101 protein-coding genes and 2 pseudogenes (1 of these 103 only partly in view) are annotated in these 114,059 nt (G+C 73.4%); 53 read left to right on the forward strand and 50 right to left on the reverse strand.

What is annotated here, in order from left to right; translation table 11 throughout:
• The first annotated feature begins 151 nt into the window (after window positions 1–151).
• Both ACLQ2W_RS07165 and ACLQ2W_RS07170 read left to right on the forward strand, forming a co-directional pair.
• Window positions 152–1,432 carry a thymidine phosphorylase gene (locus ACLQ2W_RS07165; protein WP_425785717.1) on the forward strand — a complete coding sequence of 427 codons (1,281 nt, stop codon included), beginning with the start codon at window positions 152–154 and terminating at the stop codon, window positions 1,430–1,432.
• Window positions 1,433–1,530: 98 nt separating this feature from the next.
• Window positions 1,531–2,211 carry a DUF4272 domain-containing protein gene (locus tag ACLQ2W_RS07170; protein WP_107157173.1) on the forward strand — a complete coding sequence of 227 codons (681 nt, stop codon included), beginning with the start codon at window positions 1,531–1,533 and terminating at the stop codon, window positions 2,209–2,211.
• A 6-nt stretch (window positions 2,212–2,217) separates the two neighbouring features.
• On the opposite strand, the gene ACLQ2W_RS07175 is transcribed toward ACLQ2W_RS07170, so the two are convergent.
• On the reverse strand, window positions 2,218–3,069 hold the full coding sequence (locus ACLQ2W_RS07175; protein ID WP_425786024.1) for a putative RNA methyltransferase: 852 nt from the start codon (window positions 3,067–3,069) through the stop codon (window positions 2,218–2,220).
• 63 nt (window positions 3,070–3,132) lie between these two features.
• On the opposite strand from ACLQ2W_RS07175, the gene ACLQ2W_RS07180 reads away from it, so the two are divergent.
• Together ACLQ2W_RS07180 and ACLQ2W_RS07185 are read left to right on the forward strand one after the other, a co-directional pair.
• The gene (locus ACLQ2W_RS07180; protein WP_425785718.1) at window positions 3,133–3,552 is read left to right on the forward strand and encodes a PPOX class F420-dependent oxidoreductase; all 420 of its coding nucleotides are present in this window, start codon (window positions 3,133–3,135) and stop codon (window positions 3,550–3,552) included.
• A 46-nt stretch (window positions 3,553–3,598) separates the two neighbouring features.
• Entirely contained in the window at window positions 3,599–4,675 is a 1,077-nt protein-coding gene (locus ACLQ2W_RS07185; RefSeq protein WP_281942960.1) for an adenosine deaminase, read from the forward strand.
• Here ACLQ2W_RS07185 and ACLQ2W_RS07190 read toward each other — a convergent pair whose 3' ends face one another.
• Window positions 4,676–5,014, reverse strand: coding sequence for a hypothetical protein (locus ACLQ2W_RS07190; protein WP_425785719.1), 339 nt, complete (start codon window positions 5,012–5,014; stop codon window positions 4,676–4,678).
• A gap of 459 nt (window positions 5,015–5,473) precedes the next feature.
• Here ACLQ2W_RS07190 and ACLQ2W_RS07195 point away from each other — a divergent pair, with 459 nt between their 5' ends.
• The 4 genes from ACLQ2W_RS07195 (at window position 5,474) to ACLQ2W_RS07210 (ending at window position 10,715) form a co-directional block, all read left to right on the forward strand.
• Complete coding sequence (locus tag ACLQ2W_RS07195) at window positions 5,474–9,241, forward strand: nitrate- and nitrite sensing domain-containing protein (RefSeq protein ID WP_425785720.1); 3,768 nt, start codon at window positions 5,474–5,476, stop codon at window positions 9,239–9,241.
• Window positions 9,238–9,642 carry a roadblock/LC7 domain-containing protein gene (locus ACLQ2W_RS07200; protein WP_013731521.1) on the forward strand — a complete coding sequence of 135 codons (405 nt, stop codon included), beginning with the start codon at window positions 9,238–9,240 and terminating at the stop codon, window positions 9,640–9,642. The genes ACLQ2W_RS07195 and ACLQ2W_RS07200 overlap by 4 nt, the downstream gene beginning before the upstream one ends.
• 100 nt (window positions 9,643–9,742) lie before the next feature.
• Entirely contained in the window at window positions 9,743–10,120 is a 378-nt protein-coding gene (locus tag ACLQ2W_RS07205; protein WP_343447888.1) for a DUF742 domain-containing protein, read from the forward strand.
• A 1-nt stretch (window position 10,121) separates the two neighbouring features.
• Window positions 10,122–10,715, forward strand: a complete 594-nt coding sequence (locus ACLQ2W_RS07210) for a GTP-binding protein (RefSeq protein WP_107157178.1) — start codon at window positions 10,122–10,124, stop codon at window positions 10,713–10,715.
• Between the two features lie 121 nt (window positions 10,716–10,836).
• Here ACLQ2W_RS07210 and ACLQ2W_RS07215 read toward each other — a convergent pair whose 3' ends face one another.
• From ACLQ2W_RS07215 to ACLQ2W_RS07225, 3 genes are all read right to left on the reverse strand, one after another.
• On the reverse strand, window positions 10,837–12,057 hold the full coding sequence (locus ACLQ2W_RS07215) for an ABC transporter substrate-binding protein (protein ID WP_425785721.1): 1,221 nt from the start codon (window positions 12,055–12,057) through the stop codon (window positions 10,837–10,839).
• Between the two features lie 124 nt (window positions 12,058–12,181).
• Complete coding sequence (locus ACLQ2W_RS07220) at window positions 12,182–14,608, reverse strand: transposase (RefSeq protein ID WP_425785722.1); 2,427 nt, start codon at window positions 14,606–14,608, stop codon at window positions 12,182–12,184.
• A gap of 40 nt (window positions 14,609–14,648) precedes the next feature.
• Window positions 14,649–15,650 (reverse strand): DNA primase, encoded by a 1,002-nt coding sequence (locus tag ACLQ2W_RS07225; protein WP_425785723.1) that lies wholly within the window; start codon window positions 15,648–15,650, stop codon window positions 14,649–14,651.
• A gap of 116 nt (window positions 15,651–15,766) precedes the next feature.
• On the opposite strand from ACLQ2W_RS07225, the gene ACLQ2W_RS07230 reads away from it, so the two are divergent.
• Complete coding sequence (locus ACLQ2W_RS07230; RefSeq protein ID WP_281942948.1) at window positions 15,767–16,108, forward strand: PadR family transcriptional regulator; 342 nt, start codon at window positions 15,767–15,769, stop codon at window positions 16,106–16,108.
• Between the two features lie 68 nt (window positions 16,109–16,176).
• On the opposite strand, the gene ACLQ2W_RS07235 is transcribed toward ACLQ2W_RS07230, so the two are convergent.
• The 10 genes from ACLQ2W_RS07235 to deoC form a co-directional block, all read right to left on the reverse strand.
• Entirely contained in the window at window positions 16,177–16,860 is a 684-nt protein-coding gene (locus ACLQ2W_RS07235; protein WP_425785724.1) for a permease prefix domain 1-containing protein, read from the reverse strand.
• Between the two features lie 59 nt (window positions 16,861–16,919).
• Window positions 16,920–18,761, reverse strand: coding sequence for a thiol reductant ABC exporter subunit CydC (cydC, locus tag ACLQ2W_RS07240; protein WP_425785725.1), 1,842 nt, complete (start codon window positions 18,759–18,761; stop codon window positions 16,920–16,922).
• Window positions 18,758–20,437, reverse strand: a complete 1,680-nt coding sequence (gene cydD / locus ACLQ2W_RS07245; protein WP_425785726.1) for a thiol reductant ABC exporter subunit CydD — start codon at window positions 20,435–20,437, stop codon at window positions 18,758–18,760. The genes cydC and cydD overlap by 4 nt, the downstream gene beginning before the upstream one ends.
• A complete protein-coding gene (locus ACLQ2W_RS07250) occupies window positions 20,434–21,441 on the reverse strand; it encodes a cytochrome d ubiquinol oxidase subunit II (protein ID WP_425785727.1) in 1,008 nt (335 codons plus the stop codon). Before ACLQ2W_RS07250 ends, cydD begins: the two co-directional genes overlap by 4 nt.
• Window positions 21,442–21,452: 11 nt before the next feature.
• The gene (locus tag ACLQ2W_RS07255) at window positions 21,453–22,700 is read right to left on the reverse strand and encodes a cytochrome ubiquinol oxidase subunit I (RefSeq protein ID WP_425785728.1); all 1,248 of its coding nucleotides are present in this window, start codon (window positions 22,698–22,700) and stop codon (window positions 21,453–21,455) included.
• Between the two features lie 103 nt (window positions 22,701–22,803).
• Window positions 22,804–23,709: a M56 family metallopeptidase gene (locus ACLQ2W_RS07260; protein WP_425785729.1), complete on the reverse strand. Its 906-nt coding sequence runs from the start codon at window positions 23,707–23,709 to the stop codon at window positions 22,804–22,806.
• A gap of 9 nt (window positions 23,710–23,718) precedes the next feature.
• Entirely contained in the window at window positions 23,719–24,135 is a 417-nt protein-coding gene (locus ACLQ2W_RS07265; RefSeq protein WP_107157189.1) for a BlaI/MecI/CopY family transcriptional regulator, read from the reverse strand.
• A gap of 176 nt (window positions 24,136–24,311) precedes the next feature.
• Window positions 24,312–25,136 carry an aldehyde dehydrogenase family protein gene (locus tag ACLQ2W_RS07270; RefSeq protein ID WP_425785730.1) on the reverse strand — a complete coding sequence of 275 codons (825 nt, stop codon included), beginning with the start codon at window positions 25,134–25,136 and terminating at the stop codon, window positions 24,312–24,314.
• Window positions 25,129–26,559 carry an aldehyde dehydrogenase family protein gene (locus tag ACLQ2W_RS07275; RefSeq protein ID WP_425785731.1) on the reverse strand — a complete coding sequence of 477 codons (1,431 nt, stop codon included), beginning with the start codon at window positions 26,557–26,559 and terminating at the stop codon, window positions 25,129–25,131. The genes ACLQ2W_RS07270 and ACLQ2W_RS07275 overlap by 8 nt, the downstream gene beginning before the upstream one ends.
• 5 nt (window positions 26,560–26,564) lie before the next feature.
• Window positions 26,565–27,593: a deoxyribose-phosphate aldolase gene (deoC, locus tag ACLQ2W_RS07280; protein ID WP_425785732.1), complete on the reverse strand. Its 1,029-nt coding sequence runs from the start codon at window positions 27,591–27,593 to the stop codon at window positions 26,565–26,567.
• Window positions 27,594–27,729: 136 nt separating this feature from the next.
• Between deoC and upp the strand changes: the two genes are divergently transcribed.
• Both upp and ACLQ2W_RS07290 read left to right on the forward strand, forming a co-directional pair.
• Window positions 27,730–28,362: a uracil phosphoribosyltransferase gene (gene upp / locus ACLQ2W_RS07285; protein ID WP_425785733.1), complete on the forward strand. Its 633-nt coding sequence runs from the start codon at window positions 27,730–27,732 to the stop codon at window positions 28,360–28,362.
• Between the two features lie 140 nt (window positions 28,363–28,502).
• Window positions 28,503–29,186, forward strand: coding sequence for a GOLPH3/VPS74 family protein (locus tag ACLQ2W_RS07290; protein WP_425785734.1), 684 nt, complete (start codon window positions 28,503–28,505; stop codon window positions 29,184–29,186).
• 87 nt (window positions 29,187–29,273) lie between these two features.
• Here ACLQ2W_RS07290 and ACLQ2W_RS07295 read toward each other — a convergent pair whose 3' ends face one another.
• Together ACLQ2W_RS07295 and ACLQ2W_RS07300 are read right to left on the reverse strand one after the other, a co-directional pair.
• Window positions 29,274–30,938 (reverse strand): phospho-sugar mutase, encoded by a 1,665-nt coding sequence (locus tag ACLQ2W_RS07295; protein WP_425785735.1) that lies wholly within the window; start codon window positions 30,936–30,938, stop codon window positions 29,274–29,276.
• A 49-nt stretch (window positions 30,939–30,987) separates the two neighbouring features.
• Entirely contained in the window at window positions 30,988–33,006 is a 2,019-nt protein-coding gene (locus ACLQ2W_RS07300; RefSeq protein ID WP_425785736.1) for a serine/threonine-protein kinase, read from the reverse strand.
• A gap of 202 nt (window positions 33,007–33,208) precedes the next feature.
• Here ACLQ2W_RS07300 and ACLQ2W_RS07305 point away from each other — a divergent pair, with 202 nt between their 5' ends.
• Window positions 33,209–34,792 carry an acyl-CoA mutase large subunit family protein gene (locus ACLQ2W_RS07305; RefSeq protein WP_425785737.1) on the forward strand — a complete coding sequence of 528 codons (1,584 nt, stop codon included), beginning with the start codon at window positions 33,209–33,211 and terminating at the stop codon, window positions 34,790–34,792.
• A gap of 486 nt (window positions 34,793–35,278) precedes the next feature.
• A complete protein-coding gene (locus tag ACLQ2W_RS07310) occupies window positions 35,279–36,538 on the forward strand; it encodes an amidohydrolase (RefSeq protein ID WP_281942918.1) in 1,260 nt (419 codons plus the stop codon).
• On the opposite strand, the gene ACLQ2W_RS07315 is transcribed toward ACLQ2W_RS07310, so the two are convergent.
• The gene (locus ACLQ2W_RS07315) at window positions 36,495–37,466 is read right to left on the reverse strand and encodes a DUF4349 domain-containing protein (RefSeq protein WP_425785738.1); all 972 of its coding nucleotides are present in this window, start codon (window positions 37,464–37,466) and stop codon (window positions 36,495–36,497) included. The genes ACLQ2W_RS07310 and ACLQ2W_RS07315 overlap by 44 nt on opposite strands.
• A 122-nt stretch (window positions 37,467–37,588) precedes the next feature.
• On the opposite strand from ACLQ2W_RS07315, the gene ACLQ2W_RS07320 reads away from it, so the two are divergent.
• The 4 genes from ACLQ2W_RS07320 to ACLQ2W_RS07335 are packed head-to-tail and all read left to right on the forward strand — an operon-like array spanning window position 37,589 to window position 40,986.
• Complete coding sequence (locus ACLQ2W_RS07320; protein ID WP_425785739.1) at window positions 37,589–38,221, forward strand: MBL fold metallo-hydrolase; 633 nt, start codon at window positions 37,589–37,591, stop codon at window positions 38,219–38,221.
• Window positions 38,214–39,194: a hypothetical protein gene (locus tag ACLQ2W_RS07325; protein WP_425785740.1), complete on the forward strand. Its 981-nt coding sequence runs from the start codon at window positions 38,214–38,216 to the stop codon at window positions 39,192–39,194. Before ACLQ2W_RS07320 ends, ACLQ2W_RS07325 begins: the two co-directional genes overlap by 8 nt.
• Before the next feature lie 40 nt (window positions 39,195–39,234).
• Window positions 39,235–39,981, forward strand: coding sequence for an SCO6745 family protein (locus ACLQ2W_RS07330; protein ID WP_425785741.1), 747 nt, complete (start codon window positions 39,235–39,237; stop codon window positions 39,979–39,981).
• Between the two features lie 42 nt (window positions 39,982–40,023).
• Window positions 40,024–40,986, forward strand: coding sequence for a GNAT family N-acetyltransferase (locus ACLQ2W_RS07335; protein WP_425785742.1), 963 nt, complete (start codon window positions 40,024–40,026; stop codon window positions 40,984–40,986).
• 75 nt (window positions 40,987–41,061) lie between these two features.
• Here the strand turns inward: ACLQ2W_RS07335 and ACLQ2W_RS07340 are convergent, their stop codons facing one another.
• Window positions 41,062–41,517: a gamma-glutamylcyclotransferase gene (locus ACLQ2W_RS07340; protein WP_281942908.1), complete on the reverse strand. Its 456-nt coding sequence runs from the start codon at window positions 41,515–41,517 to the stop codon at window positions 41,062–41,064.
• Window positions 41,518–41,623: 106 nt separating this feature from the next.
• Here ACLQ2W_RS07340 and ACLQ2W_RS07345 point away from each other — a divergent pair, with 106 nt between their 5' ends.
• Complete coding sequence (locus tag ACLQ2W_RS07345; protein WP_405092381.1) at window positions 41,624–43,027, forward strand: NAD(P)H-quinone dehydrogenase; 1,404 nt, start codon at window positions 41,624–41,626, stop codon at window positions 43,025–43,027.
• Between the two features lie 4 nt (window positions 43,028–43,031).
• Here ACLQ2W_RS07345 and ACLQ2W_RS07350 read toward each other — a convergent pair whose 3' ends face one another.
• Window positions 43,032–43,949 carry a PhzF family phenazine biosynthesis protein gene (locus tag ACLQ2W_RS07350; protein WP_425785743.1) on the reverse strand — a complete coding sequence of 306 codons (918 nt, stop codon included), beginning with the start codon at window positions 43,947–43,949 and terminating at the stop codon, window positions 43,032–43,034.
• Between the two features lie 101 nt (window positions 43,950–44,050).
• On the reverse strand, window positions 44,051–44,887 hold the full coding sequence (locus ACLQ2W_RS07355) for a DedA family protein (protein WP_425785744.1): 837 nt from the start codon (window positions 44,885–44,887) through the stop codon (window positions 44,051–44,053).
• Between the two features lie 247 nt (window positions 44,888–45,134).
• On the opposite strand from ACLQ2W_RS07355, the gene ACLQ2W_RS07360 reads away from it, so the two are divergent.
• Both ACLQ2W_RS07360 and thrS read left to right on the forward strand, forming a co-directional pair.
• A complete protein-coding gene (locus ACLQ2W_RS07360; protein ID WP_425785745.1) occupies window positions 45,135–45,413 on the forward strand; it encodes an excalibur calcium-binding domain-containing protein in 279 nt (92 codons plus the stop codon).
• A gap of 204 nt (window positions 45,414–45,617) precedes the next feature.
• On the forward strand, window positions 45,618–46,850 hold the full coding sequence (thrS, locus tag ACLQ2W_RS07365; RefSeq protein ID WP_425786025.1) for a threonine--tRNA ligase: 1,233 nt from the start codon (window positions 45,618–45,620) through the stop codon (window positions 46,848–46,850).
• A gap of 74 nt (window positions 46,851–46,924) precedes the next feature.
• Here thrS and ACLQ2W_RS07370 read toward each other — a convergent pair whose 3' ends face one another.
• The 4 genes from ACLQ2W_RS07370 to ACLQ2W_RS07385 form a co-directional block, all read right to left on the reverse strand.
• Window positions 46,925–49,015, reverse strand: a complete 2,091-nt coding sequence (locus ACLQ2W_RS07370; protein ID WP_425786026.1) for an ABC transporter ATP-binding protein — start codon at window positions 49,013–49,015, stop codon at window positions 46,925–46,927.
• A gap of 53 nt (window positions 49,016–49,068) precedes the next feature.
• Window positions 49,069–50,802, reverse strand: coding sequence for an ABC transporter ATP-binding protein (locus ACLQ2W_RS07375; protein ID WP_425785746.1), 1,734 nt, complete (start codon window positions 50,800–50,802; stop codon window positions 49,069–49,071).
• Window positions 50,796–51,329 carry a MarR family winged helix-turn-helix transcriptional regulator gene (locus ACLQ2W_RS07380; RefSeq protein WP_425786027.1) on the reverse strand — a complete coding sequence of 178 codons (534 nt, stop codon included), beginning with the start codon at window positions 51,327–51,329 and terminating at the stop codon, window positions 50,796–50,798. Before ACLQ2W_RS07380 ends, ACLQ2W_RS07375 begins: the two co-directional genes overlap by 7 nt.
• A gap of 62 nt (window positions 51,330–51,391) precedes the next feature.
• On the reverse strand, window positions 51,392–51,928 hold the full coding sequence (locus ACLQ2W_RS07385) for a MarR family winged helix-turn-helix transcriptional regulator (RefSeq protein ID WP_425785747.1): 537 nt from the start codon (window positions 51,926–51,928) through the stop codon (window positions 51,392–51,394).
• Window positions 51,929–51,985: 57 nt separating this feature from the next.
• Here ACLQ2W_RS07385 and ACLQ2W_RS07390 point away from each other — a divergent pair, with 57 nt between their 5' ends.
• Window positions 51,986–53,608 (forward strand): MFS transporter, encoded by a 1,623-nt coding sequence (locus ACLQ2W_RS07390; RefSeq protein ID WP_425785748.1) that lies wholly within the window; start codon window positions 51,986–51,988, stop codon window positions 53,606–53,608.
• Between the two features lie 229 nt (window positions 53,609–53,837).
• A pseudogene (locus ACLQ2W_RS07395) lies at window positions 53,838–53,966 on the forward strand (TetR family transcriptional regulator); the annotation flags it as partial.
• A 4-nt stretch (window positions 53,967–53,970) separates the two neighbouring features.
• Here the strand turns inward: ACLQ2W_RS07395 and ACLQ2W_RS07400 are convergent.
• Window positions 53,971–55,410 (reverse strand): GuaB1 family IMP dehydrogenase-related protein, encoded by a 1,440-nt coding sequence (locus tag ACLQ2W_RS07400; protein ID WP_425785749.1) that lies wholly within the window; start codon window positions 55,408–55,410, stop codon window positions 53,971–53,973.
• A gap of 119 nt (window positions 55,411–55,529) precedes the next feature.
• Window positions 55,530–57,284, reverse strand: a complete 1,755-nt coding sequence (locus ACLQ2W_RS07405; RefSeq protein WP_425785750.1) for an acetyl/propionyl/methylcrotonyl-CoA carboxylase subunit alpha — start codon at window positions 57,282–57,284, stop codon at window positions 55,530–55,532.
• Window positions 57,285–57,417: 133 nt separating this feature from the next.
• Here ACLQ2W_RS07405 and ACLQ2W_RS07410 point away from each other — a divergent pair, with 133 nt between their 5' ends.
• The 4 genes from ACLQ2W_RS07410 (at window position 57,418) to ACLQ2W_RS07425 (ending at window position 61,342) form a co-directional block, all read left to right on the forward strand.
• Window positions 57,418–58,011 carry a PadR family transcriptional regulator gene (locus ACLQ2W_RS07410; protein ID WP_425786028.1) on the forward strand — a complete coding sequence of 198 codons (594 nt, stop codon included), beginning with the start codon at window positions 57,418–57,420 and terminating at the stop codon, window positions 58,009–58,011.
• 94 nt (window positions 58,012–58,105) lie between these two features.
• Complete coding sequence (locus ACLQ2W_RS07415) at window positions 58,106–59,065, forward strand: ATP-binding cassette domain-containing protein (protein WP_396773009.1); 960 nt, start codon at window positions 58,106–58,108, stop codon at window positions 59,063–59,065.
• 18 nt (window positions 59,066–59,083) lie between these two features.
• Window positions 59,084–59,839: an ABC transporter permease gene (locus ACLQ2W_RS07420; RefSeq protein ID WP_107157220.1), complete on the forward strand. Its 756-nt coding sequence runs from the start codon at window positions 59,084–59,086 to the stop codon at window positions 59,837–59,839.
• 117 nt (window positions 59,840–59,956) lie between these two features.
• On the forward strand, window positions 59,957–61,342 hold the full coding sequence (locus tag ACLQ2W_RS07425; RefSeq protein ID WP_425785751.1) for an MFS transporter: 1,386 nt from the start codon (window positions 59,957–59,959) through the stop codon (window positions 61,340–61,342).
• Here the strand turns inward: ACLQ2W_RS07425 and ACLQ2W_RS07430 are convergent.
• From ACLQ2W_RS07430 to mycP, 3 genes and pseudogenes are all read right to left on the reverse strand, one after another.
• A pseudogene (locus ACLQ2W_RS07430) lies at window positions 61,320–61,819 on the reverse strand (O-methyltransferase). The gene ACLQ2W_RS07425 and the pseudogene ACLQ2W_RS07430 sit on opposite strands and share 23 nt — an antisense overlap.
• Before the next feature lie 9 nt (window positions 61,820–61,828).
• Window positions 61,829–62,485: a Maf family protein gene (locus tag ACLQ2W_RS07435; protein ID WP_425785752.1), complete on the reverse strand. Its 657-nt coding sequence runs from the start codon at window positions 62,483–62,485 to the stop codon at window positions 61,829–61,831.
• Between the two features lie 10 nt (window positions 62,486–62,495).
• Window positions 62,496–63,608 (reverse strand): type VII secretion-associated serine protease mycosin, encoded by a 1,113-nt coding sequence (mycP, locus tag ACLQ2W_RS07440; RefSeq protein ID WP_425785753.1) that lies wholly within the window; start codon window positions 63,606–63,608, stop codon window positions 62,496–62,498.
• An 806-nt stretch (window positions 63,609–64,414) separates the two neighbouring features.
• Between mycP and ACLQ2W_RS07445 the strand changes: the two genes are divergently transcribed.
• Window positions 64,415–64,996, forward strand: coding sequence for a hypothetical protein (locus tag ACLQ2W_RS07445; RefSeq protein WP_425785754.1), 582 nt, complete (start codon window positions 64,415–64,417; stop codon window positions 64,994–64,996).
• Here the strand turns inward: ACLQ2W_RS07445 and ACLQ2W_RS07450 are convergent.
• Window positions 64,972–65,427 (reverse strand): hypothetical protein, encoded by a 456-nt coding sequence (locus tag ACLQ2W_RS07450; RefSeq protein ID WP_425785755.1) that lies wholly within the window; start codon window positions 65,425–65,427, stop codon window positions 64,972–64,974. The genes ACLQ2W_RS07445 and ACLQ2W_RS07450 overlap by 25 nt on opposite strands.
• 101 nt (window positions 65,428–65,528) lie before the next feature.
• Window positions 65,529–65,741: an acyl-CoA carboxylase subunit epsilon gene (locus ACLQ2W_RS07455; RefSeq protein WP_425785756.1), complete on the reverse strand. Its 213-nt coding sequence runs from the start codon at window positions 65,739–65,741 to the stop codon at window positions 65,529–65,531.
• 91 nt (window positions 65,742–65,832) lie between these two features.
• Here ACLQ2W_RS07455 and ACLQ2W_RS07460 point away from each other — a divergent pair, with 91 nt between their 5' ends.
• Window positions 65,833–67,827 (forward strand): protein kinase domain-containing protein, encoded by a 1,995-nt coding sequence (locus ACLQ2W_RS07460; protein ID WP_425785757.1) that lies wholly within the window; start codon window positions 65,833–65,835, stop codon window positions 67,825–67,827.
• 84 nt (window positions 67,828–67,911) lie between these two features.
• On the forward strand, window positions 67,912–68,127 hold the full coding sequence (locus ACLQ2W_RS07465; protein WP_425785758.1) for a hypothetical protein: 216 nt from the start codon (window positions 67,912–67,914) through the stop codon (window positions 68,125–68,127).
• Between the two features lie 71 nt (window positions 68,128–68,198).
• Here the strand turns inward: ACLQ2W_RS07465 and ACLQ2W_RS07470 are convergent, their stop codons facing one another.
• Both ACLQ2W_RS07470 and ACLQ2W_RS07475 read right to left on the reverse strand, forming a co-directional pair.
• Window positions 68,199–68,951, reverse strand: coding sequence for a GH25 family lysozyme (locus ACLQ2W_RS07470; protein WP_425785759.1), 753 nt, complete (start codon window positions 68,949–68,951; stop codon window positions 68,199–68,201).
• Window positions 68,952–69,079: 128 nt separating this feature from the next.
• Entirely contained in the window at window positions 69,080–69,640 is a 561-nt protein-coding gene (locus tag ACLQ2W_RS07475) for a Uma2 family endonuclease (RefSeq protein WP_425785760.1), read from the reverse strand.
• Window positions 69,641–69,739: 99 nt separating this feature from the next.
• Here ACLQ2W_RS07475 and ACLQ2W_RS07480 point away from each other — a divergent pair, with 99 nt between their 5' ends.
• The 4 genes from ACLQ2W_RS07480 to ACLQ2W_RS07495 all read left to right on the forward strand — a co-directional run bounded on the left by ACLQ2W_RS07480 (window position 69,740) and on the right by ACLQ2W_RS07495 (window position 73,053).
• Window positions 69,740–70,483 (forward strand): M50 family metallopeptidase, encoded by a 744-nt coding sequence (locus ACLQ2W_RS07480; protein ID WP_425785761.1) that lies wholly within the window; start codon window positions 69,740–69,742, stop codon window positions 70,481–70,483.
• Between the two features lie 154 nt (window positions 70,484–70,637).
• On the forward strand, window positions 70,638–71,621 hold the full coding sequence (locus ACLQ2W_RS07485) for a ketopantoate reductase family protein (protein ID WP_425785762.1): 984 nt from the start codon (window positions 70,638–70,640) through the stop codon (window positions 71,619–71,621).
• 57 nt (window positions 71,622–71,678) lie between these two features.
• Window positions 71,679–72,182, forward strand: a complete 504-nt coding sequence (locus ACLQ2W_RS07490) for a SigE family RNA polymerase sigma factor (protein ID WP_425785763.1) — start codon at window positions 71,679–71,681, stop codon at window positions 72,180–72,182.
• The gene (locus tag ACLQ2W_RS07495) at window positions 72,175–73,053 is read left to right on the forward strand and encodes a hypothetical protein (RefSeq protein WP_425785764.1); all 879 of its coding nucleotides are present in this window, start codon (window positions 72,175–72,177) and stop codon (window positions 73,051–73,053) included. Before ACLQ2W_RS07490 ends, ACLQ2W_RS07495 begins: the two co-directional genes overlap by 8 nt.
• A 67-nt stretch (window positions 73,054–73,120) precedes the next feature.
• Here ACLQ2W_RS07495 and ACLQ2W_RS07500 read toward each other — a convergent pair whose 3' ends face one another.
• Entirely contained in the window at window positions 73,121–74,704 is a 1,584-nt protein-coding gene (locus tag ACLQ2W_RS07500; protein WP_425785765.1) for an acyl-CoA carboxylase subunit beta, read from the reverse strand.
• A gap of 97 nt (window positions 74,705–74,801) precedes the next feature.
• Between ACLQ2W_RS07500 and ACLQ2W_RS07505 the strand changes: the two genes are divergently transcribed.
• Window positions 74,802–75,674, forward strand: coding sequence for a biotin--[acetyl-CoA-carboxylase] ligase (locus ACLQ2W_RS07505; RefSeq protein WP_425785766.1), 873 nt, complete (start codon window positions 74,802–74,804; stop codon window positions 75,672–75,674).
• Window positions 75,675–75,821: 147 nt separating this feature from the next.
• Window positions 75,822–76,391 carry a PH domain-containing protein gene (locus ACLQ2W_RS07510; protein WP_405092409.1) on the forward strand — a complete coding sequence of 190 codons (570 nt, stop codon included), beginning with the start codon at window positions 75,822–75,824 and terminating at the stop codon, window positions 76,389–76,391.
• A 25-nt stretch (window positions 76,392–76,416) separates the two neighbouring features.
• Here the strand turns inward: ACLQ2W_RS07510 and ACLQ2W_RS07515 are convergent, their stop codons facing one another.
• Together ACLQ2W_RS07515 and ACLQ2W_RS07520 are read right to left on the reverse strand one after the other, a co-directional pair.
• A complete protein-coding gene (locus tag ACLQ2W_RS07515; RefSeq protein ID WP_425785767.1) occupies window positions 76,417–77,115 on the reverse strand; it encodes a GtrA family protein in 699 nt (232 codons plus the stop codon).
• Window positions 77,116–77,178: 63 nt separating this feature from the next.
• A complete protein-coding gene (locus ACLQ2W_RS07520) occupies window positions 77,179–78,021 on the reverse strand; it encodes a GtrA family protein (RefSeq protein WP_425785768.1) in 843 nt (280 codons plus the stop codon).
• A 135-nt stretch (window positions 78,022–78,156) separates the two neighbouring features.
• On the opposite strand from ACLQ2W_RS07520, the gene ACLQ2W_RS07525 reads away from it, so the two are divergent.
• The 4 genes from ACLQ2W_RS07525 to ACLQ2W_RS07540 all read left to right on the forward strand — a co-directional run bounded on the left by ACLQ2W_RS07525 (window position 78,157) and on the right by ACLQ2W_RS07540 (window position 83,192).
• Window positions 78,157–79,998 carry a phosphoenolpyruvate carboxykinase (GTP) gene (locus ACLQ2W_RS07525; RefSeq protein ID WP_425785769.1) on the forward strand — a complete coding sequence of 614 codons (1,842 nt, stop codon included), beginning with the start codon at window positions 78,157–78,159 and terminating at the stop codon, window positions 79,996–79,998.
• Window positions 79,999–80,038: 40 nt separating this feature from the next.
• Entirely contained in the window at window positions 80,039–80,878 is an 840-nt protein-coding gene (locus tag ACLQ2W_RS07530) for a hypothetical protein (protein ID WP_425785770.1), read from the forward strand.
• A 172-nt stretch (window positions 80,879–81,050) separates the two neighbouring features.
• Window positions 81,051–82,199, forward strand: coding sequence for a geranylgeranyl reductase family protein (locus ACLQ2W_RS07535; RefSeq protein WP_425785771.1), 1,149 nt, complete (start codon window positions 81,051–81,053; stop codon window positions 82,197–82,199).
• A gap of 222 nt (window positions 82,200–82,421) precedes the next feature.
• A complete protein-coding gene (locus tag ACLQ2W_RS07540) occupies window positions 82,422–83,192 on the forward strand; it encodes an isoprenyl transferase (RefSeq protein ID WP_281942819.1) in 771 nt (256 codons plus the stop codon).
• Between the two features lie 152 nt (window positions 83,193–83,344).
• Here the strand turns inward: ACLQ2W_RS07540 and otsB are convergent, their stop codons facing one another.
• The 3 genes from otsB to ACLQ2W_RS07555 form a co-directional block, all read right to left on the reverse strand.
• Window positions 83,345–84,172, reverse strand: a complete 828-nt coding sequence (gene otsB, locus ACLQ2W_RS07545) for a trehalose-phosphatase (RefSeq protein WP_425785772.1) — start codon at window positions 84,170–84,172, stop codon at window positions 83,345–83,347.
• A gap of 70 nt (window positions 84,173–84,242) precedes the next feature.
• Window positions 84,243–84,596, reverse strand: a complete 354-nt coding sequence (locus tag ACLQ2W_RS07550) for a hypothetical protein (RefSeq protein WP_107162326.1) — start codon at window positions 84,594–84,596, stop codon at window positions 84,243–84,245.
• A 162-nt stretch (window positions 84,597–84,758) separates the two neighbouring features.
• Window positions 84,759–85,199 (reverse strand): XRE family transcriptional regulator, encoded by a 441-nt coding sequence (locus ACLQ2W_RS07555; protein WP_107162327.1) that lies wholly within the window; start codon window positions 85,197–85,199, stop codon window positions 84,759–84,761.
• Window positions 85,200–85,463: 264 nt separating this feature from the next.
• On the opposite strand from ACLQ2W_RS07555, the gene ACLQ2W_RS07560 reads away from it, so the two are divergent.
• The 6 genes from ACLQ2W_RS07560 (at window position 85,464) to ACLQ2W_RS07585 (ending at window position 90,845) form a co-directional block, all read left to right on the forward strand.
• The gene (locus ACLQ2W_RS07560) at window positions 85,464–85,805 is read left to right on the forward strand and encodes a hypothetical protein (protein WP_107162328.1); all 342 of its coding nucleotides are present in this window, start codon (window positions 85,464–85,466) and stop codon (window positions 85,803–85,805) included.
• Between the two features lie 22 nt (window positions 85,806–85,827).
• Window positions 85,828–86,274: a hypothetical protein gene (locus ACLQ2W_RS07565; protein ID WP_425785773.1), complete on the forward strand. Its 447-nt coding sequence runs from the start codon at window positions 85,828–85,830 to the stop codon at window positions 86,272–86,274.
• A gap of 315 nt (window positions 86,275–86,589) precedes the next feature.
• Window positions 86,590–88,005 carry a PhoH family protein gene (locus ACLQ2W_RS07570; protein WP_396773058.1) on the forward strand — a complete coding sequence of 472 codons (1,416 nt, stop codon included), beginning with the start codon at window positions 86,590–86,592 and terminating at the stop codon, window positions 88,003–88,005.
• A gap of 299 nt (window positions 88,006–88,304) precedes the next feature.
• Window positions 88,305–89,012, forward strand: coding sequence for a transglycosylase SLT domain-containing protein (locus tag ACLQ2W_RS07575; RefSeq protein ID WP_425785774.1), 708 nt, complete (start codon window positions 88,305–88,307; stop codon window positions 89,010–89,012).
• A 103-nt stretch (window positions 89,013–89,115) separates the two neighbouring features.
• Window positions 89,116–89,775, forward strand: coding sequence for a rhomboid family intramembrane serine protease (locus ACLQ2W_RS07580; protein WP_425785775.1), 660 nt, complete (start codon window positions 89,116–89,118; stop codon window positions 89,773–89,775).
• Between the two features lie 101 nt (window positions 89,776–89,876).
• On the forward strand, window positions 89,877–90,845 hold the full coding sequence (locus ACLQ2W_RS07585; protein ID WP_425785776.1) for an NAD(P)/FAD-dependent oxidoreductase: 969 nt from the start codon (window positions 89,877–89,879) through the stop codon (window positions 90,843–90,845).
• A 65-nt stretch (window positions 90,846–90,910) separates the two neighbouring features.
• On the opposite strand, the gene ACLQ2W_RS07590 is transcribed toward ACLQ2W_RS07585, so the two are convergent.
• The gene (locus ACLQ2W_RS07590; protein WP_425785777.1) at window positions 90,911–91,597 is read right to left on the reverse strand and encodes a TetR/AcrR family transcriptional regulator; all 687 of its coding nucleotides are present in this window, start codon (window positions 91,595–91,597) and stop codon (window positions 90,911–90,913) included.
• Between the two features lie 140 nt (window positions 91,598–91,737).
• Here ACLQ2W_RS07590 and ACLQ2W_RS07595 point away from each other — a divergent pair, with 140 nt between their 5' ends.
• Complete coding sequence (locus ACLQ2W_RS07595) at window positions 91,738–92,667, forward strand: NAD-dependent epimerase/dehydratase family protein (protein ID WP_425785778.1); 930 nt, start codon at window positions 91,738–91,740, stop codon at window positions 92,665–92,667.
• A 24-nt stretch (window positions 92,668–92,691) separates the two neighbouring features.
• Here ACLQ2W_RS07595 and ACLQ2W_RS07600 read toward each other — a convergent pair whose 3' ends face one another.
• Complete coding sequence (locus ACLQ2W_RS07600) at window positions 92,692–93,693, reverse strand: DMT family transporter (RefSeq protein ID WP_425785779.1); 1,002 nt, start codon at window positions 93,691–93,693, stop codon at window positions 92,692–92,694.
• A complete protein-coding gene (gene glpX / locus ACLQ2W_RS07605) occupies window positions 93,690–94,721 on the reverse strand; it encodes a class II fructose-bisphosphatase (protein WP_107162337.1) in 1,032 nt (343 codons plus the stop codon). Before glpX ends, ACLQ2W_RS07600 begins: the two co-directional genes overlap by 4 nt.
• A 148-nt stretch (window positions 94,722–94,869) precedes the next feature.
• Between glpX and ACLQ2W_RS07610 the strand changes: the two genes are divergently transcribed.
• Complete coding sequence (locus ACLQ2W_RS07610) at window positions 94,870–95,559, forward strand: DUF4245 family protein (RefSeq protein WP_425785780.1); 690 nt, start codon at window positions 94,870–94,872, stop codon at window positions 95,557–95,559.
• 90 nt (window positions 95,560–95,649) lie between these two features.
• The gene (locus tag ACLQ2W_RS07615) at window positions 95,650–96,492 is read left to right on the forward strand and encodes a hypothetical protein (RefSeq protein WP_281942792.1); all 843 of its coding nucleotides are present in this window, start codon (window positions 95,650–95,652) and stop codon (window positions 96,490–96,492) included.
• A 75-nt stretch (window positions 96,493–96,567) separates the two neighbouring features.
• On the opposite strand, the gene ACLQ2W_RS07620 is transcribed toward ACLQ2W_RS07615, so the two are convergent.
• A complete protein-coding gene (locus ACLQ2W_RS07620; RefSeq protein ID WP_425785781.1) occupies window positions 96,568–96,780 on the reverse strand; it encodes an exodeoxyribonuclease VII small subunit in 213 nt (70 codons plus the stop codon).
• A gap of 13 nt (window positions 96,781–96,793) precedes the next feature.
• Window positions 96,794–98,050, reverse strand: a complete 1,257-nt coding sequence (gene xseA / locus ACLQ2W_RS07625) for an exodeoxyribonuclease VII large subunit (RefSeq protein WP_425785782.1) — start codon at window positions 98,048–98,050, stop codon at window positions 96,794–96,796.
• Window positions 98,051–98,119: 69 nt separating this feature from the next.
• Between xseA and ACLQ2W_RS07630 the strand changes: the two genes are divergently transcribed.
• On the forward strand, window positions 98,120–99,106 hold the full coding sequence (locus ACLQ2W_RS07630; protein ID WP_405092425.1) for a 4-hydroxy-3-methylbut-2-enyl diphosphate reductase: 987 nt from the start codon (window positions 98,120–98,122) through the stop codon (window positions 99,104–99,106).
• Window positions 99,107–99,143: 37 nt separating this feature from the next.
• Window positions 99,144–99,554 (forward strand): hypothetical protein, encoded by a 411-nt coding sequence (locus ACLQ2W_RS07635; protein ID WP_425785783.1) that lies wholly within the window; start codon window positions 99,144–99,146, stop codon window positions 99,552–99,554.
• 96 nt (window positions 99,555–99,650) lie between these two features.
• Here ACLQ2W_RS07635 and ACLQ2W_RS07640 read toward each other — a convergent pair whose 3' ends face one another.
• On the reverse strand, window positions 99,651–102,944 hold the full coding sequence (locus ACLQ2W_RS07640; protein ID WP_425785784.1) for a S8 family serine peptidase: 3,294 nt from the start codon (window positions 102,942–102,944) through the stop codon (window positions 99,651–99,653).
• Between the two features lie 148 nt (window positions 102,945–103,092).
• Window positions 103,093–104,271 carry a DNA recombination protein RmuC gene (locus tag ACLQ2W_RS07645; protein WP_425785785.1) on the reverse strand — a complete coding sequence of 393 codons (1,179 nt, stop codon included), beginning with the start codon at window positions 104,269–104,271 and terminating at the stop codon, window positions 103,093–103,095.
• Between the two features lie 55 nt (window positions 104,272–104,326).
• Here ACLQ2W_RS07645 and ACLQ2W_RS07650 point away from each other — a divergent pair, with 55 nt between their 5' ends.
• Window positions 104,327–105,139: a hypothetical protein gene (locus ACLQ2W_RS07650; protein ID WP_425785786.1), complete on the forward strand. Its 813-nt coding sequence runs from the start codon at window positions 104,327–104,329 to the stop codon at window positions 105,137–105,139.
• A 72-nt stretch (window positions 105,140–105,211) separates the two neighbouring features.
• Here ACLQ2W_RS07650 and ppc read toward each other — a convergent pair whose 3' ends face one another.
• The gene (gene ppc / locus ACLQ2W_RS07655) at window positions 105,212–107,998 is read right to left on the reverse strand and encodes a phosphoenolpyruvate carboxylase (protein WP_425785787.1); all 2,787 of its coding nucleotides are present in this window, start codon (window positions 107,996–107,998) and stop codon (window positions 105,212–105,214) included.
• 124 nt (window positions 107,999–108,122) lie between these two features.
• Window positions 108,123–109,157 (reverse strand): hypothetical protein, encoded by a 1,035-nt coding sequence (locus ACLQ2W_RS07660; protein WP_425785788.1) that lies wholly within the window; start codon window positions 109,155–109,157, stop codon window positions 108,123–108,125.
• Between the two features lie 85 nt (window positions 109,158–109,242).
• Between ACLQ2W_RS07660 and ACLQ2W_RS07665 the strand changes: the two genes are divergently transcribed.
• Window positions 109,243–110,283: a S66 family peptidase gene (locus tag ACLQ2W_RS07665; RefSeq protein ID WP_425785789.1), complete on the forward strand. Its 1,041-nt coding sequence runs from the start codon at window positions 109,243–109,245 to the stop codon at window positions 110,281–110,283.
• 426 nt (window positions 110,284–110,709) lie between these two features.
• Here the strand turns inward: ACLQ2W_RS07665 and ACLQ2W_RS07670 are convergent, their stop codons facing one another.
• On the reverse strand, window positions 110,710–111,618 hold the full coding sequence (locus tag ACLQ2W_RS07670; protein ID WP_425785790.1) for a cyclase family protein: 909 nt from the start codon (window positions 111,616–111,618) through the stop codon (window positions 110,710–110,712).
• A 209-nt stretch (window positions 111,619–111,827) separates the two neighbouring features.
• Here ACLQ2W_RS07670 and mfd point away from each other — a divergent pair, with 209 nt between their 5' ends.
• Window positions 111,828–114,059: the 5' portion of a transcription-repair coupling factor gene (gene mfd, locus ACLQ2W_RS07675; RefSeq protein ID WP_425785791.1), read on the forward strand. The gene runs 1,404 nt beyond the window's last position; 2,232 of the gene's 3,636 nt are visible here — the first part of the coding sequence; its start codon is at window positions 111,828–111,830; its stop codon lies beyond the right edge, outside the window.

The raw sequence follows: 114,059 nt of genomic DNA on the forward strand, positions 1-114,059 counted from the left end.
GGGTTTGGGGGGGGGGGGGGGCCGCCGGGGCCGGGGGGGGGGGGGTTCTGTTTTCCCCCGGGCGGGGGGGCCCCCCCCCCCCCCCCCGACGTGGTCGCCGTCCGTACGTGCGTCGGGCGCGACATCGCACATTACTGATGGGAACTCAAAGGTGAGTGCTTTTACGGCGGTGGACGTCATCCGGGCGAAGCGGGACGGAGGCGTGCTCAGCGACGGCCAGATCGACTGGGTGGTGGACGCGTACACCAAGGGGTTGGTGGCCGACGAGCAGATGTCGGCGCTGGCGATGGCGATCCTGCTGCGCGGCATGACCGGCCCGGAGATCGCCCGGTGGACCGCCGCCATGATCGCCAGCGGCGAGCGGCTGGACCTGTCGCCGGTGGCCCGGCCGACGGTGGACAAGCACTCCACCGGCGGCGTCGGTGACAAGATCACCCTGCCGCTGACCCCGCTGGTCGCGGCGTGCGGCGCGGCGGTGCCGCAGCTCTCCGGCCGGGGCCTCGGCCACACCGGCGGCACGCTCGACAAGCTGGAGTCGATCCCGGGCTGGCGGGCGGCGCTGAGCAACGACGAGTTCATCGCCCAGCTCCGGGAGGTCGGGGCGGTCATCTGCGCGGCCGGCGACGGGCTCGCCCCGGCCGACCGCAAGCTGTACGCGCTGCGCGACGTCACCGGCACGGTCGAGGCGATCCCGCTGATCGCCAGCTCGATCATGAGCAAGAAGATCGCCGAGGGCACCGGCGCGCTGGTGCTCGACGTCAAGGTCGGCTCCGGCGCCTTCATGAAGAACGCCGACGACGCCCGCGAGCTGGCCCGCACCATGGTCGAGCTGGGCGGCGCGCACGGGGTGCGCACGGTCGCCCTGCTCACCGACATGTCCACCCCGCTCGGCCTGGCCGTCGGCAACGCGGTCGAGGTGACCGAGTCGGTGGAGGTGCTGGCCGGCGGTGGCCCGGCCGACGTGGTGGAGCTGACGCTGGCGCTGGCCCGGGAGATGCTCGACGCGGCCGGCCTGCCGGACGCCGACCCGGCCGCGGCGCTGCGCGACGGGCGGGCCATGGACGCGTGGCGCGCCATGATCCGGGCGCAGGGCGGCGACCCGGACGCCCCGATGCCGACCGCCAACGAGGTCGAGCTGGTCACGGCGGACGAGGACGGCTGGGTGGCGGAGGTGGACGCGTACGCGATCGGGGTGGCCGCCTGGCGGCTCGGCGCCGGCCGGGCCCGCAAGGAGGACCCGGTCAGCGTCCCGGCCGGGGTGATGCTGCACAAGCGTCCCGGCGATCCGGTACGCGTCGGTGACCCGCTGTTCGAGCTGCGCGCCGAGCACGCCGAGCGGATCCCGGCCGCGCTGGCGCAGGCGCGCGGGGCGTTCCGGGTGGCGCCGGCGGCCCCGACCACGACGCCGCTGGTCATCGAGCGCATCGGGTGACCGGCCGCCATGGTGCCGACCCGGTCGGAGCCGCTATCCTCCCAGGCCAGGGGGACCGGCCGGCGACGAGCCGGGGCGAGCAGACAGGGACTGAGGCGTTGCGCGTATCCGCTCCCGACCCCCGGGCCGTCCGTGAGGCGAGCCTCGACGAGCTGTCCCGGCTGGGTCTTCCGCTGCCCCCACCGCAGTTCCCGCTGGTCTGGGAGCCGGGTGACGAGATCGAGTTGCGGCCCACGCCGGAGATCGAGGCGCGCATCGCGGTGCTGCACCTGATCCTGGCCCGCTGCTTCGGGATGCCCCCGCAGGCCGCGATGAGCTGGCTGCTGGAGTCGCACCTGGTGGAGATGCTGACGCCACCGGAGTGGCAGTTCGTGATGGGCGGGCGGGGCGACCACCGGTCGTTCGTGCTGCACCACGACGCGCTCTTCTCGCTGGCCTGGGTGCTCGGCCTGAGCAAGCAGCTCGACCCGACCGTGCCGGTGGACGAGCGGCTGGTCGAGCGGATGCCGAACCTGGTCACCGGCGAGACGTTCGCGCAGTGGCGGGCCCGGATCCTGGCCGCCCCGCAGCACCCCGCCGACGCCGCCGCCCTGCTCGATCTGCACTACTGCCTGGACTGGGCGTACCTGGAGACCGAGCAGGCCGGCGGCGCGTTGCCGGGGCTGGTGGACGCGAACGCGATCGGCCAGCGCCGGTGGGCGCTGGAGTGGGCGGTGGTGCTGCGCGGGCCGTACCACGACGAGCCCCCCGGTTGGGAAGAGGTCGACCTCTCCACCTGAGCCGGCTCAGCGCGGCCGGTGCGTGCCGAGCCGGACGGCGAGCGTGACCGGCACCGGCTCGGGCAGCGCGGCGATCCGCGCGGCGAGCCGTTCCGGGTCGGCGTGCCACGCGCTGGGCCCCATCCCGACGAGCGTGGTGACCTCGGCGCGGGTCAGCGCCAGCCGGGCCCGGTGCTCGCCGGCGGACTCCTCGACGAAGTGCGCGCCCAGGCTGCCGGCGACCCGGTCGGCCTTGGCCGGGTCCACCCGCAGCAGGTCGAGCGCGTCGACCAGCTCGGCGAGGTGGTCGGTGGCGGGGGTGACCACCAGCAGCGCGCCGGCCGGGTCGAGCACCCGGTGGAACTCCGGGCCGTTGCGCGGCGCGAACACGTTCAGCAGCACGGTCACGGACCGGTCCGCGAGCGGCAGCCGCTGCCAGGTGTCGGCCAGCGCGGCGGCGGCGCGCGGATGCGCCCGGGCGGCGCGGCGCAGCGCCGGCTTGGAGACGTCCAGGGCCAGGCCGGCGGCGTCCGGCAGCGCCGCCAGCACCGCCGCGAGGTAGTGCCCGGTCCCCGCGCCGGGCTCCACCACCAGGGGGTACGGGTCGTCGGGCGCGACCCGCGTCGCGGCGGCGGCCAGCGCGGCGGCGACGGTGTCGTAGTGGCCGGCGGCGAGGAAGTCGGCCCGGGCGGCGACCATCCCGGCGCTGTCCCCGCTGTGCGGGGCGCGGCCGGCGAGCAGGTTGACGTACCCCTGGCGGGCGGTGTCGAAGCTGTGCCCGTGCGGGCAGCGCAGCGCGCGGGTGGTGCCGGCGGTGGCCTCGGCCAGCGGCTCGCCGCAGACCGGGCAGCGCAGCCGGGTCAGCACCGACGGGAGCAGAGCGGGACCGGCCACGCCGAAGATCCTATTCCGGCGGCCGAACCGCGGCTCTAGATTGGTGCCATGTCAACGAGCGCGCGGTTGTGGGAGCTGTTCGGTGGGCACGGGCGCGGTGTGCTTGTCACGCTGCGCCGGGACGGCCGTCCGCAGCTGTCCAACCTCGACTACCTGGCCGAGCCGGGGCTCCTCCGCTGCTCCACCACGGGCGACCGGGCCAAGGTGCGCAACCTGCGCCGGGACCCGCGGGCCAGCTTCCACGTGACCACCGCCGACGGCGGGGCGTACGCGGTGGCCGAGGGCACGGTGACGCTCACCCCGCCGGCCGCCGCGACCGACGACGCGACGGTCGAGGAGCTGGTCGACGTCTACCGGGGCATCCGTGGCGAGCACCCGGACTGGGCCGACTACCGGGCCGCGATGGTGGCCGACGGTCGGCTGGTCCTGCGCCTGGCGGTGGACCGGGTCTACGGCTGGCGTCCCTGAGCCGGTCCGGTGCCGGGTCGGCACCGTCGGTGACTAGGGTCTGAGCATGGTCGCAATCTCGTACGAGGACATCATCAAGGCCCCGAAGGCGCTGCTGCACGATCACCTCGACGGCGGCCTGCGGCCCGCGACGATCGTGGAGCTGGCCGCCGAGGCCGACCACGAACTGCCCACCACCGACCCGGACGCGCTGGGCCGCTGGTTCGCCGAGTCGGCGAACTCCGGCTCGCTGGAGCGTTACCTGGAGACGTTCGCGCACACCGTGGCCGTGATGCAGACCGCGTCCGCGTTGCGTCGCGTCGCCCGGGAGTGCGCGCTCGACCTGGCCGCCGACGGCGTGGTCTACGCCGAGGTCCGGTTCGCGCCCGAGCAGCACCTGGAGCGGAACCTCACGCTGGACGAGGTGGTCGACGCGGTGGTCACCGGCTTCCGGGAGGGCAGCGCGCTGGCCGGCGAGGCGGGCACCCCGATCCGGGTCGGCACGCTGCTCACCGCGATGCGGCACGCCGCCCGCTCGCAGGAGATCGCCGAGCTGGCGGTGCGGCACCGGGACACCGGCGTGGTCGGCTTCGACATCGCCGGCGCGGAGGCCGGTTTCCCGCCCACCCGGCACCTGGACGCGTTCGAGTACCTCCAGCGGGAGAACTTCCACTTCACCATCCACGCCGGTGAGGCGTTCGGGCTGCCGTCGATCTGGCAGGCGATCCAGTGGTGTGGTGCGGACCGGCTCGGCCACGGCGTCCGCATCGTCGACGACATCACCCCGGGCAACCCGGCGGTGCTGGGCCGGCTGGCCGCGTACGTGCGGGACAAGCGCATCCCGCTGGAGCTGTGCCCGTCGTCGAACGTGCAGACCGGGGCGGCGGCGTCGATCGCCGACCACCCGATCGGGCTGCTGCGCGACCTGCGCTTCCGGGTGACGGTGAACACCGACAACCGGCTGATGAGCGGCACCTCGATGTCCCGGGAGATGGCGCTGCTGGTGGAGGCCTTCGGCTACGGCTGGAAGGAACTCCAGTGGTTCACCATCAACGCGATGAAGAGCGCGTTCATCCCGTTCGACGAACGGCTGCGGATCATCGACGAGGTGATCAAGCCGGCGTACGCCGAGCTGATCGGCTGATCACGGGCGGCGCGGGTGGCCGGCGAGCAGGGCGGCCACCCCGCGCAGCACCTCCCGGGCCCGGGCGGCCTCGGCGCCCAGCCCGGTCTGCCGGCGCAGCACGGCCGGCTCGGCCCGCAGCAACGCGATCCCGCGCCGGACCAGCACCCGCGGCGCCTTGCGCTGTTCGGCCAGGTCACGGGCGAGCCGGCGGAGGAAGGTCGCGCCCCGCGGGCGGCGCAGCGCGTACGCCCCGGCGAGCAGCCCCCGGCGCCGGCACTCGGCAACGATCTCGGCGGCGAAGATCCCTTCGGCGACGAAGAATGGCGATCCGTCGACGTCGAATGGCCGGGTGGCCACCCGCTGGTCCGCGCCGATCGCATAAACCGGCACTTCGGCCTTGCCCTCCCGGGCCAATCGGGCAATTGTTTCCACCGCCGCGTCCGCATCCCAGGACAGTGGGGACTCCCAGTCGACCTGTCCGTTTCGGCGTGGACACGTAGGGTCATCGCCGTCCTTGTAGAAGTCATCCAGACAGAGCACGGGAAGTCCGGTTCGATGCGCTATATACGACTTTCCAGAGCCGGATGGTCCGGCGAGGAGAATGACGCGGTGCGGGTGATCCATTACCTTCAGTAACTCCGGCCAGACGGATTGCTATCAAATTGCCTCAACATCTCATCACACCTCCGGTGAGGGACAACCTGGGCTTTCTCTTTGCGGGGCGGCGTGATGGAATCTCGGAGGTCCGACCCGCCGGGTCGGACGCTCGGCGTTGCCCGCAGGTGACGCCGGACGCGGTTTTGCGAGGGCGGTGACGTGAGCAAACGGCCAACGACGGCGGGCTCCTTCCTGTCGCGCCTGCGCCGGCCGGCGAGCCGGCTGCGCGACATGCCGATCTGGTCCAAGCTCGGTCTGATCATGATCGTGCCGACCATCGCCACGGTCGTGGTGGGCACCAGCGGTCTGGTCGACCACCTGGAGACGCTCAACAGCGCCAACCGGGCCGGCGACCTGGCCAGCCTGATCGGCTACTCGGGTGAACTGGCCGACACCATGCAGGACGAGCGGGTCGGCTCGGTGCTCTTCCTCGGTGCGAAGGAAGTCCAGACCCGGGCGCAGTACCAGGAGGCCTACAACCGGGCCAACCAGCGGGTGGACCAGGCCAAGGGCCCCTACCTGCGGCAGCGCGGCGAGATCGACGACCTGCCCCGCAACTTCGAGGTCCGGCTGAACGAGATCGACGACCAGCTCAAGGACCTGCCCGCGACCCGTAGCCAGGTGCTGAACGGCAAGCTCAAGATCGACGAGGCGGAGAAGGCGTACGAGCGCCTGATCAACGACCTGCTGTCGATCCGCGACTCGGGCACCCAGCTCGCCGGTGACAACGACCTCAGCGACCGGATGCGCGCCGCGGGCGCGGTGGCCCGGCAGAAGGAATACCTCGCCCAGCGCCGGGTGGTCGTGCACCAGGCACTCACCCAGGGGCAGTACAGTCCCGCGCTGCGCGAGCAGTTCATCGCCAGCGGCACCGCCCAGGCGCAGGCGCTCGCCACCTTCCGCTCCGTCGCCACCCCGGCCGACTCCGAGTTCTTCGACCAGACCGTCGAGGGTCCCGACCTGCGCAAGGCGGACAACCTCACCGGCTTCATGTCGGCGAACAACAGCGGCTCGATGAAGAACGCGCCGTTCGGGCCGGACCAGTGGGACCAGGCCATGGTCGGCAACGCCAAGCTGCTCCGGACCGTCGAGTCCCGCCTCGACAGCAACGTGGTCGAGCAGGCCGACGAGCTGCGCTCGGACACCCAGCGTCAGGTGTTCCTGGAGACCGGCCTGCTGCTCACCATGCTGCTGCTGGCCATCCTCTTCGCTTACCTGGTCGCCCGCTCGATGGCCCGCTCGCTGCGCGACCTGCGCCAAGGCGCCCTCTCGGTGGCCCAGTACGGCCTGCCGCAGGCGGTGGCCCGGCTGCGCGACCCGCAGGTGACCGGCCAGCTCTCCCCGGTGCAGCTGGCCAACCAGATCGCCGAGCCGCTACCGGTCCGCAGCAAGGACGAGTTCGGCCAGGTGACCGAGGCGTTCAACGCGGTCCACCTGGAGGCGGTCCGGACCGCGGCCGAGCAGGCCGCCCTGCGCGCGTCCGTCGCCACCATGTTCGTCAACCTGGCCCGCCGCTCGCAGATCCTGGTCGACCGGCTGATCGGCCACCTCGACCGGCTGGAGCGCGGCGAGGAGGACCCGGACCGGCTGGCCGAGCTGTTCCAGCTCGACCACCTGGCCACCCGGATGCGCCGCAACGACGAGAACCTGCTGGTGCTCGCCGGCGCGGACTCCACCCGTGTGCAGCGCGAGCCGGCCGCCCTGATCGACGTGCTCCGCGCCGCCCAGTCCGAGGTCGAGCACTACACCCGCATCGAGTTCGGCGTGATCGACCGGGACATCGAGGTCGCCGCGCACGCGGTCAACGACCTGGTGCACCTGGTCGCCGAGCTGTTCGACAACGCCACCGCGTTCTCGCCACCGGATTCGCACGTGATGGTGGAGGCCCGCCGGGTCGGCGACCGCGCCTCCCTCTACGTCGAGGACCGGGGCATCGGCATCAGCGCCGACCAGCTCCACGACCTGAACGAGCGGCTGGCCACGCCCCCGCAGGTGGACGTGGCCGTCTCCCGGATGATGGGCCTGGTCGTGGTGGCCCGGCTGGCCGCCCGGCACGGCGTCAAGGTCGAGCTGCGGCCCGCCAGCGACCGGGGCACCGTCGCCGACGTCACGCTGCCTACCACCGTCCTGGTGCCGCGCGCCCTCGCCGGCCGGGCCGGGCCGGCAGCCGCCCTTCCCGCCGCCGGTCCGCAGCAGCCCGGCCCGGCACCCGCCTTCGGCCAGTTCGGTCAGCCGAGCGGCCCGACGCCGGCCTTCGGGCAGTCGGGTGGTCCGGCGCCGGCCTTCGGCGCGCTGGCCGCGCTCGGCAACGGCCCGCACACCCCGCCGCCCGCGCCGCACCCCGGCACCTCCGGCAACCAGGTCACGCTCGGTGGACGGTCCTTCGACCCGGCGCACCGCAACGGCGCCGGCACGCCGGCCAACGGCGGCCGTGCCATGCCGGCCTGGTCCGACCTGACCGGCGCCAACGCGAACGCCGGCGACGGTTACCCGCCCCGGTCGTCCAACGGCCAGCCGATCGACCCGCTGCCCCAGCGCCGCAACCCGGGCGAGGGCGACCCGGCCACCAGCGGCCAGCAGCCGGTGATCCCACGGCAGTTGCCCAGCAGCCCCGAGGCGCGGCCGTACTCGCCGCCGCCGGTGTCCGCGCCGCCGGTCCCGCCGGTGTCCGCCCCGCCGCTGCCGCCGGTCTCCGGCGCCCCGGTGTCGGGCCACCCCTTCCCGGGCCGTCCGGTCTCGGCCGCGCCGGTCTCCGGCCACCCGGTCTCCGGTGACCCGTACTCGGGGCGTCCGGTGTCGGGTGACCCGTACTCGGGGCGTCCGGTGTCGGGTGACCCGTACTCGGGGCGTCCGGTGTCGGGTGACCCGTACTCCGGTCGCCCGGTGTCGGCGACGCCGGTCTCCGGCCAACCGCTCCCGACCCGGCCGGTGTCGGCCGTTCCGGTCTCCGGCCAGCCGGTCGGCGGAAACCCGGTCCCCGCGTCGCCGGGCGACCAGGTGCCGGCGCGTCCGGCGCCCGCGTCGCACGTGGGCGCGCCGCCGGTCTGGCCGCCGGTCGCCCCGGCCACGCCCGCGCCGGCCCCCGCGGTGCCGGAACGGCTCTCCGCCGGGCTCGACATGACCACCGAGCTGCCGCGGGTGCCGCGCTCGGAGACACCGTCGGCCGCCGCCCAGCAGCCGGCCACCCAGCGTCCGGCCGCCCAGCCGTCGGCGCCCGCGCCGCGGCCGGCCACGCCGCAGCCGCAGCAGGCCGGCAACCGTCAGCGGTACGCGGACGAGACGATGGAGCTGCCGATCTTCCGGGAGCTGGAGTCCGCGTGGTTCCGCACCCGCCGGCCGGGGTCGAGCGACGAGGCACCGGCCCAGGCCGCGCCGGCGAACGGCGCCACAACCCAGCAGTTCGCCAAGGTGGACACCGCCGGGCGGCCGGTGCCGCAGCCGTCATCCGCAACGACAGGTAACACACCGATGGCACCGACCCCGACAGCCGGCGGAGCGCCCCGTGACGACCGGCCGGCGAACGGCAACGGCCGTCCCGCGTACGCCGGTGGGTTGCCCAGCCGGCAGCCGGCGGCGCCGCAGCCGTCGTCGCCCTGGCAGACCGCGGCCGACGACGGCTGGCGTGCCGCCTCGGCGGCCACCGAGGTGCCGGTGGCGGAGACCACCCGGAAGGGTCTGCCCAAGCGGACGCCGATGGCGCAGCTCGTGCCGGGCAGCATCGACAAGCCGGCGCCGGCGGCCCAGCGGCGGACGCCGGAGGCGGTCCGGGGTCTCCTCTCGGCCTACCATCGGGGCGTGCAGCGGGGGCGTAACCACCCGACCGACAGCAACACGACCGGCCCGGAGGGCACTCCGGGACGGCAGCAGTCCTCGCAGTCTGGCTCAGGCCCGGTGGCCGGGAGCGGGCAGAAGGAGCAACAAGGATGACTAGTACGCAGGATCTCGGATGGCTGCTCGCCAACTTCGCCGACCGGGTGCCCGGCGTGGCGCACGCGGTCGCGGTCTCGGCCGACGGCCTGCTTCTCGCCTCGTCCCGTGACCTCCCGCGGGACCGCGCCGACCAGCTCGCGGCGATCGCCTCCGGCCTGGTCAGCCTGACCCAGGGCGCGGCGCGATGCTTCGAGGGCGGGGCGGTGCTGCAGACAGTGGTCGAGATGGACAACGGCTTCCTGTTCCTGATGTCCATCTCCGACGGCTCGTCGTTCGCGGTGCTCGCCGCGCGCAGCTGCGACGTGGGCCAGGTCGGGTACGAGATGGCCCTGCTCGTCGACCGGGTGGGTGACGCCCTGACCCCACAGCCGCGTACGGCTGTGGGGATGATGGGCTGAATGACGCGCTGGCCGGTGGGTCAGGGGCGGAAAGAACAAGGAAAGCGACGGATGCCACCGGGGCGAGCCGGTGCCGGGTGCGAGGGAGGTGAGCGGCGACATGGCGGATCGTGACGAGCCGACCGGAGCGTTGGTCCGGCCGTACGCCGTAACCCGTGGTCGTACCCGTCCCCGGCTCGACATCGCCCTGGAGGCACTCGTCGAGACGACGGTGCGCGGCCGAGCGATGGCCACCGGCAACGGGGGCCAAGGCCGTGAACACCAGTACATAGCCGCGTTGTGTGACGGACGTGTGCAGTCGCTTGCCGAGATCGCGGCGCGGATGCAGCTTCCGCTCGGCGTGGCCCGGGTGCTCATCGCCGACATGGCGACGGATGGCCTGGTCGCAGTCCACGAGCCGACCGTTCTGGACGACTCCGACGACGCGGTGGGCACTGAATTGCTGGAGAGGGTGCTGAGTGGACTTCGCAGGCTCTGACATGTCGCACCGGCCGCCGGCCCCGAGCGGGCGCGTGACGTCGGCGAAGATCGTTATCGCCGGTGGTTTCGGCGTCGGCAAGACGACGCTGGTCGGCTCGGTCTCGGAGATCACGCCGCTGACCACGGAGGCGATCATGACCTCCGCCGGCGTGGGCGTCGACGACACCCGGCAGGTGCCGGGCAAGACGACGACCACGGTGGCGATGGACTTCGGTCGTATCTCGATCGACCGTGACCTGATCCTGTACCTCTTCGGTACGCCGGGTCAGACGCGGTTCTGGTTCATGTGGGACGAGTTGGTCCGGGGAGCGATCGGCGCGGTGGTGATGGTCGACACCCGTCGGCTCGCCGACTGCTTCGCCGCCATCGACTTCTTCGAGCACCGGCGGCTGCCGTACCTGGTGGCCATCAACTGCTTCGACGGCATGCAGTACCACGACCCGCAGGACGTACGGGACGCGCTGGCGATCTCCCGGGACGTGCCGGTGGTGCCCTGCGACGCCCGTAACCGGGAGTCGACGAAGCACGTGCTGATCTCGCTCGTCGAGTACGTGCTCACCATGCGGCGCTCCCGGGCAGTCGCGCCCGCCTGAGGCGATACGCGGAAGCGCCCGATGGCCCTGGGCCACCGGGCGCTTCCTGCCGTCCGGGGTCGAACGCGGTACGCGGTCGTCCGGTGACCGGGCCGTCCCGACGGCCACCGGACGACGACGGTCAGGCGTACCGGGTCCAGCTGCCCTGGGACACCCGGTAGACGCCGAGCGAGTCGACCTCCATGCCGCCGTGCCGGTCCGCGCTGAACGCGTACCCGCCGGCGATGCCCTCGGTCATCTGGGTCTGGAGGAACGCCCGCAGCCGGCCCCGGTCGAGGCTGGTCGCCTTCCGGGCCGCCGCCGCGAGAAGCTGGAGCGCGTCCGCGGCGTACGGGGCGAAGCCGACCGAGGTGCCGTGCCGCTGGGTGTAGCGGTAGTCGAAGTCGCGCCGGGCCACCTGGGCGCCGCTGGTGGCGGTCAACGCGGAACCGCCCAGGCAGGCCGGGTGCACGGCGTACGCCCCCTCGACCGCCTTCGCGTTGGCCCCGCGCAGCGTGTCGTCCACCACCGCGCCGGCGTCGAAGAAGATCGCGCCGCGGTGACCGGCCCGCCGCAGCTCCCGGGCCGCGTCACCGGAATCGGGCGCGGTGCCCCAGACGATGACGGCGTCCGGGTCGCCGGCGGTGGCGCGCTCGGCGACCGCCCGGAAGCTCCGCCCGGTCTCCGGCAGCCGCAGCGTGCGCGCCAGTTCCACGCCGCTGTTGCCGAGCGCCTCCCGCACCGCCCGTACGCCCGAGTCGCCGTGCGGCCCGTCCGCGGCCAGTAGGGCCACCCGCCGGACCCGCTGCGATTCGAGCAGGTCCACCATCCGCCGGGCCACGTCGATGCCGTCCGGGGTGAGCTTGAAGCTGAACGTGCGCTCGGCGAGCGGCAGCACGATGCGGTCCCCCTGGCCGAGCGCCAGGAACGGCGTCTTGAGCTGCTGGGCGGCCGTCGCGAGCGCCGTCGCGGTCTCGCCGAGGACACCGCCGATCAGCGCGTGCGCCCCGGCACGGGTCAGGTCGGCGGCGTGCCGCGCGGCGACCTGCGGGTCGCTGCCGTTGTCCCGGATCTCCAAGCGGACCGACCGGAGCAGGTTCCCGACCGGGATCCCGGACCGGTTCAGCGACTCCGCGGTGATCTCCAGCGCCCGGCGCTGCACCACGCCGAGCGCCGCGCCGCGACCGCTCAGCTCCAGGCTGACGCCGACGACCAGGTTCTGGTCACCGGGCGCGCTGCTGCTCCCGCCCTCGTCCGGCCGTTGCCCCTGCGGCCCGCAACCGGCGAGCAGCAGGCTGCCGGCCGCGACCGCGAGGACGCCCCGACGGGTGAGCACGGTGGAGTCGAATGCCGGTGTCGCCAATGGAGTCGCCTTCCCACCCCGGCGAACAGGCGCCGCCGCTGGTCCGCCGGGTATGTTCCCGGCCGGCCGGACCCGACGTCAAATCATCCGGGTGTGGGTAGGAACACGCCGTCGGCGGCCCGGCTCAGGACCGGTAGCCCGCGGAACGGAACTCGTACTCCCGCTCGTCGTCGCGGTCGCCGGTGTCCCGGCTGAAGTCCCAGCCGCCGGCCGCCTCCCGGCCGGGGCGACCACCGACCGCGAAGCCGCCGATCTCCTGGCCGCGCCGCCACCCGCGGAAGTAGCCGGTGGTGTTCTCGGCGAGGCTGGCCGCGTTCCGGACGATCCGCAGTGGACGCTCCTCGCGCAGCGGGGAACCCGGCACCAGGTTGGCCTGCGGGACCCGCTTGGGCAGGCCGGCCTTGGTCTCCGCGCCGATCGACGGGCGGGCCGCCTGCTCGGCGGCCTGCCAGCCGGTGTCGGCGGTGGACGCCCACTCCAGGTCGGCCTCGTCGCCGTGCCCGACGAACCAGGCGGATTTGGCCTGCGCGAAGATCAGCAGGTCGCCGTCACCCTCGTCGGACACCGGCGGCGGCCGGTGCTCCTTCGGCGCGGGACGCCGCTCCAGCGGGGCGGGCAGCTCGGCGCGGGGCGCCGGTCGACCGGCGTTGCCCCGGTCCACCAGCCGCAGCGGCGGCGTGTCCAACCCCGGGTCGGCCGGCCGCTCCGACTCGCCGCGCAGTGCCCGGTCGGCCAGCGGCGGTGGCTCCACCAGCCGCAGCATCGGCGGCTCCGGCGGCAGGTCGTCGGCGAGCCACGGCGGGGTGACGCGTCCCGGATCGCTCGGCGCGTCCACGCTCCGCCCGTACGGGTAGGCGGGGGCCTCCCGCTCCCGGTCGGCCTGGTCGTCGCCGTTGTTGACGAGCGGCCAGTTGGCGCGGGAACCCGGCGGGGCGGGCGCCGGCGCCGGCGGACGCGGAGGCGGCACCGGAATGCTCAGGTCGGTGGCGCTGAACCCACCGGTCGGCGGCTCCGGGGCGGTGGTCTTGGGGCGCGGCGGGATGACGGTGCGCTGCCGCTCGGCCCGGGCCTTGTTGATCGCGGCGGTGGTCAGCGTCGGCCGGAACGGCTCGCCGGCCTCGGCCGGGGGCACCGAGCCACGCGAGGACGGGGGGATCGGCGTGATCCCGGGCGGCGGCGGGGGCGGCGCGGAGACCGGCCGGTTGGTCGGCCCGTCCACCCGCGACGGCAGGGGCGCGCCGGTGGGCTCGGGACGGCTCGGCGGCGCGGACGTCGGGCGGCCCAGCGACGCGGCCGGGGCGACGGGGGTGACCGGGGCGGGCGCGACCGGCGGCGGGGCGACCGGTGCGGGCGCCACCGGCGGCGGTCCGAGCGGGCGGGGCACGGTCGGACCGGTCGGCCCGGAGACCGGTTCCGGGCGGCTGCGCCGGCCACCGGGGACCGGCTCGGGGCGGCTGCGGCGGCCCGCCGGCTCGGGGGCGTCGAGGTCCGGCTCGGGGCGGCTGCGCCGGCCGGCCTGCTCGGCGAGCGGCTCGGGCTGCGCCGGGCGGACCGGGCGCAGCCCCGCGGGCTGCGTCACGGCGAGTTCGTCGACCTGCTCGCCGCGGCGGGCGGCGGCCCGACGACCGGTGGCCGGGGTCGGCATGGTGCGCTCGGCCAGCGCGCCGACCAGCGCGTCGCAGCCGGCGTCGCAGGCGCGGACGGAGGCGACGGCCTGCCGCACCGTCTCGGCGACGGCGGCGGTGAGCGCCCGGTTGACGGTGGCCCGGCGGGGCGTCTCGGAGATGGCGACCCGGAGCGCGGTCACCGCCTCGGTGACGGTGTCGGCGTCGGCCAGGCCGTCGGCGGCCAGTTGCGCGGCGACCGCGTCGGCGGCGGCGCCGAGGTCACGGCCCCGGGCCGAGGTGCCGGTCAGCATGCTCGGCTCGGGCAGCGCGTCGAGGACCGCCAGCGCGACCGGCTCGGCGGGGTCGGGGTACGCGCGCAGCGCGGCCGGGTAGAGCTCGCGGAGCACCTCGCGCAGCGTCACCGCGGCCGAGTGTCGCCCGCTGGCCAGTGCCGCGTGGGCGGAGAGGACCTGCTTGTACCCGGCCAGGTCACGGGGCGCCGGGAGCGTCACCGCGGAGAGCGCGCCGGCCTGGAGCGCCCGGGCCAGCCCGACCGCCCGGCGCTCGGCCGGCGGGGACTGCATCTCCTCCAGCGAGTCGTCGTCGGCGAACCGCTCGGCGAAGTCGTCGACCGAGTCGTCGTCGGCGATCGCCAACGGCCGACCGGCGGCGCTGAGCAGCGAGGTGACGGTGTGGTCGTCGCTGTCCGCGGCGATGGCCACGCCGCTCGGCCCACCGGACCGCTCCACCAGCAGCGTGACCAGCCGGGCGTAGCCGGCGGGCTCGTCACCGATCTCACAGACGTGCAGCAGACGGCCTGCGTCGTCGACCACAGCGGACGTCAGCGTCGTTCCGGCCGAAGCCGTTCGGTCGGCCGGATCTGCCGAGGCCAGACCGCAGTACACGCGCACGAGCGCCACAGCGTCGTCCTCCTCCCGGGACACAGGTCTTGCTCTGCCAGAGACTGATGCTCCCCGCTCCGGGTCAGTCGCGCCAGTCCACGACGGCAGAGATCTTGCCGACAATGGTGCGCCAACCCAAACTTGCGGTTTGTGCCCCGATTTTCTTCAGCCGGCGACGACCCAGGAAACCACCGATCCCGCCGTTGACGGAAGCACGCAGCGCCTCGTCCAGATCGTCCAGGCTGGAGCCGGCGGAGAGCATGTCCAGAACGGCCGGTAGCCGCAGGGCGTACGCCAGGTCACGGGCGACCTCGCCGGCCTCGATCAGCAGCGCGGGATCCCACGCGTCGTGCCCGCCGCGCAGGTTCTCCACCACCAGGTCGAGCTCGTAGGTGTCCTCGTCCAGCGGGGCCACGTCGGCCGGTTCGAGCCGTTCGGACAGTTCATTCCAGCTGTCCAGTTGAGAGAGGTCGTTGGGCGCACCGGAACGGATGAAAGTGACAAGCGACTCCGGCGTCTTGAAGAGCAGCAGCCGCCCCTTGTGGGTGAGGAAGGCCGGCACCTCCTCGTCGCCCGCGGCGTCGTCGTCCTCGTCCGCCTCGTCGTCGGCGTCGGCCTCGTCGTCGCCGGGGACCGCCTCGTCGTCGGCGTCGTCGGCGTCCGCGTCGGCCTTGCCGCGGCGGCGCTTCCCGTCGGACTTCTCGTCCTCGTCGTCCTCCTCGGCGGAGAGGGCGGCGAACTCCTCGTCGAGGATCACCACCTCCTCGTCGTCCTCCTCGGCCTCGACGACCTGGCGGCGGGCCAGGAAGGGGTCGTCCTGGTCGCGCTCGGCGACGTCGGTCGGGGTCAGCTCGCGCGCCGGCCGGTAGGCCCGCAGCGTGAAGCCGGTGCCGGCGGGCAGGGCGATCTCCACCGGGTCGATCCGCACCTCGTCCCAGAGTGCGCGGTCCGCCGCCGGGCGGTCGACCTCGACCTCGTCTGCTGCGGCCGAGGTGTCGGTGTCGTCGAGCTCGGGCTCGTCGGCGTCGGGCCGTTGGGGCGACTGGCGGGCCACGCTGACCTCCGTGTGCGTCTGGGTGCCCACCCGGCGGCGTCGCGCCGCCGAGTGACTCTGCGCACATACCCTAGTGGGCAACCCGTTCCGACCGGGAGCCGCACCCCGGTGGCGTCCCGAACGCCCGACAAGTAGGCTTTCTACGCATGAGGGCGCAGGCGCTGCACGGACACCTGGACGCACTGCTGCTCGCCGTGCTGGAACAGGGCGCGCAGCACGGCTACGCGATCATCGAGGCGTTGCGGGCCCGCAGCGGCGGCACGCTGGACCTGCCCACCGGCACCATCTATCCGGCGTTGCGGCGGCTGGAACGGGCCGGCCTGGTGGCCAGCACCTGGAGCACCGTCAACGGCCGGGAACGGCGCACCTACCAGCTCACCGACGCCGGCAGCCGGGCACTGGCCGGAGAACGGGCCGGCTGGCGCGAGTTCAGCGCCACCGTGGGCCGCTTCCTCGGCCCGGCCGAGCCGCCCGCGACACCCGCCTGAGCCGCCCGCGACGCCCCGCCTGCGACACCGGTCCGCGACACCCGTCTGCGCCGCCCGCCTGGGTCGCCTCACCGACGGGCGAACCGTGGGCCGCGCGCGCTGAGCAGCCACCAGCGGGCCGACCGGGCCAGCGAGAACCAGGCCGCCGACGCCACCACCGCTCCGATGATCATGGGCGGCCAGGTCAGCGCCGCGTCCCACAGCCGCACCGACCAGCCGAACAGGGCGCCGCCGGCGAGCGCGCCGACCAGCAGCCCACCGGTCAGCCCGAAGCCGACCGCGCGGGCCGACCGGACGAGCCCCGGCGAGTCCCGCCGGGCGGCGAGCGCGCCGAGCGCCAGCCCGGCCAGCGCCAGCCCGGCGATCGTCCCCCAGATGCCGTGTATCGACGAGGCGAGCAGCAGGTAGCCCGCCGGCGGTCGCGGGCCGGCGCTCCAGCTCGACCCGTGCCAGGTGAGGTCCCCGGCGGCGATCAGCACCGCGGCGACCGCGAGCGTGCGCAGCGCCAGCCCGCGCAGCGCGCCGGCGGCCAGCTCGGCCTGGAAGCCCGGCGCGAGCTGGCCGACGGTGCCGAACTCGGCCACCGCACGCCGCTCCGCCTCCGCCCGCGACAGACCGCCCTCCCGGTACGCCTCGACGGCGTCCTCCAGCGCGTGCCGCGCCTCGGTCAGCAGGTCGGCCTTGAGCCGGGTCGGCCCGTGCAGCCGCCCGGACAGCTCACGCAGCCGGCCCTCGACCGGTAGCTCCCACATGGTCACCAGCCTGCCACCCGGGGCACGCCGGCGCGTCCGGGAATTCCCCCATTGCGGGCTCAGGGGGCGAGCGCCAGATACCCGCGCTCGGCCGCCGCCTGGCGCAGCCACTGGTCGCGGTACCAGCCGGGGCGCGCCACCAGTTCCTCGTGCCGGCCGCGCTGCACCACGCCGCCGTCCTCCAGCACCACGATCTCGTCCAGCCCGGCCAGGCCGCTGAGCCGGTGGCTGATCAGCAGCACCGAGTGCCCGGCCGGAGTGGCGGCCAGGGTGGCGGCGAGCACCGCGTCCGCCGTCGCCGGGTCGAGACCCTCGGTCGGCTCGTCCAGCACCAGCACCGGCGGGGCGGCCAGCAACGCCCGGGCCAGCGCCAACCGTTGCCGCTGCCCGCCGGAGAGCTGCCCGCCCTGCTCACCGACCACGGTGTCCCAGCCCTCGGGTTGGTCGCGTACCCAGTCCAGCAGCCCGGCCGCCCGGGTGGCCCCGGCCAGGTCCGCGTCGCCGGCGTCCGGGCGGCCCAGCAGCAGGTTCTCCCGCACCGTGGCGTGGAAGACGTACGCCTCGGCGAGCAGGCCGCCGACCAGCCGGGGGAGCTGACCGGCCGGGTGCTCCGCCACCGGTACGCCGCCGACGGTGACCCGGCCGGCGTCGGGGTGGACCGCGCCGGTGAGCACCGCGGCCAGCGTGCTCTTGCCGGCCCCGCTCGGGCCGACCACGGCCACCCGACGGCCGGCCGGCAGGTCGAGGTCGAACCCGGCCAGCGCGGGCGCGGCACCGGCCCGGTAGCGGACCGTCACGCCCTCGAACCGCACGTCGTGGCCGCTCGGCGCCCGCCCCGGGACGCCGGCCGGGGCCGGTGCCGCGGGCTCGGTGAGCAGGTCGGCGACCCGGGCCAGGCCGGCCCGGAGCTGGGTCCGTTGCCGGGCGGCGGCGACCAGGGCGAGCGCCACCTCGACGGCGGCCAGCGTGCCCACGGCGAGCACGCCGACGAGCACCCCACGCACGTCGGCGCGCAACGCCACGAGCACCACGGCGGCGGCGGTGAGGCCACCCACCAGCACGCCCGTCGCGTCCACCGCGAAGCCGACCGCGGCGAGGCGGCGTTCCAGCCGGGCCAGCCGGTCGGCCCGCCCGTTCGCGGCGGCCAGCGCGGCGCCGGTCGCCCCGAACGCGGCCAGGTCGGCGGCGCCGTGGGTGAGGTCGACCGCGTCCACCGCGAGCGCGCCCCGCAGCGGGGCCACCTCGTCGGCGGCCCGACGGGTGAGCCGGGTGGCCAGCGCGGGCAGCGCCACCCCGGCCACCAGCAGGCCGACCGCGAGCACGCCGGCGGCCGGCGGTGAGATCAGCGCGGCGCCACCGACGGCGAGCAGGCTGACCAGCGCCGCCGCCGCACCCGGCACCAGCACCCGCAGGAGCAGGTCCTGGGCCGCCTCGACGTCGGAGACCAGCCGGCTGAGCGCGTCCCCGGTGCGCCGGTCGGCGGCGTCGCGCCGGGCCGCGAGCGTGGCGAAGACCCGGGCCCGGACGTCGGTGATCATGCGGAGCACGGCGTCGTGCCCGGCGAGCCGTTCGGTGTAGCGGAACACGCCCCGGCCGACCGCGAGCGCCCGGACCGCGACGATGGCCACGGTGAGCCGGTCCAGTGGCGGCCGGCCGGCGGCGCTCATCAGCAGCCAGGTGGCGGTGGCCATCAGGGCCAACCCGGCGAACTCGGTGGCCGCGGCGAGCAGCCCGGCACCCAGCAGCCGGCCCAGGTACGGCCGGGCCAGGCGCAGCACGACCCGCTCGGCGTCACGACGGGCCGGCGCCGGCGGTTCCGGCGCGCCGGACGGCTCCACCGGGACCCCGGTCGGCCCGGCGGGCACCCGGCCCACCGGCGTGACGCCGTCGCCGGCGGTCACCGGGCCACCGCCGGGCCGGTGGTCGTGGGGCGCAGTTCGGTGACCCGGCCGTCCTCGACGCGCAGGATCCGGTCGGCGTCGGCCAGCAGCGCGGGCCGGTGCGCGACGAGCAGCGCGGTCCGGCCGGCGACCAGCCGGCGGGTGGCGTCCAGCACCACCGCCTCACTGGCGCTGTCCAGCCGGGCGGTCGGCTCGTCGAGCAGCACCAGCGGGGCGTCCCGCAGGAACGCGCGGGCCAGCGCGACGCGCTGCCGCTGCCCGCTGGACAGGCCGTGGCCGCGCTCGCCGAGCCGGGTGCCGAGCCCGTCGGGCAGCGCGGTGACCACCTCGTCCAGCGCGGCGTCGGCGACGGCGGCGGCCAGCGCGTCGTCCGGGGTGTCCGGCGCACCGAGGCGGATGTTGTCGGCCAGGGAACCGGCGAACAGGTGCGCCCGCTGCGGCACCCAGGCCACCTCGCGGCGCCAGGCGTCCGGGTCGGCCCCGGCCAGGTCGGTCCCGTCGACGGTGACCCGGCCGGCGGTCGGCGCGACGAAGCCGAGCAGCAGGTTGAGCAGCGTGCTCTTGCCCGCGCCGCTGGGACCGATGATCGCCACCCGGTCACCGGGCCGGATGGTCAGCGTGACGTCGCGCAGCGCGGTCGTCCGGTCGTACGCGACGGTCACGCCCTCGAAGCGGATCTCGCCGCGGCCGTCCGGCGCCGCGCCCCCGGCGGCCGGGGCGGTCGGCGCGTCGGTCGCGGACAGCGTGAACGCCTCGTCCAGCGCGGCGAGCCCCTCCATGCTGGCGTGGAACCGGCTGCCGGCGGCCCGCAGCGGAAGGTACGCCTCCGGGGTGAGCAGCAGCACCAGCAGCGCGGTGGAGAGCGTGATCCCGCCGCCGAGCAGCCGGATGCCGACCGGTACCGCGACCAGCGCGACGGAGAGCGTGGCGACCAGCTCCAGCACCAGCGCGGAGAGGAACGCGATCCGCAGCGTCCGCATGGTGGCCTCGCGGTGGCCGTCGGCCATCCGGCGCACCACGTCGACCTGGGCCCGGGCCCGGCCGAACGCGCGCAGCGTGGGCAGCCCGGCGACCATGTCGAGGAAGTGGCCGCCGAGCAGCGACAGCCGTCGCCACTGCCGTTCGGTGGCGGCCTGCGCCTGCCAGCCGAGCAGCGCGCCGAAGATCGGGATGAGCGGGATGGTGAGCGCGATGATCAGCGCCGAACTCCAGTCGGCGAACACGATCCGGGCCAGCACCGCCGCCGGCACGGTCACGCTGAGCACAAGCTGGGGGAGGTACCCGGTGAAGTAGGGGTCGAGTGCGTCCAGCCCGCGCCCGGCCAGCGTGGCGAGCTGCCCGGCCCGCCGGCCGGCGACCCAGGTGGGACCGTGCCGGCCGACCGCGCGGAGCAGGTCGGCCCGGAGCGCCGCCTTGACCGTCGCGGCGGCCCGTGCCGCCACCGTGCCCTGCGCCCAGCTCACCAGCGCCCGGGCCGCGACCGCGGCCAGGAAACCGGCGAGCGCCGGCCGGTGCAGCCGCCCGTCGATCGCGGTGGCCAGCAGCGTGGCCAGCGCGGTGGCCTGGGCGACCACCAGCAGCGCGGTCAGGCCGCCCAGCGCCGCGAGCACGGCGAGGTCGCGCCGGGCCGCGGGGACCCGGCGCAGCAGACGCGGATCGAACGGGCGGCGGTTCACCAGTACACCGGTGCCCTGCCGTCGATCCGTCCTCGGAACACCCACCAGCACATCGCCTGAAAGCCTAGTAGGGCCGGCAGGAGCGGCAGCACGAGCCAGCCCAGCAGCGCCAGCGTCGGGCGGCTGGCGGCGGCCCCGGTGACCGTCAGCGAGGCCGCCGGGTCACCGGTGGCCACCAGGATCCGGGGCCAGAGCGCGGCCCCGACCAGCGGCGCCGGCAGCGCCAGCGCCGTCGCGGTCGCCGCGAACGCCACAGCGGCCCGCCCCCGGCGCAGCGCCGCGCGGGCCACCAGCAGCGCCGCCACCAGCGCCAACGGCAGGAGTACGGCGAGCGTCGGTCGCGCCACGGCGGCGCGTACCCGGTCGGAGAGCAGGCCCAGGGCGGTGGTCGCGGCGACCGCGGTGAGCGCGGCGGGCACCAGGCCGCGGGCCAGCCGGGCGAGGGCCGGGGCGTCGGCGGGTGGCAGCCGGAGCGTGAGGAACGTCGCACCGTGCACCGCGACCAGCGTGAGCAGCGTCAACCCGGTGGCGGCCACGAACGGGGTCACCACGTGGCCGACGCCGGCCACGTGCCCGTCGGCGGTCAGCGGCACGCCCTGGAGCAGCCCGCCGAGCAGCGCGCCCCAGCCCAGCGCGGCCAGCACGCCGCCGACCACCACGATCCGGTCCCAGCCGGCCCGGGTCGCCTCGCCGCCGGCCCGGCCGCGCAACTGCACGCCGGCGGTGACCAGCACCACCCCGGCCAGCGCGCCCAGCACCACCGGGTAGAAGCCGGCGAGCAGCTCACCCTCCAGCGTGGGGAACGCGCCGAACAGAATGCCGACGGTGGCCACCAGCCAGACCTCGTTGCCGAGGAAGAACGGCCCGACCGCGGTGAGCGCGGCCCGACCGGTGCCCGCTCCGGCGCGTCGGGCCAGCAGCAGGCCGACGCCGTAGTCGTAGCCGCCGAGCACCAGGTAGGCGGCGAAGAAGAGGCCGAGCAGGGCGTACCAGGCGAGTTCCACGGCGGGCTCCCTCAGGCGAACACGGGCTGGTGGTGGGCGTCGGTGTCGGGCGCGGGCGGGCGGCCCAGCGCGGGGTCGAGCGCGCCCCGGGCGGCGTGCCGGGCCAGCAGCGTCCAGTTGGTGACCGCGAGCGCGCCGAGCAGCAGGCCGAAGCCGATCAGCGAGGCGAGCATCAGCGCGGGCGACACCGGCGAGACGGCCCGCTCGGTGGGCAGCAGCCCGTACGCCACCCAGGGCTGGCGGCCCACCTCGCGGGCGATCCAGCCGAGCAGCACGGCCACGAACGGCAGCGGCAGGCCGAGCAGGAGCAGCCAGAGCGGGAACCGCAGCCGGATGATCCAGTCGCGCCAGAGCAGCGGCAGCAGCAGCCAGACGCAGCCCAGCGCGAAGCCGATCAGGATCATGAAGCCGAGCCCGACGCTGGACAGCACCGGCGGCTCCCAGTCGCCCGGGCCGAACCGGGCGGTCCAGTCGGCGACCATCGCGTCCCGGTCCGGGCCGCCGCCGAACTTGGTGGGCTGGAGCTGACCGACCGGGCCGAACTGGGCGAAGCCGAAGCCCTGCAACGCGCTCACCGCGAGCGCCGCGGTGACCAGGCCGAGTCGCAGCGAGGTGCGGAACAGCAGGAAGTCCGGGGTACGCCGGAGCAGGTGCCACGCGCTGACCGCGGCCATCAGCAGCCCACCGGTGACCAGGCTCGCGGACACCACGTGGCCGAACGCGAAGCCGAACGTGGGGTTGGTGACCAGCGCGCCGAAGTCGGTGAGGTGGGCCACGCCGTCGCGTACCTCGTAGCCGACCGGGTGCTGGAGCCACGCGTTCGCCACCATGATCCAGAACGCCGAGGCGTACGCGGTCAGCGCGACGCCCCAGAGCAGCGCCAGGTGCACGCCGCGCCGCAGCCGGTGCCACCCGAAGATCCACATCCCGAGGAACGTGGACTCCAGGAAGAACGCGACGAGCGTCTCGATGGCCAGCGGCGCGCCGAACACGTTGCCCACGTAGCGCGACAGGCCGCTCCAGTTCAGCCCGAACTGGAACTCCATCACGATCCCGGTGGCGATGCCGAGCACGTAGTTGATCACGTAGAGCTGGCCCCAGAACCGGGTCAGCCGCTCGTAGACCGGCTTGCCGGTGAGGTAGCCGGCGGTCTGGAGCCCGACCAGCAGCGTGACCAGGCCGAGCGTGACCACCACGAACAGGAAGTGGATCGAGGTGGTGGTGGCGAACTGGAGGCGGGCGAGGAGCAGGGGGTCCATGGCGCGTTCTCCCACGGGTTGGCTCGCTTGTCATAGGCACCCTACACGTAGACTTTCTACCTATGCGGACCCGTGAACCCGGAGCAGCCCCGTAGGGGGCGGCTCAGCTCAGGAACAGGGAGACCGGCAGCGCGACGAGCGTGCCGGCGACGGCCAGCGCGGTGGCGCCGAGCACCCGGGGCGGGCGGTCCGCGACCAGCAGGCGCTGCACCCGTACGTCGAGGTCCCGGTCGCCGATGCCGAGCGTGCCGGCCGGCGTCACCCGGTGCCCGGCGGCGGCGAACCGACGCAGCGCGCCGGCCAGCGGCTCGTCCGCGTGCAGCTCCCGGGCCTTGTCGTCGGCGCGCATCTCGACCAGCAACGCCACCCGGGCGTGCGCGTCGCGCACCCAGCGGAACCAGGGCAGCGCCCGGCACAACGCGGTGAACGGCAGCAGCACCAGGTCGTGCCGCTCCTGCGCGTGCGCCCGCTCGTGGGTGAGCACCGCCGCCAGCTCGGCCGGGTCCAACAGGTCGACGGTGCCGGCGCTCACCACCACCCGGGGGCGCACCCCGGGCAGGCAGTACGCCGCCGCACTCGGATGGTCGAGCACCAGCGCGCCGGGCACCGTCGGGTCGCGCCGCGCCACCAGGCTCAGCAGCTCCCGGTGCCGGCGCTGGGCGCGGACCGCGCCGTGCACGGCGCGCACCGTGGTGGTGACCAGCACCGCGCCGATGCCGAAACCGACCCCGACCAGGCTGAGGTGCACCGCGCCCACGCCGGCCGGCAGCGTGCCGTGGACCAGGTCGTCACCGAGCGCCAGCATCGCGCTCCCGGTCGGCCGGTCGTAGGCGGCGAGCCCGACCGCCATCGGCAGCCCCATGGCGGACAGCCCCAGCGCCAGCCCGACCGCCTGCCAGCAGATGATCGCCACCCGCGGCGCGCGCCACGTCCACCGCGCGGCGGCGAGGACCTGCGCGGTCAGCCAGCAGGCCAGGACGGTGGCGGCGAAGTGCACGGCGTACGCCACGGCAGCCGCCTACCGGTCCGTCGCCTCGTCGAGCGCCGGCCCGCCCGGTCGCGGGTCGGCCAGCCCGGCCTCGGCGCCGAGTGCGGCGCGGAGCACGTCCGCCTCCGTGCCGGTGACCGAGCGGGCGAAGCGCACCAACGCGGCGTCCCGGCTGCCGCCGAGATCGAGCGCGTCGAGCATGAGCTGGGCGATGTGCGCCTCGCGGGTGGCCGCCGGCCGGTACCGCCAGGCCCGTCCCTCCCGCTCGCGCTGGACCATGCCCTTGCCGGCGAGCCGGTCCAGCACCGTCATCACGGTGGTGTAGGCCAGCTCACGCCCGTCGAGGGCGTCGGCGACCTCGCGCACGGTCACCCCGTCCGACGTGGCGGGCACCGAGTCCCACAGCACGTCCATCACCGCACGCTCAAGGTCCCCCAGCCGAGTCACCCGCCAATCCTACCCCCCGTAGTAGACCCCACCCACCCCGCCGCCGCCCGCGTCCCACCCCCACCCCACCCCGCTCCCTCCCCTGATTCACGGAAAGAGTGGCCATCCAGGCGCGGATGGCCACTCTTTCCGTGAAAGTGCGGGGATCTTGTGAGGGGGTGAGGGGGTGAGGCGGGTCAGACGCCCTTGGGGTGCCAGACGGTCTTGGTCTCCAGGAGCGTGGTCATCCGGGTCAGGCCCGGGTCGGTGTGCCAGTCGTGGTCGGCCGGGGCCGGTCGGAGCACCCGCTTGAGGTTCTCCGCGGCCTTGACCTCCAACTCCACCGCCAGCTCGGCGTCCGCCACACCGGTCAGGTCGATCGCGCTGACGTCCATGTGCGCGGCAAGCGTCGGCGCCGTCTCGGTGATCCGGCCGGTGAGGATGTTCACCACGCCCCCCGGCAGGTCGGAGGTGGCCAGCACTTCGGCCAGCGTGACCGCCGCCAGCGGCGCGGCCGGGGAGGCGGCCACCACCACCGTGTTGCCGGTGACGATCGCCGGGGCGATCACGCTCACCAGGCCGAGCAGCGCCGGGGACTCCGGGGCCACCACGGCGACCACGCCGGTCGGCTCCGGCGCGGACAGGTTGAAGTACGGGCCGGCCACCGGGTTCGCCCCGCCGTAGACCTGGGGGAGCTTGTCGGACCAGCCGGCGTACCAGACCCAGCGGTCGATCGCGGCGTCCACCTCGTCGGCCGGGACGCCGAGCGCCACGAACTGCTTGCGCCGGCCCTCCAGCATCTCGGCGACCCGGTAGAGGATCTGACCCCGGTTGTACGCGGTCGCCCCGGCCCAGCCCTTCACCGCGGCCCGGGCGGCGACCACCGCGTCCCGCGCGTCCTTGCGGGAGGCCAGCGACACGTTGGAGTCCTGCACGAGATACGACCGTCCCGACTCGCTGCGCGGGAACTTCCCGCCGATGAAGAGCTTGTACGTCTTGCGTACCGCGACCCGCTCAGACATTGAGGTACGCCTCCAGCCCCTGCCGGCCGCCCTCGCGACCGTAGCCCGACTCCTTGTAGCCGCCGAACGGTGAGGTCGGGTCGAACTTGTTGAACGTGTTGGCCCACACCACGCCGGCGCGCAGCCGGTCGGCCACCCACAGGATCCGGGAACCCTTGTCGGTCCAGATCCCGGCCGACAGCCCGTACGGCGTGTTGTTGGCCTTCTCCACCGCCTCCGCCGGGGTGCGGAACGTCAGCACGGACAGCACCGGGCCGAAGATCTCCTCGCGGGCGATCCGGTGCGCCTGGGTGACCCCGGTGAAGATGGTCGGCGCGAACCAGAACCCGCGGTCCGGCAGCTCGCACGGCGGCGACCAGCGCTCGGCCCCCTCGGCGGCGCCGACGTCGGACAGCTCGCGGATGCGCGCCAACTGCTCGGCCGAGTTGATCGCGCCGACGTCGGTGTTCTTGTCCAGCGGGTCACCGACCCGCAGCCGGGCCATCCGGCGCTTGAGCGACTCCAGCACCTGCTCGGCGACCGACTCCTGGACCAGCAGCCGGGACCCGGCGCAGCAGACGTGCCCCTGGTTGAAGAAGATGCCGTTGACGATCCCCTCGACCGCCTGGTCGACCGGGGCGTCGTCGAAGACGATGTTGGCGGCCTTGCCGCCCAGCTCCAGGGTGAGCTTCTTGCGGGTGCCGGCGACCGCACGGGCGATGGCCTTGCCGACCTCGGTGGAGCCGGTGAACGCGACCTTGTCCACGCCCGGGTGCTCGACCAGCGCGCGGCCGGTGTCGCCGGCCCCGGTGACGATGTTGACCACACCGGCCGGCAGGTCGGCCTGCTGGCAGATCTCGGCGAACAGCAGCGCGGTCAGCGGCGTGGTCTCGGCCGGCTTCAGCACCACCGTGTTGCCGGCGGCGAGCGCCGGGGCGATCTTCCAGGCCAGCATGAGCAGCGGGAAGTTCCACGGGATGACCTGTGCGGCCACGCCCAGCGGCTTCGGGTCGGAGCCGAAGCCGGCGTGCTCCAGCTTGTCCGCCCAGCCGGCGTAGTAGAAGAAGTGCGCGGCGACCAGTGGCAGGTCGACGTCGCGCGACTCCTTGATCGGCTTGCCGTTGTCGAGCGACTCCAGCACGGCCAGCTCGCGCGAGCGCTCCTGGATGATCCGGGCGATCCGGAACAGGTACTTCGCCCGGTCCCGGCCCGGCATCGGACCCCAGACCTTCTCGTACGCCGTCCGGGCGGCCCGGACCGCGCGGTCCACGTCCGCGCTGCCGGCCTCGGCGATCTCGGCCAGGACCTCCTCGGAGGCCGGGTTGATCGACTTGAAGCTGCCACCGTCGGCCGGGTCGACGAACTTTCCGTCGACGAAGAGCCCGTACGAGGGCCTGAGGTCGACCACCGAGCGCGACTCGGGGGCGGGTGCGTATTCGAACATCGCGGTCAGTCCAGGGTGAAGTAGTCGGGGCCGGCGTAGACGCCGGTCGTCAGCTTGGTGCGTTGCATCAACAGGTCGTTGAGCAGGCTGGACGCGCCGAACCGGAACCAGTCCGGGTCGAGCCAGTCGGCGCCGACCGTCTCGTTGACCATGACCAGGTACTTGATCGCGTCCTTGGTGTTCTTGATGCCGCCGGCCGGCTTCACGCCGACCTGCCGCCCGGTGGCGGCGCGGAAGTCGCGGACCGCCTCCAGCATCACCAGCGTCACCGGCAGCGTGGCCGCGACCGGGACCTTGCCGGTGGAGGTCTTGATGAAGTCACCGCCGGCCAGCATGGCGAGCCAGGACGCCCGCCGCACGTTGTCGTAGGTGGCCAGCTCGCCGGTCTCCAGGATCACCTTGAGGTGGGCGTCCCCGCAGGCCTCCTTGGTGGCCACGATCTCGTCGTGGACCTCCTGGTAGCGGCCGGCCAGGAACGCACCCCGGTTGATCACCATGTCGATCTCGTCCGCGCCGGCCTCGACGGCCACCCGGACGTCGGCGAGCTTGATCTCCAGCGGGGCCTGCCCGGACGGGAACGAGGTCGCCACGCTGGCCAGGTGCACAGTGCCGACTCCGGCCGGCGCGGCACCGTCCGCCTGTGCCGGTCCGCCGGATGGCCGCCCGGAGCCGGCACCGCTGCCGCGCAGCACCTCGGCCACGTACGGGACCATCGCCGGGTAGACGCAGACCGCGCCGACGTGTGGGCAGGACGGGTCGGCCGGGTCGGGGCGTAGCGCCTTGGCCGCCAGCGCCCGCACCTTGCCCGGGGTGTCGGCCCCTTCGAGGGTGGTCAGGTCGACCATCCGGATGGCCAGGTCGATCGCCTCGGCCTTGGCCGTGGTCTTGATGGAGCGGGTGCCGAGCTGGGCCGCCCGCTGCTCCGCGCCGACCTGGTCCACGCCCGGCAGGCCGTGCAGGAAGGTCCGCAGAGCGGTCTCGGATCGTCCCAGCTCGGAGAGGTCCGACCGGGCCGACGTCGCTGTCGCCGTCATGCCCCGAATAGTACGCACCCGCGAGTCGAGTGATCTTGGTCATGGTCGAGGGGTTGCATCCGGCACACGTGAGCGGTGTCGCTGGTCGGGCCGCACCCGACGTGCCACCGGCCGGGGACCGGTAGGTTGAGCGATCGTGGACGTACACGTCATTGACCATCCGCTCGCCCAGACGCGGCTGACCGCCATGCGGGACGCCCGGACCGACTCCTCGTCGTTCCGGGCGGCGCTGCGCGAACTCACCACCATGCTGGTGTACGAGGCCGCACGCTCCTTCCCCGTCGAGAACTACTCGATCCAGACCCCGGTCACCGCCACCGAGGGCACCCGGCTGGCCAACCCGCCGCTGCTCGTACCGGTGCTGCGGGCCGGGCTCGGCATGGCCGACGCCGCGCTCGCCCTGGTGCCCGAGTCGACGATGGGCTTCGTGGGCCTGGCCCGCGACGAGGAGACGTACGAGCCGCGCGCCTACATGGAGTCGCTGCCCCGGGACCTCAGCGGCCGGCCGGTGCTGGTGCTCGACCCGATGCTGGCCACCGGCGGCTCGCTGGAGCACTGCTGCCGGCTGCTCGCCGACCGGGGCTGCACCGACATCACCGTGCTCTGCGTGCTGGCCGCCCCGGTCGGCATCGAGCGGCTGGAGCGGAGCGGCCTCCCGCTGCGCCTGGTCACCGCGTCCATCGACGAGGGCCTCAACGACAAGATGTTCATCGTCCCCGGCCTCGGCGACGCCGGCGACCGCCAGTTCGGCGGCATGCCCCGCTTCTGACGCCCCTGTTGCCGCTGATTCACGGAAAGAGGGCGCATTTACCCTCGAAAAGGCCCGCTTTCCGTGAATCAGGCGACCCGGGGGACGTGACCCCGGAGAGTTGGTGCGCGGGGTGCGGGGAGGCGCTAGCGTTCCGGGCCATGACTGGTGTTGCGCTCGCCGAGGAGTTGCTCCTCCTCGCGTATGACGACGAATCCGGCAAGGCCGCCATGCCCCGGATCAGCCTGGACCTGGGCATGGCCGCGGCGGTGCTGGTCGAGCTGGCCCTCGCCGGCCGGATCGCGTACGCGGAGGGGAACCTCGCGGTGGTCGACCCGGCACCGACCGGCGAGCCGATCGCGGACGCGGTGCTCGCCAAGATGGCCGCGGACACCCCGCACACGCCGTCGTCCTGGGTGCAGCGCCTGCGGCACGGGCTGCGCGACAAGATCCTCGGCGACCTCTGCGAACGCGGCGTGGTCCGCGACGTCGACGAGACCGAGCTGGGCTTCATCCACGTGCACCGCTACCCGGTGGCGGACGCCTCGGTCGAGGCGGACATCCGACGGCGGCTGGCCGACGCGCTGACCAGCGGGCAGCTCCCGGACGAGCGGACCGCCGCGCTCGCCACGCTGGTCGCGGTGCTGCGGATGGAACCGGCGCTCGGGCTCACCGGCGCCGCCGCGGACGACGCCGGCAAGCGGCTGGAGGAGATCGCGGCCGGCGCCGGCTTCTCCGGCACGGTGAGCCTGGACGACAGCGTGGTACGCCCCTCGGTCAGCCTGGTGATCGTCGCGCTGGGCCAGGCGGTCGACGCCGCCCTCGGCAAGCGGCCCAGCGTGTAAGGCGGGGCCCCCTGTTAACGCATCCGGTATAGATGGGGCCCCTTCTCACACTCAGGTGTTAAGAAGGGGCCCCTCCTTGCATCTCGGTCAGAGGCCGAGCGCGGCGGCGATCTCGGTGCGCAGCTCGGTGACGGCCGCCCGGGCGCGGCTGCGGGCCGCCGGCACGTCGCCGTCGGTCACCGGCGCTACCACCTCCAGGTACGCCTTCAGCTTCGGCTCGGTGCCGGAGGGCCGGATGACCACCCGGGCGGCGTCGGTACGCAGGATCACCACGTCCGCCTCGGGGAGCAGGTCGGACGCCTCGGCGACCGGCTGCCCGAGCAGCGACGTCGGGGTGGCCGCCCGGATCCGCGCCATCGAGTCCGCGATCACCCGCAGGTCCTCCACCCGCACCGAGAGCTGGTCGGTGTGGTGCACGCCGAACTCGGCCGCCAGCTCGTCCAGCCGGTCGGTGAGCGTCCGACCCTGGGCCTTGAGGCCGGCGGCCAGCTCGGCGACGGTCAGCGCGGCGGTGATGCCGTCCTTGTCCCGCACGTGCCCCGGCGCGACGCAGTAGCCCAACGCCTCCTCGTAGCCGTAGACCAGCGGCTCCCGGCCGCCGCCGGCCCGGACGATCCACTTGAACCCGGTCAACGTCTCGTCGTAGGGCAGCCCGCGCGCCTCGGCCATCGCCCGCAGCAGCGTCGACGAGACGATGGTGGTGGCGTACAGGCCGGTCACGCCGCGCCGCATCAGGTGGTCGGCGAGCAGCGCGCCCACCTCGTCGCCGCGCAGCATCCGCCAGGACCCGGCATCGCGTACGGCCACCGCGCACCGGTCCGCGTCCGGGTCGTTGGCGATCGCCAGGTCCGCGCCGGTGCGGTCGGCGAGCGCGACCAGCAGGTCCACCGCGCCCGGCTCCTCCGGGTTGGGGAAGTTGACGGTCGGGAACGCCGGATCCGGTTCCGCCTGCTCGGGCACCACCCCGGGCACGCCGAAGCCGGCCCGCGCGAACGCGGCGGTCAGCACCGCCGCGCCCACCCCGTGCAGCGGCGTGTACGCCACCCTCAGGTCGCGTGGGCCGGCCGGGTCCACCACCGCGGCGGCCCGGTCCACGTACGCGGCGACCAGGTCGTCGCCGAGCACCTGACCGGCCGGGCCGAGCGGCACCCGGGCGAGCGGGCCGACCGCCCGGATCGCGGCCTCGATGCCGGCGTCGGCCGGCGGCACGATCTGCGCCCCCGCGCCCAGCTCACCGCCGAGCTGCGCGCCCAGGTACACCTTGTAGCCGTTGTCCTGCGGCGGGTTGTGGCTGGCGGTGACCATCACGCCGGCGACGGCGCCGAGCTGCCGGACCGCGAACGCCAGCACCGGCGTGGGCAGCGGGCGGGGCAGCAGCAGCGCCGCCCGGCCCGCGCCGGTGGCCACCTGCGCGGTGCGCTCGGCGAACGCGCGGGAGCCGCGCCGGGCGTCGTACCCGATCACCAGCGGGCCCTCGCCGCCCTGGGCGGCAAGCCAGCCGACCAGCCCGGCGGCGGCCTGGGTGACCACGGCGAGGTTCATCCCGTTGGGCCCGGCGCGCAGCGGACCGCGCAGGCCGGCGGTGCCGAACGTCAGCGGGCCGGCGAACCGGTCGGCCAGCTCGGCGGCCGTGCCGGGCAGCCCGTCGAGGACGGCGCGCAGCTCGTCCCGGTCGGCCGGGTCGGGGTCGTCGGCGAGCCAGCGCTCGGCTGAAACGCGAAGGTCGTCAAGGTCAGTGGTGTCCGCCGCCATGGCCTCTTGATAGCACGGCGACGGATCACCACCGGTCGTCGGCCTCGACTCAGTTGTCGGCCGTGAGCCGGAACGAACCGGCCATCGCCTCGAAGATCGGCTTACTCTCGGCGAATCGTGCGTCGGTGGAGGAGAGGTAGAACGAGTAGACCTTGCCGTCCTTGACCAGACCCCGCCAGATGCCGTGCCGCATGGCGTCACCCTCGCCGCAGGTGTATTCGACCTGGCCCGCGCTCTGGCCGGCGAGCGGCTGCTCGGAGACCGACACCTCGGTGTAGGGGGCCGGGCAGTTCTTGCTCTTGGCGCTGTTCTTCTTCAGGTTGCGCGAGGCGAACTCGGCCCAGCTGATCGAGGTGCCGCCCCACTCCTCAGCGATGACCCGCACCTTCCGACCCTCGTCGTTCGGGTCGACGTAGTCGACGTAGAGGCCGCCGGTCTGCCGCTGCCAGCCCTTCGGCACCTGGATGGTGATGCCCTTGACGGTCTGCTCCTGCATCTCCGGCGCGGCGGCGGCCGAGTTCGACGGCAGCGTGCCCACGATCGGCGGCGGCGCGTCGTCACCGCCGCCGCTGGTCAGCGCGATCACGCTCACCAGCAGCACCACGGCCAGGCCGCCGGCGGCGGCGAGCTGGACCTTGCGGGGCCACGCCTTGACCTTGCCGAGCAGCCCCTTCGCCCCGCCGGGCGAGCCGGTGCCGGGCGCGGTGGCCGGCGTGGTCCACGGCTGGCCGGTGCCCGGCACCGACCACTGCGCGCCGCCGCCGTACACCGGCTGGGTGGCGTCGGCGTTGCCGCCGTAGGTGGTCGGCGTGGCGGTGGGGACGTGCTGGGTGGCGTCCGTGCCCGCGCCCTGGTCGAACCGGACGGTGGCGTCCGGCGAGATGCGCTGGGTGGCCTCGGGCGCGTCCGGCCCGGACATCGCTCCGGTCGGCGTGTGCAGCGGGCCGGCGAGCGCGTCGGCGCTGGTCTCGTCGAGCGCCGCGGCGCCGGTCGCCGGCTTCGCGGCGGGACGCTCCCCGCGCCGCAGCGCGGCGAGGCGGTCGGTGAGCGACTCGCTCGGGCCGATCATCGCCCGGCCGCCGATCTGCCCGCTGGGCTTCGGCTCCGGCGCGGCCGGCGGCGGCGTGGTCGGGCGCGGCACCGGCACCACCGCGTACGGGTCGGTGACCGAGTTGACCGCGGTGGCGGTGCTGGTCAGCGGGCCGGCGAGCAGCTCGCGCAGCATGGCCCGGGCCCGGTGCACGTCGAGGCGGCGGGCCGGGTCCTTCTCCAGCAGGCCCATCAGCACGCCGGTGAGCGGGCCGCTGCGCTGCGGTGTGGCGGGCGGGTCCTCGACCACGGCGTGCATGGTCTCGATCGGGTCGCCCTTGTCGAACGGGGGCCGGCCCTCGACCGCGGTGTAGAGCGTCACGCCGAGCGAGAACAGGTCGCTGGGCGGGCCGAACTCCTGGCCCATGGCCCGCTCGGGGGAGATGAAGTGCGGCGAGCCGAGCACCATGCCGGGCGTGGTGAGCTGCACGTCGGTGGGCATCCGGGCGACGCCGAAGTCGGTCAGCACGCAGCGCCCGTCGGAGCAGATCAGCACGTTCGCCGGCTTGACGTCGCGGTGCAGCACGCTGAGCGCGTGCGCCACCTCCAGCGCGCCGAGCAGCGCGATGCCGATCTTGGCGACCGCACGCGGCGCGACCGGCCCGTCCTCGATCACCATGTCGGCCAGGCTGCGGGCGTCCAGCAGTTCCATCACGATCCACGGCCGGCCACCCTCGGTGACCACGTCGTAGACCTGCACCACGGCCGGGTGCTGGATCGCGGCGGCGGCGCGGGCCTCGCGCAGCGTCCGTTCGTAGAGCGCGTCGCGGTCGCTGGGGGCGAGCCCGGGCGGGAGGACGACCTCCTTGACCGCCACGTCGCGGCGCAGAAGTGTGTCTGTGGCCCGCCAGACCGTGCCCATGCCGCCGTTGCCCACCGGGGATCGCAGCGAGTAGCGACCACCGATGGTGGTGCCGGGCGCCGCGCGTCCAGTGGGGGGACTGGCCGGTCCGCCGCTCCACGTCGGAATCTGAGTCACAGAAAAGCCACCGGGGGATATCGAGGGGGCTGGGACACAACCCCTCTATCTTGCTGGTTCCGACGCCCGATGCGAAACCCGACGCGGCGGGCGTTTACCTACTCGACGGTATGTGGCCAGCTACTCACCTCCGGTGGGCCGCCGGTGCCGGTGTGCGGTATCCCTCACCCACTTGGCGGCGACCGCGTCCTACCATCCGGTAATGAGTGATGCGCGGTCAAGCGAGTCGGGTTTCCCGATCAAGGGCGTCTACACGGCGGCTGACCTTCCGGCGGACCTGGACGCCCGACTCGGTGAGCCGGGCGAGTACCCGTACACCCGCGGGGTCTACCCGACGATGTACACGTCCCGGCCGTGGACCATGCGGCAGTACGCCGGCTTCGGCACCGCCACCGAGAGCAACGCGCGTTACCACCAGCTCCTGCGGGCCGGCACCATGGGCCTGTCGGTCGCGTTCGACCTGCCCACCCAGATGGGGTACGACTCGGACGACCCGATCGCGCACGGCGAGGTGGGCAAGGTCGGCGTCGCCATCGACTCCATCGAGGACATGCGCACGCTGTTCGGCGGGATCCCGCTGGACAAGGTCTCCACCTCGATGACGATCAACGCGCCCGGCTCGGTGCTGCTGCTGCTCTACCAGCTCGTGGCGGAGGAGACCGGGGTGCCGGGCGGGGCGCTCAACGGCACCATCCAGAACGACATCCTCAAGGAGTACATCGCGCGGGGGACGTACATCTTCCCGCCGAAGCCCTCGCTGCGGCTGGTCGCCGACACCTTCGCCTACTGCCGGGCCGAGGTGCCGAAGTGGAACACCATCTCCATCTCCGGCTACCACATGGCCGAGGCCGGCGCGTCGCCCGCGCAGGAGATCGCGTTCACGCTGGCCAACGGTGTGGAGTACGTCCGGGCCGCGCTGGCGGCCGGGCTGGCCGTGGACGACTTCGCGCCCCGGCTGTCGTTCTTCTTCGTGGCCCGCACCACGCTGCTGGAGGAGGTCGCCAAGTTCCGCGCGGCCCGCCGCATCTGGGCCCGCCTGATGCGCGACGACTTCGGCGCGAAGAACCCGAAGTCGCTGATGCTGCGGTTCCACACCCAGACCGCCGGCGTGCAGCTCACCGCGCAGCAGCCGGAGGTCAACCTGGTCCGGGTGGCGGTGCAGGGCCTGGGCGCGGTGCTCGGCGGCACCCAGTCGCTGCACACGAACAGCTTCGACGAGGCGATCGCGCTGCCCACCGAGAAGGCGGCCCGGCTGGCGCTGCGGACCCAGCAGGTGCTGGCGTACGAGACGGATCTCACCGCCACCGTCGACCCGTTCGCCGGGTCGTACGTGATCGAGGCGATGACCGACGAGCTGGAGGCGGCGGCGGTCGAGCTGATGGACCGGGTGTTCGACCACGGCTCGGCGGTGGACGCCATCGAGGCCGGCTTCCAGAAGCGCGAGATCGAGCAGTCCGCGTACCGGATCGCCCAGGAGATCGACGCGGGCGAGCGGGTGGTGGTCGGGCTGAACCGGTTCCGGGTCGACGAGGAGGAGCCGTACGAGCCGCTGCGGGTGGACCCGTCGATCGAGGCGGCCCAGGCGGACCGGCTGGCCAGGCTGCGCGCCGAGCGGGACTCGGGAGCGGTCGAGCGGGCGCTGGCCGAGCTGCGCGCCGCGGCCGAGGGTGACGCCAACGTGCTCTATCCGATGAAGGAGGCGCTGCGGGCCCGGGCCACGGTGGGCGAGGTCTGCGGGACGCTGCGCGGCGTGTGGGGGGTCCACCGGCCGAGTGACCGGTTCTGAGACGTCGGTGACGGCGGCCCCGTCGGCATCCCCTGGGTGCCCGGCGCGGGCCGCCTTTCGCATTCTGGCGGGTGTGCGATTTTGTCAGGCGGGTAACCCGTTCGGGTGAACGGGACGGACAGCATGTGCGGTCGGTGAGCGGACGGCCATGTCACCGTCGGGAGTCGCCCGGCAGCCGACGGTTGTCGGGCAATTGTCGGAGTGGCAGTTAATTGCCGCGACTAATGCGACAATTCGGAACGACAACTCGGCTTTTGGTAATCGATGAATCGGTTACGCGTTGTAGGAGGTGGGGGGCAGATGACCGCGTCCGACCACGATCTACCTGCTGTCCCGCAGATATTCGAGCGCTCCCACCAGGGCATTCGTGACGCTGCGCGGTCCGATCACTACGCGAAAGATGTTGCGCAGCGTCACCGTCGGGGGTCTAGGCTGTCTGCTGTTCTGCCCGATGATCCATCCCTCTCAAGTGATCGAGAATTCGACGTGACGAGTGCGTTGACGCTGCCCTCGGGCGGCCCGCTGGCGTCGTCCCGGCCCGAGGCGCCGACCGGTTCCCAGCCCCTGCCCTTCGAGCTCGACCATCTGCTCGCGCTGCGGGTACCCGGCCTCATCGCGACCCGCCGTCACATCCACTCCCACCCGGAACTGTCCGGCGAGGAGTTCGAGACGGCCGCCCTGGTGCACCGGGAACTCTCCCTCGCCGGGCTGAGCCCGCGACTGCTGCCGAAGGGCAACGGCGTCATCTGCGACATCGACGGCCGCCCCGACGGGCCGGTGGTCGCGCTCCGCGCCGACATCGACGCGCTGCCGCTCAGCGACCCGAAGGACGTGCCGTACCGCTCGACGGTGGACGGCGTCTGCCACGCCTGCGGCCACGACGTGCACACCGCCGTGCTGCTCGGCGTCGGCATGCTGCTCGCCCAGCTCGCCGACCTCGGTGAGCTCGACGGCCGGGTGCGGCTCATCTTCCAGCCGGCCGAGGAGATCCTGCCCTGCGGCTCGCTGGAGGTGATCGAGGCCGGCGGCCTCGACGACGTGGTGCAGATCTTCGCGCTGCACTGCGACCCGAACCTGCCGGTCGGCAAGGTCGGCCTGCGGGTCGGCCCGATCACCGCCGCCGCCGACAACGTCACCGTCCGGCTCACCGGGCCGGGCGGGCACACCGCCCGGCCGCACCTGACCGTCGACCTGGTCGACGCGCTCGGCCGGCTGGTCACCGAGGTGCCGACGCTGATCAGTCGCCGGGTGCCGGCCAACAGCGGGCTGCTGCTGGTGTTCGGCCACGCCTCGGCCGGCACCCGCTACAACGTCATCCCCTCCGAGGCGTCCGCCGCCGGCACGCTGCGGGTGATGGACCGGGAGACCTGGGAGCAGGCCCCCAAGATCGTGGCCCAGGTGGTGCGGGACGTGCTCGCCCCCACCGGCGCCACCGTCGACCTGGAATACCTGCGCGGTCGCCCGCCGGTGACAAACGACGCCGGGGCCATCGGCGTGCTCACCGCCGCCACCGCGTCGGCGCTCGGGCCGGAGGGCATCGCCGAGACGCCGCAGAGCATGGGCGGCGAGGACTTCTCCTGGTACCTGGAGCACGTGCCCGGCGCGCTCGCCCGCCTCGGCGTCGGCCGGAACGGTCCCAACATGGACCTGCACCGGGCCTCCTTCGACGTGGACGAGCGCGCCATCGAGGCGGGCGTACGCCTCATGGTCCAGACCGCGCTGCGGGCACTGGCGGCGGCGCGCTGACCGGACCGCCACCCGGCCCGACCGGCGGCGGTCCCATCGGGTACGGGCCGGGCGGCGGCGTCCGCCGGGCCCGCGTCCGCCGCCGCCAGCGCAGCAGCAACCACAGCGGTACGCCGATCACCACCGCGAACGGCAGCACGGCGCCGAGCACGGTGAGCAGGACGCGTACCGAGGTGAGGAACACCGCCCAGCCGCCGCCCAGCCCGGAGAGGAAACCGAGGTCGGCACCCTCCTCGGCGGTGCTGGCGTCGCGACCCAGGAACGTCACGGTGATGGTGGAGAGCGCGGTCAGGTCGGCCAGCCGGCGCTTGCGTGCCTCCAACGCGGCCAGGTCGGCCTGCCGGGTGCCCACCTCGTTCTCCAGCGTGACGAGCTGATCCACGGAACTCGCCTCGGCGAGCAGCTTGCGGGCGCTCTCCACCCGGGCCCGCTGGGTGGCGATCCGGGCGTCCAGGTCGACCACCTGCTCGGTGACGTCCTCGGTGCGGATCTCCCGGCGCTCCTGCCGGCCGTAGCCGGCGAGCTGGTCGATCACGCCGGCGAACTTGTCGGCCGGCACCCGCAGGGTCAGCACCGCCCGGGCGTCCGCCGACGAACTGGACCGCCGGTCCCCGCCGACGAAGCCGCCGGCCGCGGTGACCGCCGTGGTCGCCTGCCGCGCCGCGGCGTCCACGTCGTCCACCCGCACCTGCATCGTGCCGGTGTAGATGATGGACCGTTGGTCCACCCGCAGGTCGGCGCCGCCGGTCCCGCCCGGCGCCGCCTGGTCCCGGTCCCGCGCGGCGCCACCCTCGGCAGCCGGTGCCGCCGCGTCGCGGCCACCGCTGCTCCCATCGCTGTCCCCGCCGGCGCTGCACGCGCCCACGGCCAGCATCGCGACCAGGCCCACCGCCACCAGGGACCCGCCCCGGAGTCGTCGTCCACCCATTCCCCGCTCCGATCGTCGTCGGCCCCGCCGGTCGGGGCCGATACCTCGGACGCGACGCGTGGTCGCGCCGGTTCCGGCAGACTGCGCTGAGGACGTCACGATTCGATATTGGAGGAGTCACGATGCGGCTCACCAAGTACGCCCACTCCTGTCTCCGGCTGGAGCACGACGGGGGAGTGCTGGTCGTCGACCCCGGTGTCTTCAGCGACGCGGCCGGGGCGCTGGACGGGGCGGACGCGGTGCTTGTCACCCACGAGCACCCGGACCATGTGGACGTCGCCGCGCTGACCCGGGCGCTGGAGCGGCGGGCGGTGCCGGTGCACGGCCCCGCCTCGCTCGCCGGCGTGCTCGGCGACGCCGCCGAGGCGCTCGTCGTGGTCACGCCCGGTGAGTCGTTCACCGCCGCCGGCGTGCCGGTGCGCGCGTACGGGGGGCAGCACGCGGTCATCCACCCGGACATCCCGGTGATCCCGAACCTGGGCTACCTGTTCGCCGACACGGTCTACCACCCGGGCGACGCGTTGGTCGCCCCCGACGACGTCCGGGTGGACACGCTGTTCGCCCCGATCCACGCGCCCTGGTCGAAGTTCTCCGAGGTGCTCGACTTCATCCGCGCGGTCGCCCCACGCCGCGCGTACGCGCTGCACGACGGGCTGCTCAACGCCAACGGCTTCGGGGTGCTGGACCGGCAGTACACCGCGATGTCCGGCACCGACTACCGCCGTCTGGAGCCGGGCACCCGGATCGATGCCTGACGTTCCCGCCGACCTGGTCCGGCGGCTCTACGCCACGCCGCCGGAGAAGTTCGTCGCGGCCCGGGACGCCGCCGTCGCGCAGGCGCGGGGGGCCGGCGATCCGCGTACCGCCCGGGAGATCGGCCGGCTGCGACGGCCCACGGTCGCGGCCTGGCTGGTCAACCTGCTCGCGATCAGGCGACCCGAGTTGGTCGCCGACCTCGCCCAGCTCGCCGACTCGCTCCGCGCCGCCCAACGCGACCTGCGCGGCGGCAAGCTGCGGGAACTCTCCGCCCAGCGGCGCGCCGTGGTGGGCGCGCTGGTCGCCGAGGTGCGCAAGCTGGCCGCCGCCGAACCCGCCGCGCCGTCGGTCGGGAAGCTGCCGCTGGGCGAGGTGGAGGCGACGCTCAACGCCGCGCTCTCCGACACCGAGGTGGCCGAGCAGGTACGCGCCGGCCGGCTGCTGCGGGCCAGCCACTACGCCGGGTTCGGCGAGGTGCCCCGCCCCCAGTTGCGGCTGGTGACCGGCGGCGAGGACACGGCCGGCGTACCGGAGCGGGCGGGTGGGTCCGGCGGGCCGGAGCGGGCGGGTGGGGCCGGCGGGCCGGACGGGGCGACCGCACGGGCCGAGGCGCGGCGGGCCCGCGACCAGCGGGCGGCGCGGGCCGAACGGGCCGCCCGGCGGCGGGCGGCGACCCGCGAGCTGGCGAAGGCCCACACGGATCTGGAGCGGGCCGAACAGGAACTGGCCGGGGCGGGCGCGGCCGAACGGGACGGCGTGGCGGCGCTGGACCGGATCGAGACCGAGCTGGCCGAGCTGGAACGCCGCCGGGCGGTGGCCGAACAGGAGCTGAGCCGGGCCCGGCTGGCCCGTCGGGGCGCGGAACGGACGGTCACCGCCGCCCGTCGGCGGGCCGGCGAGGTGGAGGCCGTGTTGGAGGCGCTCGACGCCGAAGAGGGGGATGCCGAAGACGGTGACGACCGGGCAGACTGAGCGTGATGAACGACCACGGTGGACGGACGGCGGGCCGGCCATGACTCCCGAGCAGGTCGTCGCCGCCAGCAAGCCACTGGTGCTGGAACTCGGGGAGGCGTTCTCCCGCTGCCCGTCCACGCTGCGCCGGGCCCGGCTGCTCGGCATCTCCGGGTGGGCCTTCTACATCACCGGGCGGGCCGGCGCGCTCGGCGACGTCCGGGCCGAGACGGTGGCCGCGACGCTCGGGTTCATCGCCCCGGAAGCGGTCGCGGACGGGTGGGACGCCTCGGCGCGGACGGTGCCGCCGCTGGAGGTGGCCGCCGCCAACCTGGCCGAGTGCTGCCGGTGGGGCGCGGCCCGGCTGGGCGACGCACCCGGGGTGTCCCGGCTCGCCGGGCTGCTCGGCCGGGCCTTCGACGCGGCGGACGGCAGCGCCATGCCGCTCTTCGCCGCCTGGCGGGCCATGCCGATGCCGGTGCCCGACCCGTCCGCCGGGGCCCGCGCGGCCGTCGGCCTGCTGCTGCTGCGCGAGCACTTCGCCGGGGCGTACCTGCTGGCGGTGCGGGCCGCCGGGCTGACCCCGCTGGAGGCGGTGCTGGCCGGCCCGGAAGGGGAGGCGGGCGCCGCCGCGTGCGGATGGGCGCCGCCGTACCCGCCGATCGGGCCGCTGGTACGCCGCCGGATCTGGGCCGAGGCGGTCACCGACCGCCTGGTGTCCCCGGCGTTCCACGTCCTCGGTCCGGCCGCCGGCACGGAGCTGGTCGAGCTGCTCACCGCCGCGCGGCGGCACGCCCGGCGCGGATAATTGGGAGGCGGAGCGGTCGGGCCGGCTGCCAGGATCGGCCGCGTGACGCTCCCCGCCGGCTGGACGGCCCGCCGCCCCACCCTCGACGACGTCCCCGCGATCCTGGCAGTGGTGCACGCCGCCGACACGTTCGCGGTGGGCCACCCGGACTTCGACGCCGACGACGTGCGGGACGCGCTGACCGCGCCCTTCGTCGACGCGGCCCGGGACTCCTGGCTGGTCACCGACCCCGACGGGACGGCGGTGGCCTGGTCGATCCTGAGCAACCCGACCGGCGTGGGCCGGGAGTGGGTGGACGTGCTCGTCGACCCGGCCCGGGGCGTCGAGCTGCGTGCCCCGCTGCTGGCCCGGCTGCTCGACCGGGTCGCCGAACGGGCCGCCGAGCGTGGCGTGCCCGCGCTGACCGCGCGCACCGGCGCGTACGCGCCGGAGACCCGCTGGGCGGGCGAGCTGGTGGGGGCCGGGTTCACCCGGATCAAGCGGTACGTCCGGATGAGCCGCCCGCTGGCCGACCTGCCGGCCGAGCCGGCCCCGCCGGCCGGGGTGACGGTCCGGCCGCTGCGCCCCGACGACGAGGCCGACCTGCGGCTGTTCCACCGGATCCACGACACCGCGTTCCGCGACACGCTCGACTACGAGCCGCTCGACTTCGGGCGTTGGCGGGAGCTGATCCCGGCGTACGGCAGGGTCTGGGACGAGTGGTTCCTGGCCGAGGTCGACGGCGAGCCGGCCGGTGCGTTGCAGTCCTCCGACCAGGCGGTGGAGCACGGCTCGGGCTGGGTCCGGACGCTGTCCGTGCTGCCCACCCACCGGCGGCGTGGGGTGGGCGCGGCGCTGCTGCGCCGGGCGTTCGCGGTCTACGCCGCCAAGGGGCGCGTCCGGGCCGGGCTGGGCGTGGACCTGACCAACCCGACCGCGCCGGTCACGCTCTACCGCTCGGTCGGGCTGGTCGAGGAGCGCTGGACCGACATGTACGAGCGGACCGTGCCCGCCCCGGGGGTGTGACCCGGGACCCCCGGGCCGGGGGTCGGCGAGCGGGCGGCCGGTCGTCCGGCGCACACTGTCGGGGTGGGAGACGCGCTACGCGGACGCCGTGCCGGTGGGGCGGGACCGCAGCTCGGTGACGTAGTCGTCCGGCGCGCCCGCCTTCTCCGCCGCGTTCGCGATCTCCGACAGGTACCACGACGTCGGCAGGCCGCCCTCGTAGCCGTCGAAGACGTAGACCCACGCGGTCACGTCCCCGTCCAGCGTCGAGATGCGGACGGTCAGCTTGCGGTAGGTCCCGGCGGTCACGCCCTCGATCTCGTCGAGCTGGGCGGCGTCGTACGGGTGGATGTCGTAGAGCGCCACGAAGACCCGGTCACCCGGGGACTCGACCACGGTGCTGACCGAGCCCTCCCAGCCGATGACGTCCTCGCCCGCGAAGGTGAGTCGCCACCCCTCCAGCCAGCCGGTGCCCACCATCGGCGAATGCGGACAGTAGGCGCGCATGCGAGCGGGGTCCAGGTTTGAGCCGTAAGCGGCGTAGAGACGCACGGCGACGACGATAGCCCGGCCGGCGGGTGGGGGAGAATACGACGGTGCGTGTCGGGCACGACGGGGAAAAGAAAGTCACTGTGAGCACGGACGAGAGGATGGCTCAGTGAGCCAGATTGTGATCATCGGCGGTGGACCGGCCGGGTACGAGGCGGCGCTGGTCGCCGCCCAGCTGGACGCCGATGTCACCGTGGTCGAGGCGGAGGGCGCCGGCGGCGCCTGCGTGCTCTCCGACTGCGTGCCCTCCAAGACCTTCATCGCCAGCTCGGAAGTGGTCACCGGCTACCGGGACACCGAGGAGTTCGGGGTGCACTCCGACGGCCTGGAGGCGGTCACGGTCGACGCCCCGGCGGTGCACGAGCGGGTCAAGCGGCTCGCCCTCGCCCAGTCCGCCGACATCCACGCCAAGCTGGTCAAGGCCGGGGTGGAGTTCGTCGCGGGGACCGCACGGCTCGGCGAGGACAAGCTCGGCCACACCCACCAGGTGGTCGTCACCCCCGCCGACGGCGCGGCCCCGTACCCGATCGACGCCGCCACCGTGCTGGTCGCCACCGGCGCGACCCCGCGCCAGCTCCCCACCGCGCTCCCCGACGGGGAGCGCATCCTGACCTGGCGTCAGGTGTACGACCTGCCCGAGCTGCCCGAGCACCTGATCGTGGTGGGCTCCGGCGTCACCGGTGCCGAGTTCGCCAGCGCCTACCTGGCCATGGGCGTCCGGGTCACGCTGGTCTCCAGCCGGGACCGGGTGATGCCGCACGAGGACGCCGACGCCGCGATGGCGATCGAGCGGGTGTTCCGCAACCGGGGCATGAGCATCCTCAACAACTCCCGGGCCGAGGCGGTCCGCCGGGTCGGCGACGGCGTGGAGGTGATGCTCTCCGACGGCCGGCAGGTCACCGGCTCGCACGCGCTGATCGCGGTCGGCTCGATCCCGAACACCGCCGACCTGGGCCTGGCCGAGTACGGCGTCGAGCTGGCCCGCGGCGGCTACGTCACGGTCGACCGGGTCTCCCGCACCAACGTGCCGGGCGTCTACGCGGCCGGCGACTGCACCGGCGTGCTGCCGCTGGCGAGCGTCGCGGCCATGCAGGGCCGGATCGCGATGTGGCACGCGCTGGGCGAGGCGGTGCGACCGCTGCGCCTGCGTACCGTCGCGGCGAACGTCTTCACCGACCCGGAACTGGCCACCGTCGGCGTGTCGCAGGACGAGGTGGACGCCGGCCGGACCCCCGCCCGCCAGGTGATGCTGCCGCTGTCCGGCAACGCCCGGGCGAAGATGGACGACCTGGCCGACGGCTTCGTCAAGCTGTTCTGCCGGCCGGCCAGCGGCCAGGTGATCGGCGGCGTGGTGGTGGCGCCGAAGGCCAGCGAGCTGATCCTGCCGATCACCATGGCGGTGGAGAACAACCTCACCGTCAACGAGCTGGCCCAGACCATCACCATCTATCCGAGCCTGTCCGGCTCGATCACCGAGGCCGCCCGCCAGCTCATGCTGCACGAGCTGGAGTGACGCCTCAGAGGTGAAGTTCGCCGGTCGCGGCCAGGGCGCAGCGACCGGTGAGCCTGGTCCCCTCGGGCGCGACGTCGATGGTCAGGACCGACGGGCGGCCCATCGCGCCGCCCTGAAGGAACCGCACCCGGTCGCCGACGAGCCCACGGCGGTGCAGGTGGGCGGCGAGCGGACCGGCCGCGGTGCCGGTGGCTGGATCCTCGTCGATCCCGACTGTCGGGTTGAAGAACCGGCAGTAGGCGTCGTGCCCGGCACCTGCGTCGCTGGACCGGCTGTATACGTAGCAGCCCTCCGCCCCGAGGTCCGCCAGGACCCGGGCCAGGGCCGGCCCGTGCGGGTCGACGGCGTCGACGTCCCGGGGAGAGGCCAGGGCGACGAGCAGATGGGTGCTGCCGACGGACCCGGTGACCGGGGAAAGCGTCGGGTCCAGGCGTAGCGGGTCGCTCCCGGAGAGCGCCTCGCCGAGCGTCTGCGCCGTCACCGGTGCCTCGGTCAGGTCGACCGGCCCCTGGTCGAGACCGATGGTGAGCACCCCGTCGTCGGTGTCGATGTGCACCGGCAGCGCCCGGCCGCCGAGCTGCTGGACGGCTCCCGGTGCACGCGCGGCACCGATCGTGACGAGCCACCACCAGGCGCCGAGCGCGTTGTGGCCGGCCCCGCCCACCTCATCGCCGCCGGGCGTGAAGGACCGCAGCGAGTGGTCGGCCCCCGGCAGGGTGGGGCGAGAGACGAACGTGGTCTCGGAAAGGTTGAACTCGACGGCGATGGCGGCCATCTGCGCGTCGGTGAGATCGTCGGCGTCGGTGACGACCGCGAGCGGGTTGCCGGTGAGCGGACGGTCGGCGAAGACGTCGACCACGGCGTACGGGTGGGTGTTCCGGTTCCGGCCCGCGTCCGGCGTCATCGATCGAGGAGTCTCCACGCGGTCACGCTAACCATTCGCGTCAGGCCACGTCGAGCCGGATGTTCCCGACGGCCGGCCAAGGGCCGGGCTGTGCTCTGCCAGTAAGCCGATCGCGTGACCTAGTCGACCGAAGCCTCGGTCCGGGACGGCGGCGGGTCCGGCTCCTCGCCGGCCCGGTCGGGCCGGGCACCGTCGACCGCGGCCAGCATCTGCTTCCTGAGCTGCCGGCGCCGGGCCACCCGCTCGGGGTCGTTCCAGGTGGGATCGAGTCGCCGGGCCTGCGTCCCGACGTCGCGCCAGTTCGTCCCGTCATTCATGATCGGTTCTCCTCCGCTGTGGTCACGTGCTCGTGGTGTCGCTCCGGCCGGCTGGGGCTGCCGGGTGCTGAACCAGGTCATCACCCAGCCGGCCGCCGCGAACCCGAGCGCGGCCAGGCCGCCGATCAGCAGCAGCCGCCAGCCCGACTGGGTGAGCGCCCGACCGCCCAGGTGACCGACGAGCGTGCCGTAGCCGGCCCAGCCGACGGCCGCCACCGCCTCGTAGCCCAGGAAGAGGCGGTACGGGTAGCGGCTGCGGCCGGCCGAGAAACAGGCCGCCATCCGGCCGCCGGGCACGAACCGGCAGAGCAGGATCACCAGCGGTCCGGGCTCGCGCAGCCGGCGGGTGGCCCGGGTGACGGCCCGGCGGGCCCGCCCTGGCGTCGCGTCCCGGGTCGCCCGTCGGGTCGGCGTGGTGCGGCCGAGCAGGTAGCAGGCCAGGTCGCCGACGAAGACGCCGGCCGCGCCGACCGCGATGGTGAGCGGCAGGCTGAGCCCGCCGTACACGGTCAGCGCGCCGGTGGTGATCATGACGATCTGGGTCGGCACCACCGGGACGAAGGCGTCGGCGACCAGCAGCGTCAACAGCAGCGCGTACGCCCACATGGGCGACGCGACGCCGGCGATGAGGTCAGCCATGACCGCCGCCGGGGATCGGGCGGGGCGGCGGATCCGAGCGCACCGGCGTACCGTTGACGGGACGCGGCACCGGTGCCGTCGGGTCCCCCGTTCCCGATGCCCGAGCCGCCGCGGGTCGCCGGCAGGTCCCGTGCCGGCGACCCGCACCCGGCCTTCGCTGTCGGGCCTGCGACAGCACGCCTCCCTGAGCGCCCTCCCTCGATACGATCTTGGGCCTTAGCGGCAGCAATCGCGCACAGGAGGCTCCATGGTTTCCACCCTGCTCCGGGGTGTGTTCGCTCTGTCCCTGGCGATCGGCGGCGGCACGGCCGTCGCGGTCGCCCCGGCGGAGGCGGCGGCCAAGACATACAAGAACTGCACCGAGCTGAACAAGACCTACAAGCACGGCGTCGGCAAGAAGGGCGCGAAGGACAAGGTGCGCGGCACCACCAAGCCGGTCACCAACTTCACCGTGTCCAACACCGTCTACGCGAAGAACACCCACCTCGACCGGGACAAGGACAGCGTCGCCTGCGAGAAGCGCTGACCCGCCACCGGCGGCGCGGCCCGGAAAAGCGGTCGCGCCGTCCGGTCGGCCGGCCGTACGGTCACCGCATGCGCAGCGCGGTGAGGACCACGACGCCGGGAGTTCCCGGCGCGCCGCACTGACGTTTCCGTCGACGAGGCCCCGGGGCGATCCGCTCCGGGGCCTCGCGGCGTTCCGGGCCAGCTCGCCTCCGGGTCGTACCCGATCAAGGAGAGCGACATGATCGACCACCGTAGGCTCGGCCGGGACCTGGAACTGTTCGTCACCGACCCGCTCGCGGGCGCCGGACTGCCGATCTGGCTGCCGGCCGGCGCCGCCGCCCGGCACGCCGTCGAGGAGTACGTGCGGGAGCTGGAACGCCGGGCCGGCTACCGGCACGTCTACTCGCCGCCGCTGGGCCGGCGGGAGCTGTTCGAACGGTCCGGGCACCTGGGCTGGTTCGCCGACGACATGTTCCCGCCGATGCGGCTGAGCGCCGACGACGAGTTCGTGCTGCGCCCGGCGCTCTGCCCGCACCACGCGCTGGTGTTCCGCGCCCGCGGCCGGTCCTACCGGGAGCTGCCGCTGCGCGTCGCCGAGCTGGGCGGAATGTACCGCGCGGAGCGCTCCGGCGTGCTCGGCGGGCTGTCCCGGGTGCGCGCCATCTCGCTCAACGACGCGCACAACTTCTGCGCGTTGGAGCAGGTCGGCGACGAGATCCGGGAGATCCTGCGGCTGATCGGCGAGGCGCACGCCGCGCTCGGCGTCCGGCCGGCCGGGTTCCGCCTGTCGCTGCGCGGGCCGGGGCAGCGGTACGTCGGCGACGACGCCGGTTGGGCGCGGGCCGAGGAACTGCTCCGCGCCGCGCTCGACGGGGTGGACGCCGTCGAGGCCCCCGGCGAGGCCGCGTTCTACGGCCCGAAGATCGACATCCAGATCGTGGACGCGGCCGGCCGGGAGTCGACCATCTCCACCGTGCAGCTCGACTTCGACAAGCCGGAGCGGTTCGACCTGTCGTACACCGACTCGGACGGGCGGCGGAAGCGGCCGGTGATGGTGCACCGCAGCCTCGTCGGCAGCATGGAGCGGCTGTTCGCGTACCTCATCGAGGTGCACCAGGGCGCGTTCCCGGCCTGGTACGCCCCGGTGCAGTTGCTCCTGCTCCCGGTCGACGACGCGCAGACCGACGCGGCCGGTCGGCTGGCCCGGGAGGCGGAGGCGGCCGGCCTGCGGGTCGAGGTCGACGCCGGCGGCTCGCTCGGCGCGCGCATCCGGGACGCGTCCCGCCGGCGCGTCCCGTACGTCGGGGTGGTCGGCGCCCGGGAGGCGGCCGACGGCGCGGTGTCGCTGCGCCTGCGCGACGGGCGCGGGTTGGCCCCGATGCCCGCCGCGGACGCGTTGGCCCTCATCGGCGCCGTGGTCGCGAGCCGGTCCGCCGGCCTGCTCCCGCCCGACTGACCCGGCCGCGCCGCCCGGGTGACGGGCTGTCACCCGGGCGGCGCGCGGTGTCCGGGCTGTCGCCGGGTCCACGGTCAGTTCCCGGCCGGCGCGCCGGCCGGACGCATCCCGGCCACCGGGCCGGCGGGCGCCGGCGCGGGCACCTCGTCGGAGATGACCGCGCCGGTGAACTGCGCCCGGTAGAGCCGGGCGTACGCGCCGTCGGCGGCCACGAGCTGGTCGTGGGTGCCCTGCTCGACGATCCGGCCCTGCTCCATCATCAGGATCAGGTCGGCGTCGCGGATGGTGGACAGCCGGTGCGCGATGACGAAACTGGTCCGGTCGGAACGCAGCGCCGCCATGGCGCGTTGGAGCAGCACCTCGGTACGGGTGTCCACCGAGCTGGTCGCCTCGTCCAGGATCAGCAGCGACGGCTCGGCCAGGAACGCCCGCGCGATGGTGATGAGCTGCTTCTCGCCGGCGCTGACGTTGCTGCCCTCCTCGTCGATCACGGTGTCGTAGCCGTCCGGCAGGCTGCGCACGAACCGGTCCACGAACGTGGCCCGGGCCGCGGCCAGGATCTCCTCCTCGGTGGCGTCCGGCCGCCCGTAGGCGATGTTGTCCCGGATGGTCCCGCCGAAGAGCCAGGTGTCCTGGAGCACCATGCCGATCCGGCCACGCAGGTCGTCGCGGCGCATGGTGCTGATGTCCACGCCGTCCAGCGTGATCCGCCCGGCGTCCAGCTCGTAGAAACGCATCACCAGGTTGACCAGGGTGGTCTTGCCGGCGCCGGTGGGACCGACGATGGCGACCGTGTGCCCCGGCTCGGCGACCAGGGAGAGGTCGTCGATCAGCGGCTTCTCCGGGTCGTACCGGAACGAGACGTGTTCGAACTCGACCCGGCCGTGCGGGTCGGCGACCCGGGCCGGCTCGCCCGGGTCGCGGGTCTGCTCGTCGGCGTCCAGCACCGCGAAGACCCGCTCGGCCGAGGCCACCCCGGACTGGAGCAGGTTGGCCATCGACGCGACCTGGGTGAGCGGCTGGGTGAACTGCCGCGAGTACTGGATGAACGCCTGCACGTCGCCGAGGCTCATCGCGCCGGAGGCCACCCGCAGGCCGCCGACCACCGCGATCGCGACGTAGCTGAGGTTCCCGATGAAGAACATCGCCGGCATGATGATCCCGGAGACGAACTGCGCGCCGAAGCTGGCGGCGAACAGCTCGTCGTTCTTGGTCCGGAAGGCGGCCTCGACCTCCTTCTGCCGACCGAAGACCTTGACCAGCTCGTGCCCGGTGTACGCCTCCTCGATCTGGGCGTTCAGCTCACCGGTGTGGGTCCACTGGGCGATGAACTTGCGCTGCGACCGCTTGGCGATCTGGCCGGTGACGATCACCGACAGCGGGATCGCGACCAGGGCCACCGACGCCAGGAGCGGCGAGATCCAGAACATCATCCCGAGTACGCCGACGACGGTGAGCAGCGAGGTGAGCAACTGGCTCAGCGTCTGCTGGAGCGTCTGCGAGATGTTGTCGATGTCGTTGGTGACCCGGCTCAGCAGCTCGCCACGCGGCTGCTTGTCGAAGTAGGGCAGCGGCAGCCGGTTGAGCTTGTCCTCCACGTCGGCGCGCAGGCGCAGCACGGTGCGCTGCACCACCCCGTTGAGCACCCAGCCCTGCGCCCACATCAGGAGGCTGGCGACCACGTAGAGCGCGACCGCGAACGCCAGCACCCGGCCCAGCCGGGAAAAGTCGATGCCGGCGCCGGGCACCACGTCCATCCGGGCCAGCATGTCGGCGAAGTTGCCGTTGCCCGAGGCCCGGGCCGCGGCCACCGCCGCGTCGGTGCTGGTGCCGGGCGGCAGTTGCCGGCCGATCACCCCGTTGAAGATGATGTCGGTGGCGTGGCCGAGCACCTTCGGCCCGACCACGCTGAGCCCGACGCTGGCCAGCGCCAGGGCCAGCACCCCGGCGAGCGGGAGCCGGTGCGGCCGGAGCCGCCTCAGCAGCCGGCGCGCGGACGGGCCGAACCGCATCGCCTTCTCGGCCGGCATGCCCATGCTCATGTGCGGCGGCCCGCCCGGCCGCCGCCCGGCCGCCGGCAGCCGCTTCGGCTCGCTCCCCTGCTGCTGGGGTAGGGCGGTCGTGCTCTTCCCACGGCCCTCGCTGCGCTCGGTGCGTTCGTTCATGCCGTGCTGGCTGGGCATGCCCTCACGGCCCTCGCTGCGCTCGGTGCGTTCGTTCATGCCGGCACCCCCGCGGTCTGCTGCGACGCCACGATCTCGGCGTACGTCGGGCAGTTCTCCAGCAGTTCCTCGTGTCGTCCCATGCCGACGACACCCCCGTCCTCGAGCACGATGATCTGGTCGGCGTCGACGATCGTGGAGACCCGCTGGGCCACGATCACCACCGCCGCGTCCGCGGTGACCGGCTTGAGGGCGGCCCGCAGCCGGGCGTCCGTGCCGAGGTCGAGCGCGGAGAAGGAGTCGTCGAAGAGGTAGATCTCCGGTTTGCGGACCAGTGCCCGGGCGATGGCCAGGCGTTGCCGCTGGCCGCCGGAGACGTTCGTGCCGCCCTGCGCGATCGGCGCGTCCAGCCCGCCCGGCATGTCTTCGACGAAGTCCCGCGCCTGGGCGATCTCCAGCGCCGTCCACAGGTCGGCGTCGGTGGCCGCCGGGTTGCCGTAGCGCAGGTTGCTCGCCACCGTGCCGCTGAACAGGTACGGCCGTTGCGGCACCAACCCGATCCGGCGCCACAGCTCGTCCGGGGCCAACTCGCGGACGTCCACGTCGTCGACGAGCACCGCGCCGGCGGTGGGGTCGACCAGCCGGGGGATCAGCGTCAGCAGCGTGGTCTTGCCGGCGCCGGTGGACCCGATGATCGCCGTGGTCCGGCCCGGTCGGGCCCGGAACGAGATGTCGTGCAGCACCGGCGCGGTGGCGCCCGGGTACTGGAAGCCGGCGCCGCGCAGTTCCAGCTCACCGCGGCTGGAGACCTCGGTCACCGGGTCCGGCGAGGGCACCACCGACGAGTCGGTGTCCAGCACCTCCTGGATGCGTTCGGCGCAGACCGCGGCGCGGGGCACCATCATCAGCATGAAGGTGGCCATCATGACCGCCATCAGGATCTGCATCAGGTAGGCCAGGAACGCGGTGAGCGCGCCGATCTGGATCTCACCGGAGTCGACCCGGGCCGCGCCGAACCACAGCACCGCGACGCTGGAGACGTTGAGCACCAGCATCACGATCGGGAAGATCAGCGCCTGGAGTCGGCCGATGCGCAGCGCGGTCGCGGTCAGTTCGGTGTTGGCCACCCCGAAGCGGTCGGTCTCGTACGGCTCGCGGACGAAGGCCCGGACCACCCGGATGCCGGTGATCTGCTCGCGCAGCACCCGGTTGACGGTGTCGATCCGGGTCTGCATGAGCCGGAAGCCGGGCACCATCCGGCGGATGATCAGGCCCAGCGCGACGGCCAGCACCGGCACGCAGACCAGCATCAGCCAGGAGAGCCCGACGTCCTCGCGCAGCGCCATCACCACGCCGCCGATGCTCATGATCGGCGCGGCCACCAGCATGGTGCAGCTCAGCAGCACCAGCATCTGCACCTGCTGGACGTCGTTGGTGTTGCGGGTGATCAGCGACGGCGCGCCGAACCGGGCGACCTCGCGGGCGGAGAAGCGGTTGACGTGGCCGAAGATGGCGCCGCGGACGTCCCGCCCGAAGCCCATCGCGGTGCGGGCGCCGAGGTAGACGGCGGCGATCGAGCAGGCGATCTGGAGCAGGCTGACCACCAGCATCCACCCGCCGGTACGCAGGATCTGGTCGGTGTCGCCGCGCGCGACGCCCCGGTCGATGATGTCGGCGTTCAGGCTGGGCAGGTAGAGCGAGGCCATGGTGCCGACGAACTGGAGCGCCACCACGGCGGCCAGTGGTCGTCGGTACGGGCGTAGGTGCGTCTGGAGCAGGCGGATCAGCACGGATGTCTCCCCGTTGGCGACTCGGTGTCGGACTCGCTGTCGGACTCGCTGTCCCGGTTCAACCGACGGAGGTCCCCGTCGGACATGCCGGTGACGATTTCGGTCAGGAATTCGCGGATGATCGCGCGCTTGGCCGGGTCGGCGTCGACCGACGTCAGTGGGCGGTCGCTGTGGATCATGTCGATGATGGCGCGGGCGTGCTCGTGCCCCTTGTCGGTGAGCGTGAGCCGGACGGTCCGCCGGTCCTCGGGGCCGCGTTGCCGGCTGACGAAGCCGTCCCGCTCCAGCGTGTCGACGATGCCGGTGAGCGTCGCCGGTCGGACGAAGCACAGCTCGGCCATCTCCCGGTGGGTGGCCTCGCCGGAGCGCAGCAGGATCATCAGCACGCGCATGCCGGCGGAGGTGAGGCCGTGGTGCTCGGCCAGGTAGCGCCCCCAGTGCTGCTCGACGACGTGGCCGGCGATGGAGATGAGCCGGCCGAGCGGCGCGTGCTGCAACGCGTCGGGGAAGCGGACGAGCGGTCCCATGTTCACGGGCGTCAGATTAGCGCCCGAATCATCAGGCCCCAAACTAATTACTGAGAATCGTCTCAGTCGCGTTCGTCACGGGCCGACCGGGCCGGCCCCGGCTCGTCCGGCGCGGTGGCGACGTAGTCGCGCATCACGTCCGCGACCTCGCGCAGGAACGCCGCGGTGGCCTCGGCCTGCTCCGGGGTGAGCCGGGCGACCGCCCGGTCCACGCCGACAAGCATCGGGCGCAGCGCCTCCAGCACCTCGCCGACCGCGTGTTCGGTCACCTGGAGGCTCAACCGCCGGCGGTCGTACGGGTGCGGGGCGCGGGCGACGTGCCCGGCCCGGACCAGCCGGTCGACGAGCGTGGTGGCGGACGCGGACCGGATGCCGAGCCGGTTGCCCAGCTCGACCGGGCCCAGCGGTTCGGGGCTGGAGATCAGGTGGTCGATGGCCGCGGCGTCGGTCGCGCCGATGCCGAGGCGGCGGGCCAGCGCGGCCCGGGTGTCCCCGGCGACCCGCAGCATCTCGCGCAGGGCGCGGGCGGCCTCACTGCTCGGCGGCGGGCCGGTGGGCCCGGCCGGTCCGGTCTCCCCGGTTGACGGCACCCCCTCCATGGGTTAAAGCTAGCATCTCGGGTAGCTAGAAAATCTAGCTAAAGGGGGAGGGGTGCCATGCGCACCGAGGGGCGCGGACGCTGGTTCGGACTGCTCGCCATCAGCCTCGGCGTGGCGATGATCATCGTGGACGCCACCATCGTGAACGTCGCGGTGCCGCAGATCATCCGGGACCTGGACATCACCTCCACCGACGCGCAGTGGGTCCAGGAGGCGTACACCCTGGTCTTCGCGTCGTTGCTGCTGGTCGCCGGCCGCTTCGCCGACCGGTCCGGGCGGCGGCGGATGTTCGTCGTCGGGGTCGGCGTCTTCGTGGTGGCCAGCGTGCTGGCCGCGTTCGCCGACTCCGGCGAGACGCTGATCGCCGCCCGGGTGCTCCAGGGCATCGGCGGCGCGATGATGCTGCCCACCTCGCTCTCCCTGCTCAACGCCAACTTCACCGGCCGCGAACGGGGCATCGCGTTCGCGGTCTGGGGTTCCACCATCGGCGGCGCGGCGGCGCTCGGGCCGTTGCTCGGCGGCTGGCTCACCACCACGTACTCCTGGCGGTGGGCGTTCGGCATCAACGTCCCGGTCAGCCTCGCCGTGATCGTCGGCACCCTGCTGCTGGTCGTCGAGTCCCGCGACGACCGCGCCGAACGCGGCGTCGACCTGCTCGGCGCGCTGCTCTCCGTGGTCGGCATGACCGGCGTGGTGTTCGCGCTCATCGAGGGCCGCACCTACGGCTGGTGGGAGCGGGAGCGCCCGTTCAGCCTGTTCGGCCTGGACTGGACCGCCTCGATCTCGCCGGTGCCGGTGGCCGCGCTCGCCGGGCTGGCCGCGCTCGGCGTCTTCCTGGCCCAGCAGGTCCGCCGCAACCGGGCCGGCCGGCCCGCGCTGCTCGACCTGTCGTTGTTCGGCATCGGGTCCTTCCGCAACGGCATCCTGGCCGCCGCGATCGTGAGCCTGGGCGAGTTCGGCCTGCTCTTCGCGCTGCCGCTGTGGTTCCAGAACGTGCTCGGCTACAGCGCCTTCCGCACCGGCCTGGCGCTGCTGCCGCTCGCCGTCGGCAGCTTCCTGGCCAGCGGCATCGGCGCGCCACTGACCCAGCGCTGGGGCGCGGCCCGGGTGGTCCAGCTCGGCGTCGCCGCCGAGCTGGTCGGCGTCGCCGGGCTCGGCCTCGTGGTCGCGCCGGACACCCGCTGGTGGGCCCCGGTGGCGTTCCTCTTCGTCTACGGCGTCGGCGTCGGCCTGGCCACCGCGCAACTCACCGGCGTCTCGCTGGCCGAGGTGCCGGTCCGGCGCAGCGGGCAGGGCTCCGGGTTGCAGAGCACCGCCCGGCAGGTCGGGTCGGCGCTCGGCATCGCGGTGCTCGGCACCGTGCTCTTCGCCGGCCTGGGCGGGCTGCTCGGCGACCGGCTGGCCGATCAGCCCGGCCTCGACCCGGCCGGCCGGGACCAGGTGGTGACCGCGGTGAAGGAGAGCGCCGGCGCGGCGATCAGCGGGCTGGCGGCGGATCCGCGTACCGCGCCGGTGGCCGAGGAGGCGAAGGCGGCCTTCTCCGACGCCACCCGGTACGCGGCCTTCACGGCGGCCGGGTTCCTGCTGGTCGGCCTGCTCGCCTGCCTGCGCCTGCCGAGCGTCCGTGCCGACGCCACCGGGGACGCCCCGTCGACCGGGGCGGAACCGGCCCGGGTCTGAGCCCGGAGCCGGCCCGGTCCGGAGCCGGCCCGGTCCGGAGCCGGGCGCGGGCCGGTTCCGAGCCGGGCGCAGGCCCTCGCCAGCGCGGCGCGTCAGCCGCCCAGCGGTCAGGCCGCGCAGCGCGTTCGCCGGCGTGACGGGTCAGCCGCCCAGCGCGATCGCCAGCGCGGCGGCCACGAAACACGACCTGGAGCGGGTGTCCCGGCACACCGGCCGGGAGCCGGACACCGACGCGCTGGCCGCCTGGTCGATCGCGCACGGCTTCGCCGAGCTGTGGCTGGCCGGCGCCCTGCCCGACCGGGTCGGCGCCGACCCCGAGCCGGCCGCCCGTACGGTGGTCGGCCGGCTGTTCCGCTGAGCCGTCACCAGCTCGTCGGCAGCGGCATCCCCTCGGTGTAGCCGGCGGTGCTCTGCACCCCGACCAGCGCCCGCTCGTGGAACTCGTCAAGCGTGCGCGCGCCGGCGTAGGTGAACGCGCTGCGTACCCCGGAGACGATCTCGTCGATCAGGTCCTCGACGCCCGGCCGGGTCGGGTCGAGGTACATCCGGGCCGAGGAGATGCCCTCCTCGAAGATCGCCTTCCGGGCCCTGTCGAACATGCTGTCCTCGGCGGTCCGCGCGCTCACCGCCCGGGACGAGGCCATGCCGAAGCTCTCCTTGTAACGCCGGCCGTCCGCGTCGGTGTAGAGGTCGCCGGGGGACTCGTAGGTGCCGGCGAACCAGGAACCGATCATCACGTTCGAGGCGCCGGCGGCCAGCGCCAGCGCCACGTCGCGCGGGTGACGGACGCCGCCGTCGGCCCAGACGTGCCGGCCCAGCGAGCGGGCCGCCGCCGCGCAGTCGAGCACCGCGGAGAACTGCGGTCGGCCCACCCCGGTCATCATCCGGGTGGTGCACATCGCGCCCGGCCCGACGCCCACCTTCACGATGTCGGCGCCGGCCTCGACCAGGTCGCGTACCCCGTCGGCGGTGACCACGTTGCCGGCCGCCACCGGGACGGCCGGGTCGAGCTTGCGGACCGCCCGCAGCGCCTGCATCATCCGCTCCTGGTGGCCGTGCGCGGTGTCCACGACAAGCGTGTCCACCCCGGCCTCCAGCAGCGCGGCGGCCTTGCCGGTGACGTCGCCGTTGATGCCCACCGCCGCCGCGATGCGCAGCCGGCCCCGGTCGTCGACCGCCGGCCGGTACAGCGTCGCCCGCAGCGCGCCCGCCCGGGTCAGCACGCCGACCAGGCGGCCCTCGGCGTCCACCACCGGCGCGAGCCGCCGCCGGCCCGCCGAGAGTCGGTCAAATCCGGTACGCGGGTCCGCGTCCGCCGGCACGGTGTGCAGCTCGGTGGACATCACGTGCCGGAGCTGGGCGAAGCGGTCCACCCCCACGGTGTCCGCCTCGGTCACCACGCCCACCGGTCGGCCGTCGGTGTCGACCACGACCACCGCGCCGTGCGCGCGCTTGGGCAGCAGGTGGATGGCGTCGCCCACGGTGTCGGTCGGGCCGAGCGTGATCGCCGTGTCGTGCACCAGGTGCCGCTGCTTGACCCAGCCGACCACGTTGGCGACGACCTCGATCGGGATGTCCTGCGGGATCACCGCGACCGCGCCCCGCCGGGCGACGGTCTCGGCCATCCGCCGGCCGGCCACCGCGGTCATGTTCGACACCACGAGCGGGACGGTGGTGCCGGTGCCGTCGCCGGAGGACAGGTCGACGTCGAGCCGGGAGCCCACCTCCGAACGGTTGGGCGCCATGAAGACGTCGTTGTAGGTCAGGTCGTGCGCGGGGACCGCGCCATGTAGGAACCGCACCCGGCCATCATTCCCGCTCCCGGCGCGTCCCGCCGTCGCTGGTGGCCCAGACCACCCGAGGCGCGAGGTGTCAAAAGGGGGCCCCGCCTATACCGGAGGCGTTAACCGGGGGCCCCTCCTTACTCTTTGATCGTGCAGATGGGGGCGCCGGCGGTGATCACCGCGCCGACCTCGGCGGCCAGGCCGCTCACCGTGCCGGCCTTGTGCGCGTGCAGCGGCTGCTCCATCTTCATCGCCTCGAGGACGACGACGAGGTCACCCTCGGCGACCGTGTCGCCGTCCGCGACGGCGATCTTGACGATGGTGCCCTGCATCGGGGAGGCGAGCGTGTCCCCGCCGACCGCGGTGCCCGCCTTGCCGCCGCCACCACGGCGGGCCGGCTTGCGGGCGGCGGGCGCGGCGGTCGCCGTACCCGCGCCGAGGCCGGCGGGGAGGACGACCTCCAGCCGCTTGCCGCCCACCTCGACCACGACGGTCTCGCGCTCGGCCGGAGCCTCGGCGGCTCCGGCGACGGCGGTGAACGCCGGGACGGTGTTGTCCCACCCGGTCTCGATCCACCGGGTGTGCACGGTGAACGGCTCGGCGGTGAACGCCTCGTCGCGGACCACCAGGCGGTGGAACGGCAGCGCGGTGGCCATGCCCTCGACCACCATCTCGTCGAGCGCCCGGCGGGCCCGCTCCAGCGCCTCGGTACGCGTCTCGCCGACGATGATCACCTTGGCCAGCAGCGAGTCGAAGTTGCCGCCGATCACGTCGCCGGCCGAGATGCCGGTGTCGACCCGCACGCCGGGACCGCTGGGCAGCCGCAGCGCGGTGACGGTGCCCGGCGCGGGCAGGAAGTTGCGGCCCGGGTCCTCGCCGTTGATGCGGAACTCGATGGCGTGCCCGCGCGGCGTCGGGTCCTCGGTGAGGCGCAGCTTCTCGCCGTCGGCGATGCGGAACTGCTCGCGCACCAGGTCGATGCCGGCGGTCTCCTCGGTCACCGGGTGCTCGACCTGGAGCCGGGTGTTGACCTCCAGGAAGGAGATGGTGCCGTCCCCGCCGACCAGGTATTCCACCGTGCCGGCGCCGTGGTAGCCGGCCTCCCGGCAGATCGCCTTGGCGCTGTCGTGGATCTGGGCGCGCTGCGCGTCGGTGAGGAACGGCGCGGGCGCCTCCTCGACCAGCTTCTGGTGCCGACGCTGGAGGGAGCAGTCCCGGGTGCCGACGACGATCACGTTGCCGTGCTGGTCGGCGAGCACCTGCGCCTCGACGTGGCGGGGCTGGTCCAGGTAGCGCTCGACGAAGCACTCGCCCCGGCCGAACGCGGCGACCGCCTCGCGGGTGGCCGACTCGAACAGGTGCGGGATCTCCTCCAGCGTGCGGGCCACCTTGAGGCCCCGGCCGCCACCGCCGAACGCCGCCTTGATCGCGACCGGCAGGCCGTGCTCGGTGGCGAACGCGGTCACCTCGTCGGCGCCGGCCACCGGGTCCGGCGTGCCGGGCACCAGCGGTGCGCCGGCGCGCTGCGCGATGTGCCGGGCGGTCACCTTGTCACCCAGGTCGCGGATCGCCTGCGGGGTGGGGCCGATCCAGGTCAGCCCGGCGTCGAGGACGGCCTGGGCGAAGTCGGCGTTCTCGGAGAGGAAGCCGTAGCCGGGGTGCACGGCGTCCGCGCCGGCCCGGGCAGCCACGTCGATCAGCTTGTCGATGCGCAGGTAGCTGTCCGCGGCGGTGTCGCCGCCGAGGGCGTACGCCTCGTCGGCGAGCGTGGCGTGCAGGGCGTCCCGGTCGGAGTCCGCGTAGACGGCGACGCTGGCCAGACCGGCGTCACGGCAGGCGCGGATGACGCGGACGGCGATCTCGCCGCGGTTGGCGATGAGAACCTTGCGCACCTTGGGGGCTCCTCCCGGGAGGTCGATGCCGGGAGTGTATCGGCCGAGGTGCCGGCCCTAACGATCGCTCAGTGTGGGATGCCGCACTGTAGTCAAACTTGGTTATTACGCTTGTCCGGTGTCGGCGACGCGGATGATGATTCTGGGTTTGGTCAGGTGGATGCAGCCGGTGCACGGCTACGACGTGCGCCGCGAACTGCTCAGTTGGAGTGCGGACAAATGGGCCAACGTGCAGCCCGGGTCGATCTACCACGCGTTGCGCAAGCTCGCCGACGAGGGGTTGCTGCGGACCGTCTCGGTCGAGCAGGTGGGCGCGCGTCCGGCCCGTACCACGTACGAGGTGACGGCGAAGGGGGAGGACGAGTTCGAGACGCTGTTGCGGGCACAGTGGTGGCAGCTCCACGAGCCGCCGGACCCGTTCGCGGTGGCGTTCTCGTTCCTGCCGGCGATGCCGCGTGAGGAGGCGGCGGCGGCGCTGCGCAACCGGGCCAACCTGCTGCGCGCCGGGGTGGAGTCGATGCGGGCCTCGCTGGACTCGGACTGGGTACGGGCCCGCAAGCCGGTGCACGTCGGCTGGATGTTCGAGCTGTGGCTGGCCCGGGCAGAGGCGGAGATGGCCTGGTGCGAGCGGATCGCGGAGCGGATCGAGTCCGGGGTGTCGTACCTGCCGGAGGGGATGGCGCGGGCCGACGGTTGGTCCGGCTGGACGGACGGAGACACGAAATAATCAACGTTGACCACAAGAGCTATATCGCGTTAGCCTCGACGCGAACCGCTGACCGGTGGCCGGGTGCCCCCGGCCCGGACGACCAGGAGCAGAAATGATCGAGACCAGGGGGCTGCGGAAGTCGTTCCGCTCCCGCGCGGGTCGCGAGACGAAAACCGTGGACGCGGTCCGCGGCGTCAACCTCGACGTCGCCGAGGGGGAGATCTTCGGCTTCCTCGGGCCCAACGGCGCCGGCAAGACCACCACGCTGCGGATGCTCGCCACCCTCATCGAGCCGGACGGCGGCCAGGCCACCATCGCCGGCGCCGACCTGCGCAAGGACCCGTCCGGGGTGCGCCGCCGGATCGGCTACGTGCCCCAGGGCGGCAGCACCTGGGACGAGTCCAGCGCCCGCGAGGAGCTGGTGCTCCAGGCCCGCCTCTACGGCATCACCAAGGCCGACGCGCACCGACGCGCCGCCCGCGCGCTGGACGCGTTCCAACTCAGCGAGTACGCCGACCGCAAGTGCAAGACCTACTCCGGCGGTCAGCGTCGGCGCGTCGAGATCGCGCTCGGCATCATCCACGAACCGAAGATCGTCTTCCTGGACGAGCCGACCACCGGCCTCGACCCGCAGAGCCGCGCCCACATGTGGGACGAGATCCGCCGGCTGCGTACCGAGGGGATGACCGTCTTCATCACCACGCACTACCTGGACGAGGCCGACGCGCTCTGCGACCGGATCGCGATCATGGATCACGGCGAGATCGTCGCGGAGGGCACCCCGGCCGAGCTGAAGCGGGAGATCTCCGGCGAGGTGGTGATCGTCGGCCTGGACGCCGCCAGCACCCCGCAGGCCGCCGAACTGCTCGACACCGAGGCGTACGTGACCAAGCTGGAGACCGTCGACGAGGGCGGCCTGCGCCTCTACGTCGACGAGGGCGCGGTCGCCATTCCGCAGGTGCTGCGCCGCCTCGACCACGCCGGGCTGGAGCTGCGCTCGATCGAGCTGCACCGACCCAGCCTCGACGACGTCTTCCTCACCAAGACCGGCCGCTCGCTGCGCGAGTCCTGACCCCCGGAGAAGCCCGTCATGAAACTCGCCCGCGACACCTGGTTGATCTTCCAGCGCCAGGCCCAACTGCTGCTCCGCAACCCGGTCTGGGTCTTCGTCGGCGTCTTCCAGCCGGTGATGTACCTGCTGCTCTTCGCCCCGCTGCTCAAGCCGGCCCTGAACGCGCCCACCCAGGCCGCCGCGTACAAGATCTTCGTGCCCGGCCTGCTGGTCCTGCTGGCCATCTTCGGCGGCCTGTTCCAGGGCTTCGGCCTGATCGCCGAGCTGCGCGCCGGCGTCATCGAACGCTCCCGGGTCACCCCGGTCAGCCGACTCGCCCTGCTGCTCGGCCGCGCCCTGCGCGACGTGGTCTCGCTGATCGCGCAGGCCGTCATCATCACGCTGCTGGCGGTCCTGTTCGACCTGCGGGTCTTCATCGGCTACCTGCTCCTGGCGTACCTGATGCTCGCCCTCATCGCGCTGATGACCTCGGCCGTCTCCTACGGCGTCGCGCTCAAGGTCAAGAGCGAGGACGCGCTCGCCCCGTTGATGAACACCGTCGCGCAGCCGGTGCTGCTGCTCTCCGGAATCCTGCTGCCGCTCACCTTCGCTCCCGGCTGGTTGCAGGGCGTCGCCAAGTGGAACCCGTTCTCCTGGGCGGTCGACGGCACCCGCGCCCTGTTCGCCGGCGACCTGGGCAACGACAAGGTCTGGCAGGGCCTCAGCATCATCGCCGTGCTCGCGGTGGCCGGCGTCGTCTGGGCCGCCCGCCAGTTCGCCCGCAGCGTCCGGTGAAAGGCGGGGCCCCCTCTTAACGCATTCGGTAGAGGCGGGGCCCCTTCTTAACACCCCAGCGAGAGCTGCCTCTCACTGCTGGCGGGGTGCCGGTCACGCGCGCGTAGCGTCGGGCCGGTGCCCCGCCTCACCCGTGACCGCTCCACCTGGCTGGCCTACGCCCAGCTCGGCCTCTGGGGCTTCTTCCTCTACGGGTTCGGCCCCGTCGTACCGCTGCTCCGCGACGAGCAGAACACCAGCGCCGCGGTGGCCGGCCTGCACAGCACCGGCATCGCGGTCGGCGCGCTGGCCGGCGGCGCGCTCTTCGCCCCGGTCGCCCGCCGCTACGGCCGCGGCCCGGCCGTCTGGCTCGGCCTCGCCGGCGTGGCCGCCGGCGTCGCCGCGCTCGGCGTGCTCCGCCCGCCGCCCGCCACCATCGCCGCCGTCGCGGTCGTCGCCACCTTCGGCATGATGGTGATCAGCGGCGTCAACGTGCTGCTCACCGCCCGGCACGGCCCGGCCGCCCCCGCCGCGCTCACCGAGGCCAACGCCGTGTGCGCCGGCATGGGCATCCTGGCCCCGCTGACCATCGGGGCCACCGTCGACGCCGGCCTCGGCTGGCGACCCGTGACCGCCGTCGAGGTCGGGCTGATCACGCTGGTCGCGCTCACCGCCCTGACCTTCCGGGTACGCCTGCCGAAGCGCGCCCCCGCTACCGCGGCTGCCGCCGTCCCCGTCGGGGCGCCGGCCGTCGTCCCCGTCGCGGGGCCAGCCGTCGTTCCTGCCGCCACACCGGCCGTCGTCTCCGCTGCGGGGCCGGCCGTCGTCCCTGCCACGGGGCCGGCCGTCGTTCCCGCCGGAGGGCCGGCCGAGCTCGGATCGGGTGGCCGCCCCGCTCCTCCATCCTCCCTCCGGGGTGCCGACGCCGACGGGCCGGCGACGTCGGGGCGGTTGCCGCGCGCGTACTGGATCGCCTGGGTGTTGATGGCGGTCACCGGCTCGATCGAGGTCTGCCTGTCGCTCTGGACCGCCGACGTGCTGCGTACCCACGCCGGGCTGAGCGCCGGCGGCGCGTCGGCGGCCGTCGCGGCGATCGTCTGCGGCATGTTCGCCGGGCGGGCCGCCGGGGGACGGGCGGCGCTGCGCTGGCCACCGGTGCCGCTGCTGCTCGGCGCGTTCACCGTGTCGCTCGCCGGGTTCGCGTTGTTCTGGGCCAGCCCGATCGGCTGGCTGGCGGTCACCGGCCTGGTCGTGCTCGGCCTGGGCAACGCCCTGCACTACCCGCTGGCGATCTCCATCGCGCTGGCGGTGGCCGGCCCGGCCGCCGACCGGGCGGCGGGCTGGTCGTCGTACTCGATGGCGGTGGGTTTCGGGATCGCGCCGGTCGCGCTCGGCTGGGTGGCCGACGGCGTCGGACCGCATCCGGCTTTCCTGATGCTCCCATGCTTCATCGCGGCGGCCGTGCTGCTGACCGTCCGCCTGGGCCGCGCCCTGCCCCTGCTCAGCGCACCCGGGCGAGGGTGACGCCGTCGGCGATCGGCAGCATGACCACCTCGACGCGGGTGTCCGCGACGACCTCGTCGTTGAAGGCGGCGACCGCCCGATCGTCCGCGTCACGCGGAGCGAGCACCCGGCCGGCCCGGTGCGCCTGTCGATCCGGTCCTCGACGCCGGCCCGCGCCCAGTGGCGGCGCGCCACCCCGGTGTCCCCCTCGAAGGTGTCGAAGCAGGCCAACCGGCCGCCGTCGGCCAACCCGCGGGCGATCGCCAGCGCGGGCAACCAGGTGCAGGCGCCCACCGCCACGGCCTGCCGCACGCCGACCAGCCGGGTCAGGAGCATCAGGAACTCCACGTGCTCCGGCGCGACCCGCATGCCCGCCTCGGCCGGCAGGGCCGCCCGGGTCTCCTCGGCCAGGTCCCGGGCGATCTCGTCGGGCGCGGACCCGTGGGCCACCAGGTAGGCGTGCAACTCCGTGGTCAGCGGCAACGGCTTCGTGCTCATCCCCGGACGTTAGCCGAGATGTTCGATCTCCTGGCCGCCCGGCGCGACCTTCGTCCACAGGTCGACGACGCTCAGCCCCAACTCGCCGAGAAGCTGGCGCAACAGCGGCAGGGACAGCCCCACCACCGTGCCGGGATCACCCTCGATGCCGGTCAGGAACGCGCCGCCCAGCCCGTCGATGGTGAACGCCCCGGCCACCGCCAGCGGCTCGCCCGTCGCCACGTACGCCACGATCTCCTCGTCGCTGATGTCGGCGAAGTGCACCGTGGTCGAGGCGACCGCCTCCGCACGGGCCCCGGCCGCCACGTCGATCAGACAGTGCCCGGTGTGCAGCACGCCGCTGCGCCCGCGCATCCGCTGCCACCGCCGGGTGGCGTCGGCCGAGTCCGCCGGCTTGCCGAGGATCTCGCCGTCGAACGCGAGCACCGAGTCGCAGCCGAGCACCAGCGTGCGCTCACCCGGGACGGAACGCAGCCGGCCGAGCACGGCCTGCGCCTTCAGCTGGGCCAGTTCGAGGCACAACTCCTCGGCCCGGTCACTGACCACCTGCGACTCGTCGACGCCGCTGACCAGCACATCGGGCTCGATCCCGGCGGCCTGGAGCAGCTTGCGGCGGGCAGGACTCTGCGAGGCGAGTACGAGGCGCAGCGGCGCGGAGGTCGACACCCCGCCGACGCTACCGGCTCTCCCTCGGCGGTGGGTCGTCGGCACGTCGACGACGCCGCCAGATCAGATAGCCGCCGCCGGCAGCCAGCAGCACCCCGAGGGTCGCGAGGCCCTGGACCGTGCCGTCGTCACCGCCGGCTCCGGGCGCGGCTGCCGTCGGTGCCGGGGCGGTCACCCCGGTGGACTCGAAACCGAGCGGGGGTACGTCGGCGGTGAGTGCCGCGACCAGGTCGATGACCCCGTACCCGTACTGGTCGTCGCGACCGGGCGGCCCCTTGTCGATGGCGGTCGCGGTAAGGCGGTGCGCGACCTCCTCGGCGGGGAGGTGGGGATATTTGGAGCGGATCAGAGCAGCAGCGCCGGCAACAATCGCGGTGGCGCTGGAAGTTCCCGTGCCCTTCGAGTACTTGCCGCCAAAGCTGGTGCTGTAGATGTCGACAGCAGGAGCTGCGACGTCCACTTCTGGTCCACTAACAGAAATTGCCGCATGTAGTCCGTTGCGGTCTGTGCCGCCTACCGCGATTACACCCGGTTCGGAAGCAGGGTAGCCCACGCTTGCATCTTCTGGCCGATTTCCGGCGGATGCCACCACTACGATGTCTGCATCGAGTGCTGATTGAACGGCTTGCTGAAGGCGAGTGCTGGCGCCAGCGACTGCCGAGATGCTGACTATATCCGCGTGGTGTGCGACCGCCCATTCTATGCTTGCGGCGAGCTCGTCGGTGTCCCCTCTGCCCGCGAAGAGTTCGGATCGAATAGGCAGGAGCTTGGCTCTAGGGGCCACTCCGAGTGCTCCAGTGTTATCGCTTCTTCCATGGGCGGCGATTAAGCCGGCCATGGAAGTGCCATGTCCATTCTTGTCTTGGCGGCCATCCCCCCGGCCAGTCACGTCGGTTCCGGGTAGGACATTGCCTGCTAAGTCTGGATGGAGGTCGATTCCGGTGTCTGGCAGTGCAACTACAACGCCGTCGCCTTGACTAAAGCGATGCGCTTCAAGCATCTTTAGTGACTCAAGGTGCCATTGGTCTTTGCGCACAGCGACCGGCGGCGGTTCCACTAGGGGCGCAATCGTGGAACCGGCGAGGACTGAAAGGACTAGCCCAGCGACAAGGCAGGGTGTCATTATCGGTCGAAGCCGATGGCTGGACCTGGATCAGGCGGGCCGGCATCATCAGGCGGCCTCATGACCGGATCTACACCCTGCTCAACCTGCCATGGGTTGTCGGGATCCCATCGTCGCTGCTCGTCGCTTCCGCTTCTTTTTCTAGATTGCGTAGTGTAGCCGCCAACTGGACCTGCTCCCATCGGCGCAGATCCTGGACTTCCGCCGAGGGGCGGTAGTCCGTGGAATCCATTAGGCGAGATGGGCTTTCCGCTGCCGGGTCGAGAGCCAGCGCCACCTGTCGGCGCTGTTCCAGCCCCCCCTCCACCGATCACGCCGCCCACCGGGTTGACCCTGCGAGGTGTTGTACCTCCGTTTGAACTTGGCATCCCGGTAGCCGAGCCTCCGCCAATTAGCCCTCCCATCGGCAGAGATCGAGGCGGAGAAGTGGGCGCTGTGTCCCCACCCAGCAGCCGACTAGCTCGATCTATCCCGGAGGTGCTCTGGCTTTGCGGTCTCGTGCCAGGGCCCGTGATCGGCGGAGGTGGGAGATTCGTGGCTCCGCCTGTCGCCGTGCCGAGGATCGGACTAGCCGGCGACTGGACGGGCAGAGGGGGCGAGGCAGTCCCACCTCCTGCGCCGCCTAGTACGGGTCCCCTGCTTGCATCGGGGGAGCCCGCCGATGCGCCTGGCCTGGAACTGAGCCGATTTCGGGCGCCAACAGGGCTATCGATGGGCGCCGGCACGACAGGCGGGATTATCGGGACAGAGTTTCCGTATGCATCTGAGTCTTCGGCTTGCCTTGGCAGCTTTGCCTTTGGTGGAGGTTGGCGCAGCATGACCTGGGCCAGTTGGAGTTCTCCGCTCAACCCCGTCATCAACCCGCGCGCCCGTACGTTCAACTGCTCCAGGTCATCGTCGGTCACCGGGGGCCGCTCCGGCAGTCGGCTTCCGGCAACCGCCTTCGGGTCGGCGATCGTCGCCTCGTACGCCTGCTTCTGCCGCAGTTTGGTGGCGAACTCGTCGTACAGCGGTTGCAGTTCGCTGCGGGCGCTGCCGATGGCGCGCGCGGCGGCGGCGAGCGCGTCGTAGTTCGCGGCGGCGGCGTCGTGGGTGCGCTGCACCCGGTCGATGAGCTGGTCGAGTTCGCCGACGTACGCCTGGGCGGCGGCGTTGGTCTCGGGTGGCCACGCCTCGGCGAGGCCGCGCCGGTATTCCCGGAGTCGGCCGAGGTGGGCCAGCGCCAGGTCGCACACCTTGCGCCAGCCGGCGACCTGTTTCCACTGGCCGGCGGTGTCCTGGTCCTGGAGGCACGCCCACATGCTGAGCACGTCCATCAGTCGCCAGTCGGTGAGCCCGGAGGTGCGGCCGCCGCCCCGTTCGATCACGGCCGGACCACCCGCCCCTGATCGGGGCCGGTGGGGTCGGCGAGTGGCGGGGTGGGGCGCGCCACGGCGGTGGTGGTGGGGCCGGCGAGCGCCCGTTCGACGTCGGCGACCCGGGCGGAGGAGAAGGCGTCGGAGTCGTCGTAGTGGGCGGCGATCCGGCCGGCGGCCTCGGCGAGCCGGCCGGTGGCGGGTGCCAGGTCCCACACGGCGCTGACCGCGGCCTTCTGCGTCTCGTGGTGGGCCTGGAGGAACTGCACCAGTTCGACGAAGGCGTCGGCCGGGTTGGGCACCGGGGTCTTCATGTCGTCGGCGATGTAGGACAGATGGGGCGAGTAGTTGCGCGTGACCTCGTCCTGTAGCCGGTCGGCGAACTCGCGCATCTGTCGGATATCGGCCTCGATGCCGCCGTAGCCGCGCAGCCAGCCGGCTGGCTGGTTGTCCTCCGGGATCATCGGACCTCCCTGCCCGTCACCGAACGGTCTCCCAGAGTGAGGTTAGTAGCTCCACGCTGATCCTGGCAGCCCCCGCACGGCTCGCGTACGCGGGGAAGGTTTCAGCGGGGAAGGCCGGAACTGCGCCAGGCGCCGGGGCCGGCGACCGGCGTGGCGCCGGCCGGGCGGGCGCTGCGCGTCCAGTGCGAGACGGCGGCCGGCGCGGCGGCCGTGACCGGGCGGGTGCGCACCATGACCGCGCCGACCAGGGCGGCCAGTTCCTCGGCGGTGGGCACGCCGCGGACGACCCGGAACATCGGCTCTTCGGCAGACATGACTCAAGGGTACGCGTCGCGAACTCGACCTTCGTCGTAGAGTGGCGTGCCGGCGGTGTACGCGTCGGACCGGCCGGGTACCGTTTCTGCGATGTCGAACGCGCTTCCCCAACTCGTCGCTGACCGATACCGGCTCATCACGCCGCTCGGTCAGGGCGGCATGGGCCGCGTCTGGAAGGCGCGGGACGAGGTGCTGCACCGCGACGTCGCCATCAAGGAGCTGGTCCCGCCGCCGGGTCTCACCCCGGACGAGCGCCGTGAGATGCGGGAACGCTCGCTGCGTGAGGCGCGCGCGATCGCCCGGCTCAACAACGTCAACGTGGTCCGCATCTTCGACGTGCTGCGCACCGACGGCGACCCGTGGATCGTCATGGAGTACGTCGCCTCGAAGTCGTTGCAGGACACGATCGCCGAGGACGGCCCGGTCCCGGTGGCCAAGGCGGTCGAGATCGGTCTCGGCGTGCTGGGCGCGTTGAAGGCCGCGCACAAGGCCGGCATCATGCACCGCGACGTGAAGCCGGGCAATGTGCTGCTCGGCGAGGACGGTCGGGTGGTGCTCACCGACTTCGGCCTGGCGACCATTCCGGGCGACCCGAACGTGACCCGCACCGGCATGGTGCTGGGCTCCCCGGCGTACATCTCGCCGGAGCGGGCACGGGACGGCACCGCCGGTCCGGAGGCCGACCTGTGGTCGCTGGGCGCCACGCTCTACGCCGCCGTCGAGGGCAAGTCGCCGTACGCTCGCCCGTCGGCGATCGCCACGCTGGCCGCGCTCGCCACCGAGCCGATGCCGCCGCCGCGCAACGCCGGGCCGCTCAAGCCGGTGCTCCAGGGCCTGCTGCGCAAGGATCCGGACGAGCGGATCACCGCCGAGGTGGCGGAGCGCATGCTGCGCAAGGTCGGCGGCCGGCGGGTCAAGGGCATCTCGCTGCTGGACGGCGTACGCCGGCCGGGGCCGAACGGTCCGCGCGCACCGCGCCCGCCGCTGGTGCCCGCGCCGCGCCCCGCCGACGACCAGGTCGAACGCGCTTCCACCTCGGCGTCCGGGGTGGCCGCCGCCGCGAGTGGGGCGGTCGCCGAGCCGACCGCGAAGGTGTCGGCGTCCACCGCGGACGCCGGACCGACCGCGAAGGTGCCGCCGCCGGTCGCCGATCCGACGACGAAGCTCGACGCCGATCCGCCGGTCGACGAGACCCGGGTGGACGACGCCGACCCGGCGCTCGACGAGACCCGGCTCGACGGTGAGCCGGTCGTCGCCGCGCCCGCGCAACGTCCGGCGCCGGTCAGCCCGGCTCCGGCCGGATCCGCGCCGGTCAGCCCGGCGGCGGGTGGCCCGGTGTCGTCGACCGGTCGGGCGACCGTCCTGCCGGGCGTCAAGGCCGCGCCGAACCGGCGCAACCTGCTGCTCGGCGCGCTGGTTCTGGTGCTGCTGGTCGGCCTGGCGGTGGCCGTGCCGCTGCTGAACAACGGCGACGACGACGGGGGTGACGGCGGCCAGCCGACCACCGGTTCCTCGGTGGCGTCGGCGGTCCCGCCCGCGCCGAGTGCCAGCGCCTCACCGAGTGCGAGCGCGCCGTCGGCCAGCCCGTCGACGAGCCCGAGCCCGTCGGCCAGCCCGTCGCCGACCGGGTTCGTGCTGCCGGCCGGCTGGCGCTACTACACCGGCTCGAACGGCTTCAAGGTGCCGATCCCGAACGGCTGGCAGGCCCGGCCCGGCAACAACCAGGTCGTGCTCTACGAGGTGGGCGGCGCCCGCCGGGTGCTGTTCATGCAGTGGACGGACCGGCCGGAGAAGGACGCGCTCGCCGACTGGCGGGAGCAGGAGCCGTACCGGCGTTCGCGGGTCAACAACTACGAGCTTGTCGACATCGTCCCGTGCAAGGGCTACTACCGCACCTGCGCCGACTGGGACTGGCTGGAGACGCGCGACAACGGCACCCGTTTCCACGTGCGTAACCGGGGCGTGGCCACGGCCAGCAACCGGGGCTACGCGCTGCGCTGGGAGGTGCCGGCGAAGGACTGGCAGGCCAACCTGGCCGCGTTCGACGTCATCACCAAGGGTTTCGTGCCGGACCGGAAGAACTGACCCGGCGAATCCCGCGCCCGCGAAACTCGTTCGCATGACTTTCCGTAGTCGGGGGTATGAATACCCCGACGAAGGAGGTGCGACATGGGTTACCGACGCAGGGACACCGGCCCCCGGCTGGCACTGTGGATGCTGGTCGCGCTCGGCGACGCCGTCCTGCTCCTGATCACCGCAGGCCTGTCCGCGCCGGTCGCGGTCCTCGGGGTGCTCACCCTGGCCGTCGCCGGGGTCGCGGCGTGGCGCTGGACCCGTCGGCCTGCCGCGGTGCCCGTGCCGGTCGCCGCGCGCCGCCGGGCCTGAGCTTCGATCAGACGGTACGACGACAGCGGGACCGCCCCGGTTCGGGGCGGTCCCGCTTCCGTGCACGTCCGTCAGGTGTTGTTGGCCAGCGCGATCAGCCGGGTGCGGTCGCCGTTCCAGTAGTTGCGGTCGACGTTGCCGCTGATGCCGGAGACGCTGCCGGTGGCGGTGTACTGCCAGAAGCTCCAGACCGGGGCGCCGGCCGGGAGCGTGCCGGCCGAGCTGGCCCAGCGGGCGAGCCACAGCGGGTGGTTGGCCCACGGGCCGGTCCAGCTGCCGGTGCACTGGTTCCACCAGCTCGTGGTGGTGTAGATGACCGCGTACCGGCCGGTGCGGGAGCGGTAGGTGTTGAGGAAGTCCTGGATCCAGTTGCGCATGCCGGTGGTGCTCAGGCCGTAGCAGTAGCCGCCGCTGTACGGGTTGGCCTCGATGTCCAGCGCGGCGGGCAGCGTCCGGCTGTCGGCGGACCAGGCGCCACCGTTGCTGGCCAGGTAGCCGGCCTGGGTGGAGCCGGCGGAGATGTTCGGCCGGGCGAAGTGGTACGCCCCGCGGATCACGCCGGCGTTGTAGGCGTTCACGTAGTTCGTGTTGAAGTTCGGGTCCTTGTAGCTGGTGCCCTCGGTGGCCTTGATGAAGGCGAACTGGATGCCCGAGTTCCGCACGCTGGTCCAGTTGATGCTGCCCTGGTAGCGGGAGACGTCGATGCCGGGCGTGGTCGCGGCGGCGGCCGGTCCGGCGGTCGCCACGAGGGCCGCGGCCGCGGTGGCGGCGACGGCCAGGCCGGCGGCGAGGAGTCGGCGTACGGAGAATCTGGTACGGGCCATGGTTTGCCTCCAGAGGACGTCAACTGATTGACGCCCATCTTTGGAGATAACTGCCCTGTATCGCAATAGGAAGCAAGGAAATTTTCATCGACGAATGTCGTCGTCCCTGGTGGCGTGCGACTTCGGAGTCAGCGGAGCGCGGCCGGATCCATCGCCCAGCGGAACGGCTCGGTCACCGTCAGTGTCTCGCCGGCCTTGGCGATCGCGTCCTCGACGTAGTGCTCACCGTCGAGCCGGTGCAACCGCAGCGAGTGGCTGTCGCCGTCCTGCTCGACAAGCAGGTACCACGGAATGCGGGCGATCGCGTAGAGCTGCATCTTCAGGACCCGGTCGGCGGCGGCGTTACCGGGGGAGACGACTTCACATACCAGCCTGACCTCGCCGGCCTCGACCACGGTGCCTTCGTCGTCCGTGTCAGCGACGACCACGTCAGGGATGACCATGCGATTGACGCCGAGCCGTACGTTCACCGCCTCGAACACCAACAATCCGAGCGGGCGGGCAGCCAGGCGCAGGCTGTCCACCAGGTTCCAAGACACCAACTGGTGCCTCTTGCTCGGGGCAGGGGTCACGATCAGGCTCCCGTCGAGCAGCTCGATGCGGTCGAGGCTGTCCTCCAGCGTGAGGTAGTCGGCCTCGGTCCACGGACCCACGTGCGAGCTGTGGGGCTCCAAGGGGGCTGCGCTCACCGACCTCACCTCCGTTCCGGTGCCTCGCCCGATCAGTCTCACACTCTACGAGGCCGGGCCGGTCGATCGACACGACTCCGGCCGGTAGGCTCCCCGCCCATGCCCCTGATCGACGGTCTCACCACGCTCTGGGACACGCTGCTGAGCGCCCAGCCGGACCCGCCCCCGCTGCTGGTGGTGCTCACCGCCGTGGTCGCGCTCGCGGTGGTCGCCACCCGGTTGCCGTGGCGGATCGCCCGCAACGCGGTGACCATCGCCCACGAGGGCGGCCACGCGCTGGTGGCACTGCTCACCGGCCGGCGGCTGCACGGCATCCGGCTGCACTCGGACACGTCCGGGCTGACGCTCTCCGCCGGCCGGCCCTCCGGACCGGGCATGATCCTCACGCTGCTCGCCGGCTACGTCGCCCCCTCGCTGCTCGGCCTGGCCGGCGCGTGGCTGCTGGCCGGAAACCGGATCACGCTGCTGCTCTGGGTCGCGGTGGCGCTGCTGCTGGCCATGCTGGTGCTGATCCGCAACCTGTTCGGCGCGCTGTCGCTGCTGGTCACCGGCGGTCTGGTGCTCGCCGTCTCCTGGTACACCTCACCGCAGGTCCAGGCCGCGTTCGCCTGGACCTCGATCTGGTTCCTGCTGTTCGGCGGCGTACGCCCGGTGTTCGAGCTGCGACGCCAACGCAGCCGCGGCCGGATGCCGGAGTCGGACGCCGACCAGCTCGCCCGGCTCACGCCGTTCCCGCCGCTGTTCTGGGTGGCCGTGTTCCTGCTGGTCAGTGTCGGCGCGCTGGTCGCCGGCGCGCTGCTGCTGGCCGGCCCGATCCTCGCCGACACGGGCCTCACCGGCTGACCCGTCCCGCGCTCCGGAACCCGCCGCTCCGGTGCCCGCGCCGCGACCCGGCACGCCTCGTCGCACGGCATCTGCGGGCGTACCGGTCGGCGGCGGATCCGGGACACGCCACCGTTCCGGGCGGTACCCGGCCCGGCGAGGCAGAATCGGACCGGTGCGATACGTGATCATCGGAGCGGGTGCGGTCGGCGGCACCATCGGCGTACTGCTGGCCGACGCCGGCCGCGACGTGACGTTGGTGGCCCGCGGTGCCCACCTGGACGCGCTGCGCGAGCGGGGGTTGACGCTGCGGACGCCGCGCGGCACGGTGTCCGGCCGGCTGCCGGCGGCGGCCGGGCCGGGCGGCCCACCGTTGCCGGCCGACACCGTGCTGGTCCTCGCCGTGAAGTCGCAGGACACCGTCGCCGCGCTGACCACCTGGGCCGACGCGCCGGTGGCGGGCGGCGGCACGGCGGGCGAGCGGCTCCCGGTCGTGCTGGCCCAGAACGGGGTGGCGAACGAACCCGCCGCGCTGCGGCTCTTCGCCCGGGTGCACCCGGTCTGCGTGTGGCTGCCCGCCACCCACCTGGAACCGGGCGTCGTGGTCGCCAACGGGCACCCGCATCCGGGGATGCTGCACCTCGGGCGCTACCCGACCGGCGCCGACGACACCGGCCGGGCGGTCGCCGCCGACCTGACCGCCGCCGGGTTCGTCGCCCCGGTCCGCGACGACGTGATGCGCTGGAAGTACGGCAAGCTCCTGGCCAACCTCGGCAACGGCCTCCAGGCGCTGCTCGGACGCGACGTGCCCGAGCCGCTGTCGGCCCGGGTCCGCGCCGAGGGCGAGGCGGCGCTGGCCGCCGCCGGCATCCCGCACACGACCCGCGAGGAGGAGGCCGCCGCGCGCGGTGACCTGGTGTCGCACCGACCGGTCGACGGCGAAACGCGGTCCGGCGGCTCCACCTGGCAGAGCCTCGCCCGGGGTGCCGGCTCTGCCGAGGCCGACCACCTCAACGGCGAGATCGTGCTGCTCGGCCGCCTGCACGGGGTGCCCACCCCGGTCAACGCCGCGGTTCAGACCGCCGTCCGGCGGGCGGTCCGCGAACGGATCCCGGCCGGCGGCTTCCCCCGTGGGGAACTGGAGAAATTGGTCGGCTGAGCGGGCAACCCGAGCCGCGCCGCCAGGCGTGTCCCTGGCGAACACGGGGAGGTGGCAGTGCCCGACAGCGACGGCTTCGACGAGTTCTACCGGGGCAGCCGACAACGGTTGCTCGGCTTCGTGTACGTGCTCACCGGTGACCTGGCCGAGGCGCAGGACGCGGTGCAGGAGGCGTACATCCGGGCCTGGCAGCGGTGGTCGACCGTGCGCGGGTACGACGACCCGGAGTCCTGGGTGCGGGTGGTGGCCAGCCGGATCGCGGTGAGCCGGTGGCGCAGCCTGCGCAGCCGCGCCCGTGCCTACCTGCGGCACGGGGCGGACGATCACGTGCCGGCGCCGAGCACCGAGACGATGGACGTGGTGGCCGCGCTGCGCCGGCTGCCCGAGGCGCAACGCACCGCCATCGCGATGCACTACCTGCTCGGCATGCCGGTCGCCGAGGTGGCCCGGGAGACCGAGGCGCCGGTCGGCACCGTCAAGGCCCGGCTGTCGAGGGGGCGGAGCGCCCTCGCCGGGCTGCTCGCCGTCGCGGATCTGGAAGAGGAGGCGGCAGATGCCTGACGACGTCACGCTCGTGGAGGTGCTGCACCGGGACCTGCGGACCGTCCGGTGGGCGGAGCCGGCGGAGATCCGGGCCGCAGCCCGGCGGCGCACCCGGCGGACCACGGTGTTGGCCGCCGTGTCGGTGGTGGTGGTCGCCGCGCTCGCCGCGACGATGGTGGACCGCGCCGGCACCCCGCCGCCGCCCGCGGCCGGCACCCGCGCCGGGTACGCGGAGATTCCGGTGGCGGCGATGCTGACGCCGGGGGACGTGCCGGTCCCGACCGGTGAGCGTCTGGCCGACTCGGGTCTCGACGAGCCCGCCCGGGTCGACGACCTGCTCCAGGTCTGCGGCAAGGCCCAGGGTCTGCCGGCGGAGGAACCGCGCTCGCGTTACTCCCGCTCCCAGACGATGCTGGCCGCGGTCGTGGCCGGAAAGCCGCAGACCACGCCCGGAGCGGTGATCACCCAGGATCTCTACCGCATCGAGCCCCACGCGGCCCGTCGGTTCATCGGCGACCTAGAACACCGGGTGGGGGCCTGCGGTGCGTGGCAGGCGGCGGGCCAGGCCTACACCGATCGGGGGATGACCGACGCCCGGTTCGAGCACCGCTGGACGATCGCCGAGAGCGGGTTCGCCGGCGACCAGGCGGTGCTGCTCCGACACACCGCCACGGTGCTGCCCGACGCGACGACGGGTCAGCCGCCCGGCTACCCGCCGGTGTTCGAGAGCCGGGTGGTCGTCCGGGTGGGTGACCTGGTCAGCGTCCTCGTGCCGGCGGGGGCGCTGCGTACCGGCCTCCCCGACGCCCAGGCGCGCGAGGCGCAGCTGCGGGAGGTGGCCCGGGCCGCCGCCGCGCGGATGTGCGTCGCCGCCAACCCCGGCTGCTGACCCAGGCCGCGTGTGAGAAGGGGCCCCCGCTCTACGCGAGGCGTTAACCGGGGGCCCCTCCTTACACCTACAGCGGGATGTTGCCGTGCTTCTTCGGCGGCAGCGTCTCGCGCTTGGTGCGCAGCACCCGCAGCGCCCGCACGATCTGGGTCCGCGTCTCGTGCGGCGGGATCACCCCGTCGACGTAGCCGCGTTCGGCGGCGATGTACGGGTTGGCCAGCGTGTCCTCGTACTCGGCGATCTTCTCGGCACGGACGGCGGCCGGGTCCTCGGCGTTCGCCAGCTCGGCGCGGTAGAGGATGTTCACCGCGCCCTGGGCGCCCATCACCGCGATCTGCGCGGTCGGCCAGGCGAAGTTGAGGTCCGCGCCGAGGTGCTTGGAGCCCATCACGTCGTACGCGCCGCCGTACGCCTTGCGGGTGATCACGGTGACCTTCGGGACGGTGGCCTCGGCGTACGCGTAGATGAGCTTCGCGCCGCGCCGGATGATGCCGTCCCACTCCTGCCCGGTGCCGGGCAGGAAGCCGGGCACGTCCACGAACGTCAGCACCGGCACGTTGAACGCGTCGCAGGTGCGCACGAACCGGGCCGCCTTCTCCGAGGCGGCGATGTCGAGCGTGCCGGCGAACTGCATCGGCTGGTTCGCCACCACGCCCACCGGGCGACCCTCGACGCGGCCGAAGCCGACCACCATGTTCTGCGCGTACAGCGGCTGCACCTCGAGGAACTCGCCGTCGTCGAGCACGTGCTCGATGACCCGGTGCATGTCGTACGGCTGGTTGGCCGAGTCCGGGATCAGCGTGTCCAGCTCCCGGTCCTCCTCGGTGACCGCCAGCTCGGCCGGGGCGTCGAACACCACCGGCTCGTCCAGGTTGTTCGACGGCAGGTACGACAGCAGCGCCTTCACGTAGTCGATCGCGTCCTCCTCGTCGGTGCCGAGGTAGTGCGCGTTGCCGCTGCGGGCGTTGTGGGTGCGGGCGCCGCCCAGCTCCTCCATGCCGACGTCCTCGCCGGTGACCGTCTTGATCACGTCGGGGCCGGTGATGAACATGTGCGAGGTCTGGTCGACCATCACGGTGAAGTCGGTGACCGCCGGGGAGTAGACCGCGCCGCCCGCGCACGGGCCCATGATCAGGGAGATCTGCGGGATGACACCGCTGGCCCGCACGTTGCGGAAGAAGATCTCGCCGTAGAGACCGAGCGAGGCGACGCCCTCCTGGATCCGCGCGCCACCGGAGTCGTTGATGCCGACGACCGGGCAGCCGATCTTCATGGCCAGGTCCATCAGCTTGACGATCTTCTCCCCGAAGACCTCGCCGAGGGAGCCGCCGAAGACGGTGAAGTCCTGCGCGAACACGCAGACCTGCCGGCCGTCCACGGTGCCGTAGCCGGTCACCACGCCGTCGCCGTACGGGCGGGTGCGCTCCAGCCCGAAGTTCGTCGAGCGGTGCCGGGCGAACTCGTCCAGCTCGACGAACGAGCCCTCGTCGAGGAGCAGATCGATCCGCTCCCGGGCGGTCTTCTTGCCCCGCGCGTGCTGCTTCTCGACCGCGCGCGCCGACCCGGCGTGCACCGCCTCGTCGAGCCGTCGCTCCAGGTCCGCCAGCTTGCCGGCGGTCGTGTGGATGGTGGTCCCGGTCTCGGTAGTCACCCGTGGAATATAACGATGGTTCAGGTGGGTGAGGTTGTGCAGTGCGCCTCACCGCTTACCGGCGACCGGCGAACCCGGGGGGCCGTAGGCTGGCGGGATGCCCGGCTCGCCGTACACCGATCTGGACCGCCCGCCGCTGTCGGCGGCCCGGCTGCGGCGGGCGCTGGTCGCCCCGCACGGGCCCTGGCGCCGGTTGGAGCTGCTGGTGGAGACCGGCTCGACCAACGCGGACGTGGTGGCCGCCGCGCGGGCCGGCGAACCGGAGGGCCTGGTGGTGGTCGCCGAGCGGCAGACCGCCGGCCGGGGGCGGCGGGGCCGGGTCTGGCAGTCGCCGCCGCGCGCCGGCATCGCGGCCAGCGTCCTGCTCCGGCCCGGGGAGGCGGACGCCGAACGCGGCTGGTCGCCGGTGCCGGCCACCGGGTACGGCTGGCTGCCGTTGCTGGCCGGCGTCGCGCTGGCCGAGTCGGTCCGCCTGCTGGCCGAGCTGGACGCCCGGCTGAAGTGGCCCAACGACCTGCTGGTGGACGGCGCGAAGTGCGCCGGGGTGCTGGCCGAGGCGGTGCCCGGCGACGGGGCCGTGCCGCCCGCGATCGTGGTCGGCGTCGGCCTCAACGTGACGCTGCGCGCCGCCGAGCTGCCGGAGAACCCGACCGGGCTGCCGGCCACCTCGCTCCAGCTCGCCGGCGCCACCGCCACCGACCGCGATCCGCTGCTGCGGGCGCTGCTGCGCTCGCTCGCCGACTGGTACGCGCGCTGGCGCGACGCCGGGGGCGACGCGGAGGCCAGCGGGCTGCGCGACGAGTACCTGGCCGGGTGCGCCACGATCGGCCGCCGGGTACGGGTGCTGCTGCCGGACGGGCGCGAGGTGCACGGCACCGCGACCGGCGTCGACCCCGACGGCCAGCTCCTGGTCGACGCGTCCGGCGATACCCTCCGCCTGGCCGCCGGCGACGTGCTCCACCTGCGGTAGAAGGAGGGGCCCCTGCTTAACGCCTCCGGTATAGGCGGGGGCCCCGCTTAACACCTCCCACCTCCGGTAGCGGCCCGCGCGGCCGATGCCGCCGGGGTGCCCCGACCGGTTACGGTCAGCGCGTCCGGTTCCGCGAGGAGGTTCGAAGTGGCATTCCCCGAAGACGTGCTCACCGAGGACGAGCACGTCGTGCTGCACCTGCACCCGCACTGGAAGGCCCTGATCCGGCCGATCCTCGTGCTGGCGCTCACCGTCGCGGCGGTGGTCGCCGGCTGGATCCTGCTGCCCGACGGCGACGGCGGCGCCATCGCGCTGTACGTCCTCGCCGGGCTCGGCCTGGCGCTGGTGCTCTGGCTGGGCCTGTGGCCGTTCCTGGTCTGGCGCACCACGCACTACCTGTTCACCAATGAGCGGGTGCTGCTCCAGGAGGGCGTGCTCTCCCGCAACCGGCGGGACCTGCCGCTGACCCGGATCAACGACCACGCCATGCACCAGCGTTTCGTGGAGCGGATGCTCGGCTGCGGCACGTTGACCATCGAGTCGGCCGGTGAGCGGGGCCAGTCGGTGCTGCACGACGTGCCGCACGTGGACCGGGTGCAGACGAAGCTCTACGAGCTGGTCGAGGCCCACCACGACAAGCACAGCCTGGGCGACGGCGAGATGCGGGAGATGCTGGCCGACATGGCCGACGGGAAGCCGCTCCGCGACCCCTCGTGAGCCACGCCAGGGCGGGCGCCCACGTTCAGTGTCGGGCGCGGCGGGACGGGAACTCGGCGGCCAGTTCGGCGTCCAGGTCGGCGCGGAGCGCCCCGCCCAGCGCGGCGTCGACCGGAGCCGTACGCCCCTGGGGCGGCGTGTAGTCGCTCCTCGGGCGGCTCGCGCCCGGGGGCGGCTCCTCCTCCTCCAGCTCGCTCACCGATTCGGCCAGCTCGGCGACCGGGTCCATCTCCGCGACGTTGTCCCACTCGTCGCGGGGCACGGCGTGCCAGGTCTCCTCGGCGTGCTTCGGCACCGGCTGGAACACGAACGTGCGGTAGGACCAGAAGCGGAACAGGGTGGCCAGCAGGACGCCGACCGTCTTCGCCACGTTCAACGCCAGCAGGCCGTGTACGCCGAGGCCGTACTTCGCCAATGCCAGGACGCCGAGTTCGATGACCAGGCCGGCGCCGTTGAACAGGAAGAACAGGACGTATTCCCGCCGTAGGGCGGATTTCGGTCGATCCCGGTACGTCCAGTGCCGATTCATCAGATACGACGTGATCGTGGCGACGATGGTCGCGATCACGGTCGCCTTGAGTTGGCCGTCCCGGAAAACCGTGAGTGCCAGCGCATTGAACACCGCGTAATTGATGACGGTGTTGATGCCGCCGACGAGGCCGAACTTGGCCGCCTCGCGGATGAACTTCTGCCAGCGCTCGGGCAGCAGACGGACTCCAGGCATGCGGAACACCTTAGGGCAGTGGGCAGGGCCGGCTGGGCCCGGCGGGTCGGGATGGGCGGTGCGTCACGCCCCGGACTCTTGATCTCGGCTCGGTGCCGGAACGGGGGGAGTTCCCGCCTCGACGAAGACGAATCGTCGGTACGACCAGAAGCGGAACAGCGTCCCCAGGCCGGTGCCGACGATGAAGCTGGCGATGTTGTCGGCCAGGGGCGTCTGGAACACCGCCGGCCAGATCGCGCCCAGGCCGTAGCGGCTGATCGCCAGGCAGGCCACCGCGATGCCGAGGCCCACCCCGTTGAAGAAGAAGAACAGCGCGTACTCGCGGGCGGGGTTGGAGCGTTGCCGGTGTCGCCAGGTCCAGAACCGGTTGCCGAGGAAGGCGACCGTCGCGGCGACCACGGTGGAGATGGTCTTCGCCGCCAGCGGCGGCATGCCGCGCCCGCTCGACAGGTAGTTGAAGAGCGCGAAGTCGACGAGGAAGGCGAAGCCGCCGACGGTGGCGAACTTGCTCAGCTCGTGGATGAGGTGGCCGAAGCGGTGGAGCAGCGCTCCGATCGGACCCGAACGGGTCGGCGGAGCCCCCGGTTGGTCCCCCGTCATCGTCGCGGCCACCCGCCGAGAGTACCGGTTGGGGGGAAGGGGGACCCGCCGCAACGGCGAGTCGGCCGCGACAACTTCCCCGCCGTCCACCGTGGCCGGGTCGCCGGGAGGCGGTCCGGTGGTCCGTTCCGAATGTCCGTGAGCAGAGCGTAACCGACCGTACGAATGCGTGTGGCGCATCACGCAATCCCGCTTCCGCGGGTCGGGCGGTCGAAGGTTCGCCGAAGGATTTGCGTGAAACTGCGCGCGAAAGCGGGTATCAGATCGTGTAGCCGCAGCGTGGGCGTACCTTGTGCAGTTCTTCACAACCAGTCCCACTGACTGGGGAGGCAGCCCGGTTTACGCTGAGCCCAATCCCAGGTTTCCACGACGGCGGCGCCTCACCCGCCAGAACTCGTGCATCCCATAGATCGGTCAGCGTCGACCACAAGGAGATGTGACATGGTTGCTCCGGCTGTTGTGCGGGGTATCGATCAGGCCCCGACGTCCCACCCCAAACTGCTCGCCTGGGTCCGAGAGGTCGCGGAACTGACCACCCCGGAGCGGGTGGTGTGGGTGGACGGGTCCGACGAGGAGTGGCGTCGCCTCACCGACGAACTCGTCTCCAACGGCACCCTGATCCGGCTGAACCCCGAGAAGAAGCCCAACTCGTTCTACGCGCGGACGGACCCGACGGACGTCGCCCGAGTCGAGGAGCGCACCTTCATCTGCTCCGTCGACGAGGCGGACGCCGGCCCCACCAACAACTGGATGGCGCCGGCCGAGATGAAGCGGACGATGACGGAGCTGTACCGCGGCAGCATGCGCGGTCGCACCATGTACGTCATCCCGTTCTGCATGGGCCCGGTCGAGGCCGAGAACCCCATGTTCGGCGTCGAGATCACGGACAGCCCGTACGTGGTCGCCTCGATGCGGATCATGACCCGGATGGGGTCGTCGATCCTGGAGGCGATGGGCGACGACGCCGACTTCGTGCACGCGCTGCACTCGATCGGCGCGCCGCTGGCGCCCGGCCAGCAGGACGTGGCCTGGCCGTGCAACGAGACCAAGTACATCTCGCACTTCCCGGAGACCCGGGAGATCTGGTCCTTCGGTTCCGGCTACGGCGGCAACTCGCTGCTCGGCAAGAAGTGCTACTCGCTGCGGATCGCCAGCGTGATGGGGCGCGACGAGGGCTGGCTGGCCGAGCACATGCTGATCCTCAAGATCACCTCGCCGGAGGGCAAGGTCTACCACATCGCCGGCGCCTTCCCGTCGGCCTGCGGCAAGACCAACCTGGCCATGCTGGAGCCGACCATCCCGGGCTGGAAGGTCGAGACCATCGGTGACGACATCGCCTGGATGCGTTTCGGCCCGGACGGCCGTCTCTACGCGGTCAACCCGGAGTACGGCCTGTTTGGCGTCGCGCCCGGCACCGACTGGAAGACCAACGCCAACGCCATGCGGACGCTGGACCGCGGCAACTCGGTCTTCACCAACGTGGCGCTCACCGACGACGGCGACATCTGGTGGGAGGGCATGGGTGAGCCGCCGGCGCACCTGATCGACTGGAAGGGCAACGACTGGACGCCGGAGAGCGACCACCTCTCCTCGCACGCGAACAGCCGGTTCTGCACCCCGATCACGCAGTGCCCGATCCTGGCCGACGACTACTACGACCCGAACGGCGTGCCGATCGACGCGATCCTGTTCGGCGGCCGGCGGCGGGACACCGTCCCGCTGGTCACCGAGGCGCGGGACTGGGTGCACGGCGTCTACATGGGGGCCACGCTCTCCTCGGAGACCACCGCCGCCGCATCCGGCGCGGTCGGCGTGGTGCGCCGCGACCCGATGGCCATGCTGCCGTTCATCGGCTACCACGCCGGCGACTACTTCCGGCACTGGATCGAGATGGGCAAGGGCACGGACGGCGACGAGGCCAAGCTGCCCAAGATCTACTACGTCAACTGGTTCCGCAAGGACGCCGAGGGCAGCTTCCTCTGGCCGGGCTTCGGCGAGAACTCCCGCGTCCTCAAGTGGGTCATCGAGCGCCTGGAGGGCACCGCCGACGCGGTGGAGACCCCGATCGGCATGGTCCCGGCGCAGGACGCGCTGGACGTCGACGGCCTCGACATGACCCCGGAGGACGTCCGGATCGCCCTGAAGGTCGACCCGGAGGAGTGGCGCAACGAGCTGCCGCTGGTCACCGAGTGGTTCGAGAAGTTCGGTGACAAGCTCCCCGGCGTGCTCTGGGCCGAGCTGGACGCGCTGCGCGCCCGGCTGGACGCGGAGCCGCAGAAGTAACAGGTGTGCCGGTTGCCCGCGCCGGGCAACAACGGATGCCATGAGGACGGCCGCCGAACCTGTCGAGGTCCGGCGGCCGTCCGCCGTCCGGGCGCTGACCACGCTGCTCGCCGTGACCGCGGGGGCCACCGTCGTGGTCGAGCTGCTCAATTACTGGTACGCCCCGGAGCAGGAGTTCGGCCTCGCGGTGCGCACCGGTTGGGCGATGCTCCGCTCGCTGGGTTTCCTGATCCTGATCGGGCACGTCAACCGGGGACGGGTGGCGGCCCGCCCGTTCGGGTTGATCCTGGCCGTGACCACCGTCTTCGCGGTGGGTCGCCTGATCGTGCCCCGGCAGGGGGTGCCGGCGCTGCCCGGCCTGCTCGGTTTCGCGGCGCTCACCGCGCTCTGCGTCGCCGTGGTGGTGCTGCTCTACCGCTCCGACGCGGTCCGGGCGCACCTGGTCCGGCACCGCAAGGGCCTGGTCGTCGAGGGCGGGACGATCGCCTGGCGCGAGGTGACGCCGAAGCGCCCACAGGCGAACGGGTGGCTGCTGACCGCCCGGGTCGCCGCGTTCACCTACAGCCCGTTGATGCTGGTGCCGGCGGTGGTGGCGACCGGGTCACTGCTGGACGGCGGGGTCGCCGCCGTACCCGCGGTGCTGTTCTGGATCGGCGCCGGCATCGCGGCCAGCTACGCGGTGCTGTTCTGCACCGCGTTCCTGCTGCGCGGCAAGGGCTGGGCCCGGCGGGCGCTGGTGGTGGTGACGCTGGGCGTGCTCGCGCTCGACCTCCCGCTCTGCTGGTGGCTGCTCGGCCCCGACGGCCTGATCCGCGACGGCGCCCCCCTCCTCACCGCCGCCACCCTCACCCTCTACTCCCTCCACCGAGCCACCCCCTGACCCCCACCCCCACCCCCCACCCCCCACCCCCACCCCCACCCCGTGCGGGACCGGAGTCGATCATGAAGTTGGCGGCGGTTGGGGAGATCGAACTTGCCGCCAACTTCATGATCGACCAGGTGGGGCGGCGCGGTGGGGGGTGGGGGAAGGGTGGGCGGGGGAGGATTGGGGGGTGGGTGGTGATGCGGTGTGGGACGTCGTCGTGGTGGGGGCGGGTCCGGCCGGGTCGGCGGCGGCGCTCGCCGCGCGGCGGGCCGGGGCGGCGCGGGTGCTGCTGCTCGACCGGCACGACTTCCCGCGGGACAAGGCATGCGGGGACGGGATCGCCGCGCACGCGCTGGACGTGCTCGCCGAGCTGGGCGTGACCGGCGCGGTCGACGGATATCCACCGCTGCCGGCGCTGCGCCTGGTCGGCCCCGGCGGTGGCGCGGTGGCCCGGGCGCTGCCCCGGGCGGCGTACACCGTGCCCCGGCGGGTGTTCGACGCGCGGCTGGTCCGGGCGGCGGTCGGGGCGGGGGCGGGGCTGCGGCGGCACACCGTACGCCGGGTGGAGGTCGGCGTCGACCGGGTGGTGCTCGACGGGGAGTTGACCGCCCGCGCGGTGGTCGGCGCGGACGGCGCCGGCTCGGTGCTGCGCCGGGCGCTCGGGCACCCGGTGAACCCGGACCGGCACCTCGCGCTCGCCATCCGCGGCTACGCGCCGGCGCCGCCCGGCCCACCCGAGCAGCTCATCGTGACCTCGGCGGCGCGCTGGCCCGCGTACGCGTGGGTGTTTCCGATCGGCGACGGTCGGGCGAACGTCGGGTACGGGGAGGTGCTGCGCGGCGAGCCGCTGACCCGCACGCACCTGCTGGACCGGATGGCGGCGCTGCTGCCGGGCACCGACCCGGCCACGGTGACCGACCTGCGGGCGCACCACCTGCCGCTCTCCACCCACCGGCCGGCGCCGGGCCGGGGCCGGGTGGTGCTGGCCGGCGACGCGTTGTCGTTGATCAACCCGTTCACCGGCGAGGGCATCTTCTACGCGCTGCGCTCCGGCGCGCTGGCCGGGGCGGCGGCGGCCGGCGCGCCCGCCGAGGCGGCCCGGCGGTACGCGGCGGCGCTGCGCGCCCGGCTCGGCACCCATCTGCGGCACAGCTCGGCGGCGGCCTGGCTGGCCCGGCGGCAGTGGGTGGTGGACGCGGTGGTCGGCGCGGCCGGCCGGGACGAGGGGGTCTACCGGACGGTGGTGGAGCTGGGGCTCGGCGACGGCCGCCTGGACGCCCGCACACTGGGCGCGATCGCCGCCGCCGCGCCGCGCCAACGCCGGCCCCGGGGATGACCTGCCGCGGCAATGCCGGGCCCGGGGGGTGACGCGCCGCGCCGACGACGGCCCCGGGGATGACGCGCCGCGCCGACGCCGGCCCCGGGGGTGACGCGCCGCGCCCGCGCCGGACCGGGGAGTGACCCGCCGGGGTCGGCGTGCCGGGCCGGAGGCGACCCGCCGTCCCGCGATGCGCCACCGCGGCACTGATCTTTCCCGTGGGTCGCTACCCTGCAAGTGATGACTCTGCGGAAACTCCTCTACTCCGTGTACGAGCGCCGGCTGACCGCGAAGCTCGCGGGTAAGCCGGTGCCCGCCCACGTCGGCGTGATGTGCGACGGCAACCGCAGATGGGCCCGGGAGATGGGCTTCGTCGATCCGAACGACGGTCACCGGATGGGTGCCGAGCGGATCAAGGAGCTGCTCCGCTGGTGCGACGCGGCCGGCGTCGGGCACGTCACGCTCTGGCTGCTCTCCACCGACAACCTCTCCCGGCCGGCCGCCGAGCTGGACCCGCTGCTCCAGATCATCGAGGATCTCACCACCGAGCTGGCCGAGCAGGGCAACCCCTGGCGGCTGCGCATGGTGGGCGCGCTCGACGTGCTGCCGGCGCAGCACGCGGCCGCGTTGAAGGCCGCCGAGGAGCGCACCCGGGACCGCGACGGCGGCGCCCAGGTCAACATCGCTGTCGGGTACGGCGGCCGGCGCGAGATCGCCGACGCGGTCCGCTCGTTGCTGCTGGAGCACGCGTCGCGCGGCGGGACGATCGAGGAGTTGGCCACCACGCTCGACGTCGACCACATCTCCGAGCACCTCTACACCAAGGGCCTGCCGGACCCGGATCTGATCATCCGAACCAGCGGGGAGCAGCGGCTCTCCGGCTTCATGCTCTGGCAGAGCGCGCACTCGGAGTTCTACTTCTGCGAGCTGAACTGGCCCGACTTCCGCAAGGTCGACTTCCTCCGCGCCCTGCGCTCCTACGCCACCCGGCAACGCCGCTACGGCGCCTGACCCCGCCCGTCCCCACCGCCCCCGCGTCCGCCGCCCCGTCTCGCTGATCTTGCACATTCGGCCCCGCACCTGGGGCTTTTGCCCACCTTTGTCGGGGCGGTAAGTGCAAGATCGACGGAGCGGGCGGGGGAGGGCGGGGAGGGAGAGGGGGGTCAGGGGGTCAGGTGGGGGAGGGCGGCGGTGAGGAAGTCGCCCAGGGCGGCGGGGGAGTCGAGCGTCAGGTCGGCGGCGTCGGCGACCTCGTGACCGGTCTCCGGGTTGGCGACCGCCACGCACACGCCGAGGAAGTCGGGATCGGTGGCGGCGCGGGCGCGCAGCGCGGCGAACGCCTTGATGTCGGAGACGTCGTCGCCGAAATACCACGCCCCGCCGGCGTCGCGGACCGTCTCGCCGATGACCATGCCCTTGTCCCGGTCCACGGGCGGCTTCAGCTCCAGCACCATGCGGCCGGCCTGACACCGCAGGCCCAGCCGCTCGGCCTGGGCCCGGCCCCACTCCTGCACCAGGTCACCGAGCTGCGGCGCGGTGCGCCAGTGCAGCGCGACGGAGAGCCGCTTGAACTCGACGAGCGCGCCGGGCGGCAGCTCGGCCTGGGCCTGCTCGGCCAGCTCGGCCATGGTCGGCACCCAGGGCAGCGCGGCCGGCTCGGTGACGGTCTCGCCGCCCGAGTGGCTGTGCTCCAGGCCGTAGAGCCCGTACAGGTCGACGCCGGTGAGGCCGCCGAGATGGTCGCGGAGGAACTCCACCGGGCGCGCGGAGACGATCGCGATCCGGCGTACGCGCGGGGCGAGCGCCTCCAGCGCGGCGAGCACCTTCGGCGCGGGGCGGACCGCGGTGGGATCGTCGTCGACCGGCGCCAGTGTGCCGTCGAAGTCGAAGAAGAGCACCACGTCACCCGCACGCGCGGCGGTGGCCCGCCAGGCGTGCTCGGCGTCCAACGGGGTCTTCGGCTGCTGGTTGCCCAGATTCAACGGCGGCACGCGCGACAGCGTACCCCGCGCCGGGCGGCGTATTCGTGGCTGAGATGTGACGTCGGGACGACGCGGGAGTTCAGCGTTCGGCGGCTCCCCGTCCTCGGCGCCCGAACGGCACCACGGCCGCCTCCTGCCCGTGGCTGAGCAGGTACCCCTCCACGAAGCCGGTGTTCCGGTCGCCGGTGTGCGCCTCGATCTCGTTGAGTCGCGCCACCAGGAACTCGGTGAGCGCGCTGACCCGGTCGTTGAGTCGGTCGTGCAACTCGGCCACCACGGCGAGGATCACCGCCGTGCCGGTGGTGGTGAGCGCGAGGAGATTGACGACCAGGGGAAGCTGCCCGCCGTCCAGCACGCCGACCACCACGTTGCCGGTCACGCACGATGTCACCGACACCACCGCGACCACGACTGCCAACCATTTCAGGGTCATGGACAGACCCCTCCTTCTGTCCCGCAGGGCTGGGTTCGGCTGTGTCCCGTCCCCCCGCCGACGACGAGCCCTTAGCAGTACAAACGTGGACGCTAGCCGGTCCGATCCGGCCCCGAGGCGAAACGATCGGTACTGCCTTTCCGTTCTTTCGCCATCTGAGAACTAGCCGGCCTGTTTGCCCCTATTTCGGACATTCGCTGGCAGTGTGGGGCGGTATGCGAGGTAACGAATGGTTTCCCGGATGTGGAACTTCTCCGCGTCGGAGACGTTCGGGTCGACCAGTCGGCGCAGCAGCGCCTCGACGTCCGGGTCCATCGGGGGCGGCGTGGGGGCGGCGCGGGGGCCGGTCGTCCGATCCCAGCCGAGCGCGGTGAACGCGGTGGCCGGATCGAGCCCGAGCCCCTCGCAGAACGCGACCACCCGCTCGGCCTCGGGGTCGCTCGCCCAGTCGCCGCGCACCCAGCGGTTGATGGTCTGGCGGGAGACGCCGGTGCGCCGGGAGACCTCGGTGCCACTCCACGCGCGCATGGCGCGGGCGTCGTCCAACGCGCGGCGGACGAAGGTGGCAAAGGAGATCTTCCGTGCATTGGCCGTCTCGCTCACCCCGTGACGGTACGACCAGTCGCTCGCGCCGGAGTTGCTCGGCGCGCTGGTGTCACGCCTACGTGACGCCGGTGGGTGGCTGCCGATCAACGCTCCAGAACCGCTGTCGAGGGGTGTCACCCGGGCAGGATAGATAGACACCAGTACGGCGGCAAGCGGACGAAAAGCTGATACTGTCACGCCCATGAGACAACTTACGTTGTGTCACGTGCTTGAGACGACAAGTGCTCACATGCGTCACTCCGCCGGTGCGGAGGGGGTGTCGTGACCGAACTCGCGACCCGCGCCCAGGCCTTCGGACTGATCGCGGACGGCGTCTCTGCCGGGCTGAGCGCGCCTTGGCGCCTCTACCTCGCCCGGGGCTGCCGCTACCTCTCGCTCAACGTCGGCGACCGGGAGGAGTGGGACGCCTGGCGGACCCACCTCGGCTGCCCCGAGTTGAGCGTGCGGGTCTACGACTCCGGCGGCGAGATCCGCCGGGCCTCGGTGGCCGAGGTGATCCTCGACGGCTGCCGGATCAGCGTGGAGCTGGTCGAGGAGGTCAGCACCGCCGATCTGGAGCGGTTACTGGTGGTCGATCCGCTGCCCGGGGCGGACGAGCGATGAGCCGGGCGGCGGAGGTGGCCCGGTGAGCCCTTTTCTCGCCGTCGTCCTCGTCCTGGTGCTCGGCTCCACCTGCTACGCCGCCGGCCGGCTGCACGGCCAGCTCAGCTATCGGATCGGCTACCGGTTCGGCTACCGGCAGGGCTACTTCGACGGTGACCGGGGCGCCTGGAACCGTCGGCGTCGGGAGGCGCAGGCCGTCATCGCCTCGGCGCTGGCCACGCCCGCCCCGACGGTGGTGACCTCGGTCGGGCGTACCGGCGCGCCGTTCGCCGGCACCGCCGTGCCCGCCGCGGTCACCGCCCGCCCCGACGCGCCGGGCGTACGGACCGGGGCGCCGGCCGTACGGGTCACCGCGACCGCTCAGCTCGGCGGGGCCGTCGCCCGCGCCGGCACCACGTACACCGGGTCGTCGTTCGGCGCGGCCGCCGCCGGCCCCCGAGCCGGGGCGCTGGTGCGGCGGCCGGGCTGAGGCCCGCTTCCGGTACGCGCCGTGCCCGCCCGCCGTCGTGGCGGCGCGAGGCCGGCGGCTCCGGCCCCGGCCGGGATGCGCGCAGGGGGCATGCATCCCGGCCGGTTCCGGCGTGTTCACCGGTGATCCACCCAGGGCTCTAGCCGAGCGGGCCCACGGCGATTAGCGTCTAGGCATGGCACGGGGTTTTCCCGGGCCAGCCGGACAGCCCGGACCTGCGACCTCGCGCACGGGGCCCGCATCCGACCCCGTGTCCGCCGGGCACCGGAAGAGGCGGAACTCGGGTGGCCGGGTGCCCATCCGCGGAGCAGGCCTGTGACCACTCGCCGTACCCCCGCCGGAGCCGAGCCGACCCCGGCCGCGACCGCCACGACCCGCCGGACCACGCGCAGCCGGCGGAGCGCCGCTGCCGCCACCGCCGGCACCGAGGAGCCCCGACCATCCGGCCCGGCCTTCGTCCTGGACACCTCGGTCCTCCTCTCCGACCCCGCGGCGTTCCACCGCTTCGCCGAGCACGAGGTGGTGCTGCCGCTGGTGGTCATCTCGGAGCTGGAGGGCAAGCGGCACCACCCCGAGCTGGGCTGGTTCGCCCGCCAGTCGCTGCGCATGCTGGACGAGCTGCGGGTGCGGCACGGCCGGCTGGACCGTCCGGTGCCCGCCAACGACTCCGGCGGCACGCTGCGGGTGGAGCTGAACCACACCGACGACGGCGTGCTGCCGCCCGGCTTCCGCAACGAGTCGAACGACGCCCGGATCCTCTCGGTGGCGCTCAACCTGGCTGCCGAGGGCCGCGACGTGACCCTGGTCAGCAAGGACATGCCGCTGCGGGTGAAGGCGGCCTCGGTCGGCCTGCGCGCGGACGAGTACCGGCACGGCCAGGCCAGCGACCCGACCTGGACCGGGATGGCCGAGCTGGAGCTTCCCGACGACGAGATCGGCCGGCTGTACGCGGGCGAGGCGCTCGACGTCGACGCCGCCGCGGGCCTGCCCTGCCACACCGGCCTGGTGCTGCACTCGTCGCGGGGCTCGGCGCTGGGCCGGGTGCTGCCCGACAAGACGGTTCGGCTGGTCCGCGGTGACCGGGAGGCGTTCGGCCTGCACGGGCGCTCGGCGGAGCAGCGGATCGCGCTCGACCTGCTGCTGGACGAGTCGATCGGCATCGTGTCGATGGGCGGCCGGGCCGGCACCGGCAAGTCGGCGCTGGCGCTCTGCGCCGGCCTGGAGGCGGTGATGGAGCGCCGCCGGCACAAGAAGGTGATCGTCTTCCGCCCGTTGTACGCGGTCGGCGGCCAGGAGCTGGGCTACCTGCCCGGCTCGGAGTCGGAGAAGATGTCGCCCTGGGCGCAGGCCGTCTTCGACACGCTGGGCGCGGTGGTGCACGAGAACGTGCTGGAGGAGGTCACCTCGCGCGGCCTGCTGGAGGTGCTGCCGCTGACCCACATCCGGGGCCGGAGCCTGCACGACGCGTTCGTCATCGTCGACGAGGCGCAGTCGTTGGAGCGGGGGGTCCTGCTCACCGTGCTGTCCCGGATCGGTCAGGGTTCGCGGGTGGTGCTGACGCACGACGTGGCGCAGCGCGACAACCTGCGGGTGGGGCGGCACGACGGCGTGACCGCGGTGATCGAGGCGCTGAAGGGCCATCCCCTTTTCGCGCACGTCACCCTCAGCCGGTCGGAGCGTTCGCCGATCGCCGCGATGGTCACCGACCTGCTGGAGGACATCCCGAGCTGACTGGTCTTTATGCCCCACTTTATCCCTATTCAAAGTGTGGCGCAGATCACTTTTGCCTCCCGCGGTTTCCCACCCGCCGCACCGTGCGCGATGGTGTCCATCGAGCGTCACCGACAACTCCAGTGCCTGGAGTCCCATTCGCGTCCGGCACCTCGTCGAGCATTCCCCGCCACGACGGCGGGAGCCACGGGGGTCGGTGCGCCGGCGGAGACCGGTGGGTCGGGGCGCTCGCGGCACCCGGGCGCGGCCGTGCGGCCACGCGTGGTGCCGTGTCCCTGCCTCCGACGAAGGGAAACTTCGTGAGTCGGCTCTGGAGCCGGTTCGGCGCCCGTACGGCCGCTGTCGCGCTGCTCTCCGTGGGCGTCGCCGGTGGTTTCTACCTGGGCGAAGATCGTCAGACCCAGCAGCAGGGCCTGACCGCGCAGGTCGGCCGCGAGGTCGACCGGACCGAATACATCTACCAGCGCGAACGGCAGGCCGACCATCGCCTGCAGTCGTCCAAGCAGCGCGCCGCCGAGTACCAGGCCAAGCTGCGGGCCAAGGCGGCGGCGAAGGAGGCCGCAGAGCGGGCCAAGGCCGCCGAGCGTGCCGCCGCGAACCGCAAGAAGGAGCGCGCCGAGGCGGAGGCCAAGGCGAAGGCGGAGGCGGAGTCCGAGGCGAAGGCCAAGCCGTACGACGGGCCGATTCCCGCGTCCTGCGCGGAGTACAGCGGCAACCGCAAGGTCGGCTGCGCGGTCATGCTGGACAAGGGCTTCGGCATCGACCAGTTCCCCTGTCTGGACAAGCTCTGGACGAAGGAGAGCGGCTGGAACCCGAAGGCGTCCAACAGCAGCTCCGGCGCGTACGGGATCCCGCAGGCGGTGCCCGGCAGCAAGATGGGCTCGGTCGCCGACGACTGGCGGACCAACCCGGCCACCCAGATCACCTGGGGCCTCGGCTACATCAAGGGCCGGTACGACACCCCGTGCGGCGCCTGGCAGCAGTCGCAGAGCGAGGGCTGGTACTGATCGGGTCGAACGGCGGCGGGAGGCCCGGTGATCCGGGTGTCCCGCCGCCGTCGTCTGTCCGCCCGAGTGGCGGTCCGCCGCATTTGCTGATAGCTGTTGACAGGTGACCTGGCAGGACAGCCCACGCGGCGGAGACCCCCACCGGTTCGGCACCGACGCGTTCTACGCGTCGCTCGGCCGGGCGTTCGTCGCCATGTGCGCGGTGGTGCCGGTGCTGTTCCTCATCGAGGCGCTCGACGTCGGGCTGCGGCTCAACCTCGACGTCACCGCCGGCATCATCCCGCACCGCGTCCAGGGCCTGGACGGCGTCTTCTTCTCGCCGTTCCTGCACGCCGGCTGGAACCACCTCTACAGCAACAGCATCCCGCTGATCCTGCTCGGCACGTTCGTGCTGGCCGCCGGCACCCGCCGGTTCCTCTGGTCCACCGCGGTGATCATCCTGGTCAGCGGGCTGGGCGTGTGGTTCACCGGCTCGCCCAGCTCGGTGGTGGTCGGCGCGAGCGGGGTGATCTTCGGCTACCTCGGCATCCTGCTCACCCGGGGCGTGGTGGAGCGGAGCTGGTGGAACTTCGCGGTGGTGCTGCTGGTCGGCCTGCTCTACGGCTGGCAGTTGCTGGGCATCCTCCCCACCGACGAGCGGATCTCCTGGCAGGGTCACCTGTTCGGGCTGCTCGGCGGCGTGGTCGCCGCGATCCTGTTCCGCCGTCGCGCGGACACCGGCACGCCGGACCCGCTCGGGTCGCCGCCGCTCAGGCTGCCCTGACGACGCGATCGATCGACCGGCGGGACATCCTTGCCCCAGGTCACCGGCCCGCCTACCGTCGGCAGCACGGGTTGATCCCTGGCCGAAAGTGACGGTACGCCATGCGCGAAGTCGATCTCGCCGTGATCGGGGCCGGCCCGGCCGGGCTCTTCGCCGCCTACTACGCCGGGTTCCGGGGGCTCTCCGTCGCCGTGATCGACGCGCTGCCCGAGCCGGGTGGTCAGGTCACCGCGATGTACCCGGAGAAGCTGATCCTCGACGTCGCCGGCTTCCCCGCCGTCAAGGGCCGGGAGCTGATCGCGAACCTGCTCGCCCAGGCCGCGCCGTACCACCCCGACTACCTGCTCGGCGTACGCGCGGAGAAGCTGTCCTACCTCGACGGCCGGCCGGTGCTCGGGCTGGCCGGCGGTGCGCAGCTCCGCTGCGGCGCGGTGGTGGTGACCGGAGGGCTGGGCAGCTTCACGCCCCGGCCGCTGCCGGTCGCGGAGAGCTTCACCGGCGCCGGGATCGTCTACTTCGTGCCGCAGCCGGTCGAGCTGACCGACCGGCACGTGCTCATCGTGGGCGGCGGCGACTCGGCGTTCGACTGGGCGGTCACGCTCGCGCCGCTGGCCCGGTCGGTGACGCTGGCGCACCGGCGGGACCGCTTCCGCGCGCACGCCGCCACCGTCGAGCGGGTCCGGGCGCTGCCGGTGCGGGTGGTGGTCAACGCCGAGGTGAGCCGGCTGTACGGCGAGGAGCACGTCACCGGCGCCGAGCTGACCGTACGCGGCGGCGCGGTGGAGACGCTCCCGGTGGACACCGTGGTCGCCGCGCTCGGCTTCACCGCCGACCTGGGACCGCTGACCGAGTGGGGGCTGGCCCTGGACCGGCGGCACATCGTGGTCGACAGCGCCATGGCCACCAACCTGCCCCGGGTGTTCGCGGCCGGGGACATCACCGAGTACCCGGGCAAGGTCCGGCTCATCGCCACCGGCTTCGGCGAGGCGGCGACCGCGGTCAACAACGCGGCGGTCGCCATCGACCCGACCGCGCACCTCTTCCCCGGCCACTCCTCCGACGGCACGTAAGGAGGGGCCCCTTCTTAACGCCTGCGGTAGAGGCGGGGCCCCTTCTTAACAACTGCGGGGGGCCGTCAGGGCAGGCCGACCAGGTCGGCCATCAGGGCGATCTGGTGGTCGAAGTACTCGTCCCGGTGCGGCAGCGCCCGGTTGATCCGGCCGAACAGCTCGAAGCTGATCAGCCCGAAGAGCTGGGTCCAGCCGGCCATCGCCCGGACCATCAGCGCGGGTGGCAACGGCACCCCGGTCAGCGCGGTCAGTTCGGCCAGGTCGCCGCGCAGCGGCTCGGGCAGCTCCTCGTCCGGCGGCGCGAGCCGGCCGGCGGCCATCCCGTCGCGCAGGATGCCGAGCAGCGTCATCGGGGGCCGTTGGGCGGGCGCGACCGTGTCGTCCGGGGCCGCGTAGCCGGGCACCGGGCTGCCGTAGAGCAGCGCGTACTCGGCGGGGTGGGTGAGCGCCCAGGCGCGCGCCGCGCGGCTGGCGGCGAACCAGCGACCGCGGAGGTCGTCGTGGTCGGCGGCGGCGTCGGCCGACTCCACCGCGTCGCCGAGCGCGTCGTACGCCTCCAGGATCAGCGCGGTGAGCAGGTCGTCGCGGCTGGGGAAGTAGCGGTAGATCGCGGAGGAGGCCATGCCGAGGTCCCGGGCGACGGCGCGCAGCGAGAGGTCCGCGCCGTCGGTGGCCAGGTGACGGCGGGCGACCGCCTTGATCTCTTCGATCATCCCGGCGCGGACCCGGGCGCGGAGCGAGGGAGCGACCATGCGCTCACTGTGCCACGAGCGAGAGCGGCAATCAAAACAGAGAGCACTGCTCTTGACTGATGGTCGCTCTGTGAGTCATGCTCTTTTCCGAGAGCAGTGCTCTCCATTCGGACTACTGCTTCAGAGAAGGTGGACCTGTCATGGCCCTGCACGTGATCGTCGGCGCCGGACCCGTCGGCACCGCCACCGCCCGACTGCTTGCCGAGCGCGGCGAGCGGGTGCGCGTGGTGACCCGGCGCGGCACCGGCCCGGAACATCCGGCGGTCGAGCGGATCGCCGCGGACGCCGGTGACGCCGACCGGCTCACCGCGCTGACCGAGGGCGCGATCGCGCTGTACAACTGTGCCAACCCGGCGTACCACAGGTGGGCCACGGACTGGCCGCCGCTGGCCGCCGCGCTGCTCACCGCCGCCGGGCGCAGCGGCGCCGTGCTCGCGACCGTCGGCAACCTCTACGGGTACGGCCCGGTCGACGCGCCGATGACCGAGGCGACCCCGCTCGCCGCCACCGGCACCAAGGGCCGGGTCCGCAACCGGATGTGGGCCGACGCCCTGGCCGCGCACCGCGCCGGTCACGCCCGGGTCACCGAGGTACGCGGCTCCGACTACATCGGCCTCGGCGGCACCTCGCTGGCCATGATGGTGCTGCCCCGGGTGCTCGCCGGGCAGCGGGTGTTCCTGCCTGTCGACTGGGACGCGCCGCACACCTGGACGTACGTCCCGGACGTCGCCCGTACCCTGGTCGCCGCCGCGACCGACGCGCGGGCCTGGGGCCGGGCCTGGCACGTGCCCAGCCCGCCGGCGGCCTCCATGCGGGAGCTGGCCCGGCGGACGGCGGCCCGGGCCGGCGCGCCCGCGCCGCGGCTGACCCGGATGCCGTACCCGGTGCTCTGGGCGGCCGGCGTGGTCAACCCGTTCGCCCGGGAACTGCGCGAGACGGCACACCAGTTCGCCGGTGCGTTCGTGCTGGACTCGTCCGCGGCCACCGCCACGCTCGGCGTCGAGCCGACCCCGCTGGACCGGATCGTCGACGAGATGGCCGCCGGCCTGCACACCCCGGCTCCGCGTTAGCCGGGCCCCCTGCTGACGCGCTGGTTAAGCGGGGGCCCCGCCTCTACCGGAGGCGTTAACCGGGGGCCCCGCCTTACCCCCGGCGGCGATGAGGACGGCGGCGAGGGTCAGGGCGGCGCCCAGGAGGGTGTTGAGGCCGGGGTGTGAGGCGGCGGTGGGCAGGAGCACGTCCAGCAGCACCGCGCCGACGATCTGCCCGGCGATGGTGGCCAGGCCGAGCAGCAGCACCCCGGTGAACCGGACCAGCGCGGCGGCCAGCGCGATGAACACGATGCCGATCGGGCCGCCGACATAGAGCCACGGCTCGCTCGGGAAGCCGCCGGTCGGCCGACCCCGCACCGCCACCTCCACCGCGAACGTGGCGAGCAGCGCCACCGTGCCGACCGCGAAGTTGACGAGCGTGGCGGTCAGCGCGCTGTCCGCCGCCGCGCGGACCCGGCCGTTCACCGCCTGTTGCCAGGCGATGCCCACGCCGGCCGCCAGCGGCAGCAGGGCCAGCGCCAGCGCGCCCGGGTCACCCAGCCGGTCGCCCACCGCCAGCAGCACGGCCAGCACGGTGAGCACCGCGCCGATCAGCCGGTTCGGGGTGACCGCCTGCCGGCCGGTCGGGCCGATGCCGGCGCGGTCCACCAGCAGGCTGCTGCCGGACTGCCCGGCCACCACCGCGACGGTGAAGACGGCCACGCCGAGCGCGCCGATGGTCAGCCCCTGCGTCGCCACCAGGAACGCGCCGCACACGCCGCCCAGGCACTGCCACGGCCGCAGCGTGCCGCTGCGCAGCGCGCCGCGCAGCGCGGCCAGCCCGCGCCGGCCCCCTCCGGTGGCGGGGACCAGCACCAACAGGATCACCAGGCCCAGGCCGAACGAGACCACCGCGGCGGCGATCCCGTCGGCCAGCCGTACGCCCAACTCGCCGTTGATCCGGGACTGGAGCGCCACCAGGACGCCGGAGCCGGTGGCCAGCCCCACCCCGGCGATCCGCCGGCCGGTCGACAGCGTCGGCGTCGGCGTCCCGGTCGTGGTCACTCCTGCTCGGCCAACGGGCGCCCGTCGAAGTCGACAGCCGAGTAGAGCGCCAGCTTCTCCAGCCGGTGGTACGAGTCGATGACCCGGATCGTGCCGCTCTTGGAGCGCATCACGATCGACTGGGTGTACGCCCCACCGGCCCGGTAGCGCACGCCGCGCAGCAGGTCGCCGGAGGTGACACCGGTGGCCACGAAGAAGCAGTTGTCGCCGGTGACCAGATCGTCGGTGAACAGCACCCGGTCCAGGTCGTGCCCGGCGGCCAGCGCCTTCTCCCGCTCCTGGTCGTCCTTCGGCCAGAGCTTGGCCTGCATCATGCCGCCCATGCACTTCAGCGCGCAGGCCGCGGTGATGCCCTCGGGAGTGCCGCCGATGCCCATCAGCACGTCGACGTCCGACTCGCCGCGCGCCGCCGCGATGGCGCCGGCGATGTCGCCGTCGGAGATGAGCCGGATGCCGGCGCCGGAGCGCCGGATCTGCTTCACCAGGTCGTCGTGGCGCGACCGGTCCAGCACGCAGACCGTCACCTCACTGGTGTCGGTGCCCTTGACCTTCGCGATCCGGCGGATGTTCTCGGCGACCCCGGCGTTGATGTCGACCACGTCGGCGTACATCGGGCCGACCGCCAGCTTCTCCATGTAGAAGACCGCGCTCGGGTCGAACATCGCGCCGCGCTCGGCCACCGCCAGCACGGCGAGCGCGTTCGGCATGCCCTTGCTCATCAGTGTGGTGCCGTCGATCGGGTCGACCGCCACGTCGACCTCGGGACCGGTCCCGTCGCCGACCTCCTCGCCGTTGAAGAGCATCGGGGCGTTGTCCTTCTCGCCCTCGCCGATCACCACGACGCCCCGCATCGGGATCGAGTTGATCAGCTTGCGCATGGCGTCGACGGCGGCGCCGTCACCGCCCTCCTTGTCGCCCCGGCCGACCCAACGGCCGGCGGCCATGGCCGCGGCCTCGGTGACCCGGACCAGATCGAGGGCGAGATTGCGGTCGAGATCCTGGGGCGTCCGCGTACCGGTGGTTGTCATGGCGGCCTCCTCCTCGCGACGTTGCGGGGTGGACCGGCGGGGGTGCCGCCGGTTTTGTCGCTGATCCTCACACGATCTCAGGTTCGCCGCCCCGGCGGGGCGGAGGAGGCCAGGATCACCTTCCCCGTCGGGCTGCGACAATGGCCGGGTGGAACCCGCACAGCCTGCCGACCGCGTACCGTCCGACGCCACGCCGCCCGACGGCCAGCCGCCGGTGCGGCCCGGCGCCACCCCGCCGGACGGGACGCCCGCGCTCGTCGAGCCGTCGGCGTCCGCGCCGCTCGCCGACGCCGGTGAGCGTCCCGCCCCGCCCCCGGGGAAGGAGAAGGCCCGCTCCGAGCGGTCCCCGAAGGACATGGTGCTGTCGCTGCTGATCCTGCTGGTGCCGATCGCGCTGCTGATCGCGTTCTACCGGGGCTTTCTCGGCGGCGACTCGCCGGTCACCGTCGATCCGGCGCCCGCGCTGGAGCAGGCCCGCGCGGCCAACGCCTTCCCGGTCGCCACGCCGACCGGGCTGGGCGACGACTGGCGTACGGTGAACGCCCGCTTCCGGACCGAGACGGACGGCGCGACGCTGCGCATCGGGTACCTGACCCCGGAGGGCCGGGGCGCGCAGCTCGTGGAGAGCAACATCCCGGCGGAGAAGCTGCTGCCGGCCGAGCTGAGCGACGGCCAGCCGCAGGGCCCGGCCGACCTGCCGGACGGGCTGAGCTGGCAGCGGTACACCGCCCGCGGCAACGAGCAGGCGCTCGTCCTGCTGGAACCGAACCGCACGGTGATCGTGGTCGGTGACGCGGGGGAGACGGAGCTGCGCCGACTGGCCGCCTCGCTGCGCTGACGTCCCCCGGTCGGGTGACCGGGATTGCCGAACGCCGCTTCAGGGAACAGAAGGGACACGATCCCGGACGACCCACCTGGAGAGGTTGACGTGAAGATACGACGCTTCAGCGCCACCGCGTTCGCCGCGGCGCTGCTCATTCCCGGCCTGGCGGCCTGCAACGGCAACGGCACGTCCGACGCCTCCGCGACCCCGAGCGCCGGCGCCTCCGGCAGCGTCGCCCCCAGCGCCACGGCGTCCGGCAGCGCGGCCAAGCAGGCGCTGCTCGACTCCACCAACGCGATCCGGGAGGGCAACTTCCGGTTCGCCATGACCGGTGCCGGCTCCACCGCCGAGGGGCAGGTGCACCAGCCCAGCCAGAGCGCCGAGATGCGGATGACGATCGGTGACCCGTCGTCGGACCTGATGATGAAGCTGGACCTCATCCACGCCAAGCCGGACAGCTGGGTCAAGCTGGAGCTGGGTGGCACCGCCGCCACCCAGATCCCCGGCGTGAAGAACCTCAACACCGGCAAGTACCAGCACCTCGACCAGAGCCGGATCAAGGGCAACCGGGCGCTGGGCTTCGACTTCGAGAAGATCGACCCGGCCGGCAGCGCCGTGCTCACCCAGGGCATCACCGACGTACGGCAGAGCGGCGACGGCGCGTACGAGGGCACCGTCGACGTGTCGAAGGCCGCCGAGGCGGGCTCGCTCGACCCGGCCGTGATCACCGCGCTCGGGGCGCAGGCCCAGTCGGTGCCGTTCACCGCCAAGGTCGACCCGCAGGGCCGGCTCAGTGAGCTGGTGCTCAAGATCCCGGCCGCCGGCCAGAGCGCCGCGCAGGACGTCAAGATCACCTACAGCGACTACGGCGCCGCCGCGGCGGCCCAGAAGCCCCCGGCCGACCAGGTCGTCGAGGCGCCGCCGGAGCTGTACAACCTGTTCAACTGACCGGAGGTCGTCCGGCTCGTCGCCGGTACGCCGCAGTGGCATCCCGACGCCGCTGCGGCGTACCGCCTCCGGGGCTCACTCCCCGGCGCGCTGCCGGGCGGCGTCGATGCGGGCCCGCGCGCCGTCCAGCCAGTGCTGGCAGACACCGGCGAGCTGCTCGCCGCGCTCCCACAGGGCCAGCGACTCCTCCAGCGAGGTGCCGCCCGCCTCCAGCCGTTCCACCACCGAGGCCAGCTCGGCGCGCGCCTGCTCGTAGCTGAGCTGCTCGTCCTTGGTCTTCTCAGTCATCGGTCCCATCTCATCAGCCGTCGACGGTGGCGGTCAGCTCGCCCTCGGCGAGGCGTACCCGCAGTGGATCGCCCTTGGCCACCTCGGACGCCGCGCGGACCACGTGGCCGTCGCCGCGCTGGACGATGGCGTAGCCACGGTCGAGCGTCGCCGCCGGGGAGAGCGCGCGCAGCCGGGCCAGCGTGTGCCGCAGATCGTCGTCGGCGGCGCCCAGCCGGTGCGTCAGGCACCGGCCGGCGCGGTCCCGCATCGCGGTGACCTCGACGGCGCGCTGGTCGACCATCACCTGCGGTCGGGCCAGCACCGGGCGGGAGCGGAGCAGGTCGATCCGGTGCTGCTCACGGTCGACGAGATGGCGTACGGCCCGCTCCAGCCGGGACCGGGCCTGCCCGATGAGGCGGACCTCCTCGGTCAGGTCGGGCACGATCCGCTTCGCCGCGTCGGTGGGCGTGGAGGCCCGGACGTCGGCGACGTAGTCGAGCAGCGGCGCGTCGGTCTCGTGGCCGATCGCGCTGACCACCGGCGTGCGGCAGGCGAAGACCGCCCGGCACAGCGCCTCGTCGGAGAAGGGCAGCAGGTCCTCGATGCCGCCGCCGCCCCGGGCGATGACGATCACGTCGACCGTCGGGTCGGCGTCGAGCACCTTGAGCGCGCCGATGATGTCGGGCACCGCGGCGGACCCCTGCACCGCCACGTTGACGGTGCGGAAGTCGACCGCCGGCCAGCGGCGGCGGGCGTTGGTCAGCACGTCGCGCTCGGCCGCCGAGGCCCGCCCGGTGATCAGGCCGACCCGGCCCGGCAGGAACGGGAGCCGCCGCTTGCGGGACCTGTCGAACAGCCCCTCGGCCGCCAGCAGCTTCTTGAGCTTCTCCAGCCGGGCCAGCAGCTCGCCGAGGCCGACCTGGCGGATCTCGTCGGCGCGCAGGCTCAGCGTGCCCCGCGCGGCGTAGAACTCGGGCTTGGCGTGCAGCACCACCCGGGCGCCCTCGCGCAGCTCCGGCGCGCCCGCGTCGAGCACGTCGCGGTTGGTGGTGACGGTTAGGCTGAGATCGGCCGACGGGTCACGCAGGGTGAGGAACACGGTGGCGGCGCCGGGCCGGCGGCTGACCTGCGCGACCTGGCCGTCGACCCAGACCCAGCCGAGCCGGGCGATCCAGGCGCCGACCTTCTGGCTGACCACCCGGACCGGCCACGGCTCCTCGGAGGTGCTCCGCTCCGGGGGCGTGCTCCGCTCCGGGGGCGTGCCCCGACCCACCTCACCCGCGCTCACCCCGCCCACCCTACGGCCCGGGGCCGACAGGCCGGGCGAGGGCGCGGCGGGCGCACGTACCATGGTCGGGTGACTGACGCTGAGACGACTCCCCGGACCGGCAAGCGCGTGCTCCTGGCCAAGCCCCGCGGCTACTGCGCGGGCGTGGACCGGGCGGTGCAGACCGTCGAGGAGGCGTTGAAGCTCTACGGCGCGCCGATCTACGTCCGCAAGCAGATCGTGCACAACAAGCACGTGGTGCGCACGCTGGAGGCCCAGGGCGCGATCTTCGTGGAGGAGAACGAGGAGGTGCCGGAGGGCGCCACCGTCATCTTCTCCGCCCACGGTGTCGCCCCCGAGGTCTACGAGCAGGCCAAGGAGCGCTCGCTGAGGGCGATCGACGCCACCTGCCCGCTGGTCACCAAGGTGCACCACGAGGCCCGGCGGTTCGCCCAGCAGGACTACGACATCCTGCTCATCGGTCACGAGGGGCACGAGGAGGTCATCGGCACCGCCGGTGAGGCCCCCGCCCACATCCAGCTCGTCGACGGGCCGGACAGCGTCGACCAGGTCACCGTGCGCGACCCGGAGAAGGTGGTCTGGCTCTCCCAGACCACGCTCTCGGTCGACGAGACGCTGGAGACCGTGGCCCGGCTCAAGCAGCGCCTACCGCTGCTCCAGTCGCCGCCCAGCGACGACATCTGCTACGCCACCTCCAACCGCCAGCACGTGGTCAAGGAGATCGCCCCCGAGTGCGACGTGGTGATCGTGGTCGGCTCGCGCAACTCGTCGAACTCGGTCCGCCTGGTCGAGGTCGCGCTCGACGCCGGCGCCCGCGCCGGGCACCTGGTCGACTTCGCCCACGAGATCGACGACGCCTGGCTCGCCGGGGCCCGCACCGTGGGGCTGACCTCCGGCGCGAGCGTGCCGGACGACCTGGTCCAGGACGTGCTCGCGCACCTGGCCGAGCGCGGCTTCGCCGACGTCGAGGAGATCACCACCGCCGACGAGCGGCTGACCTTCTCGCTGCCGCAGGAGCTCAAGCGCGACATGAAGGCCGCCGCGGCGCGCGGCTGACCGGGAACGGATCCGGCACCCCGCGCGTCCAATCGACATGAAGACTCCTCGGACGGTGCTCGTCGCCCTCCTCGCCGGTGTCGCGCTGACCGCCTGCGCCGGCCCGGGCGACGAGCCCGCCAGCCCCAGCCCGAGCCCGACGGGAGCCGCCCCGGTGACCAGCCAGCCCGACCCCGCCCCCAGCGCGAGCCCCAGCCGCCCCGACCCGACCTGGAAGGGCGGCCCGTCCACGCCGCCCGGCGTCGGCGGCACCACGCTCAGCGGCACCATCCGCGCCGGCGTCGAGCCGAACTGCCTGCTGCTCGACGACCACCTGCTGGTCGGCGGCCCGCGCGACCTGCTCAAGGCCGGCGCCAAGGTGGAGGTCACCGGCCGTCCCGAGCCGGGCATGATGACCACCTGCCAGCAGGGCACCCCGTTCGTCGTCGAGTCGGCCCGCCCCGCCTGACGCACCCCGGGCACACGGCGACCCGTTCGGGCCACCGGACGCACGCAGGAGCCCCGCCCCCCGGACCGGGGGACGGGGCTCCCGTCGTACCAGCGGCTAGTTGACCGCGTGGATCTGCACCGAACCGCGGCCGACGACCGCGCCCTCGGTGGTGGTGACGGCCATGTCACCGAACAGCTCCCGGCCGGCGGCCGGGGTGGCGAGCGCGGTCACCGCACCGGTGAGGGTGGCGGTGGCGCCGTTGGCCAGGGACAGCGGCGTGGCCGGCGCGGAGAGCGAACCCAGCGCCGGGGACGCGAACGAGTCACGGTAGTCGTACGCCGTGCCGCCTGCGGTGACCGCGTAGCCCTCGATGACCACCCGGTAGGTGGCGGCCACCGGGTTGGTCAGCGTGACGGCCTCCTCCGAGTCGCCGTCGGCCGACCGGCCCACCTCGGTGGTGCCCCGGAAGATGTACAGGTCCAGGTCGGCGCCGAGGTCGGCGGTGTTGCCGATCCGGGCGGAGAACGAGGTGGTCCCGGCCGGGATGTCCACCGTGTACTCCTGGGTCGCGCCCTCGGTGATGGTCGGCCGCTCGGCGCGCACGCTGGAGAGCGGGCCGCCGACGCCGGTCACCTGGACCGGGCCGAACGTGTTGGTCAGGTTCCAGCTCACCGGGGCCGGCGTGCCGGCGGTCACCGACGGCAGTTCGACCACGGCGGGCTCCACCTGCACACCCTGCACACGTGCCTGGAGCGTGAACGGGTTGTCCAGCGCCGGCGACGTACGCCGCGACTCCACCTCGATCTCCCAGACACCCGGAATCGGGTTCTGGTAGTCGCGCTCCTGCGGCTTGCAGGCGGCGGCGTCGGAGAAGTTGGTGTAGCAGGCGGTGCTCGCGGTGCTCTCGACCGGCACGCCGTACGGGTTGATGGCGATGAACCGGGTCTGCGAGCCGGTCGCGATGCCGGACAGGTTGACCTGGAGCGCGCCCGCGCCCTGCGGAACCGTCACGAAGTACGACGTGAAGCTGTTCCGCTCGACCGAGCCGTTGGCCGAGAACGAGTACGCCGGGCCGGTCACCGCGTTCGAGGCGACCACGACGGTGGCGACCTCGAAGTCGACGACCGAGGTGGCCGGGTCGTCGACGGTCATGATCGCGCCGTGCGCGCCGACGGTCATCGGCTTGGCCTTCACCTTGACGGTGACGGTCGAGTTCAGCGGCAGCCAGACCTCCTTGGGGGCGGTCCAGGTGCCGTCGTTGCCGCGGAAGTCGACCAGGTGCTTGACGCCCTTGTTCGGGCCGCTGGTGCGGGTCAGCTTGACCTCGTAGTAGCGGCTCTCCTTGGCCTTCTGCCCGCCCCGGTCGGCGGCGCAGCGGTTGTAGACGCCGGTGCCCACGTTCGGGCTCGGCACGAACGTGCCGGAGGCCCGGTCGTAGCGGGTCAGGTTCGGCGACAGCTCGGTGCAGACCGTGGCCTCGGAGGTGTAGGTGCGGGTCGGCACGCCCTGGGCGAGCAGGTTCCACGCGCCCGGCACGTCGACCATGCCGTAGCCCTGCGCGTACGTCGGGACGCCCGCGATCGGCTTGGCCGAGGTGTAGACGGCCCGGCGCAGCGCGGCCGGGGTGACGCCGGTGCCGGTCGCCTTCGCGGCCGACAGCAGCAGCGCGGCGGCGCCGGCGGTCTGCGGAGCGGCCATCGAGGTGCCGTTCAGCATCTGGTAGCCCGGGGGCAGCGGGTAGCCCGCCTCCGGCACCGGGTTGCCCGCCTGCCAGGTCGGCGCGGTGGAGATGGCCGAACCGGGAGCGGTGATGTTCGGCTTGAAGCCGCCGTCCTCACGCGGGCCGCGGGAGGAGAAGTTGAACAGCCAGTTGTCCTTGCGGACCACCGAGCCGTAGTTCGCCAGCCAGGTGTCCTTGCTGACGTTCGCCGCGACGCTGACCACGTCGGTGGCGACCGACGGGTCGCCGACCGTGTTCAGGCCCGGCCCGGAGTTGCCGGCCGAGATGAACAGCTGCACACCGTAGGTGTTGATCAGGTCGTTGTAGAGCACGGCGCGGGCGTTCGAGCCGTCGTTCAGCGCCGGCAGGCCGCCGATCGACATGTTCACCACGTCGACCCTGCGGTTGACCACCAGGTCGACCATGCCGGTGGTGAGCGCCGCGGCGGTGCAGCCGCCGCCCCACGAACAGGCCCGGGCGGAGACCAGCTTGGCGCCCGGGGCCGCGCCGTCGAAGGCGCTGTTGCCCAGCATGTCGTTGGCGGCGGTGATGCCGGCGACGTGCGTGCCGTGGGTGCTCTCGACGATGCCGATGTTGACGTAGTCGACCAGGCCGGGGCCCCCGACCGGGGTGGTGTCGACGTTGCGCCGGTACTCGACCACGAACGGGATCTGCTCCCGCACGTCGGTGGCCGGGTTGTCGGTGCCGAACTGGCCGACCTGGAACTTCTCCTTGTACGGGCGCATCACCGCGTCGTCGGTGAAGTCGTTGTTCTGGTTCACGTCGACGCGGATGTCACCGTTGGCCGGGTTGTAGAGGATGCCCCAGGCGTCGGTGGTGTCCCCGTCCCGGTTGACGTCGCCCCGCGCGTCGCTGCCGGCGGTGATGTTCTCGCGGAACACGTTGAACTTGTAGGTGCCGGCCGGCGCCGTCCAGGTGCCCAGCGAGTTGCTGAACGTCGGGCCGGTGACCTCGGTGGTCATCGGGCGCCAGGACGCGTCCTCGAGCGGGTCGGTCGCGGTGACCCAGTCGACGATCTTGCGCTCGCCGGTGGTGGTCTGCTGGAGGGCCGGCTGGTTCAGGTCGACGCCCGAGTCCATGATGCCGATGGTGACGCCGCGGCCGTCCCACTCCGGGTGGGCGGCCTTGAACGCCTCCGCGCCGGTCTCGTTGGTCGGCATGTACGGGTTGACCGCGCCGGTGTCCCCGCCGGGGCCGGCCAGCGTCTCACCCTGCTCGGCGGCCTTGGCGCCGTTCGGCGCGGCCTCCGGCGTCGGGTCGGGGAGCGTGATGGTCTCGTCGAGGTCGGCGGCGGCGACGCCGGGCAGCGTGGCGGCCTTGAGCGCCTTGGCGGTGGGGACCTTGGCCAGCACGTAGCCGACCTGGTCGTACCGCTGGCTCACGGTCGCGCCGAGGCCGGTCAGCCCGTCGACGACCTTCTTGGCCGAGCCCTTCTTCGCCGCGATGATCATCGTGACGGTCGGCGCGTGCTTCGCCTCGGCCACGTCGAGCAGCTTGGCGTCGTGGGCGCCCAGGGCCTTCGCGGCGGTCGGCTGCGAGGGTCGGGGGGCGGCGGGGGCCGCGCTCGCGGTCGCGGCGCCACCCCCGACGGTCATGGCCCCGGCCGCGAGGACCGAGGCGAAGAGCGCGGCGGAGGGGCGCCGGCTCCGATTGCGGGGTTGACTCACGTTCTCTTCCTCCAGAGAACAGGGCCCTTCAGGGGACAGGGCGCGTGTGACGCAGATCCTTCGTGGCGTGTCGAGTCGTGTCACTACCGGGGTTGGCTTTGTGACCACTCCGTGACAAGGATCGGCCGTCATCGTCATGTCGACCGTGTTAGACGTCGATGCCTGCCGACCGTTCAGCCGATGTGGACGACCCGTCCAGCAACTCCGGCGCCTGCGGCTGCCGGGGCGCCAGCTCGACCTGCGCCGGGGCGGCCAGCTCGTCGCCCGACACGCCCAGCTCGGCCAGCTTGCGCGCGCTGACCAGCACCCGGGCCTCCAGCGAACCGACCGCCCGGTTGTACGCCGTCACCGCCCCGCTCAGCGAGCTGCCCAGCTTGCCGACGTGGTCGCCCAGCGTGGACAGCCGCCCGTACAGCTCGCGGGCCAGCGAGTGGACGGTGGCCGCGTTGCGCGCCAACGCCTCCTGCCGCCAGGAGTAGGCGACCGTACGCAGCAGCGCCACCAGCGTGGCCGGCGTGGCCAGCACCACGTTGCGGGTGAACGCGTGCTCCAACAGCGAGGGATCACGCTGCAACGCCACGTCCAGGAACGGGTCGGCCGGCACGAACAGCACCACGAACTCGGGCGTCTGGTCGAACGCGGTCCAGTAGGACTTGGCGGCCAGGCTGTCCACGTGTGCCCGCAGGTGTCGCGCGTGCGCGTCGAGCTGGGTGTCCCGCCCGCGTTCGTCGCGCGCCTCCATCGCGGTCAGGTAGGCGTCGAACGGCGCCTTGGCGTCGACCACCACCGTGCGCCCGCCGTGCAGCCGCACCACCAGGTCGGGACGGACCCCCTGGTGCTCGGTGGCGGCGGTGACCTGCTCGCTGAAGTCGCAGTGCTCCAGCATGCCGGCCGCCTCGACGATCCGCCGGAGCTGGTGCTCGCCCCAGCGTCCCCGCACCTGCGGCGCGCGCAGCGCGGCGACGAGCTGCTTGGTCTCGGTGCGCAGCTCACCGGAGACCGTGCTCATCGCGCGCACCTGCTCGCGCAGCTCGGCGTAGGCGTCGACCCGGTCGTGCTCCAGCTCGGCGACGCGCTGCTCGTAGCGGCGCAGCGAGTCGTGCAGCGGCGCGACCGCCCGCGCCACCGCCTCCTGCGACTGCGCGGTCGCCTCGTAGCTGAGCGCGCGCATCGACTGCTCCAGCCGCCCCTCACCCTCCCGGGTGGCCGCCAGCGTCGCCTCCAGCCGGGCCACTTCGGCCGCCGACCGGGCCCGCGCCGCGAGCCAGCCCACCGCGCCGCCGGCGGCGAGGCAGAGCACCACCACGGCCAGCGTCGAGAAGCTCATGCCGGAGAGCTTGCCAAACGGGTACGACGTGCGCGAGCTGGGTACCTTCGAGGTCATGGAAGGTGCCCTGTGGCTGTTCCTGGTCCTGATGCTCGGAGGTGCGTTCGTGTTCTGGCGGTGGGGGAGCAGGTCCCGGCGGGCCAACGAGATGGCGGACGCGCGGGCCGAGGCGCAGCGCTGGTACGAGCGGCTCGGCGGCCAGCTGATGAACCTGCACGGCGACGCCCCGGCGGTTCGGCAGGCGCTGGCCGACGCCGGTGAGCGCTACAACGCCGCCGGCTCGCAGCTCGAACAGGCGCGTACGCCGCACCAGTTCGCGTTGGCCCGGGAGACCGCGCTGGAGGGGCTGGCGTACATCCGGGCGGCGCGTACGGCGATGGGCATCGACCCGGGCCCGGAGCTGCCGCCGCTGGCCGCCGCCCGCGGGGTCGGCCAGCTCACCAAGGAGCGCGAGGTCAACGTGCAGGGCCAGACGTTCCGGGCCGGCCCGCAGCCGGGCAGCCACACGCCCTACTACTACCCGGGTGGGCACATGCAGGGCCGGCCGGTGCCGGCCGGCTGGTACTCCACCCCATGGTGGAAGACCGCGCTGGGCGCGGGCGCCGGGGTGCTCGGCGGCATGCTGATCGCGGACGCGCTCTTCTCGCCCGCGTTCGCCGACCCGGGCTACGGCTACGAGGCCGGCTACCAGGAGGGCTTCCAGGACGGCTTCGGCGACGGCCAGGACTACGGCGACCCGGGCGGCAACGACGTCGGCGGTCAGGGCGACTACGCCGGCGGCGACGTCGGCGGCCAGGGCGACTTCGGTGGCGGCGGGGACTTCGGTGGGGACTTCGGCGGCGGCGATTTCGGCGGCGGCGACTGGTAGCCCGCGCCGCTGGCGTTAACAGGGGCCCCCGCCTATGCGGAATGCGTTAAGCGGGGGCCCCTCCTTACCCGCTCAGCCGGTGTTGCGCATGCCGGCGGCGATGCCGTTGACGGTGGTCAGCAGCGCCCGCTCCAGCGCCGTACCGTCGTTCGGGGCGCGCCGGCCGCCGGGCGCGGTCGCCACCGCCCGCCCGGCGGCGCCGGACTCGCGGTACTGCCGCAGCAGCGCCACCTGGAGGTGGTGCAGCGGTTCGAGGTAGGTGTCCCGCACGGCGAGCGTGCGCTGGAGCACCGGTGAGTTCTCCAACAGGGCCGGCGAGCCGGTGATCGCCAGCACCTCCTGCTTGGTCAGCTCGTACTCCTCCTCGATCTTGTCGAAGATCGGGTGCAGCTTCTTCGGGACCAGCGTCTCCACGTAGCGGCGGGCGATGGTCAGGTCGGTCTTGGTCAGCATCATCTCGACGTTCGACAGGAACGTGCGGAAGAAGTGCCAGTTCCGGTTCATCTCGGCGAGCACGTCGGCCAGCCCGGCGGTGCGCGCGGCGGCCAGCCCGGAGCCGACGCCGAACCAGCCCGGCACGATCTGCCGGGTCTGCGTCCAGCCGAACACCCACGGGATGGCCCGCAGGCCGGACAGGCCCGCGCCGGTGTTCGGGCGCTTCGCCGGCCGGGAGCCGATGTTCAGCGCGCCGAGCAGCTCGGTCGGCGTGGAGGCCCAGAAGTAGGCCGGCAGGTCCGGGTCCTCGACCAGGGAGCGGTACGACCGGAACGCCGAGTCCGACACCACGTCCATCGCCGCGTCCCAGCGCTCCAGCATCTCGGCCGGCTGCCGGGGCGCGGTGTGCAGCAGCGTGGCCTGGAGCACGGCCGCCACGGTCAGTTCCAGGTTCTCCCGGGCCAGCGCCGGCAGCGTGTACTTGTCGGAGATGACCTCACCCTGCTCGGTCACCTTGATCGCGCCGTCCAGCGTGCCGTACGGCTGGGCCAGGATCGCCTCGTGGGTGGGGCCGCCGCCCCGACCGACAGTGCCGCCCCGACCGTGGAACAACCGCAGGTGTACGCCGTGCCGGGCGGCCACGTCGCGCAGCGCGCGCTGGGCCCGGTGGATGGACCACTGGCTGGTGGTGATGCCCGCCTCCTTGTTGGAGTCGGAGTAGCCCAGCATCACCTCCTGCACGTCGCCCCGGGCCGCCACCAGCGCCCGGTAGGCCGGCAGCGACAGCAGTTCGTCGAGCAGTTCGCCGCCGGTGTTCAGCTCGGCCGGCGTCTCCAGCAGCGGCACGATGCCGATCCGGGCCCGCCCGCTCTGCACGTCGACCAGGCCGGCCTCGCGGGCCAGCACCACCGCGGCGAGCACGTCGTCCACGCCCAGCGTCATCGAGATGATGTACGACTCGATGACCTCGGGACCGAACCGGTCCTGTGCCTCGCGGATCGCGGAGAACACGTCGAACGTCTTGCGGGCCGACTCGGTGAGCGGGCTGTCCTGGGTGGAGAGCGGCCGGCGGCCGGTCAGCTCGTCGGCGAGCAGCTTGGTGCGCTCCAGCCGGGTCAGCGACGGGTAGTCGGAGACCTCGCCGACCGTCTCGTAGAGCTGCGCCAGCACCTCGTGGTGCTTCTCGGCGTGCTCCCGGATGTCCATGGTGGCCAGGTGCAGCCCGAACGCGGAGACGGTACGGATGGTGGAGGCCAGCCGCCCGACGGCGGTGAGCTGGCCGGAGTTGCGGGCCAGCGAGGCGCGCAGCAGCTCCAGGTCGGCGATCAGCTCGGTCGCGCCCCGGTAGTCGCGGCCCGGCACGTGGCTGGTGCCGGCGCGCAGCCGCTCCCGGGTGTTGGCCAGCTTCGCCTTCACGCAGCGGGCCTTGAGGCGGTAGGGCTCCTCGGCGTTGACCCGGCGGAACCGGGGCGCCACCTCGGGCAGCGCGTCCAGGTCCTTCGCCAGGCTGGCGGAGAGGTCGAGCGAGACCGCGCGCAGCCGGCGGGAGACGCTGACCTCGCTGATCAGCTCGTCCATCGCCTTCTCGGTGGCCTCGATGCCGTGCTCGTGCTGGATGCGCAGCACCTCGCGGGTGACCGTCGGGGTGACGAACGGGTTGCCGTCGCGGTCGCCGCCGATCCAGGTGCCGAACGTCAGCGGGCGGGCCGTCGGCGACGTCTCCACACCGAGCGTGCGCAGCGTGTCGGCGAGGTCGTCGAGGACCTGCGGGGCGGCCTCGGCGTGCAGGTCGCGCAGGTAGTAGATGGCGTTGCGGGCCTCGTCGGTCGGGTCCGGCCGGTCGAGTCGCAGCTCGTCGGTCTGCCACATCAGGTCGAGCAGCTCGGCGAGGCGGCGGTTGGCCGGGCCCTCGTCGCTGGCGCCGTAGAGGATGGCGTTGGCGGTCTCGGCGTCCAGCTCGTCGGCGACCGCGCGCAGCTTGGACAGGATGGACCGGCGGGCCGCCTCGGTCGGGTGCGCGGTGAACACCGGGCGGACGGCGAGCCGGCGGGCCGCGGCGGCGATCTCCTCGGCCGGTACGCCACGCTCGGCGATCATCTTGGCCGCCTGGTCCAGCCAGCCGCCGTGGGTGGCGCGGCGCCGGCGCAGGTCGCGGGCGCGGTGCACCTGCTCGGTGATGTTCGCCAGGTGGAAGTAGGTGGAGAAGGCGCGGGCCAGCTTCGTGCCGGTGGTGACGTCGAGCCCGGCGAGGCGTTGCGCGGCGGCCGGCGCGTCGGAGCGGACCTGGGCGCGGATCTCCTCGACCAGGTCGAGCAGGGGGCGGCCCTCCTGGCGGGCCACGGTCTGCCCGAGCAGCGTGCCGAGGCGGCGGATGTCGGCCCGGAGAGCGGCGTCGGGGCCGTCGTGGTCGTGCTGGTCGGTCACGGGTGCGCTCCTTACGCGAGGACGAAGGACAGCGCTGTCCGACTCCCCTGGATGGTATCCGCGCGGGCCCCGGACGGAGGAGGGGGACGGCGTGATGATCTGCACTCTGGGACGTGCCGGCCGGTCACCTGTCGACGGCGGTGTGCCGCCCCGGGCCGGTCCGCGCGGCCCGCCGGCGGGCCCGGAACACCGTGGCGGTGAGCAGCCCGACCAGCCCGACGACCACCCAGACCAGCAGCCCGGTCAACGCCCAGCCGCCACCGCGCCAGTCGAAGTAGACGGCCGACTTGAGCAGGTCGGTGGCGAGCCCGGGCACGTTCCAGCGGTGCATCCCGCGCAGGAACGCGGGCAGGAACTCGGGCGCGTAGATGCCGCCGGAGCCCGGGTTGCCGAGCACCACCAGCAGCAGGATCACCAGGCCGGTGCCGAGCAGGCCGAGCCACGCCTGCACGGCCGCCGCCACCATCCCGGCCGCGAACGCGGCGAGCGCGCCGACCACCGCGATGGTGCCCACGTCGTGGTCGAACACGTCCAGCACCGGCCCGACCAGCACCGCCCCGATGGTGCCGAGCAGGATGGAGTGCACCGCGAGCGTGGCGATCCGCAGCCCGGCCCGGCGCAGCCCGCGCGGGCTGGTGCCGAGCGAGATGCCCAACGCGGTGGAGGCCAGGTAGCCGCCGAGCACCACGCCGACCGCCAGGTAGAACGGGACCAGGCCGCGCGGGTCGCCGCCGGACACCGGCACCTCGTCGGTGACCTGCAACGGCACCCCGGCCTGCTGGGCGGCCCGGGTGAACACGTCGGTGACCAGCTCGGTGGCGGCCGGCGCGCCGGCGCTGGCGGTGGCCAGGGTCAGTCCGCCCGGGGCGGAGCTGAGCACCGCGTACACCGATCGGTCGTTGAGGCCGTCGACGGCGCGGGCCTGACTGTCGTACCCGACGGGTTTGATGGTGTTCGTGCGGGCGCGGACGGCGGTCATCACGGCCTGCGCCTGCTGGTCGGAGGTCACCACGGCGACCGGCAGGTCGCGTGGTTCCGGCTTGTGCAGCGCGCCGACGTAGGCCGCGATGAACGCGCTGGCCAGCGCCAGGGTGCCGAGCACCAGCGCGGCGGTGCGCGGCAGCCAGTCCCGGGTCCGCAGCTCCGGCTCGTCGTCCACGCGCCCAGCCTATTGCCGGCATGTGCCCCATTTTTGCGGTTTCGCCGGGCGGAAATCGCTGGTGCCTGCCGATAGCGTTCGGATCATGACGACGCCGCGTTACCCCACCAAGCCGCAGCCGGGCGACCGGGTCGCGGTCGTCTCACCCTCCGCCGGCCTGCCGGGTCTCTTTCCCCACGTGTACGAGCTGGGCCTGCGCCGGCTCCGCGAGGAGCTGCACCTGGTGCCGGTGGAGTACCCGACCACCCGCGTGATGGGCGCCGACCCGCGCGACCGGGCCCGCGACCTGACCGCCGCGTTCGCCGACCCGACGATCACCGCGGTGCTGGCCACCGTCGGCGGGGACGACCTGATCACGGTCACCCCGTTCCTCGACGACGACGTGCTGCGCGCCAACCCGAAGCCGTACCTCGGCTACTCCGACAACACCAACGTGCTCAACCACCTGTACCGGCTGGGGATGGTGGCCTACCACGGCGGCTCGGTGCTGGTGCACCTCGGCCGGCCCGGCCGCCCGCACCCGCTGACGTTCGACTCGCTGCGCGCGGCGCTGTTCACCTCCGACTGGTACGACCTGACGCCGGCCGCCGAGTGGGGCGACGAGCCGCTCGACTGGCAGGACCCCACGACGCTGACCGAGGAGCCGCCGATGCTGCCCGGCGCGGGCTGGCGCTGGCACGGCCCGGCCCGGGTGGTGCGGGGCCGCACCTGGGGCGGCAACCTGGAGATCCTGCACTGGCTGGCGGCGGCCGACCGGGTGCCGTCCGCCGCCGAGCTGTCCGGCTCGGTGCTGCTGCTGGAGACCTCGCAGGAGATGCCGTCGGCGCAGGAGGTCTTCCGGATCGTGCGGAACCTGGGCGAGCGCGGCCTGCTGGCCGGCTTCCCGGCGATCGTGGTCGGCCGCCCCAAGGCGTGGGACTTCGGCCGGCCGCTGTCCGTCGCGGAGCGGGCCGCGTGGGGCGAGGCGCAGCGGGCGGCGGTCCTGCGGGCGATCGGTCCCTACGTCGACGACCCGGTGGTGGTCTTCGACGTCGACCTCGGCCACACCGACCCGCAGTTGATCATCCCGTACGGCGGCGAGATCCTGGTCGACGCCGTCGAGCGCCGGATCGCCGTGCGCTACTGACCCCGCACGAACACGCCGGCGCCGGGCGCGCCCTCGACGAGTCCTCGCGCCTTGAGCCAGCGCCTACCCCGCCACCTGACCCCGCCACCTGACCCCGCCAGCCGTCCACGCCGCCTGACCGCCGCCGGCATCACCTCGTCCGGTGATCATGAAGTTGGCGGCGCTCCGGGAGATCGACTTCGCCGCTAACTTCATGATCATTCGGCTTGTCCAGGGGAAGGCGGAGTTCGGCCCGTTCGGTTCGTCGACCTTGAGCTTGTGGTGCCGGGTCTCGGGCGCCCGTGACGGTTCACCGGACGCTCGACGGCAGAACCTCGCTGGCGTGCCCGGCGTTGATGACCTCGGCGATGCCGAAGGCGCTCGCCTGGGCGCCGCCAACATCATGGTGGAAACCCCGCTCAAGCGATCGACGGAAGCTGACGGCGGTCAGGCGTCGGTGGTGGCGAAGGCGCGGACTGGGAACGTGCCCATGCCGGCCACCCTCGGTGGGGCGGCGGTGAACCGGAAACCGGTGGACGGCAGCTCGGACAGGCCGGTCAGGTGCTCCACGATCGGGATGCCGGCGGCCAGCAGCGTGCTGTGTGCCGGGCGCTCACCGGGCGCGCCCGGGGTCATGTCGTCGATGTTGACCGAGTCGATGCCGACAAGCGTCGCGCCGGCCTCGACCAGCCAGGAAGCGCCGTCGCCGGTCAGGAACGGCGCGTCCTCGGTGGCGTACCGGTCGGTGCCGAAGTGCGTGTCCCAGCCGGTGTGCAGCAGCACCGCCCGCCCGGCCACCTCGTACGGGGCGAGCAGCAGGCGGTCCACCGCGCGGATCCCGGCGGGCACGCGTACCACCAGGCCGGGCAGGTCGGCCAGCCGGTCCAGGGGCACCCCGGCCAGGTCGGGACCGTCCGCGAAGCGGTGCGACGGCGTGTCGACGTACGTGCCGGTGTTGGCGATCATGTCGATGCGCCCGACGTGGAACTCGACGCCCGGGGCGTACCGCTGGCGGGAGGTCTCCCGGGTGAGCCAGTCGGTGATCCGCGGCCCCGGCCAGCCGGGCAGCGTGACCAGGCCGTCGGTGATCTCGTGGCTCAGCTCGACCAGCCGCCGCCCGTCGGTGGCCGGGACGGCGATGCCGCGTCCGCCCTTGTGCGGCTCCTCGACGACGGTCCGGTTGGTGATCCGCACCTCGCCGACCATCAGCAGCCCGAGGTGCCGGACCAGTAACGCGGCCAGCTCGTCGTCGGTAATCCCGGGGTCGGGCACGTCCAACCGGAACCCGTCGGTGCGCAGCCCGCCGCCGTTGACGAAGACCACCTCGGCGTCGAAGACCGCCCGATACTGACCCATCCACCCACCGCACCACGCCCCCTCCACCCCGTCAAGAAGCGCCGCAGATTCCCGGAAAGCGTGCCTATCCGCACCCCGATGGCCCCTCTTTCCGTGAATCCGCGCGCGACGGGGGGTGGGGGTGCGGCGGGGGATAGGCTCGACGGGTGCACCCCCCGTCCGGCTGGACGCGGGGTCGTCGTCGTGTCAAGCGCTGGAAGTGATCACTGATGCTCACCGGACTCTTCGCCGCCGCCCTGGCCGACCCCGGGCTGGCCCGGGCGCGTGACCTGGCGCGCTCCGGTGCCGCCCAGGTCGACGGTCTCGACCTCACCGCACCCGCCGCGCTGCGCCCGTTCGCGGTCGCGGCGGTGGCCGCCGACGAGCAGGGGGCCGGGCGGCCGGTGCTCGCGGTCACCGCCACCACCCGGGAGGCCGACGACCTGGTCTCGGCGCTGGGCAGCCTGCTGCCGCCGGAGCAGGTGGCGGTCTTCCCGTCCTGGGAGACGCTGCCGCACGAGCGGCTCTCGCCCCGCTCCGACACGGTCGGCCGGCGGCTGGCCGTGCTGCGCCGGCTGGCCCACCCCGACTCGGCCGACGCGCACGGGCGTACCGGGCCGCTGCGGGTGGTCGTCGCGCCGGTCCGGTCGCTGCTCCAGCCGCAGCTCAAGGGCCTCGGCGACCTGGAGCCGGTGCAGCTCGCCGCCGGCGAGGAGGCCGACCTGGAGGAGGTCGCCCGCCGCCTCACCGACATGGCGTACGCCCGGGTCGACCTGGTCACCAAGCGCGGCGAGTTCGCCGTGCGCGGCGGCATCCTGGACGTCTTCCCGCCCACCGACGAGCACCCGTCCCGGGTCGAGTTCTGGGGCGACGAGGTGGAGGAGATCCGCACCTTCGCGGTCGCCGACCAGCGCACCATCGAAGGGGTGGCGCAGCTCTGGGCGCCGCCCTGCCGTGAGCTGCTGCTCACCCCGGAGGTCCGGCAGCGGGCCGCCGCGCTCGCCGCCGAGCACCCCGAGCTGGCCGAGATCCTCGACAAGCTGGCCGAGGGCATCCCGGTCGAGGGGATGGAGTCGCTCGCGCCGGCGCTGATCGGCGACGACGCGCTGGAACTGCTCGTCGACTGCATGCCGGCCGGCACCCACGTGCTGCTCTGCGACCCGGAGCGCATCCGCACCCGGGCGCACGACCTGGTCCGTACCTCGGAGGAGTTCCTCCAGGCGAGCTGGGCCGCGGCCGCCGTCGGCGGCCAGGCCCCGGTCGACCTCGGCGCCGCCGCCTTCAAGACCCTGGCCGAGGTACGCACGCAGGCCCGCGCCCTGCGCCAGCCCTGGTGGACGCTCGCCCCGTTCGGCATGGTCGAAGAGGCCGCGCCGGCCCGGCAGCCCTGGGAGGACGCGCCGGCCGAGGTCGACGTCACGCCCGACGACGCCATCGCGGTGAGCCTGGCCGCCCAGCCGGCCCCGCTCTACCACGGCGAGACCGCCCGGCTGGTCGACGACCTGAAGCGCTGGGCCGGCGAGGGCTGGTCGATCGCGCTGGTGTTCGAGGGGCACGGTCCCGCCCAGCGGGCCGTCGAGGTGCTCCGCGACGCCGGCCTCGGCGCCCGGCTGGTGGCGGAGGTGCCGGCCGCGCCCGTCCCGGGTGAGCTGCTGGTCTCCTGCGGCTGCCTGACCGCCGGCTTCGTCGACGAGGCGTCCCGGTTCGTGCTGCTGACCGGCAACGACGTCACCGGCGGCCGGGGCACCTCCACCCGCGACATGCGCAAGATGCCCAGCCGGCGGCGCAACACCATCGACCCCCTCGAACTGCGGGCCGGCGACTTCGTGGTGCACGAGCAGCACGGCATCGGCCGCTACGTCGAGCTGGTGCAGCGCACCGTCAACGGCGCCAGCCGGGAATACCTGGTCATCGAGTACGCGGCGAGCAAGCGCGGCCAGCCCGGTGACCGCCTCTTCGTCCCCACCGACCAGCTCGACCAGCTCTCCCGCTACGTCGGCGGCGAGCAGCCGACGCTGCACAAGATGGGCGGCTCGGACTGGCAGAAGTCCAAGGCCCGGGCCCGCAAGGCGGTCCGCGAGATCGCCGCCCAGCTCATCCAGCTCTACGCGGCCCGGAAGGCGTCCAAGGGGCACAACTTCGGACCGGACACCCCGTGGCAGCGGGAGCTGGAGGACGCGTTCCCCTGGCAGGAGACGCCGGACCAGATGGCCGCCATCGAGGAGGTCAAGCGGGACATGGAGCAGACCGTCCCGATGGACCGGCTGATCTGCGGCGACGTCGGCTACGGCAAGACCGAGATCGCGGTCCGCGCGGCGTTCAAGGCGGTGCAGGACGGCAAGCAGGTGGCCGTGCTGGTGCCCACCACGCTGCTGGTGCAGCAGCACTACAACACGTTCGCCGAGCGGATGAGCCAGTTCCCGGTGAACATCCGGCAGCTCTCCCGGTTCCAGACCCCGAAG

Source organism: Micromonospora sp. DT227 (assembly GCF_049841835.1).
Lineage (GTDB): Bacteria > Actinomycetota > Actinomycetes > Mycobacteriales > Micromonosporaceae > Micromonospora.

Bases quoted from the DNA above. Each gene is read 5' to 3' on its own strand.
- ACLQ2W_RS07180 (WP_425785718.1), top strand. From the start codon at position 3,133: ATGTCAACGAGCGCGCGGTTGTGGGAGCTGTTCGGTGGGCACGGGCGC.
- ACLQ2W_RS07185 (WP_281942960.1), top strand. From the start codon at position 3,599: ATGGTCGCAATCTCGTACGAGGACATCATCAAGGCCCCGAAGGCGCTG.
- ACLQ2W_RS07200 (WP_013731521.1), top strand. From the start codon at position 9,238: ATGACTAGTACGCAGGATCTCGGATGGCTGCTCGCCAACTTCGCCGAC.
- ACLQ2W_RS07205 (WP_343447888.1), top strand. From the start codon at position 9,743: ATGGCGGATCGTGACGAGCCGACCGGAGCGTTGGTCCGGCCGTACGCC.
- ACLQ2W_RS07210 (WP_107157178.1), top strand. From the start codon at position 10,122: ATGTCGCACCGGCCGCCGGCCCCGAGCGGGCGCGTGACGTCGGCGAAG.
- ACLQ2W_RS07230 (WP_281942948.1), top strand. From the start codon at position 15,767: ATGAGGGCGCAGGCGCTGCACGGACACCTGGACGCACTGCTGCTCGCC.
- ACLQ2W_RS07235 (WP_425785724.1), bottom strand. From the start codon at position 16,860: ATGTGGGAGCTACCGGTCGAGGGCCGGCTGCGTGAGCTGTCCGGGCGG.
- ACLQ2W_RS07255 (WP_425785728.1), bottom strand. From the start codon at position 22,700: ATGGACCCCCTGCTCCTCGCCCGCCTCCAGTTCGCCACCACCACCTCG.
- ACLQ2W_RS07270 (WP_425785730.1), bottom strand. From the start codon at position 25,136: ATGTCTGAGCGGGTCGCGGTACGCAAGACGTACAAGCTCTTCATCGGC.
- ACLQ2W_RS07275 (WP_425785731.1), bottom strand. From the start codon at position 26,559: ATGTTCGAATACGCACCCGCCCCCGAGTCGCGCTCGGTGGTCGACCTC.
- deoC (WP_425785732.1), bottom strand. From the start codon at position 27,593: ATGACGGCGACAGCGACGTCGGCCCGGTCGGACCTCTCCGAGCTGGGA.
- ACLQ2W_RS07290 (WP_425785734.1), top strand. From the start codon at position 28,503: ATGACTGGTGTTGCGCTCGCCGAGGAGTTGCTCCTCCTCGCGTATGAC.
- ACLQ2W_RS07295 (WP_425785735.1), bottom strand. From the start codon at position 30,938: ATGGCGGCGGACACCACTGACCTTGACGACCTTCGCGTTTCAGCCGAG.
- ACLQ2W_RS07305 (WP_425785737.1), top strand. From the start codon at position 33,209: ATGAGTGATGCGCGGTCAAGCGAGTCGGGTTTCCCGATCAAGGGCGTC.
- ACLQ2W_RS07315 (WP_425785738.1), bottom strand. From the start codon at position 37,466: ATGGGTGGACGACGACTCCGGGGCGGGTCCCTGGTGGCGGTGGGCCTG.
- ACLQ2W_RS07320 (WP_425785739.1), top strand. From the start codon at position 37,589: ATGCGGCTCACCAAGTACGCCCACTCCTGTCTCCGGCTGGAGCACGAC.
- ACLQ2W_RS07325 (WP_425785740.1), top strand. From the start codon at position 38,214: ATGCCTGACGTTCCCGCCGACCTGGTCCGGCGGCTCTACGCCACGCCG.
- ACLQ2W_RS07330 (WP_425785741.1), top strand. From the start codon at position 39,235: ATGACTCCCGAGCAGGTCGTCGCCGCCAGCAAGCCACTGGTGCTGGAA.
- ACLQ2W_RS07355 (WP_425785744.1), bottom strand. From the start codon at position 44,887: ATGGCTGACCTCATCGCCGGCGTCGCGTCGCCCATGTGGGCGTACGCG.
- ACLQ2W_RS07360 (WP_425785745.1), top strand. From the start codon at position 45,135: ATGGTTTCCACCCTGCTCCGGGGTGTGTTCGCTCTGTCCCTGGCGATC.
- ACLQ2W_RS07370 (WP_425786026.1), bottom strand. From the start codon at position 49,015: ATGAACGAACGCACCGAGCGCAGCGAGGGCCGTGGGAAGAGCACGACC.
- ACLQ2W_RS07380 (WP_425786027.1), bottom strand. From the start codon at position 51,329: ATGGGACCGCTCGTCCGCTTCCCCGACGCGTTGCAGCACGCGCCGCTC.
- ACLQ2W_RS07385 (WP_425785747.1), bottom strand. From the start codon at position 51,928: ATGGAGGGGGTGCCGTCAACCGGGGAGACCGGACCGGCCGGGCCCACC.
- ACLQ2W_RS07390 (WP_425785748.1), top strand. From the start codon at position 51,986: ATGCGCACCGAGGGGCGCGGACGCTGGTTCGGACTGCTCGCCATCAGC.
- ACLQ2W_RS07410 (WP_425786028.1), top strand. From the start codon at position 57,418: ATGATGATTCTGGGTTTGGTCAGGTGGATGCAGCCGGTGCACGGCTAC.
- ACLQ2W_RS07415 (WP_396773009.1), top strand. From the start codon at position 58,106: ATGATCGAGACCAGGGGGCTGCGGAAGTCGTTCCGCTCCCGCGCGGGT.
- ACLQ2W_RS07420 (WP_107157220.1), top strand. From the start codon at position 59,084: ATGAAACTCGCCCGCGACACCTGGTTGATCTTCCAGCGCCAGGCCCAA.
- mycP (WP_425785753.1), bottom strand. From the start codon at position 63,608: ATGACACCCTGCCTTGTCGCTGGGCTAGTCCTTTCAGTCCTCGCCGGT.
- ACLQ2W_RS07450 (WP_425785755.1), bottom strand. From the start codon at position 65,427: ATGATCCCGGAGGACAACCAGCCAGCCGGCTGGCTGCGCGGCTACGGC.
- ACLQ2W_RS07455 (WP_425785756.1), bottom strand. From the start codon at position 65,741: ATGTCTGCCGAAGAGCCGATGTTCCGGGTCGTCCGCGGCGTGCCCACC.
- ACLQ2W_RS07460 (WP_425785757.1), top strand. From the start codon at position 65,833: ATGTCGAACGCGCTTCCCCAACTCGTCGCTGACCGATACCGGCTCATC.
- ACLQ2W_RS07465 (WP_425785758.1), top strand. From the start codon at position 67,912: ATGGGTTACCGACGCAGGGACACCGGCCCCCGGCTGGCACTGTGGATG.
- ACLQ2W_RS07470 (WP_425785759.1), bottom strand. From the start codon at position 68,951: ATGGCCCGTACCAGATTCTCCGTACGCCGACTCCTCGCCGCCGGCCTG.
- ACLQ2W_RS07480 (WP_425785761.1), top strand. From the start codon at position 69,740: ATGCCCCTGATCGACGGTCTCACCACGCTCTGGGACACGCTGCTGAGC.
- ACLQ2W_RS07495 (WP_425785764.1), top strand. From the start codon at position 72,175: ATGCCTGACGACGTCACGCTCGTGGAGGTGCTGCACCGGGACCTGCGG.
- ACLQ2W_RS07505 (WP_425785766.1), top strand. From the start codon at position 74,802: ATGCCCGGCTCGCCGTACACCGATCTGGACCGCCCGCCGCTGTCGGCG.
- ACLQ2W_RS07515 (WP_425785767.1), bottom strand. From the start codon at position 77,115: ATGCCTGGAGTCCGTCTGCTGCCCGAGCGCTGGCAGAAGTTCATCCGC.
- ACLQ2W_RS07525 (WP_425785769.1), top strand. From the start codon at position 78,157: ATGGTTGCTCCGGCTGTTGTGCGGGGTATCGATCAGGCCCCGACGTCC.
- ACLQ2W_RS07530 (WP_425785770.1), top strand. From the start codon at position 80,039: ATGAGGACGGCCGCCGAACCTGTCGAGGTCCGGCGGCCGTCCGCCGTC.
- ACLQ2W_RS07540 (WP_281942819.1), top strand. From the start codon at position 82,422: ATGACTCTGCGGAAACTCCTCTACTCCGTGTACGAGCGCCGGCTGACC.
- ACLQ2W_RS07550 (WP_107162326.1), bottom strand. From the start codon at position 84,596: ATGACCCTGAAATGGTTGGCAGTCGTGGTCGCGGTGGTGTCGGTGACA.
- ACLQ2W_RS07585 (WP_425785776.1), top strand. From the start codon at position 89,877: ATGCGCGAAGTCGATCTCGCCGTGATCGGGGCCGGCCCGGCCGGGCTC.
- ACLQ2W_RS07590 (WP_425785777.1), bottom strand. From the start codon at position 91,597: ATGGTCGCTCCCTCGCTCCGCGCCCGGGTCCGCGCCGGGATGATCGAA.
- ACLQ2W_RS07595 (WP_425785778.1), top strand. From the start codon at position 91,738: ATGGCCCTGCACGTGATCGTCGGCGCCGGACCCGTCGGCACCGCCACC.
- glpX (WP_107162337.1), bottom strand. From the start codon at position 94,721: ATGACAACCACCGGTACGCGGACGCCCCAGGATCTCGACCGCAATCTC.
- ACLQ2W_RS07620 (WP_425785781.1), bottom strand. From the start codon at position 96,780: ATGACTGAGAAGACCAAGGACGAGCAGCTCAGCTACGAGCAGGCGCGC.
- ACLQ2W_RS07635 (WP_425785783.1), top strand. From the start codon at position 99,144: ATGAAGACTCCTCGGACGGTGCTCGTCGCCCTCCTCGCCGGTGTCGCG.
- ACLQ2W_RS07645 (WP_425785785.1), bottom strand. From the start codon at position 104,271: ATGAGCTTCTCGACGCTGGCCGTGGTGGTGCTCTGCCTCGCCGCCGGC.
- ACLQ2W_RS07650 (WP_425785786.1), top strand. From the start codon at position 104,327: ATGGAAGGTGCCCTGTGGCTGTTCCTGGTCCTGATGCTCGGAGGTGCG.
- ACLQ2W_RS07665 (WP_425785789.1), top strand. From the start codon at position 109,243: ATGACGACGCCGCGTTACCCCACCAAGCCGCAGCCGGGCGACCGGGTC.
- ACLQ2W_RS07670 (WP_425785790.1), bottom strand. From the start codon at position 111,618: ATGGGTCAGTATCGGGCGGTCTTCGACGCCGAGGTGGTCTTCGTCAAC.